General features: G+C 54.6%; 116 protein-coding genes, 1 tRNA gene and 3 rRNA genes (1 of these 120 running past the window's edge). 36 read left to right on the top strand and 84 right to left on the bottom strand.

What is annotated here, in order from left to right; translation table 11 throughout:
- Positions 1–92 carry the 5' portion of a CidA/LrgA family protein gene (locus tag AC4OVU_RS02025; protein ID WP_023302931.1) on the bottom strand. The gene continues 319 nt to the left of window position 1, outside the view, so the window shows 92 of its 411 coding nt (coding positions 1–92); its start codon is at positions 90–92; the stop codon falls past the left edge of the window.
- 102 nt (positions 93–194) lie between these two features.
- Between AC4OVU_RS02025 and AC4OVU_RS02020 the strand changes: the two genes are divergently transcribed.
- Positions 195–1,082 carry a LysR family transcriptional regulator gene (locus tag AC4OVU_RS02020; protein ID WP_022646759.1) on the top strand — a complete coding sequence of 296 codons (888 nt, stop codon included), beginning with the start codon at positions 195–197 and terminating at the stop codon, positions 1,080–1,082.
- Between the two features lie 75 nt (positions 1,083–1,157).
- Here the strand turns inward: AC4OVU_RS02020 and AC4OVU_RS02015 are convergent, their stop codons facing one another.
- From AC4OVU_RS02015 to soxR, 4 genes are all read right to left on the bottom strand, one after another.
- Positions 1,158–2,804 (bottom strand): Na+/H+ antiporter, encoded by a 1,647-nt coding sequence (locus AC4OVU_RS02015; RefSeq protein WP_003860270.1) that lies wholly within the window; start codon positions 2,802–2,804, stop codon positions 1,158–1,160.
- 152 nt (positions 2,805–2,956) lie between these two features.
- A complete protein-coding gene (gene ghxP / locus AC4OVU_RS02010; RefSeq protein ID WP_110292858.1) occupies positions 2,957–4,306 on the bottom strand; it encodes a guanine/hypoxanthine transporter GhxP in 1,350 nt (449 codons plus the stop codon).
- A gap of 297 nt (positions 4,307–4,603) precedes the next feature.
- Positions 4,604–5,275 carry a glutathione S-transferase family protein gene (locus AC4OVU_RS02005; RefSeq protein WP_017694715.1) on the bottom strand — a complete coding sequence of 224 codons (672 nt, stop codon included), beginning with the start codon at positions 5,273–5,275 and terminating at the stop codon, positions 4,604–4,606.
- Between the two features lie 356 nt (positions 5,276–5,631).
- The gene (gene soxR, locus AC4OVU_RS02000; RefSeq protein WP_003860275.1) at positions 5,632–6,090 is read right to left on the bottom strand and encodes a redox-sensitive transcriptional activator SoxR; all 459 of its coding nucleotides are present in this window, start codon (positions 6,088–6,090) and stop codon (positions 5,632–5,634) included.
- Between the two features lie 98 nt (positions 6,091–6,188).
- Between soxR and soxS the strand changes: the two genes are divergently transcribed.
- On the top strand, positions 6,189–6,515 hold the full coding sequence (gene soxS / locus AC4OVU_RS01995) for a superoxide response transcriptional regulator SoxS (protein WP_003860277.1): 327 nt from the start codon (positions 6,189–6,191) through the stop codon (positions 6,513–6,515).
- Positions 6,516–6,521: 6 nt separating this feature from the next.
- Here the strand turns inward: soxS and AC4OVU_RS01990 are convergent, their stop codons facing one another.
- Entirely contained in the window at positions 6,522–8,087 is a 1,566-nt protein-coding gene (locus tag AC4OVU_RS01990; RefSeq protein ID WP_015570189.1) for an EAL domain-containing protein, read from the bottom strand.
- A 265-nt stretch (positions 8,088–8,352) separates the two neighbouring features.
- Entirely contained in the window at positions 8,353–9,753 is a 1,401-nt protein-coding gene (locus AC4OVU_RS01985) for a sensor domain-containing diguanylate cyclase (protein WP_032103688.1), read from the bottom strand.
- Positions 9,754–10,196: 443 nt separating this feature from the next.
- Between AC4OVU_RS01985 and AC4OVU_RS01980 the strand changes: the two genes are divergently transcribed.
- Positions 10,197–10,478 carry a YjcB family protein gene (locus AC4OVU_RS01980; RefSeq protein ID WP_003860282.1) on the top strand — a complete coding sequence of 94 codons (282 nt, stop codon included), beginning with the start codon at positions 10,197–10,199 and terminating at the stop codon, positions 10,476–10,478.
- Positions 10,479–10,539: 61 nt separating this feature from the next.
- On the opposite strand, the gene ssb1 is transcribed toward AC4OVU_RS01980, so the two are convergent.
- Positions 10,540–11,070 (bottom strand): single-stranded DNA-binding protein SSB1, encoded by a 531-nt coding sequence (gene ssb1 / locus AC4OVU_RS01975; protein WP_110292859.1) that lies wholly within the window; start codon positions 11,068–11,070, stop codon positions 10,540–10,542.
- A gap of 251 nt (positions 11,071–11,321) precedes the next feature.
- Between ssb1 and uvrA the strand changes: the two genes are divergently transcribed.
- Positions 11,322–14,144 (top strand): excinuclease ABC subunit UvrA, encoded by a 2,823-nt coding sequence (uvrA, locus tag AC4OVU_RS01970; RefSeq protein ID WP_015570187.1) that lies wholly within the window; start codon positions 11,322–11,324, stop codon positions 14,142–14,144.
- Between the two features lie 3 nt (positions 14,145–14,147).
- On the opposite strand, the gene AC4OVU_RS01965 is transcribed toward uvrA, so the two are convergent.
- The 6 genes from AC4OVU_RS01965 to dnaB form a co-directional block, all read right to left on the bottom strand.
- Entirely contained in the window at positions 14,148–14,501 is a 354-nt protein-coding gene (locus tag AC4OVU_RS01965; RefSeq protein WP_017382628.1) for an MmcQ/YjbR family DNA-binding protein, read from the bottom strand.
- Positions 14,502–14,503: 2 nt separating this feature from the next.
- The gene (locus AC4OVU_RS01960) at positions 14,504–14,920 is read right to left on the bottom strand and encodes a secondary thiamine-phosphate synthase enzyme YjbQ (RefSeq protein WP_017382627.1); all 417 of its coding nucleotides are present in this window, start codon (positions 14,918–14,920) and stop codon (positions 14,504–14,506) included.
- Between the two features lie 112 nt (positions 14,921–15,032).
- Positions 15,033–15,746 (bottom strand): acid phosphatase AphA, encoded by a 714-nt coding sequence (gene aphA, locus AC4OVU_RS01955; protein WP_110292860.1) that lies wholly within the window; start codon positions 15,744–15,746, stop codon positions 15,033–15,035.
- 268 nt (positions 15,747–16,014) lie between these two features.
- Positions 16,015–17,208: an aromatic amino acid transaminase gene (gene tyrB / locus AC4OVU_RS01950; RefSeq protein ID WP_049133897.1), complete on the bottom strand. Its 1,194-nt coding sequence runs from the start codon at positions 17,206–17,208 to the stop codon at positions 16,015–16,017.
- A gap of 109 nt (positions 17,209–17,317) precedes the next feature.
- The gene (gene alr / locus AC4OVU_RS01945; protein WP_023295763.1) at positions 17,318–18,397 is read right to left on the bottom strand and encodes an alanine racemase; all 1,080 of its coding nucleotides are present in this window, start codon (positions 18,395–18,397) and stop codon (positions 17,318–17,320) included.
- 16 nt (positions 18,398–18,413) lie between these two features.
- Positions 18,414–19,826, bottom strand: coding sequence for a replicative DNA helicase (gene dnaB, locus AC4OVU_RS01940; protein WP_003860298.1), 1,413 nt, complete (start codon positions 19,824–19,826; stop codon positions 18,414–18,416).
- A gap of 60 nt (positions 19,827–19,886) precedes the next feature.
- Here dnaB and AC4OVU_RS01935 point away from each other — a divergent pair, with 60 nt between their 5' ends.
- A complete protein-coding gene (locus AC4OVU_RS01935) occupies positions 19,887–20,870 on the top strand; it encodes a quinone oxidoreductase (RefSeq protein ID WP_045339405.1) in 984 nt (327 codons plus the stop codon).
- A gap of 184 nt (positions 20,871–21,054) precedes the next feature.
- Here AC4OVU_RS01935 and pspG read toward each other — a convergent pair whose 3' ends face one another.
- On the bottom strand, positions 21,055–21,297 hold the full coding sequence (gene pspG, locus AC4OVU_RS01930) for an envelope stress response protein PspG (RefSeq protein ID WP_017382623.1): 243 nt from the start codon (positions 21,295–21,297) through the stop codon (positions 21,055–21,057).
- A gap of 136 nt (positions 21,298–21,433) precedes the next feature.
- Entirely contained in the window at positions 21,434–22,471 is a 1,038-nt protein-coding gene (gene dusA, locus AC4OVU_RS01925) for a tRNA dihydrouridine(20/20a) synthase DusA (RefSeq protein ID WP_491928615.1), read from the bottom strand.
- Between the two features lie 87 nt (positions 22,472–22,558).
- Here dusA and AC4OVU_RS01920 point away from each other — a divergent pair, with 87 nt between their 5' ends.
- The 7 genes from AC4OVU_RS01920 (at position 22,559) to AC4OVU_RS01890 (ending at position 26,874) form a co-directional block, all read left to right on the top strand.
- Positions 22,559–23,653, top strand: coding sequence for a tyrosine-type recombinase/integrase (locus tag AC4OVU_RS01920; protein ID WP_491928614.1), 1,095 nt, complete (start codon positions 22,559–22,561; stop codon positions 23,651–23,653).
- Between the two features lie 219 nt (positions 23,654–23,872).
- Entirely contained in the window at positions 23,873–24,118 is a 246-nt protein-coding gene (locus tag AC4OVU_RS01915; RefSeq protein ID WP_032634112.1) for a DinI-like family protein, read from the top strand.
- The gene (locus AC4OVU_RS01910) at positions 24,102–24,368 is read left to right on the top strand and encodes a hypothetical protein (RefSeq protein ID WP_133259045.1); all 267 of its coding nucleotides are present in this window, start codon (positions 24,102–24,104) and stop codon (positions 24,366–24,368) included. The genes AC4OVU_RS01915 and AC4OVU_RS01910 overlap by 17 nt, the downstream gene beginning before the upstream one ends.
- A 200-nt stretch (positions 24,369–24,568) precedes the next feature.
- Complete coding sequence (locus tag AC4OVU_RS01905; protein ID WP_012906750.1) at positions 24,569–24,748, top strand: type II toxin-antitoxin system HicA family toxin; 180 nt, start codon at positions 24,569–24,571, stop codon at positions 24,746–24,748.
- A 21-nt stretch (positions 24,749–24,769) separates the two neighbouring features.
- On the top strand, positions 24,770–25,180 hold the full coding sequence (locus tag AC4OVU_RS01900; protein ID WP_285923980.1) for a type II toxin-antitoxin system HicB family antitoxin: 411 nt from the start codon (positions 24,770–24,772) through the stop codon (positions 25,178–25,180).
- 113 nt (positions 25,181–25,293) lie between these two features.
- Positions 25,294–26,160, top strand: a complete 867-nt coding sequence (locus AC4OVU_RS01895) for a glycosyltransferase family 17 protein (protein WP_421636668.1) — start codon at positions 25,294–25,296, stop codon at positions 26,158–26,160.
- Between the two features lie 210 nt (positions 26,161–26,370).
- The gene (locus AC4OVU_RS01890) at positions 26,371–26,874 is read left to right on the top strand and encodes an LbetaH domain-containing protein (RefSeq protein ID WP_285923978.1); all 504 of its coding nucleotides are present in this window, start codon (positions 26,371–26,373) and stop codon (positions 26,872–26,874) included.
- Between the two features lie 6 nt (positions 26,875–26,880).
- Here the strand turns inward: AC4OVU_RS01890 and AC4OVU_RS01885 are convergent, their stop codons facing one another.
- The 37 genes from AC4OVU_RS01885 to AC4OVU_RS01705 all read right to left on the bottom strand — a co-directional run bounded on the left by AC4OVU_RS01885 (position 26,881) and on the right by AC4OVU_RS01705 (position 56,497).
- Complete coding sequence (locus tag AC4OVU_RS01885) at positions 26,881–27,390, bottom strand: tail fiber assembly protein (protein ID WP_421636670.1); 510 nt, start codon at positions 27,388–27,390, stop codon at positions 26,881–26,883.
- A gap of 2 nt (positions 27,391–27,392) precedes the next feature.
- The gene (locus tag AC4OVU_RS01880; protein WP_491928613.1) at positions 27,393–29,192 is read right to left on the bottom strand and encodes a phage tail-collar fiber domain-containing protein; all 1,800 of its coding nucleotides are present in this window, start codon (positions 29,190–29,192) and stop codon (positions 27,393–27,395) included.
- A 2-nt stretch (positions 29,193–29,194) separates the two neighbouring features.
- A complete protein-coding gene (locus AC4OVU_RS01875; RefSeq protein ID WP_474238402.1) occupies positions 29,195–29,746 on the bottom strand; it encodes a phage tail protein I in 552 nt (183 codons plus the stop codon).
- Positions 29,739–30,653 carry a baseplate assembly protein gene (locus AC4OVU_RS01870; RefSeq protein ID WP_474238403.1) on the bottom strand — a complete coding sequence of 305 codons (915 nt, stop codon included), beginning with the start codon at positions 30,651–30,653 and terminating at the stop codon, positions 29,739–29,741. Before AC4OVU_RS01870 ends, AC4OVU_RS01875 begins: the two co-directional genes overlap by 8 nt.
- On the bottom strand, positions 30,637–30,990 hold the full coding sequence (locus AC4OVU_RS01865; protein ID WP_474238404.1) for a GPW/gp25 family protein: 354 nt from the start codon (positions 30,988–30,990) through the stop codon (positions 30,637–30,639). Before AC4OVU_RS01865 ends, AC4OVU_RS01870 begins: the two co-directional genes overlap by 17 nt.
- Before the next feature lie 36 nt (positions 30,991–31,026).
- Positions 31,027–32,145, bottom strand: coding sequence for a contractile injection system protein, VgrG/Pvc8 family (locus tag AC4OVU_RS01860; protein WP_491928612.1), 1,119 nt, complete (start codon positions 32,143–32,145; stop codon positions 31,027–31,029).
- A 1-nt stretch (position 32,146) separates the two neighbouring features.
- The gene (locus AC4OVU_RS01855; protein WP_148576937.1) at positions 32,147–32,362 is read right to left on the bottom strand and encodes a tail protein X; all 216 of its coding nucleotides are present in this window, start codon (positions 32,360–32,362) and stop codon (positions 32,147–32,149) included.
- A complete protein-coding gene (locus AC4OVU_RS01850) occupies positions 32,337–32,798 on the bottom strand; it encodes a phage tail protein (protein WP_410374698.1) in 462 nt (153 codons plus the stop codon). The genes AC4OVU_RS01855 and AC4OVU_RS01850 overlap by 26 nt, the downstream gene beginning before the upstream one ends.
- Before the next feature lie 5 nt (positions 32,799–32,803).
- Positions 32,804–34,801: a phage tail tape measure protein gene (locus AC4OVU_RS01845; protein ID WP_491928611.1), complete on the bottom strand. Its 1,998-nt coding sequence runs from the start codon at positions 34,799–34,801 to the stop codon at positions 32,804–32,806.
- A gap of 114 nt (positions 34,802–34,915) precedes the next feature.
- Complete coding sequence (locus AC4OVU_RS01840; RefSeq protein ID WP_491928610.1) at positions 34,916–35,203, bottom strand: phage tail assembly protein; 288 nt, start codon at positions 35,201–35,203, stop codon at positions 34,916–34,918.
- Between the two features lie 64 nt (positions 35,204–35,267).
- Positions 35,268–35,774: a phage major tail tube protein gene (locus AC4OVU_RS01835; protein WP_063435351.1), complete on the bottom strand. Its 507-nt coding sequence runs from the start codon at positions 35,772–35,774 to the stop codon at positions 35,268–35,270.
- Complete coding sequence (locus AC4OVU_RS01830; RefSeq protein ID WP_491928609.1) at positions 35,771–37,240, bottom strand: phage tail sheath C-terminal domain-containing protein; 1,470 nt, start codon at positions 37,238–37,240, stop codon at positions 35,771–35,773. The genes AC4OVU_RS01835 and AC4OVU_RS01830 overlap by 4 nt, the downstream gene beginning before the upstream one ends.
- Before the next feature lie 38 nt (positions 37,241–37,278).
- Entirely contained in the window at positions 37,279–37,902 is a 624-nt protein-coding gene (locus tag AC4OVU_RS01825) for a phage baseplate assembly protein V (protein WP_491928608.1), read from the bottom strand.
- Positions 37,895–38,449 carry a hypothetical protein gene (locus AC4OVU_RS01820; protein WP_491928607.1) on the bottom strand — a complete coding sequence of 185 codons (555 nt, stop codon included), beginning with the start codon at positions 38,447–38,449 and terminating at the stop codon, positions 37,895–37,897. The genes AC4OVU_RS01825 and AC4OVU_RS01820 overlap by 8 nt, the downstream gene beginning before the upstream one ends.
- An 8-nt stretch (positions 38,450–38,457) precedes the next feature.
- Entirely contained in the window at positions 38,458–39,120 is a 663-nt protein-coding gene (locus AC4OVU_RS01815) for a hypothetical protein (RefSeq protein ID WP_023299864.1), read from the bottom strand.
- Between the two features lies 1 nt (position 39,121).
- Positions 39,122–39,478: a head-tail joining protein gene (locus tag AC4OVU_RS01810; protein WP_491928606.1), complete on the bottom strand. Its 357-nt coding sequence runs from the start codon at positions 39,476–39,478 to the stop codon at positions 39,122–39,124.
- Positions 39,478–39,816 carry a DUF2190 family protein gene (locus tag AC4OVU_RS01805; protein ID WP_148576945.1) on the bottom strand — a complete coding sequence of 113 codons (339 nt, stop codon included), beginning with the start codon at positions 39,814–39,816 and terminating at the stop codon, positions 39,478–39,480. The genes AC4OVU_RS01810 and AC4OVU_RS01805 overlap by 1 nt, the downstream gene beginning before the upstream one ends.
- A gap of 71 nt (positions 39,817–39,887) precedes the next feature.
- Positions 39,888–41,990 carry a ClpP-like prohead protease/major capsid protein fusion protein gene (locus AC4OVU_RS01800; protein ID WP_491928605.1) on the bottom strand — a complete coding sequence of 701 codons (2,103 nt, stop codon included), beginning with the start codon at positions 41,988–41,990 and terminating at the stop codon, positions 39,888–39,890.
- A complete protein-coding gene (locus AC4OVU_RS01795; RefSeq protein ID WP_133550955.1) occupies positions 41,938–43,458 on the bottom strand; it encodes a phage portal protein in 1,521 nt (506 codons plus the stop codon). Before AC4OVU_RS01795 ends, AC4OVU_RS01800 begins: the two co-directional genes overlap by 53 nt.
- Positions 43,459–43,466: 8 nt before the next feature.
- Positions 43,467–43,682, bottom strand: coding sequence for a hypothetical protein (locus tag AC4OVU_RS01790; protein WP_048221188.1), 216 nt, complete (start codon positions 43,680–43,682; stop codon positions 43,467–43,469).
- Positions 43,679–45,796, bottom strand: a complete 2,118-nt coding sequence (locus AC4OVU_RS01785; protein WP_491928604.1) for a phage terminase large subunit family protein — start codon at positions 45,794–45,796, stop codon at positions 43,679–43,681. Before AC4OVU_RS01785 ends, AC4OVU_RS01790 begins: the two co-directional genes overlap by 4 nt.
- A 3-nt stretch (positions 45,797–45,799) precedes the next feature.
- A complete protein-coding gene (locus AC4OVU_RS01780; protein WP_048701749.1) occupies positions 45,800–46,303 on the bottom strand; it encodes a DUF1441 family protein in 504 nt (167 codons plus the stop codon).
- Positions 46,304–46,652: 349 nt separating this feature from the next.
- Entirely contained in the window at positions 46,653–47,090 is a 438-nt protein-coding gene (locus tag AC4OVU_RS01775; RefSeq protein WP_072050704.1) for a hypothetical protein, read from the bottom strand.
- A 270-nt stretch (positions 47,091–47,360) separates the two neighbouring features.
- Positions 47,361–47,636: a hypothetical protein gene (locus tag AC4OVU_RS01770; RefSeq protein WP_080339014.1), complete on the bottom strand. Its 276-nt coding sequence runs from the start codon at positions 47,634–47,636 to the stop codon at positions 47,361–47,363.
- A gap of 1 nt (position 47,637) precedes the next feature.
- Complete coding sequence (locus AC4OVU_RS01765) at positions 47,638–48,267, bottom strand: glycoside hydrolase family 19 protein (RefSeq protein ID WP_045339442.1); 630 nt, start codon at positions 48,265–48,267, stop codon at positions 47,638–47,640.
- Complete coding sequence (locus AC4OVU_RS01760; protein ID WP_045339443.1) at positions 48,264–48,560, bottom strand: phage holin family protein; 297 nt, start codon at positions 48,558–48,560, stop codon at positions 48,264–48,266. Before AC4OVU_RS01760 ends, AC4OVU_RS01765 begins: the two co-directional genes overlap by 4 nt.
- Positions 48,557–48,961 (bottom strand): putative holin, encoded by a 405-nt coding sequence (locus AC4OVU_RS01755; protein ID WP_032619483.1) that lies wholly within the window; start codon positions 48,959–48,961, stop codon positions 48,557–48,559. Before AC4OVU_RS01755 ends, AC4OVU_RS01760 begins: the two co-directional genes overlap by 4 nt.
- Positions 48,962–49,297: 336 nt before the next feature.
- Complete coding sequence (locus AC4OVU_RS01750) at positions 49,298–49,903, bottom strand: hypothetical protein (protein WP_045339444.1); 606 nt, start codon at positions 49,901–49,903, stop codon at positions 49,298–49,300.
- 16 nt (positions 49,904–49,919) lie between these two features.
- On the bottom strand, positions 49,920–50,987 hold the full coding sequence (locus AC4OVU_RS01745) for a DUF968 domain-containing protein (RefSeq protein ID WP_491928603.1): 1,068 nt from the start codon (positions 50,985–50,987) through the stop codon (positions 49,920–49,922).
- Positions 50,984–52,711 carry a DNA cytosine methyltransferase gene (locus AC4OVU_RS01740; protein ID WP_032634284.1) on the bottom strand — a complete coding sequence of 576 codons (1,728 nt, stop codon included), beginning with the start codon at positions 52,709–52,711 and terminating at the stop codon, positions 50,984–50,986. Before AC4OVU_RS01740 ends, AC4OVU_RS01745 begins: the two co-directional genes overlap by 4 nt.
- Positions 52,704–53,594: a phage N-6-adenine-methyltransferase gene (locus AC4OVU_RS01735; RefSeq protein ID WP_032634317.1), complete on the bottom strand. Its 891-nt coding sequence runs from the start codon at positions 53,592–53,594 to the stop codon at positions 52,704–52,706. The genes AC4OVU_RS01740 and AC4OVU_RS01735 overlap by 8 nt, the downstream gene beginning before the upstream one ends.
- Before the next feature lie 2 nt (positions 53,595–53,596).
- Complete coding sequence (locus tag AC4OVU_RS01730) at positions 53,597–54,460, bottom strand: conserved phage C-terminal domain-containing protein (RefSeq protein WP_032634282.1); 864 nt, start codon at positions 54,458–54,460, stop codon at positions 53,597–53,599.
- Positions 54,457–54,636, bottom strand: a complete 180-nt coding sequence (locus tag AC4OVU_RS01725) for a DUF4222 domain-containing protein (protein WP_032634280.1) — start codon at positions 54,634–54,636, stop codon at positions 54,457–54,459. Before AC4OVU_RS01725 ends, AC4OVU_RS01730 begins: the two co-directional genes overlap by 4 nt.
- Before the next feature lies 1 nt (position 54,637).
- The gene (locus AC4OVU_RS01720) at positions 54,638–55,339 is read right to left on the bottom strand and encodes a phage antirepressor KilAC domain-containing protein (RefSeq protein WP_206689408.1); all 702 of its coding nucleotides are present in this window, start codon (positions 55,337–55,339) and stop codon (positions 54,638–54,640) included.
- A 172-nt stretch (positions 55,340–55,511) separates the two neighbouring features.
- Positions 55,512–56,066, bottom strand: a complete 555-nt coding sequence (locus AC4OVU_RS01715) for a YmfL family putative regulatory protein (protein ID WP_491928602.1) — start codon at positions 56,064–56,066, stop codon at positions 55,512–55,514.
- Positions 56,059–56,271: a hypothetical protein gene (locus AC4OVU_RS01710; RefSeq protein ID WP_491928601.1), complete on the bottom strand. Its 213-nt coding sequence runs from the start codon at positions 56,269–56,271 to the stop codon at positions 56,059–56,061. The genes AC4OVU_RS01715 and AC4OVU_RS01710 overlap by 8 nt, the downstream gene beginning before the upstream one ends.
- Positions 56,272–56,299: 28 nt before the next feature.
- Entirely contained in the window at positions 56,300–56,497 is a 198-nt protein-coding gene (locus AC4OVU_RS01705; protein WP_491928600.1) for a Cro/CI family transcriptional regulator, read from the bottom strand.
- 93 nt (positions 56,498–56,590) lie between these two features.
- Here AC4OVU_RS01705 and AC4OVU_RS01700 point away from each other — a divergent pair, with 93 nt between their 5' ends.
- Both AC4OVU_RS01700 and AC4OVU_RS01695 read left to right on the top strand, forming a co-directional pair.
- Complete coding sequence (locus AC4OVU_RS01700; RefSeq protein WP_322921323.1) at positions 56,591–57,244, top strand: LexA family protein; 654 nt, start codon at positions 56,591–56,593, stop codon at positions 57,242–57,244.
- Positions 57,245–57,458: 214 nt separating this feature from the next.
- Positions 57,459–57,659 (top strand): hypothetical protein, encoded by a 201-nt coding sequence (locus AC4OVU_RS01695; protein ID WP_032620621.1) that lies wholly within the window; start codon positions 57,459–57,461, stop codon positions 57,657–57,659.
- Here AC4OVU_RS01695 and AC4OVU_RS01690 read toward each other — a convergent pair.
- The gene (locus AC4OVU_RS01690; RefSeq protein WP_032665243.1) at positions 57,631–57,885 is read right to left on the bottom strand and encodes a hypothetical protein; all 255 of its coding nucleotides are present in this window, start codon (positions 57,883–57,885) and stop codon (positions 57,631–57,633) included. The genes AC4OVU_RS01695 and AC4OVU_RS01690 overlap by 29 nt on opposite strands.
- Between AC4OVU_RS01690 and AC4OVU_RS01685 the strand changes: the two genes are divergently transcribed.
- The 9 genes from AC4OVU_RS01685 (at position 57,884) to AC4OVU_RS01645 (ending at position 61,795) form a co-directional block, all read left to right on the top strand.
- The gene (locus tag AC4OVU_RS01685; protein WP_154232880.1) at positions 57,884–58,039 is read left to right on the top strand and encodes a hypothetical protein; all 156 of its coding nucleotides are present in this window, start codon (positions 57,884–57,886) and stop codon (positions 58,037–58,039) included. The genes AC4OVU_RS01690 and AC4OVU_RS01685 overlap by 2 nt on opposite strands.
- Before the next feature lie 358 nt (positions 58,040–58,397).
- The gene (locus tag AC4OVU_RS01680; protein ID WP_032620624.1) at positions 58,398–58,769 is read left to right on the top strand and encodes a YfdP family phage-associated protein; all 372 of its coding nucleotides are present in this window, start codon (positions 58,398–58,400) and stop codon (positions 58,767–58,769) included.
- A 55-nt stretch (positions 58,770–58,824) separates the two neighbouring features.
- On the top strand, positions 58,825–59,655 hold the full coding sequence (locus tag AC4OVU_RS01675; RefSeq protein WP_045339456.1) for a YfdQ family protein: 831 nt from the start codon (positions 58,825–58,827) through the stop codon (positions 59,653–59,655).
- 136 nt (positions 59,656–59,791) lie between these two features.
- Positions 59,792–60,331: a hypothetical protein gene (locus AC4OVU_RS01670; RefSeq protein WP_045339479.1), complete on the top strand. Its 540-nt coding sequence runs from the start codon at positions 59,792–59,794 to the stop codon at positions 60,329–60,331.
- On the top strand, positions 60,319–60,528 hold the full coding sequence (locus AC4OVU_RS01665) for a hypothetical protein (protein WP_045339458.1): 210 nt from the start codon (positions 60,319–60,321) through the stop codon (positions 60,526–60,528). Before AC4OVU_RS01670 ends, AC4OVU_RS01665 begins: the two co-directional genes overlap by 13 nt.
- Entirely contained in the window at positions 60,525–60,737 is a 213-nt protein-coding gene (locus AC4OVU_RS01660; protein WP_045339460.1) for a hypothetical protein, read from the top strand. Before AC4OVU_RS01665 ends, AC4OVU_RS01660 begins: the two co-directional genes overlap by 4 nt.
- On the top strand, positions 60,737–60,913 hold the full coding sequence (locus AC4OVU_RS01655; protein WP_164474154.1) for a hypothetical protein: 177 nt from the start codon (positions 60,737–60,739) through the stop codon (positions 60,911–60,913). The genes AC4OVU_RS01660 and AC4OVU_RS01655 overlap by 1 nt, the downstream gene beginning before the upstream one ends.
- Positions 60,914–60,915: 2 nt before the next feature.
- Positions 60,916–61,473, top strand: coding sequence for a 3'-5' exonuclease (locus AC4OVU_RS01650; RefSeq protein WP_045911479.1), 558 nt, complete (start codon positions 60,916–60,918; stop codon positions 61,471–61,473).
- Positions 61,474–61,522: 49 nt separating this feature from the next.
- Complete coding sequence (locus AC4OVU_RS01645) at positions 61,523–61,795, top strand: pyocin activator PrtN family protein (protein WP_032634264.1); 273 nt, start codon at positions 61,523–61,525, stop codon at positions 61,793–61,795.
- Positions 61,796–61,829: 34 nt separating this feature from the next.
- On the opposite strand, the gene AC4OVU_RS01640 is transcribed toward AC4OVU_RS01645, so the two are convergent.
- From AC4OVU_RS01640 to AC4OVU_RS01625, 4 genes are all read right to left on the bottom strand, one after another.
- Positions 61,830–62,291 carry a hypothetical protein gene (locus AC4OVU_RS01640; protein ID WP_032634262.1) on the bottom strand — a complete coding sequence of 154 codons (462 nt, stop codon included), beginning with the start codon at positions 62,289–62,291 and terminating at the stop codon, positions 61,830–61,832.
- 5 nt (positions 62,292–62,296) lie between these two features.
- Complete coding sequence (locus AC4OVU_RS01635) at positions 62,297–62,824, bottom strand: Panacea domain-containing protein (protein ID WP_223862365.1); 528 nt, start codon at positions 62,822–62,824, stop codon at positions 62,297–62,299.
- 353 nt (positions 62,825–63,177) lie between these two features.
- The gene (locus tag AC4OVU_RS01630; RefSeq protein ID WP_176601513.1) at positions 63,178–64,464 is read right to left on the bottom strand and encodes a conjugal transfer protein TraF; all 1,287 of its coding nucleotides are present in this window, start codon (positions 64,462–64,464) and stop codon (positions 63,178–63,180) included.
- A 192-nt stretch (positions 64,465–64,656) separates the two neighbouring features.
- Complete coding sequence (locus tag AC4OVU_RS01625; RefSeq protein ID WP_017382621.1) at positions 64,657–65,145, bottom strand: cupin domain-containing protein; 489 nt, start codon at positions 65,143–65,145, stop codon at positions 64,657–64,659.
- A 117-nt stretch (positions 65,146–65,262) separates the two neighbouring features.
- Between AC4OVU_RS01625 and zur the strand changes: the two genes are divergently transcribed.
- Entirely contained in the window at positions 65,263–65,775 is a 513-nt protein-coding gene (zur, locus tag AC4OVU_RS01620; protein WP_006810484.1) for a zinc uptake transcriptional repressor Zur, read from the top strand.
- 47 nt (positions 65,776–65,822) lie between these two features.
- On the opposite strand, the gene AC4OVU_RS01615 is transcribed toward zur, so the two are convergent.
- The 4 genes from AC4OVU_RS01615 to AC4OVU_RS01600 all read right to left on the bottom strand — a co-directional run bounded on the left by AC4OVU_RS01615 (position 65,823) and on the right by AC4OVU_RS01600 (position 68,638).
- Positions 65,823–66,032 carry a CsbD family protein gene (locus AC4OVU_RS01615; RefSeq protein ID WP_003860314.1) on the bottom strand — a complete coding sequence of 70 codons (210 nt, stop codon included), beginning with the start codon at positions 66,030–66,032 and terminating at the stop codon, positions 65,823–65,825.
- Between the two features lie 119 nt (positions 66,033–66,151).
- Entirely contained in the window at positions 66,152–67,489 is a 1,338-nt protein-coding gene (gene dinF / locus AC4OVU_RS01610) for an MATE family efflux transporter DinF (protein ID WP_023302925.1), read from the bottom strand.
- Positions 67,490–67,552: 63 nt separating this feature from the next.
- Positions 67,553–68,161: a transcriptional repressor LexA gene (lexA, locus tag AC4OVU_RS01605; protein WP_003860318.1), complete on the bottom strand. Its 609-nt coding sequence runs from the start codon at positions 68,159–68,161 to the stop codon at positions 67,553–67,555.
- 108 nt (positions 68,162–68,269) lie between these two features.
- Positions 68,270–68,638, bottom strand: coding sequence for a diacylglycerol kinase (locus AC4OVU_RS01600; RefSeq protein WP_017382619.1), 369 nt, complete (start codon positions 68,636–68,638; stop codon positions 68,270–68,272).
- Positions 68,639–68,792: 154 nt separating this feature from the next.
- On the opposite strand from AC4OVU_RS01600, the gene plsB reads away from it, so the two are divergent.
- Positions 68,793–71,213: a glycerol-3-phosphate 1-O-acyltransferase PlsB gene (plsB, locus tag AC4OVU_RS01595; protein ID WP_003860322.1), complete on the top strand. Its 2,421-nt coding sequence runs from the start codon at positions 68,793–68,795 to the stop codon at positions 71,211–71,213.
- Positions 71,214–71,305: 92 nt separating this feature from the next.
- Here the strand turns inward: plsB and ubiA are convergent, their stop codons facing one another.
- Both ubiA and ubiC read right to left on the bottom strand, forming a co-directional pair.
- The gene (gene ubiA / locus AC4OVU_RS01590; RefSeq protein ID WP_110292443.1) at positions 71,306–72,172 is read right to left on the bottom strand and encodes a 4-hydroxybenzoate octaprenyltransferase; all 867 of its coding nucleotides are present in this window, start codon (positions 72,170–72,172) and stop codon (positions 71,306–71,308) included.
- A gap of 12 nt (positions 72,173–72,184) precedes the next feature.
- A complete protein-coding gene (gene ubiC, locus AC4OVU_RS01585; RefSeq protein WP_063151715.1) occupies positions 72,185–72,682 on the bottom strand; it encodes a chorismate lyase in 498 nt (165 codons plus the stop codon).
- A 217-nt stretch (positions 72,683–72,899) separates the two neighbouring features.
- On the opposite strand from ubiC, the gene AC4OVU_RS01580 reads away from it, so the two are divergent.
- Together AC4OVU_RS01580 and AC4OVU_RS01575 are read left to right on the top strand one after the other, a co-directional pair.
- A complete protein-coding gene (locus AC4OVU_RS01580; protein WP_110292442.1) occupies positions 72,900–74,441 on the top strand; it encodes a lipase family alpha/beta hydrolase in 1,542 nt (513 codons plus the stop codon).
- Complete coding sequence (locus tag AC4OVU_RS01575; RefSeq protein WP_110292441.1) at positions 74,438–75,571, top strand: T6SS immunity protein Tli4 family protein; 1,134 nt, start codon at positions 74,438–74,440, stop codon at positions 75,569–75,571. Before AC4OVU_RS01580 ends, AC4OVU_RS01575 begins: the two co-directional genes overlap by 4 nt.
- An 86-nt stretch (positions 75,572–75,657) precedes the next feature.
- On the opposite strand, the gene malM is transcribed toward AC4OVU_RS01575, so the two are convergent.
- From malM to malK, 3 genes are all read right to left on the bottom strand, one after another.
- On the bottom strand, positions 75,658–76,596 hold the full coding sequence (gene malM, locus AC4OVU_RS01570; protein WP_015570172.1) for a maltose operon protein MalM: 939 nt from the start codon (positions 76,594–76,596) through the stop codon (positions 75,658–75,660).
- A 114-nt stretch (positions 76,597–76,710) separates the two neighbouring features.
- Positions 76,711–78,018: a maltoporin gene (locus AC4OVU_RS01565; RefSeq protein ID WP_026094413.1), complete on the bottom strand. Its 1,308-nt coding sequence runs from the start codon at positions 78,016–78,018 to the stop codon at positions 76,711–76,713.
- A gap of 42 nt (positions 78,019–78,060) precedes the next feature.
- A complete protein-coding gene (gene malK, locus AC4OVU_RS01560) occupies positions 78,061–79,170 on the bottom strand; it encodes a maltose/maltodextrin ABC transporter ATP-binding protein MalK (RefSeq protein ID WP_003860329.1) in 1,110 nt (369 codons plus the stop codon).
- 371 nt (positions 79,171–79,541) lie between these two features.
- Here malK and malE point away from each other — a divergent pair, with 371 nt between their 5' ends.
- The 3 genes from malE to malG all read left to right on the top strand — a co-directional run bounded on the left by malE (position 79,542) and on the right by malG (position 83,303).
- Positions 79,542–80,732 (top strand): maltose/maltodextrin ABC transporter substrate-binding protein MalE, encoded by a 1,191-nt coding sequence (gene malE / locus AC4OVU_RS01555; RefSeq protein WP_017382618.1) that lies wholly within the window; start codon positions 79,542–79,544, stop codon positions 80,730–80,732.
- 121 nt (positions 80,733–80,853) lie between these two features.
- Positions 80,854–82,398: a maltose ABC transporter permease MalF gene (malF, locus tag AC4OVU_RS01550; protein ID WP_017694723.1), complete on the top strand. Its 1,545-nt coding sequence runs from the start codon at positions 80,854–80,856 to the stop codon at positions 82,396–82,398.
- A gap of 14 nt (positions 82,399–82,412) precedes the next feature.
- Positions 82,413–83,303 carry a maltose ABC transporter permease MalG gene (malG, locus tag AC4OVU_RS01545; RefSeq protein ID WP_003860332.1) on the top strand — a complete coding sequence of 297 codons (891 nt, stop codon included), beginning with the start codon at positions 82,413–82,415 and terminating at the stop codon, positions 83,301–83,303.
- 97 nt (positions 83,304–83,400) lie between these two features.
- On the opposite strand, the gene psiE is transcribed toward malG, so the two are convergent.
- The 6 genes from psiE to pgi all read right to left on the bottom strand — a co-directional run bounded on the left by psiE (position 83,401) and on the right by pgi (position 89,780).
- Complete coding sequence (psiE, locus tag AC4OVU_RS01540) at positions 83,401–83,811, bottom strand: phosphate-starvation-inducible protein PsiE (RefSeq protein ID WP_000202963.1); 411 nt, start codon at positions 83,809–83,811, stop codon at positions 83,401–83,403.
- 178 nt (positions 83,812–83,989) lie between these two features.
- On the bottom strand, positions 83,990–86,086 hold the full coding sequence (locus AC4OVU_RS01535) for a YjbH domain-containing protein (RefSeq protein ID WP_017382616.1): 2,097 nt from the start codon (positions 86,084–86,086) through the stop codon (positions 83,990–83,992).
- Positions 86,086–86,823, bottom strand: a complete 738-nt coding sequence (locus AC4OVU_RS01530) for a capsule biosynthesis GfcC family protein (RefSeq protein ID WP_110292439.1) — start codon at positions 86,821–86,823, stop codon at positions 86,086–86,088. Before AC4OVU_RS01530 ends, AC4OVU_RS01535 begins: the two co-directional genes overlap by 1 nt.
- Positions 86,820–87,458, bottom strand: coding sequence for a YjbF family lipoprotein (locus AC4OVU_RS01525; protein WP_017382614.1), 639 nt, complete (start codon positions 87,456–87,458; stop codon positions 86,820–86,822). The genes AC4OVU_RS01530 and AC4OVU_RS01525 overlap by 4 nt, the downstream gene beginning before the upstream one ends.
- A gap of 63 nt (positions 87,459–87,521) precedes the next feature.
- Positions 87,522–87,764 (bottom strand): exopolysaccharide production protein YjbE, encoded by a 243-nt coding sequence (gene yjbE / locus AC4OVU_RS01520; RefSeq protein WP_003860341.1) that lies wholly within the window; start codon positions 87,762–87,764, stop codon positions 87,522–87,524.
- A 366-nt stretch (positions 87,765–88,130) separates the two neighbouring features.
- Positions 88,131–89,780, bottom strand: coding sequence for a glucose-6-phosphate isomerase (gene pgi, locus AC4OVU_RS01515; RefSeq protein ID WP_032103668.1), 1,650 nt, complete (start codon positions 89,778–89,780; stop codon positions 88,131–88,133).
- 374 nt (positions 89,781–90,154) lie between these two features.
- Between pgi and lysC the strand changes: the two genes are divergently transcribed.
- From lysC to AC4OVU_RS01500, 3 genes are all read left to right on the top strand, one after another.
- A complete protein-coding gene (gene lysC, locus AC4OVU_RS01510) occupies positions 90,155–91,504 on the top strand; it encodes a lysine-sensitive aspartokinase 3 (protein ID WP_110292438.1) in 1,350 nt (449 codons plus the stop codon).
- A gap of 93 nt (positions 91,505–91,597) precedes the next feature.
- Complete coding sequence (gene panS / locus AC4OVU_RS01505) at positions 91,598–92,542, top strand: ketopantoate/pantoate/pantothenate transporter PanS (RefSeq protein WP_015570166.1); 945 nt, start codon at positions 91,598–91,600, stop codon at positions 92,540–92,542.
- Between the two features lie 50 nt (positions 92,543–92,592).
- Positions 92,593–92,865 (top strand): YjbD family protein, encoded by a 273-nt coding sequence (locus AC4OVU_RS01500; protein WP_017382612.1) that lies wholly within the window; start codon positions 92,593–92,595, stop codon positions 92,863–92,865.
- Here the strand turns inward: AC4OVU_RS01500 and rluF are convergent, their stop codons facing one another.
- Positions 92,866–93,738 (bottom strand): 23S rRNA pseudouridine(2604) synthase RluF, encoded by an 873-nt coding sequence (rluF, locus tag AC4OVU_RS01495; RefSeq protein WP_003860347.1) that lies wholly within the window; start codon positions 93,736–93,738, stop codon positions 92,866–92,868.
- Positions 93,739–93,935: 197 nt separating this feature from the next.
- On the opposite strand from rluF, the gene AC4OVU_RS01490 reads away from it, so the two are divergent.
- Positions 93,936–94,238: a type II toxin-antitoxin system RelE/ParE family toxin gene (locus tag AC4OVU_RS01490; RefSeq protein WP_015570164.1), complete on the top strand. Its 303-nt coding sequence runs from the start codon at positions 93,936–93,938 to the stop codon at positions 94,236–94,238.
- Positions 94,239–94,244: 6 nt separating this feature from the next.
- A complete protein-coding gene (locus AC4OVU_RS01485) occupies positions 94,245–94,532 on the top strand; it encodes an addiction module antidote protein (protein ID WP_023295755.1) in 288 nt (95 codons plus the stop codon).
- Here AC4OVU_RS01485 and AC4OVU_RS01480 read toward each other — a convergent pair.
- Positions 94,529–96,160: a Na/Pi cotransporter family protein gene (locus tag AC4OVU_RS01480; RefSeq protein ID WP_003860350.1), complete on the bottom strand. Its 1,632-nt coding sequence runs from the start codon at positions 96,158–96,160 to the stop codon at positions 94,529–94,531. The genes AC4OVU_RS01485 and AC4OVU_RS01480 overlap by 4 nt on opposite strands.
- A 116-nt stretch (positions 96,161–96,276) precedes the next feature.
- On the bottom strand, positions 96,277–99,960 hold the full coding sequence (gene metH / locus AC4OVU_RS01475) for a methionine synthase (RefSeq protein WP_110292437.1): 3,684 nt from the start codon (positions 99,958–99,960) through the stop codon (positions 96,277–96,279).
- Between the two features lie 193 nt (positions 99,961–100,153).
- Between metH and iclR the strand changes: the two genes are divergently transcribed.
- Positions 100,154–100,981 (top strand): glyoxylate bypass operon transcriptional repressor IclR, encoded by an 828-nt coding sequence (gene iclR, locus AC4OVU_RS01470; protein ID WP_129541616.1) that lies wholly within the window; start codon positions 100,154–100,156, stop codon positions 100,979–100,981.
- Here the strand turns inward: iclR and aceK are convergent.
- From aceK to AC4OVU_RS01430, 8 genes are all read right to left on the bottom strand, one after another.
- On the bottom strand, positions 100,978–102,756 hold the full coding sequence (gene aceK, locus AC4OVU_RS01465) for a bifunctional isocitrate dehydrogenase kinase/phosphatase (protein WP_110292435.1): 1,779 nt from the start codon (positions 102,754–102,756) through the stop codon (positions 100,978–100,980). The genes iclR and aceK overlap by 4 nt on opposite strands.
- A gap of 51 nt (positions 102,757–102,807) precedes the next feature.
- Positions 102,808–104,112, bottom strand: coding sequence for an isocitrate lyase (gene aceA / locus AC4OVU_RS01460; protein WP_110292434.1), 1,305 nt, complete (start codon positions 104,110–104,112; stop codon positions 102,808–102,810).
- Positions 104,113–104,143: 31 nt separating this feature from the next.
- Complete coding sequence (gene aceB / locus AC4OVU_RS01455) at positions 104,144–105,745, bottom strand: malate synthase A (protein ID WP_129541617.1); 1,602 nt, start codon at positions 105,743–105,745, stop codon at positions 104,144–104,146.
- Positions 105,746–106,014: 269 nt separating this feature from the next.
- Complete coding sequence (gene metA, locus AC4OVU_RS01450; protein ID WP_017382604.1) at positions 106,015–106,944, bottom strand: homoserine O-acetyltransferase MetA; 930 nt, start codon at positions 106,942–106,944, stop codon at positions 106,015–106,017.
- A gap of 218 nt (positions 106,945–107,162) precedes the next feature.
- A 5S ribosomal RNA gene (rrf, locus tag AC4OVU_RS01445) occupies positions 107,163–107,278 on the bottom strand.
- A gap of 70 nt (positions 107,279–107,348) precedes the next feature.
- A 23S ribosomal RNA gene (locus tag AC4OVU_RS01440) occupies positions 107,349–110,254 on the bottom strand.
- A 183-nt stretch (positions 110,255–110,437) separates the two neighbouring features.
- A tRNA-Glu gene (locus AC4OVU_RS01435) sits at positions 110,438–110,513 on the bottom strand.
- 84 nt (positions 110,514–110,597) lie between these two features.
- Positions 110,598–112,139 (bottom strand): 16S ribosomal RNA (locus tag AC4OVU_RS01430).
- The 16S, 23S and 5S rRNA genes sit together here with 1 tRNA gene alongside, the layout of an rRNA operon.
- Positions 112,140–112,442: the final 303 nt, after the last annotated feature.

Raw genomic sequence — 112,442 nt, 5'->3', positions numbered from 1 at the left:
AAAACAAACAGTCCCGCGTAGAGCAGTACCTGAACCGGTACCTGGAGTCGTTGCACAACGGCAGGCGTAACACGGCTTAACGCCACGGCCATGGGGGTTTTCCTCAGAAATGAGACGAGGCGCCAGTATAGTGAGCGTACGGTATCGACTGAAATGAATTAAAATCATCGAAGGTATAGTTTCGAGGAATAATCATGGACATAAGAACGCTGCGCTATTTTGTCGAGGTGGTTCGCCAGCAAAGTTTTACCCGCGCAGCGGAGAAGTTATTCGTAACCCAGCCGACCATCAGCAAGATGCTGAAAAATCTCGAAGATGAGCTGAACTGTACCCTGCTGATCCGCGACGGGCGCAAGCTACTGCTGACCGATACCGGACGCGTGGTGTTCGAGCGCGGGCTGGCAATTCTGGCGGAGTTCCGCCAGCTGGAGGCCGAGCTTGGGGACATCAACCATCTGACAAAAGGGCTGCTGCGGCTCGGTATTCCGCCGATGGTCGGCATGATGATGGCCGGACCGATAAGCCTGTTTCGCCAGCGCTATCCCGGCGTTGAGCTAAAAATTTCTGAATTTGGCGGCCTGACCGTGCAGCAGGCGGTGATGAACGGTGAACTGGACGTGGCCATGACGGCCCTTCCCGTGGAGGAGGAAAGCGGCCTGGCGACGCTGCCTCTGTTCAGCCACCCGCTGTGCGTGCTGGTGCCGCGCTCCGGCGACTGGCTGAAGATTGAGTCAGTAAAACCCGAGCTGCTCGGCGAACACCCGCTGCTGATTTACAACGAAGATTTCGCCTTAAGCCGCCAGCTGATGGCGCTGTTTAACCAGCACAACGTAAAGCCGCGCATTGCGGTGCGCAGCGGTCAGTGGGATTTTCTGGCGGCGATGGTACAGGCGGGCGTGGGGATTGCCATTCTGCCGCAGCCGATCTGCGAGCGGCTGGATAAAAATACGCTGCGCTGGATCCCGCTGGAGAGCGACCTGCACTGGCAGCTGGGGATGATCTGGCGTGAAGGGGTCTATCTGTCGCACAGCGCGCAGGCGTGGTTGCAATGCTGTGAGGGGTTTTGGGTACCCTCACCCTAACCCTCTCCCACAGGGAGAGGGTACCGATCGAGCACGTAGGCCCGGTAAGCGCAGCGCCACCGGGCAATTACAGCGCTACTGATTCTCTATCAACAACGCTTCCAGCAGATCCAGATCGTGCAGCAGCTTTTGCAGCGTCTCGTTGCTGATCTGCCGCGTCGCGCGCAGGTGATACAGCTCGGCACGCTCGGAGCGCAGCGCCGCCAGGCGGAAACGGCGTTCGAGGTTCTCTTCCTGCAACGAACTTTCCACGTCGTTACGTCCGTCAGCACGGCGACGCAAATTACCGATCACGCGTGAACTGACTTCCTTCAGCAGCTGGTTATCAATGTTCTCTTCGGCATCGGCGGCCAGACGCTCCTCCATCTTCTCGATGGCGACAATCGCCACTTCCGCCGTCGCCGCACGGGCAATCCGCTCTTCTTTGTGCTGTTGCGAGGAGTCACCCGCGTCAATATGTTGCAGCAGAATCGGCAGCATAATCACGCCGACAAACAGGGAGAAGAGGATCACGCCCGCCGCCAGGAACACCAGCTCGTAGCGCGCCGGGAAGACGTCACCCGTCGGCAGCAGCAGAGGAATGGAGAGCACACCAGCAAGGGTGATCGCCCCGCGCACGCCCGCGAAAGAGGCAATCAGCAGCTCGCGCGTAGTCCACGAGCCAAACTCCATCGGCTTTTTGGTCAGGAAGCGAACGCTGAATTTCTTCATCGTCCACAGCCAGCCGAAACGCACCAGCATCAGCGCAAGGTAGATGAGCACGATATCGGTAAACAGCATCCAGACTTCAACGTTTGGATCCGCTTCGGCCGCAATCAGCGAGGATTCCATAATGCCCGGCAGTTGCAGGCCCAACAGCAGGAACACCATGCCGTTAAACACAAACTCGAGCATAGCCCAGGTACTGTTCGCGCGCAGGCGCATCGCCAGCGGCGCGCGCCGCATAACGCCGGAGCGGGTGATGGTCATCCCCGCGGCTACCGCCGCCAGAATGCCCGACACGCCAATGTGTTCGGCAATCAGGTAAGAGGCGAACGGCAGCAGGAACAGCAGGACGATCTGCGTCGCCGGTTCATCACCACCCCAGCGGCTAAGGAAGCGCAGCGAGCGTCCGTACAGCCAGCTCACTACGAAGCCCGCGAGGATACCGCCAATCGCCACCTTGAAGAATTCCAGGGTCGCGCCGCCGACGGTAAAGACCATGGTGCCCATGGCAACCGCCACGGCAAACTTCAGGGCGACCAGGCCAGAGGCGTCATTCATCAGCGCCTCGCCCTGCAAAATGCCCATGATTTTCTTTGGAATGCGCCCTTCGCCCACAATGCCGGACAGCGCCACGGCGTCGGTAGGCGACAGCACGGCGGCCAGCGCAAAGGCGGGTATGAGCGGGATCCCCGGTACGGCCCAGTAGATCAGGAAACCAATCCCGACCACGGTGACCACCACCAGCGCCAGCGCCAGGCCGAAGATCTCTCGCCCGTGCTCCAGAAATTCGCGCGTCGGCGTTTTCCAGCCATCGGCAAACAGCAGCGGCGGGATAAACAGCACGAGGAACAGTTCCGGATCGAACTCCACGTGCAGACCGAACGTCGGCCACGCCAGCAGCGCACCGATAGCTATTTGCATTAAAGGCAGGGGGACCTGGAAGGGCAGTACGCGTGTAACCACCCCGGATAATGAGACCACAAGGGTCATGATGAGTATTGTGAAGAAAATTTCCATGCGTTCCCTGTTTGCTGTGTTTCTTATATGCCAAACCTGAGGCGTCGTGCCTCTTATTCTATCCTCTCCAGAGTAACGTAAAAGGCAACGGGATGAGTCCTGAAAATAAAAACGGGCGGCCTGAGCCACCCGTTTTCGCATAAAAAGTCAATTCAGATGGCCCAGCCGCCCGCGTAGAACGCCACCAGCGCAACGGCGATGACCACGGTACCGATGTTCAGCTTACGCCACTCACCGGAGACCAGACGCCCAATCACCAGCGAGGCGAAACCGATCATAATGCCGGTCACGATGTTACAGGTCAGCACGATGAATACCGCAGTGATCAGGCCGGACATGGCATCAACAAAATCCGCGAAGTCGATTTTCGCCACGTTGCTCAGCATCAGCAGGCCGACGTACATCAGCGCAGGTGCGGTCGCGTAAGCCGGCACCAGATAAGAGAGCGGAGAGAGGAACAGGATCAGCAGGAATAGCACGCCAACGGTGATGGCCGTCAGGCCGGTTTTACCGCCTGCCGCCGTACCCGCTGCGGACTCAATGTACACCGCCGCAGGCGCCGCACCCACCAGGCCAGAGAAAACGCTGCTCAGGGAGTCGGTGGTCAGCGCTTTGCCGCCGTCAATAATCTGTCCGTTTTTATCCAGCAGGTTAGCCTGACCGGCCACCGCGCGGATGGTGCCCGTGGCATCAAACACCGCGGTCATTACCAGCGCCAGCACGCTTGGCAGGATCACCGGGTTCAGCGCGCCAACAATATCCAGGCTGCCAATCAGGGAGTTGCCTTTGTCATCACTCAGCGACGGCATGGCGAAAATCCCGGAGAAATGAACGGTCGGGTCGAAGATCAGGCCGACGATGGACACGCCGATAATGGTCAGCAGAATGCCGCCCGGCACTTTCAGTTTTTCCAGGCCAATGATCACCGCCAGACCCACCAGCGACATGATCACCGGGAAGCTCGCGAAGTTACCCAGCGCAACCGGCAGGCCGTCCAGCGGGTTCTTGATGACCAGACCCACGCCGTTGGCAGCGATCAGCAGCAGGAACAGGCCAATACCGATGCCGGTGCCGTGCGCCACGCCCTGCGGCAGGTTGCGCAAAATCCAGCTACGAATGCCGGTTGCTGAAATTACGGTGAACAGCACGCCCATCAGGAACACGGCGCCGAGCGCTACCGGGACGCTGATATGCTGGCCCAGCACCAGGCTGAAGGCGGTAAACGCGGTCAGGGAGATGGCGCACCCGATCGCCAGCGGCAGGTTCGCCCACAGGCCCATCACAATCGAACCCACACCCGCAACCAGGCAGGTGGCAACGAAGACCGCCGCTGGCGGGAAGCCCGCTTTGCCGAGCATGCCTGGCACCACGATGACGGAGTACACCATCGCCAGAAACGTGGTCAGACCGGCAACAACTTCCTGGCGCACGGTGCTGCCGCGAGCAGAAATTTTAAACATGGCGTCAAGTGAACCGCCGGTACGCGCAGATGGCGTAGACATAGAAAACATCCCCTGAAAATTTTTATTGAAAGTCCGTAAGCGTGGTGGAGACTCCACTGCCAGCGAAACGTCAAATCCTTGTGCTGCGTTTGCGACGAAAGGGGCGTCACAAAAAAAGCAAACGTTTAGCTCCGCGCTTACAAAACGGGTGGTCAAATGTAGGCAAACGATTATCTAGCCTAATACCCGCCCTTTTCAACTGAACTTTCTCGTTTTTCGCTAAAATTGCCTCATGACGATGAAGAATTAAGCAGAGGATGCGCAAACGTTATCGTCCATGCGCAATTTCGTTACATTTCATCCCTCGCCGGGGATTGTCAGCGGGCCGCCTTTCGCAAGCGTTGTCTGCCAGCCCGGACGTGCCTCCACTCTCTGTTTCCACGCCGCTATGTGGTCGAGATTGTCGATGCCGCCTCTCGCCAGCAGGGCGAAGAGGGGAAAACTCATCTGGATATCAGCCATGGTCAGCGTGTCGCCGGCAAACCAGCTGTTTTCGGCAAGATGATCGTTAATAAAGCGCGCATGCGTTTCCAGCTGGCGGTTGAGATACGCTTTTTGCACCCCCTGCCCCAGCGCCTTACCCAGCGTGCGCAGGCCAAACGGGACGGGTGGTTTGCCGAGGCTGTTAAACACCAGCTTCATTAACAGGAGCGGCATCAAAGACCCTTCAGCGTAATGCAGCCAGAAGCGATACTGCACTTTATGGGCGGGATCTAACGGTTTGAATCGTGACGCCGAATCGTACGTTTCCTGAAGATATTCCAGAATCGCGCCTGATTCGGCCAGCACCAGTCCGTTATCTTCCAGTACCGGGGATTTCCCCAGCGGATGCACTTTTTTGAGCGAATCCGGTGCAAGCATGGATTTCTCGCGCTGGTAGCGCACAATCTCATACGTCAGACCCAGCTCTTCCAGCGCCCAGAGGACGCGATGTGAACGAGACTGATTAAGGTGGTGGACCGTTAGCATGATGTTCTCCGGTGATTCATACTTTTTAACTATAGAAAACTGAACAACTTCACGAAAAAAATTCGGCTAAAATCTCACCGTCTCCGGTGGCAAAAACGGCGGCCGGGCATAGAATTAAAGTGTCAGTACAAACCGGAACCTCCTCCACAAGCTCGACACGAGGGGTACTGATGTCGGGGGAAACCCTCCCGTGAGCCAGCGGGATAGAGAGAAAGACAAAGACCGGAAAAAACTAAAGCGCCCTTAGTGGCGCTTTAGTTCTTTATGCTTATTGCCGGGTGGCGGCTGCGCCTTACCCGGCCTGCAAAACCGAGAGCGTAGGCCGGGTAAGCGAAGCGCCACCCGGCAAACACCTCTCAATCCTCCTCCAGCAACCGCGCCCCCGTTCCCTGCTCGCCCAGCCTGTCACCCGGGTTACGTAGCGGACAATCGCTGCGTGATAAACACCCGCAACCAATGCAGCCGTCCAGCTCATCGCGCAGGGCCACCAGCGTGTGAATACGACGATCCAGCTCTTCTCGCCACTGGGACGACAGCTGCTTCCACTCCTTCGCGCTCAGCGAGTGCCCTTCCGGCAATACGCCGAACGCGTCACCGATGGTGGCCAGAGGAATGCCGATACGTTGCGCAATTTTGATGATCGCCACGTAGCGGAGCACATCGCGGGTGTAGCGCCGCTGGTTTCCGGCGTTACGGATACTTTTTATTAACCCTTTGCTTTCATAGAAGTGGAGTGCCGACACCGCCACACCGCTTCGCTTAGCCACTTCACCGGGGGTTAACAGCGCTTTGATGCGCGGTAATCTCTTTTCCATAAAACCTCTTTACCTCAAGTTAACTTGAGGAATTATACTCCCCCGCAGAGAAAACGACGAATCAACCAGGACAGATGTCTCCACAGAGGGGTAACCTTATGTCGCATCAGCAAATTATTCAGACACTTATTGAATGGATTGATGAACATATCGACCAGCCGTTGAACATTGATGTGGTCGCTAAGAAGTCGGGCTATTCGAAATGGTATTTACAGAGAATGTTCCGCACCGTAATGCATCAAACGCTGGGTGATTACATTCGCCAGCGCAGGCTCCTGCTGGCGGCGCAGGCGTTACGCTCAACGCAGCGGCCCATTTTTGATATCGCAATGGATCTGGGCTATGTGTCGCAGCAGACCTTTTCCCGCGTCTTCCGCCGCGAGTTTGACCGTACGCCGAGCGACTACCGCCATCAGCTCAATTAATGCGTGTTAACGCAAGGGTTGCTGCTGCCAGGCCATAAATGCCTGGGGCGGCATCGCTTTCGCGAAGTGCCATCCCTGACAATACTGCACGCCACGCTTCAGCAACCAGCTCACCTGCTCCCCCGTCTCGACCCCTTCCGCAATGGTTTTCAGCCGCAGGCTTTGCGCCATCTCAATGATGTGCTCGGCAATCAGGTGGCTGGTGCTGTTGGTGGTTAAGGTATCGATAAAGGATTTGTCGATTTTCAGGATATCGACGTTCAGCGAATAGAGGTTATGCAGGTTAGAGTAGCCGGTTCCGAAATCATCAATCGCCACTTCATACCCCGCCTGGCGAAACGCCTGAATGACCGGCGTGGTTTTTGGCACGTCAATAAACCCCCGCTCCGTCACCTCAATTTTGATTTGCTGCGCGCGAACCGAGTAAAAGCGGGCTTTGTCGGAGATCAGGGCGATAAGACGCGAAGAGTGAAAATCCGACGCCGACAGGTTAATCGAGACATACAGATCGGGATGAGCGGCAAGAAAATGGCCCAGATCGCTGAACACCTCCTCCACGACGTAATCCGTAATGCGCTCAATCATCCCCTCTTTTTCTGCCAGGGGAATAAATTCCGCCGGGCTCATAACCTGACCGTTGAATCCAGGCCAGCGCAACAACGCCTCTGCCCCCACGCACTGGTTATTTTTAATATCAATAATGGGCTGATAATGGACGCACAGCTGGCGTTTATTCAGCGCCCGGTGCAGAAGTCGGCCAGGCGAATTGAATTCACGGTGTGTACGCGACCACACCAGCAGAATAATAATGCTGCAAATTATCCCCAGCGGTAGCGTCAGGGTAGCCTGATGATAAAGCGTTTTATAAAAACGGGCGCTGGAGGTTGAAACGATGGCCGCAATCGGCCGCTGCCCGGATTTCACGATCGTATAAAAACGGTCACCTTTCTGAAAAGTCGTTTCCTGATGTCGAAGCATCGAATGCAATAAAGAAATATTGGCTTTCTGGCTTACAGAAAAGAATGCATTGCTGACGGTGTCATACACCCCCCACGACAGGGAACGATCGTCTGACATCACCTCACTGTACGAAAGCGGGTTGACCACTGCGACATAATTTCCGCGCTGCATATATATCATTTTATAACCATCAAAAAATGGCGTATCGCGAAAATAATAGATAGCAACGTCGGGTTTACGTGTGTAATTGGCAGCGGGAATGGTGTAAGGATGATCCGGCGTAAAAAGGGTCGAGCAGAGAAACGACTGGCCTTCAGCATAAATTAAATCGGCAACAAAAAGACGACCGCGGGAAACGTTCAACATATATTGACGATGCTCCGGCGTACACACTTTTCCCTGATATTTTTCCGCGTCTTCCCGGGCCAGATCAACCTGTTGAATAACCCGTTCAGTTTTGTTTAAAGCAAGTTCAGCAAACGTGCGCAGCTGGGCGCTGATTTCCGACACGGCTCTAAGCTGGGCAAACCATAGCGCAAGCATCACCGGCAGCATAACTACCATGATAATCCCGACCACTTTGAGCATGTTGCGCAGCGCGCTACGATTCATTTCCCGCTCTGTATCCCTGCATGTTGTACGCCTGTAGCAATGAAGACCGGCTGCTTTGATAAACAGGTGATTACGTTGCATGAATCATGGGAAGTTAGCAACTGACTTTTGGTATTAAAAATCCTAAAATTCGTGATGCCGATAATATTTTCCCGTAAGCCAAACTAAAAGTATTCATTTCGTTTCTGATAAGGAAAATAATTACCCGCGACAGGTGTGGAAAATTCGCTGGCTGAAATAGCCTGCTCTTTGTTCTTATGCTGATTTATAAATAATCAGACGCCAGGACCGTTTTTCCTCTTCCCGTACGCTTGGCGTCATATAATGCCTTATCGGCACGCATCAGTATGGCAGAAGTATCCCGTTGCCCCTGACAGACTTCAACCACCCCGGCGCTGAAAGAGAGTACCAGCGTTTTATCGCCCACACGCAGCGGTTTTGAGATCAGCGCGGCACGCAGCCGGGAAGAGAGCAACGTAGCGGCCATACCATCCGTGTGCGCCAGCAGAAGAACAAACTCTTCGCCCCCCACCCGTCCCAGCGCCGACCCGGCCGGGCTCACCTCGCGAATACGGTCGCAAAAGTGGATCAATGCCGCATCGCCAACCTGATGTCCCCACCGATCGTTGATCTGCTTGAAATAATCGAGATCGAACATCAGGAGACAGAAGTGGCTACTGACATCCTGCGGCGAACTGGCTGCCAGCGCTATTTTGAGACGCTGTAAGATTGTCGAGCGATTCAGACAGCCCGTCAGATCGTCCGTGGTGGCTTTGACGGTCAGCTGCTGTTCTGCTTTTTTACGTTCGGTGATATCCAGGCCAATGTTGAGAATGGAGTTATCCGGCAAAAGGATGTTTGACCAGAGAATGGTTAACTGCGTCCCGTCTTTACGCACCGGGTGCCATTCGTACATATCCTTAAGTGGTGCGAAACGAACCGACTCCTGCACGCGCTGTCGCTCCTCAGGATCCGGGTAAAACAGGGCCAGCGGATCGGGATGCTCGCCGATTTCAGTCATACTCCAGCCAAAGACTTTTTCGCATTCGGCATTCCACAATACACACCGGTTATGCCTGTCAAAGGCGTTCATTAATACCGGAGCACGCTCAAATAAGGTTTTATATTGCGTGACGACGCGCTGCATTTCCTGCGCCGTTTTTTCCCGCACGATGATGTCATCAAAATAATCTTTTAGCTTCTCAACCAATACCACCACGATATTTTTCAGTATCGGCAACGAGGTCAGTTTTTCATTAAAAGCCAAAAAGAAATAACCACTGCACTGTCTGCCATGCGCTGAGAATTTACACAGCACGCCGCTTTGCAGCCGCGCATAGCCTGGGTGCTGAGGGGAAAATACCGCCCGGCCAATATGCTCTTTCCAGTAGATCACCCGCCAGGCGCGGTGATGCCGCTGCAACAGGGTGCTGGCAAGAAAATCCGCCACGTTAAAGGCGTGACACGTCACGTCGCCGGCACAAACCACGCGCGGCCCGTCTGCGGATTCGACACTGACCCATGAGAGATTTGCCCCCAGTGCGCTGTTGATAATTTCCAGCATTTCAACCGGCGAACACTGCGCGTTGAGTTGCGGCATCAGCTTCGCCAGGGCATGCAGCGCCTGCATGCTGTCGTTAATAATCTCGCGTCTTTTTTCTTTCATTATCTTTTCGCAGGTCATTAATCGAGAGAGCAACCGCAATAATTCATATCTGAATAAAAGAATAAGACCACGAAATCAAAGAGCATGCCGAGTGTAAAACAAAGAATACAAAATCCAAAAAAGTCAATTAATTCAATGCGATGAATTATTTTTGCGGGTACATTTATTGTTCCACACAAGCATAATCCATAGATATACTGCTGTAAACGCTATACAGCCGATGGCGTTTTGCAAAGGTTTTACTATCTGGATGAAATAAAAATAAAAATTCCGACCAGACGTCGTTCTGAGCGACGACGATATATTTTCCCCGGCAATAATCCCACTTTTACCTCACGCGGATACTGGCGAATAAAACAGCAAATGTGATATAGTTCACACATCTTATGTAACGAGAAACATTGTTTCATTCCAGTTCGTCTGTTTTGTCGAGGATGGGTTTTATGGCAACCATTACCACCAGCATGGTGCTCCTGCGCTGGCCGTTGTTGAGCGCGGTTTTGATGTTCCTGGCCAGCACGTTAAACATTCAGTTTCGAAAGTCCGACTACGCAGGTCTTGCTGTGATTAGCACCCTGTTAGGGTTGGGCGCCGCATGCTGGTTCGCGACAGGTTTGCTTGGCATTACGCTGGTAGACATTGCCGCCGTCTGGGAAAACATTAAAGTGGTGATGGTTGAAGCCATGAGCCACACTCCGCCAGACTGGCCGATGGTGATTACCTGATAGCCTGTTATAAAAAAACCCAGACATTGTCTGGGTTTTTTGTTTTTCACGCGTCTGGATATCAGAACGGGATATCGTCGTCGAAATCCATTGGCGGTTCGTTAGACGGTGCCGGAGCAGACTGCTGCTGCGGACGGGACTGCACGCCGCCGCTGAACTGGTTGCCGCCCTGAGGCTGCTGAGGCTGACCCCAACCACCCTGCTGCTGATTCTGACCGCCACCTGCCGGTGCGCCACCGCCCTGACGGCCACCCAGCATTTGCATGGTGCCGCCCACATTCACCACCACTTCCGTGGTGTACTTCTCAGCGCCGGATTGGTCGGTCCATTTGCGGGTACGCAGCTGGCCTTCGATATAGACCTGAGAACCTTTACGCAGATACTCACCGGCCACTTCGGCCAGTTTGCCAAACAGCACAACGCGGTGCCATTCGGTCTGCTCTTTCATTTCTCCGGTCGCTTTATCACGCCAGGATTCGGAAGTAGCCAGCGTAATGTTGGCAACTGCGCCACCACTCGGCATGTAGCGTACTTCCGGGTCCTGGCCCAGATTACCGACGAGAATCACCTTGTTTACGCCTCTGCTGGCCATGTTCGTGTCTCCTGAATACGTTTCTTAATAGTGTAAACGCGCGAGTGTACCATTTCCATGCTGCACTTTGATAGTTGCGTAGCACGTTCCAGAGTTCTCCCGCGAACTCGACATTGTTACACAGTGGATCAGAAAATGCATTCCAATACTGTATATTCAAACAGGTCATTTTGTGTCATAATTAGCCGTTTCTGACAGCCGTTTGTCCTTCAAACAAATCAGGCAATCCGTGTTCCAACCGGGAAAGGTGAATGGATAAGATCGAAGTTCGGGGCGCCCGCACCCATAATCTCAAGAATATCAACCTCATAATCCCTCGCGACAAACTCATCGTCGTGACCGGGCTTTCGGGGTCTGGCAAATCCTCACTGGCTTTCGACACTTTGTATGCCGAAGGACAGCGTCGTTACGTTGAATCGCTCTCGGCGTACGCGCGTCAGTTCCTGTCGCTGATGGAAAAACCGGATGTCGACCACATTGAAGGGTTGTCCCCTGCTATCTCCATTGAGCAGAAATCCACATCGCATAACCCGCGCTCCACGGTCGGTACCATTACCGAAATCCATGACTACCTGCGTCTGCTGTATGCGCGCGTGGGCGAGCCGCGCTGCCCGGACCACGACGTCCCGCTGGCGGCCCAGACCGTCAGCCAGATGGTGGATAACGTACTGTCGCAGCCGGAAGGCAAACGCCTGATGCTGCTGGCGCCGATCATTAAAGAGCGTAAGGGCGAGCACACCAAAACGCTGGAGAACCTGGCAAGCCAGGGCTATATCCGCGCCCGTATCGACGGCGAAGTGTGTGACCTGTCCGATCCGCCAAAGCTGGAGCTGCAAAAGAAACACACCATCGAAGTGGTGATTGACCGCTTTAAGGTACGTGAAGATCTGGCAACGCGTCTGGCGGAGTCCTTTGAAACGGCGCTGGAACTCTCTGGCGGCACGGCCGTGGTCTCCGATATGGACGACCCGAAAGCGGAAGAGCTGCTCTTCTCCGCCAACTTTGCCTGCCCGATTTGCGGCTACAGCATGCGCGAGCTGGAACCGCGCCTGTTCTCGTTCAACAACCCGGCGGGCGCGTGCCCGACCTGTGACGGCCTGGGCGTTCAGCAGTATTTCGACCCGGACCGTGTGATCCAAAACCCGGAACTGTCGCTGGCGGGTGGCGCTATTCGCGGCTGGGATAAGCGTAATTTTTACTACTTCCAGATGCTGAAATCGCTGGCTGAGCACTATAAGTTCGACGTTGAAGCCCCGTGGGCCAGCCTGAGCGCGAACGTACATAAAGTGATCCTGTTCGGTTCCGGCAAAGAGAATATTGAGTTCAAGTACATGAACGATCGCGGTGACACTTCCGTGCGTCGCCACCCGTTCGAAGGGGTGTTGCACAACATGGAGCGCCGCTACAAAGAGACCGAATCCAGCGCGGTGCGTGAGGAGCTGGCGAAGTTCATCAGCAACCGCTCCTGCGCCACCTGCGAGGGTACACGTCTGCGTCGCGAAGCGCGTCACGTGTTTGTCGAAAACACGGCACTGCCGACCATCTCAGACATGAGCATCGGCCACGCGATGGACTTCTTCAACAACCTGAAGCTCTCCGGTCAGCGCGCGAAAATCGCTGAAAAAGTGCTGAAAGAGATCGGCGATCGCCTCAAGTTCCTCGTGAACGTCGGTCTGAACTACCTGACGCTTTCCCGCTCGGCTGAAACGCTGTCCGGCGGTGAAGCCCAGCGTATCCGTCTGGCGAGCCAGATTGGCGCGGGCTTAGTCGGCGTGATGTACGTGCTGGATGAGCCGTCTATCGGCCTGCACCAGCGCGACAACGAACGCCTGCTCGGCACGCTGGTTCACCTGCGTAACCTCGGCAACACGGTAATCGTGGTCGAGCACGACGAAGATGCGATCCGCGCCGCGGACCACGTGATCGACATCGGCCCGGGCGCAGGCGTACACGGCGGCCAGGTGGTCGCGGAAGGGACGCTGAAAGACATCATGGCGGTGCCTGAATCGCTGACCGGCCAGTACATGAGCGGCAAGCGCAAAATTGAAGTGCCGAAACAGCGCGTGGCGGCGAACCCGGAAAAAGTGCTGAAGCTGACCGGCGCGCGCGGCAACAACCTGAAGGACGTGACCCTCACACTGCCTGTCGGGCTGTTTACCTGCATCACCGGCGTGTCCGGTTCCGGTAAATCGACGCTGATCAACGATACGCTGTTCCCGATTGCGCAGACGGCGCTGAACGGCGCGACGCTGGCCGAGCCTGCGCCGTACCGCGACATTCAGGGGCTGGAGCATTTCGACAAGGTTATCGACATCGATCAGAGCCCGATTGGCCGTACGCCGCGTTCCAACCCGGCGACCTATACCGGCGTCTTTACGCCCGTACGTGAACTCTTTGCCGGCGTGCCGGAAGCGCGTTCACGCGGCTATACGCCAGGCCGTTTCAGCTTTAACGTGCGCGGCGGCCGCTGTGAAGCGTGCCAGGGCGACGGCGTAATCAAGGTTGAGATGCACTTCCTGCCGGATATCTACGTGCCGTGCGACCAGTGTAAAGGTAAGCGTTATAACCGCGAAACGCTGGAGATTAAGTACAAAGGCAAGACTATCCACGAAGTGCTGGATATGACCATCGAAGAGGCGCGCGAGTTCTTTGACGCCGTCCCTGCGCTGGCGCGTAAGCTGCAAACCCTGATGGATGTGGGTCTGACCTATATTCGTCTGGGGCAGTCAGCGACAACGCTGTCCGGCGGTGAAGCGCAGCGCGTGAAGCTGGCGCGTGAGCTGTCCAAACGCGGTACCGGTCAGACGCTGTATATTCTGGATGAGCCGACCACCGGCCTGCACTTTGCGGATATCCAGCAGTTGCTGGACGTGCTGCACCAGTTGCGCGATCAGGGCAACACCATCGTGGTGATTGAGCACAACCTGGACGTGATTAAAACCGCTGACTGGATTGTCGATCTCGGCCCGGAAGGCGGCAGCGGCGGCGGTGAAATCCTCGTCTCCGGTACGCCAGAGACCGTTGCAGAGTGCGAAGCCTCGCACACCGCGCGCTTCCTCAAACCGTTGCTGTAATCGTCACACGGAGAGCTGCTGTCGGATCGTTTCCGGCAGCAGTTCAACCGCCTGTAGATACGACGCATCCACCAGGTAGTAAATTTGCGAATCTGGCAGCGAGCCGTCGAGAAACACCGTACTCCAGTGCGCTTTATTCAGATGCTTACTTGGCCTGACATCATCGTGCTGCTGGCGCAGTAAGTCGGCCAGTTCCGGACTGGTTTTCAGTGATGCCGCAGGCCGCGCATCCACCTCTTTCACCATCGCGAACAGCACATCACCCACTTTGATCTGCGTGGCTTTCCAGTCGCTGTGAACGCTTTGTTCCGCACCCGGCTTGCTCATGCAGTACTGAAGTATCTCCGAAATTGTCATCTTTATTCCCCTTGTAGCGTTGCGATAATTTTACGCGAACCACCGTGAATGCGATGTTCTCCCAGCCAGATCCCCTGCCACGTTCCCAGCTGTAGCCGTCCGTTGTGGACCGGCAGCATCAGCGAGACGCCCAGCAAAGAGGATTTGATGTGCGAAGGCATATCGTCCGCCCCCTCGTAATCATGCTCATACGGGGCGTTATCCGGGACGCTCTTCAGAAAATGGTGCTCCATGTCGGACCGGACGGTGGGATCGCAATTTTCATTGAGCGTGAGAGAGGCGGACGTGTGCTGAAGCAGCAGATGCAGTAAACCCGTTTTGACGCGCGACAGGTCGCGGATTTGCCCGATGACTTCGTCCGTCACAAGGTGAAATCCGCGTGGTTTTGCGCTTAAGGTCAGGGTCTGTTGATACCACATGTGCTGCTCCATTATGAAAGGTGAATCTTTCTAAGTGTGCAGCAAGAAAGCGAAAGGTAAAACCCGCGCAGCGAGATTTGCTTAAAAAAGCATTCACCCCGCCGTTAATACATCAGTATTCAGAGTTAACGATCACCTCTTCACCAAATTTTCCGGCCATCGGCAGCGGTCGGTAGGTGGAGTTCGAGGCGCGTAGCACCCTGATGCCTCTGGCTCCCACGTCTTGCGCCGCGGTGATGTCGTTATCTGAATCCCCGTAGAACACTTTGATATTTTTCTTTTCCAGCCACTGGGTTTTGGTGTTTTGCCCTTCCTGGTCCCCGGCAAAAATGACCGGGTTCATGCTGGCCGCCGGGATCAGGAAATCATCCTGTAGCGTTTTCGAGACGGTTTCGGTTTTGGTCTGGCTACGTCCGGTCACGAAATAAATGCTGTCGCCGCGCTTTACGTGCATGGCGATCAGCGCGCGGGCAACCTCTTTCGGGATACTGAACTCATCCCAGCCGTTGTTCATCTTTTCCCAGAATTCCGGGTTTTTCAGATAGGCTTCGCTGTCCGGGGAGTACGTTTTTTTGCCGCGCCAGAAACCGGGGCTGGAGAAGAGAACGGTATCGTCAATATCGAAGCCCACGGCCATCGGCGGGCGACCCGTCAGGCTATTTTCGATTTGTGCCACTGAAACCCAGTGAATGGGGGCCTGTTCGGCAAGAATGGCGGCGGTGGTGCCGGTGTAAAGCGGCGTGGGTGCAGAAGCCCGCGCAACAACGGCGCTATTAAGCGAGAACAATAAGCAGGCGGCGCTGAGCGCCAGTGTGATCTTGCGCATATTTTCCCCTGAATATTCAGTTTGTTATCGTTTTATTTTGAGCGGATGGTCAAAAAACTATCCGACCATAACCCCAGCGGGAGGGGAAGGAAAGGAGTTTTTACTTATGAAGCTGAATAAAAAGAAGACGATCACAAAGCGCAGAAGAAACGTGTAGGTCCGGGAAGCGAGGCGCCACCGGGCAATGACTGGCACCGGCGCGAACAAAAAAGCCGGGTGGCGGCTACGCCTTACCCGGCCTACATACAGTATGCAAGTAAGTGAATACTTACATTACGGATGCAAACGCCTGCGCCACGCGCTGGACGTTGCCTGCATTCAGACCCGCCACGCACATACGGCCGCTGGCGATCAGGTAGACGCCGAACTCTTCGCGCAGGCGATCGACCTGCGCTGCGCTCAGTCCGGTGTAGCTGAACATCCCGCGTTGCTTGAGAAGATAATCAAAGTTATGCCCAGGCACGGCCTCTTTCAGGACGTTAACCAGCTCCTGACGCATCGACAGGATGCGCTTACGCATCGCTTCCACTTCCGCAAGCCAGGACGCTTTCAGCGTTTCGTCACCGAGAACTGTCGCCACCACCTGCGCACCAAAGTTCGGCGGGCTGGAGTAGATACGGCGGACCGTCGCTTTCAGTTGACCGAGTACGCGTCCCGCAGCTTCGGCGTCTTCACACACCACGGACAGGCCGCCAACGCGCTCGCCGTACAGGGAGAAGATTTTTGAGAACGAGTTGCTGACCAGAGCGGGAAGCCCCGCGCTGGCAATCGCGCGAATAGCGTAGGCGTCTTCCTCCATGCCCGCGCCAAAGCCCTGATAGGCGATGTCGAGGAACGGGATCAGGTTACGCGCCTTCAGTATCTCGATCACCGCATCCCACTGGGCATTGGTGAGGTCCGCACCGGTCGGATTATGGCAGCACGGATGCAGCAATACGATACTGCGCTCCGGCAGGATGTTCAGTTTTTCCAGCAGCGCATCAACGCGCACGCCGTTGGTTTCGCTGTCGAACCACGGATAGGTCGCCACCTTAAAGCCCGCGCCCTCGAAGATCGCAACGTGGTTTTCCCACGTCGGGTCGCTGACCCACACGCCGGAATCCGGGAAGTACTTTTTCAGGAAATCTGCGCCTACCTTCAGCGCACCCGAGCCACCCAGCGTCTGGATAGTCGCCACGCGCTTTTGCGCGAGCACCGCGTGGTCCGCACCAAACAGCAGCGGCGCGATAGTGTTGCGATAGGTGTTTAATCCTTCCATCGGCAGATAAAGCGAAGCACCGTGCGGGGTTGCGTTCAGACGCGCTTCAGCTTCGGCAACGGCTTTCAACTGAGGAATGATGCCGTCTTCGTTGTAGTAAAGACCAATGCTGAGGTTCACTTTGTCGCTGCGAGGATCTTCTTTGAAACGCTCCATCAAGGAGAGGATAGGGTCGCCGGCGTAGGCGTCTACTTTCTGAAACACGCGATGTTCTCCGGATTATTATGAGGCAGGGCATTCAACAATAAACCGGAAGCGGAAGAAGATCGAGGGGATGTTAACAGAAGCGGGATGCATCGCATCCCGCTCATGCTTAGTCGACGTATTTCATTGCGACCCTTGAGGTAAGGCGCGTGATAAGTTCGTAAGCACTCACTTTTGTTATTTCAGCAATACGCTCTACCGGCAGGCCTTCACCCCACATCACCGCATCGTCCCCCGCTTTATCCTGCGCGTCGGGCCCAAGATCAACACAAATCATGTCCATCGCCACGCGACCGACAATCTTTACTTCGCGTCCATTGACCAGCACCGGCGTCCCAGTTGGCGCGGCGCGGGGATAGCCGTCGCCGTAGCCCATCGCCACCACGCCAAGACGCGTGTCGTGCTCGCTGGTCCAGGTGCCGCCGTAACCCACCGGCTCTCCCGCTTTGTGCTCACGCACGGCAATCAGCTTTGAAACCAGCGACATAACCGGCTTAAAGCCAAAGTCCGGCCCCCAGGGTTTGTTCTCCAGCGGCGAAACGCCATAAAGAATGATGCCCGGACGCGCCCAGTCGAAGTGCGACTGCGGCCATAGCAGGATCCCGCCGGACGCCGCAATGGAGCGCATCCCCGGTTTGCCTTCGCAGAAGGTGTTGAAGATATCAAGCTGCTGTTCCGTTGCGCCGCATTCAGGCTCATCGGCGCGGGCAAAGTGGCTGACGATATTCACTGGCTGACGCACATTTTTGCACTGACTCAGACGCTGATAAAACGCCTCCGCGCTTTCCGGCCGCACGCCCAGACGGTGCATGCCCGTGTCGAGCTTCATCCAGACGGTGACCGGCTCGCTCAGTTCAGCCGTTTCCAGCGCGGCCAGCTGTTCTTCGTTATGCACCGCCGTGTGCAGGTGCTGATCGGCAATGGTCGGCAGGTCCGAGGCTTCAAAAAAGCCTTCCAGGAGCAGTATCGGTTGCGTAATTCCACCTGCGCGCAGGCGGAGAGCTTCTTCGAGACGGGCGACGCCAAAAGCGTCGGCATCGGGGAGCGTTCGCGCGGTCTCAAGAAGACCGTGTCCGTAAGCGTTCGCTTTCACGACTGCAACGAGCTGACTGGCGGGCGCCAGTTCTCGCAGACGTTGCAGGTTGTGTCGCAGAGCGCGGCGGTTAATAACAACAGTTGCCGCTTGCATTTGAATTCCTTAGAAATTACTCATCATCATATTGAGGACCGGCATAGTTGTCGAAACGCGACCACTGGCCGTTAAAGGTCAGACGTACCGTACCGATGGGGCCGTTACGTTGCTTACCAATAATAATTTCGGCGATCCCTTTCAGATCGCTGTTCTCGTGATAAACCTCATCACGGTAGATGAACATGATTAAGTCGGCATCCTGCTCGATGGAGCCGGATTCACGCAGGTCGGAGTTGACCGGGCGCTTGTCTGCACGTTGTTCCAGAGAGCGGTTAAGCTGCGATAGCGCCACCACCGGCACGTGCAGCTCTTTGGCTAACGCCTTGAGCGAGCGGGAAATCTCGGCAATCTCCAGCGTACGATTGTCGGAAAGCGACGGAACGCGCATCAGCTGAAGGTAGTCGATCATGATGAGGCCGATACCACCGTGTTCACGGGCGATACGGCGCGCGCGGGAGCGCACTTCCGTCGGCGTCAGGCCGGAGGAGTCATCGATATAGATGTTCCGTTTTTCCAGCAAAATCCCCATGGTGCCCGAGATGCGCGCCCAGTCCTCATCGTCCAGCTGACCGGTACGGATGCGGGTCTGATCCACACGCGACAGGGACGCCAGAGAACGCATCATGATCTGTTCAGAGGGCATCTCAAGACTGAAGATAAGCACCGGCTTATCCTGCAACATCGCCGCGTTTTCGACGAGGTTCATCGCAAATGTCGTTTTACCCATCGACGGACGCGCCGCGACGATAATCAAATCCGATGGCTGAAGACCTGCCGTTTTCTTGTTGAGATCGTCATAACCGGTGTTCACCCCCGTCACGCCATCGTGCGGCTGCTGGAAAAGCTGCTCAATACGCGCAACCGTGGCGTCGAGCACATCGGCGATATTTTTCGGGCCTTCGTCTTTGTTCGCACGGCTTTCGGCGATTTTAAAGACGCGGGATTCCGCCAGGTCGAGCAGATCTTCGCTGGTGCGCCCCTGGGGATCGAAACCGGCCTCAGCGATCTCATTCGCCACCGAGATCATCTCGCGGACAACGGCACGTTCACGAACGATATCAGCGTAAGCGCTGATGTTCGCGGCACTTGGCGTGTTTTTTGACAGTTCTGCCAGATAGGCAAATCCGCCGACGCTGTCGAGCTGTCCCAGACGCTCCAGCGATTCTGCGAGCGTAATCAGGTCGATAGGGCTGCCCGACTCCTGCAAACGCGCCATTTCCGTAAAGATATGGCGGTGCGGGCGGGTATAGAAGTCTTCCGCGACAACACGCTCGGCGACGTCGTCCCAGCGTTCGTTATCCAGCATTAAACCGCCCAACACCGACTGTTCCGCTTCAATCGAGTGCGGCGGGACTTTTAACCCGGCGACCTGATAATCACGCTCACGAGGTTCAGTCTGTTTGTTGAAGGGTTTGTTTCCTGCCATAGTGAATGGAGTTACCGAGATAAAGAGTGGGTCGAAAGATTACCACATTCTGGAGGAAGCATGGCAACACGTATTGAATTTCACAAGCATGGTGGCCCTGACGTACTCAAAGCGGTGGAATTTACCCCCGCTGCGCCTGGCGAGAACGAAATCCAGGTGGAAAACAAAGCGATCGGCATTAACTACATCGATACCTATATTCGCGGCGGCCTCTATCCGCCTCCGTCGATGCCGAGCGGACTGGGCACCGAGGCGGCCGGTATCGTCAGCAAAGTGGGCAGCGCGGTTAAGCACATTAAGGAAGGCGATCGCGTGGTGTACGCGCAGTCGGCGCTGGGCGCTTACAGCTCCATCCATAACGTTCCGGCCGAGAAAGCGGCGCTTCTGCCAAATGCGATCGGCTTCGAGCAGGCTGCCGCCTCATTCCTGAAAGGGCTGACGGTCTATTATCTGCTGCGCAAAACCTACGAAATTAAGCCTGACGAGCAATTCCTGTTTCACGCAGCCGCAGGTGGCGTGGGGCTGATTGCCTGCCAGTGGGCGAAAGCCCTGGGCGCGAAGCTGATCGGCACCACAGGCAGCGCGCAAAAAGCGCATCGCGCGCTGGACGCGGGCGCATGGCAGGTGATCAACTACCGGGAAGAGAGCATCGTTGAGCGGCTGAAAGAGATCACTGGCGGCAAAAAGGTCCGCGTGGTGTATGACTCGGTGGGGAAAGACACCTGGGAATCTTCGCTGGACTGCCTGCAACGTCGCGGGCTGATGGTGAGCTTCGGTAACGCCTCCGGGGCAGTCACCGGCGTCAACCTGGGCATTCTGAATCAGAAAGGGTCACTGTACGTCACTCGCCCTTCCCTGCAAGGTTACATCACCAACCGGGAAGAACTTGAGGAAGCCAGCAACGAGCTGTTCTCGCTGATCGCCAGTGGGGTAATTAAAGTGGATGTGGCAGAGGCGCAGAAATATCCGCTGACCGATGCGCAGCGCGCGCATGAGGTGCTGGAGAGCCGGGCAACGCAGGGATCAAGTCTGTTAATTCCCTGAGCCATAAAAAGAAATTGGGCTTCCCGTGGGAAGCCCTTTCTTTTTTTAGTTCGGCTGTATGTAGGGTACAGCTCGATGAATTCTTTAGCGGCAGCCATAGTGACAGATTCGATAAGTAAATCCTATTCTGTTCTAAGGATTGCTGCCGGAAAAGTTGCAGGTATGTGACGTACACCTCAATACCTTAGTAACGGAAGCGGTTATTACGCTGATAAGTGGGCAGTTTTGGTGATTTAATCGCCCGTATCGCCCATACCACCGCAATCGCCAGAAGTAACCACGGCAAGAGTTTAATCGTCAGGGCAAATAAACCGCCGACAAACATCACCACCGTGGCCACGACGAGCGCGGCCAGGATACCGAGCAGCGATACGCCCGTGACCATCAGCATGATAAAGAAGCCAATCACAAAAAGTAGTTCCAGCATGGTGCTCTCCCACGAGTTCCCGAATGATGCTGCGATCGTTACAAGAAACATGCCAAAAATAAGTCGTTGTTCTGAAAGCAAAACGCCCCGCAATGTGTTGCAGGGCGTGGCGTATTTGACCATCTTTTAGCGAAATTTAACGTTTATCCGCAACCAGACGCAGCGCGTGTTCAAGGACCTCAATATCCGCACCGGCCTTATGCGCGTTTTCGCTGAGATAACGACGCCACTGCCGCGCGCCAGGAATGCCCTGGAACAGGCCAAGCATATGGCGGGTAATGTGGCCCAGATACGTACCATGACTCAGCTCGCGCTCAATGTACGGATACATGGCGCGCACTACTGCCACGGGATCGGTGTCAGCACCGTCAACGCCAAAGATTTCCCGGTCAACCGTCGCCAGAATACCCGGATTCTGATACGCCTCGCGTCCGACCATCACGCCATCCATATGTTCGAGATGCGCTTTGGCCTCGTCCAGCGACGTTATACCGCCGTTGATCGACATGGTCAGGTGCGGGAAGTCGCGTTTTAGCTGGTACACGCGCGGGTAGTCCAGCGGCGGGATCTCGCGGTTTTCTTTCGGGCTGAGGCCAGAGAGCCAGGCTTTACGGGCGTGGATGATAAACATCTCGCATTCACCCTTCCCTGATACGGTGTTGATGAAATCACACAGAAACTCGTAGCTGTCCTGGTCGTCTATGCCGATACGGGTTTTGACCGTAACCGGGATAGAGACGACGTCGCGCATCGCTTTGATACAGTCCGCCACCAGATGTGCATTACCCATCAGACACGCGCCGAACATACCGCTTTGCACACGGTCGGACGGGCAACCGACGTTGAGGTTAATCTCGTCATAGCCGCGTTCTTCAGCCAGCTTCGCGCACTGCGCCAGCGCAGCCGGATCGCTGCCACCCAGTTGCAGCGCAACCGGATGCTCCTCTTCGCTGTACGCCAGATAATCGCCCTTGCCGTGAATAATTGCGCCGGTAGTGACCATTTCGGTGTACAGCAGCGTATGGCGGGAGAGCTGACGCAGGAAATAGCGGCAGTGTCTGTCCGTCCAGTCGAGCATAGGAGCCACACTAAACCGACCACTCCAGTGATTGCCAGAATTATCAGATGTCGCGCTGGTTTGGTTGGTTTTTATCATTTCAAGATTACCGTGCATTTTTTGACATTTACGTATATTTTTCTCTCATTGGGTTCCCACTCAGGACCCCACACGCATGGGAACCTGTTCTAACGAGATGAGCGAATGGCCTATTATAACATAGAGAAACGACTTAAAGCCGACGGCACTCCCCGCTATCGTTGCACCGTCCTGATCAAAGAAAAAGGCGTTGTTACACACAGAGAGAGCAAAACATTTCCAAAGCAGGCGCACGCAAAAACCTGGGGAAATCAGCGCGTGCAGGAGCTGGATCTTCATGGGCTCCCATCATCCGACGACGCAACAGGAATCACCGTTCGTGATCTGCTGCAAAAATACATCAACGATCCAAACGCTGGTGGCAAATCAGGGAGAACAAAAAGCTACGTCCTGAATATGCTCGTCGACTGTGATATAGCAGCCATCCCCTTGCTCTCACTGACCGCAAATGATGTGATAGAGCATTGCCGACTGCGGAATAATGCAGGAGCAGGCCCGGCGACCGTGAGTCATGATGTCAGCTACCTTGGAAGCGTGCTGGATTGTGCAAAGCCTGTGTATGGCATTAACTATACCAGCAACCCGGCAAAAGAGGCCCGCCCTCACCTTCTTAAACTTGGGCTGATTGGGAAATCAAATCGCCGTAGCCGCCGGCCAGCATCTGAAGAACTGGACATGCTGATCGAAGGATTAAAACAACGTTCAGAACACAGAGCCTCAAAAATCCCGTTCGTAGACATTCTGATGTTTTCAGTTTTATCGTGCATGCGTATTGGCGAAGTTTGCCGCCTGCGGTGGGATGATATCGACGAAAAGCAAAAATCTGTGCTTGTGAGGGACAGGAAGGATCCACGGAAGAAGGAAGGCAATCATATGAATGTCGCTTTGCTCGGAGAGGCATGGGATATCGTTCAGCGGCAGCCGCGCAAATCAGAGCTGATCTTCCCCTACATTAGCGGCTCAGTAACTGCTGGTTTTCAGAGGGTAAGAAGCGCGCTTGGAATTGAGGATCTGCGTTATCACGATATGAGGCGGGAAGGTGCGAGTCGACTTTTTGAAGCCGGATTCAGTATTGAGGAAGTTGCCCAGGTGACGGGGCATAGATCATTGAATGTACTGTGGCAGGTTTATACAGAGCTATTCCCTAAATCGCTGCACGCTAGACTTGAACAACTACAAAAATCCAGAAGCAGCGACTAAACGAAATGCTGCGCTGCAGGTTCAACTTCCGCCAGCCCACCAATTGACAAAAAATATTAAATAAAACCAATCTCTTACGGTTGGTTTTTTTATGCCTGAAATTTGGGAGGGGAAAAACTGGGGAATAATTAGGGTGTTACACCAACATGCAAAACCTTGACACTGTATGTATAACCAGCTAAATATTAACTGTATATCCAACCAGTAAAAGGAGGTTTTATGCGTGTCGAAATCAGTATTGCAAAAGAGAAGTTCTCGAAGCTTCCCAGCAAAGCTCCAGCTGCGCTGCAGGCTGAAATGGAAAGGCGCTTAAGCAAGGAATATCAGGATGTTGAGGTCATCGTTAAACCAGCCGGAAGCGATGGCCTGTCAGTTCTTCGCACGACCGATAAAGACTCAGCCAAGAAGAACGTTGAAAACGTCCTGAAAGAAACATGGGAGTCCGCTGATGACTGGTTCTTCTAATATGGACAATATCATCATCGCAGGGGCGCGCATCTACTTCCCGCCTGACAACCGATTGCCGAATGCCTCAAGTGACATGCTCACCTTTGCTGTTGTCCGTGATCCAGACACCATCCCGGATTATTTGCTTTTCGTTCATAAAGACGGTCAATGGGAGCTTGCCTCGCCCCGCTTTTTCAAAGAAGCGGCCCATGCAATATCCACAGCAACCAAAATTGCAAGCAGTCGTTTCCCGAACGTTACCTGCTGAGTGATCGCTGATAAAATCCTCACTGGCTGGTAACCATTCAATACTCGCACTATCGGACGATCACCAGCCACCACCGCCCGCTCTTTCAAGTTGCGGGCGGTTTTCTTTTGCATTGATAACCCCTATAACCCCATTTCACTTGACGCCCTTACCACTTGGGGTTATTATAACTCCATCAAGACAACACAGAGAGCCGGAGGATGGATAGCAGGAATGCAATAGCAATGATAGAAGCCGATGGGTGGTATCTTGTGAGAGTTAAAGGCAGTCATCACCAGTTCAAACACCCAACGAAAAAGGGGCTGGTAACGGTAAAGCATCCACAGAAAGACATACCGTTACCAACACTGAAAAGCATCAAAAAACAGGCGGGGCTCTAAGCCCCCCTACTGGAGGTTTACATGTTGTACCCTGTTGCTATTGATAAAGGCGATTCATCCTTCGGCGTTCGCGTACCTGATATTCCTGGCTGCTTCTCTGGCGGTGATGATTATCAGGACGCGATTGAAAGCGTACGTGAAGCGATCGAGGCACACATCGAATTACTGGTTGAAGATGGCGAGACCGTACCAGAAGCTACGACCGTCGAAAACTGGCTATCTGATCCGGAATACGCCGGTGCTGTATGGGCTCTGGTAGACGTGGATATAACACGCCTGATGGGGAAAGCGGAAAAAATCAATGTTACACTTCCGTCTCTGTTGATCCGCCGTATCGATCAGTTCGTGGCCGCGCATCCAGAATACGGCAGTCGCTCTGGCTTCCTGTCCCGCGTCGCAGCAGATAAAGTTGTCGGACTACAAAAACGATAAACCTCGAAAGAGGCTTTTGATTAGGTGCCAGTGGGACTGATAAGTTACCATAGAGCAATTAATACGTACTGGCGAAAGCGCCGGAATGCGCGCAAATTATAAGGATTTACACAATGATTTATGACTGCTTTCTCTATTACGATGAAGATATGTTGTTAGACATTCGTCTAAACACTTTGGCTAATGTTGTAGATAAGTTTGTTATTGTTGAATCAAAGTTCACTTTTACGGGTCGTCCCAAACCATTAAATTTCAATATTGATAAATTCAAGGCATTTGCCGATAAAATCATTTACGTTGTAAACGACACTGAACCGACGAAATTACCAGGAACAAAATACAGCCCTGATTATGAAGTTGACCCATGGGAAGTGGAAGCGAACCACCGTAATAGTATTATGCAAGGTCTGGTAGATGCAAAACCTGACGATATAATCATTGTTTCTGACGTTGATGAAATCTTCAAACCAGAAGCGATCAAAAAAATAAACCCTCGTCATTTGTGCACTACCATCCATCAAAATTTTTATAACTATCAGTTCAATATGCAAGTGTTCAACGAAGATGGCACTCCCCGTAAGTGCACACTCCCAAGAGCAACAACATATAAAAACCTGTTGGAGTTTTTTGATGGTGAGCCAGAGACTTTCAGAAACATTAAGCGTAACCGCATATTTAAAAAATGGTCATGGTTCAAGTGGAATTGGTTCAAATTCAACAATAAAGTCATCGATAATGGTGGTTGGCACTTTTCATGGGTTATGACTCCAGAACGCATCTCTGAAAAGATGTCGACCATCTCGCATCAAGAATATAACACACCCGACTTTAACAACCCAGAGCATATCAAGAAAGTGTTAAAAAATGCTGAGGATATCTGGGGGCGAGATAGAAAACTAATCCAACAGGAACTTAAAACGCCAGAGTTCCCTAAGTATCTTGTTGACAACAAGGATAAGTATAAAAACTTTATTCTATGATCAGTGTCAGGGTATTGGCCTAGCGTTGATTAAATGTAGTGTTGTCGGTAGTCATACAGATAATCATCTGTTATTAAAGTCCTGTTGTTCTTTGCGACAGGACTTTTACCATCACAAATAACAAGCCACACTCAAAAAACAGAGTTTCCATAGATGAATAAACAAACATTAAAAAATCACTTACATGAATGCCTTCGCCAAGAAGTCATAATGAGTAACAAATCGTTTTCATGGTTGAAAGTGCTACACAAAGCATTCAAATGTCCAGATAGACGCTTTAATTTCTGGTGGCGAATTGCGTCCTATCTTTTCCATAGCGGTGGTTCATTTAAGAAAAACATTGCCCGCCACATCAACAGGAAGCTAATTCATAAATACAACACAGAAATCCAACTACCCGCAACAATCGAACCCGGGCTTGTTGTAACCCATTTTTTATCAGTAGCGATAAACGGCTGCTCTGTAATCGGCAGTAATTTTAAAATCCGCCACAACTGCACTATCGGCATTGGTGGCGGAGTTGGTGAGCATTTTAATGACCCGATTATAAGAATCGGTGATAATGTTGAGATCGGTACCGGCACATGTATAATCGGTCACAATCTAACCATTGGGGATAATGTTTCAATTGGAGCAATGAGTTTTATTAACAAAGACATCCCCAATAACTCTGTCGTTTTCACTGAGAAGAAACAGATAATTAAATTAAAATAATCTTATTTATTGTGGGGTTTCAGGCCAGTATAAATCGGGAGCTTCCCTTACATTAACCCGATTGAGAAGCACCCGGTATTTTTTCCATGCTAACAACGATTCTTTTTCTTCAGTAGTTGCAATATCTAAATCAACGGCATCCTGAAGCGGGGCAATAGCTCTTTCCGCAACCGCCATTAATTCACTTTTCTTTTGCTCCGCAACGTCGGCATCGCTTGGACGGATATCAATAAAAGTACCCTCCGAAAACTTGAAATTCCCTAACACATTAGCCGGGATGTCAGCTGGGTTGATCTCATATACATTTCGCCCTTCCTGCATACCCATAAATGAGACATCACTCTCACAGGCAACTACTATTCCATTCTCATCGGTAGCTACCGCACCTTTCCAAGTGCGCAGAGTTTCATACCAGTCCCTCCCACTTTCATCCTGAAAATACAGTCCAGTCCTGAGCATGCCTTCAATTTCCGCTTGCTCTTTTTTATATATTACCGGATTGATAAACTTATCCATTATTAATCTCCAACATTGACCCAAGCATTTGTTTGTTTATTTAAATACTGTAATTGACGATAGTAGACACCTAGTTTTCGGCCATCACTTCTGTTTTCCATATTCACCCCTGTGAGAACGCATCCTGCAGGTGATTCCCAGTTTCCAAACCAGGCATCTGTCGGATTTCGAACCTGTTGACCGCCTCGGCGTAGGCCATTTACCACACCATAACGCGCATCACTCTGTGCTTTGGTATAAGCCTCACCCGCAGGGGTATAGTTCCCTTTAGGCTGGTAACGCCCGTCAGACTCGGCCTTCGTATAAGACGCGCCGACTAAAGCATAATTCCCCTTTAACTGATATTTACCATCACTTTCAGCTTTTGTGTAAGCCTGTCCCGCCGGGGTATAGTTGCCTTTAGCCTGGTAGCGGGCGTCAAAGTTTGTGAAATTCCCCGGAATAATTTGTCCGTTAACCTGGAAAGAAATCGAACCATCTTTATTTCTCTGTGAATAAAAATGGTAGCTTGTAGAATCTTTGAACTCTAATACTGTCGGCCTGTCAGCATTGCCCCAAAGTGTCATGGCGGTATTAAGAGTCGAGCTATTCTGTGAACTTATTTCAAACTTGCGTCCATTCCCAACGCCAAATGTACCATTTACGACTGCGTTTCCAGTAACCGTTCCACCAGTTATCGGCAGCGCCCCTACATCCCCTGCTGTTGGTTTATGGGTTGTGTCATACACCCATGACCATGCTGTCCACGTACCGCTGTAAAGCGTGCGAATATAATGGCGCGAGTTGTTGTAAACCCTGTAAACCTGCGTTATCCCTGCGTGTTTGTATACCTCCAACGAACCCGCATTAGGTTCAGGGTAATTTTTCCCTGTACCTGCCTGAGCATTTGCAGGTTGATAATATAGTCCAGGGACGGTGTAGGTATTCAAATCAGCAGCGTCACCTATGCCGACCGCTTGACCATTGAAAATGTCCTGCGCCGTGATATTGATATCAGTCGTCAGCGCCCGGCCATTTACCTTACGCCCTGATGGTACGCGCCCGTTAGCGTTGTCATTCGCGGACTTTACGGCTTTCGGCGTCGCCGCCAGCGTCTCAGACGCACTGTCAGTTGCGCTACTGAGCTGGACGATACCTTTTTGCGTTGTAGTGGCGTCCTGTGCTGTGTATTTCCCTTTGGCAAGGTCGTAGGCAGCTTTAACTGCTTTCGGCGTGGCCGCCAGCGCCTCAGATGCACTGTCAGTCGCGCTGCTGAGCTGGACCAGACCTTTACGCGCAGTTGTGGCGTCCAGCACGCCAATGGCTTCACGTGAACTTTTTTGTGCAGCTTCGCCTTTCGCCGCTATCTCCGCAAGATTTTTATCGATCCGCAGGAACAGACCATCGCCGGTCGCAACTTTTAATTCAACATTTGCCGTCTCTGATACCGCAAGATGGTATTGCAGGCTCACGCTGACCCCGTTTTCCGGCTTCTCGATGGCGGCGCAGTTCGCAACGGAATACAGCTCCCCAGCATCGGTCAGCAGACCAACCTCTCTGACAACGAATCCACCAACCGCAACCGGCAGGACCAGTTGCGCGAAAAACTGGTTCGCCTGGTCCGGCGAAACCTGCAGTGCAGAAATGGCGTTGCGATACACTTCACGTATCAGTTTCGTCTGCGCCGGATCCGGTTTAACGGCCTGCCCGTTCCCGTCACCCACCACAAAATCTTTAATAATGACGGGCTTCCCGGTCGCAGAGGACTGAGCCTCCAGCTCCTTGCCTCTGTTGGTCAGAATGCTGTAATACTTCTCAGCCATGGCTAAACTCCTGCCTTAATATCAACATCAATCCAGGCGGTAACAGCACCGCCCGTGTAATAGGTTCCCTTCGCACCCAGATCGGCGATCACATCAATGGTGGTCAGCAGGCTGCGAAGGTTTTTGGCTTTATCCACCTGACGGCGTATGCGCTGGTACAGTTCCTCATCAATGGCCTGTATGCTGTAAACTTCCACGCGGAAGGTGTAGGGATCCTTGCGCGGTGTATCCTCCCACCACTCCACAACGGTGGTCGGCAGGCTGACGGCGCTCAGCGACCGCCTGACCGCACCGGCGGTACCGCGATGCTGATGGACATAAGCGGCATCCTTAATCACCTGCCGTTTCTCTTCTTCCGTCCAGGCCTCTTCCCATGAATCCACTGCAAACTCCCAGGCAAGCCAGGGCAGCAGATGTGCGGGGCAGGTATCAGGGTTTTTCACCTTACGGACCATGTCAGTGTCGAGTGCCGTGATCTGCTCTGAGCTGGCCTGCTCCAGAGCCCGTTCCGGGTGAATGGCTGAAGGGGGAAGCAGGGAGCGAAATTTATCCACTGGTGCCCCCTTTGCGCGTGACGTTTATCTCGCTGCACCAGGGGGCCTGTCCCGCAGCAGCTTCCAGATCTGCCGTCGGGCTGATCAACCTGACCCGGGCCACACCGGGCTGCTGAAGCGCCGAGTAAATCGCGGAAAGCGGTACAATGGCGTTAATGCGATGAGACAGCAGGGTGTAGCTCGTCAGCGTGCTGATGGCGTTTTCCAGCACCGTCTGTGCATCCGGCCCGTCAGGAATATCAAGCTCCGCCGTGACGGCATAACTGGCGATGGTGGCACTTTTCACGCTGACAAAATCGGTGAGCGGCCTGACTTCATCCGCGCTCAGTGTGTTCATGACGGTTTCAATAAGAATGAGTCCTGCCTGACCGTTCCCGGTGCGCGAGAGCACGTATACATCCACCTCGCCCGGGCGGTTATGTGTCTCAGGCCCGTAGGCATCAGCATCCAGTACATCGTTATCCGCTGATTTGGCATGAAAGCGGTATGCGTTACGCGCGCCGGCCGTATTCAGCTGCGCCCACGAAAGCTGTATACGCTCACGAAAAGCGTCGTCATCTTCATAGACAGGATCGACGGGGGGCACCGCATCCGGATCGCCGGGTTTAATCACCAGACGGGAAACGTTAAAGGCCGCACCCAGCTGGTCCAGGTCAGTGTTTCTGGCACTGGCAAGGAAAACTGCGCGTACCGCGTCGTTAACCCGCTGGAACGCCAGGGTGAGCTGGTAGGCGTTGATTTCGCCCTGCTTATACGCCGGGTCAGATTCCACCAGCGCATCAAATTCCGGATCCAGTTCGCGCAGGCGCGCCAGCCAGCGGGTAAAAATGTCAGCGGCATCCGGTACCACGATGGCATCCGGCACCGCCAGGGCGGACAGGTTAATTACGTCATAGCTGCTTGCCATAAATCGGTATGCCTCCGGTGCTGACAGGAAGATTGCTCTCTTTGTTAATCCCTTCGATATCCACCACACACCCCGTTTCGTCAGCCGGGAAAGAAACGACAACGCGCGTGACCTTAAGCCGGGGTTCCCAGCGTGCCAGCGCCGAGGCGGTCGCGGCGATAATGCGAAGCCTGGTCAGGTCATCACGGGGGTTATCCACCAGCGAAAACAGGTCACTGCCATAATCACGGACCAGCACACGGCTGCCGACGGGCGTGGAGAGAATATCGCTGACGGACTGGCGCAAATGATCGCTACCGGACAGGCGTTTCCCGGTCCGGCTGTTTACACCGTTCATAGTATTTTCCGTATCTGTTTGTCGGATGGCTGAGGGTTAGCCGAAGTAATCCGGGCCGGTCTTATCCTTGCTGCCGGATTTTTTTGAGGATTTCGCAGGTTTGCGAATATCAACCACCAGGTTGTACGTGTAGCTGAATCCGGCGGGCGTCAGGGAAAACACCAGTGACTCCACCACCCAGGCGCGATCTTCCCGCTCGCCAAAGCCGGACGTTGATACGCCAGATTCTGCGGTGAGGGGAACATGTTTCGGTCGGCAGGGTCCGGTTACCGTCATTTTCTGCTCATTGCGGCGGGCCTGCGTTTTTTTCGCTTTTGCCTGCTGGTCGGCGGTGGCCTTTACCGGCTGGGTGTAGGGATTCGCCATCGAGGGGCCGTCATGGTCAACCGTGGTGGTTTTGGTCTTCCCGTCAGCCTCATCGTAATAACGCACACCGATTTTGCCTGATGATTTACCGCTGCTCGCGGTCGCCTTACCCGTCGAACTCCCCCGCTCGCCTTCGTTGTATGACCAGCTGGAGACCTCTTCAGGCGTGATAACCAGTGCGCCTGTCTGCTTGCCGGAAGCATTCGCCGTGGCTCCCTGACGCAGAAACAGCCAGTAACCGCCCGACGGTTTGCTGACGGCGTTCCACGTTCTGGCAAGGCGGGTCAGCAAATTGGCGTCGGATTCTGCCACCTGATCAACATGGTCAATATGGATATCGGCGAGCTCTGTGGCCACTTTCGGTACCAGACCGTTTTCGGTGGCTACGGTTTTAACCAGATCCGCCAGTCGCAGGTTATCCCAGCTTCGGGTCTTCTGGCTGAGCACATCACCGGGCTGTTTCTGCGCGTTCATGGGCGCGGCGGTGGCATAAATCTCGATACGACGTGGCGGACCACTGCTGCCGACGCCGGATACCACGAACCAGCCCTTATCCACCAGCTGGTCGTTGAAGCCCATCGCCACGCGTAGCCGTGCACCTTTTGTCGGTAAAGGGAGCGTTTCCGACAGCAGCGTGATTTTCAGCTCATCCGCTTTTGCCGTGGCGCCGCCGTAATCGGTCAGCGTCAGCTCTGCCAGGCTTTGCTGCAGCGCGCGGGTTATATCTTTTCCCTCCGCGCTGACGCTGAAAGCGGGCGCATATTCGGGTTTAACAGTCTGTCCGGTCATTTTAATCCCACAGGCTGAACGCAGAATCCTCAACCGGCGGAGCCAGATCCGGCAGGGTGATAAACAGGCCTGACGGATAAACAGCACCGACATCGGCCAGCCCCGGATTTGCTTCAAGTACCTGCGTCACAATATAAGAAAGGTTTTCCGTGCCGTAATGCGTCGCGCAGACAGCATCCAGCACATCACCGTCACGGGTTTGATATATCGTCTGCATAATGTTTCAGCGTCATCGTCCAGTTTTTATTGCGGTGGCCACCGCCAGGCAGGAATCGACTGGTCGTGTCGGAGAAGTCGATCACTACCCACCAGCCCAGCACATCCCCTTCACCACTGACCAGCTGCTGCGGCTTGTTCTGGTCTGCGAGATCGTAGAGATCGTTAACGGCATCCACCCCCTTTCGGAAGAACGCATGCGACTCTCCCTCAAGCCGGACAGTGCGCCCGGGCTTGCCGGTATACTGCAACAGGTCCTGTTTGCCGATCCGCTCCTGCTCGCTCCATCGCCAGCTGGCCTCGCGGGTCAGCTGGTTGTAAGCCGTGGTGTCGATGGAAAAGGCAAAGTCGCCCAGCATCATCATCACCCGGGCAGCCTGTGCGCCACGAACCGCGCTGGACCGGGACTGCCCGAAGTCTTCAAAGACCGGAATAATTTCACTCACCAGATTTGCCCTCCGTCCAGCATGCTGCTGTCACCGTTAAATACCGGATTGGTTTTAGTCACCGCGACAACCTCATCCCCGATTGCCCGTTCGTCCTGCCCCGGTGCGCCGTGAATTTCATAATGAAATTCGAAACGACGGTTGTCGGTCAGTTGCCGGGGAGGTGGCGCTTTGTCCGCTGAATCCAGCTTCTGAAGCAACATGTCCCAGTCATTGCCCCCCTCCTGGCCTGACTGGCCTGCCGGCGGGGCAGGATCCGGGGCTGGATACCGGGGCTGGGCAATATCAGGCGGGTAAAGCAGAACATCCGCGCGGTTATCCCGGTGGCGTTGATTATCAGTGAACGGATCCCGCATCCCGCCAGTTTCGGATGAAGGATAAACATCAACATTCACCATCGGGTTAGCCGGTGAAGGATTAACTGAAGATCCTGTCGGTTTCTCCGCTACGGGCCAGTTGAGGCTTTTTTCAAACGCAGGTAAGGAAGGGAGTCTGTAATTATCCCAGGCACCGGCAGACTGCCCGGATGTTTCACGCCCGGGCTGCGCCGGCGCCCCCTTGTTCTGGTTGAGGGCAGAATCCCAGGAGAACGGCGCGGCGCTGCTTTCCGGCGTCACATATTTATCGAGCGTATTGTTGAAAGCGTCCTCGTCATCGCGGAAAAAGCCCCGCGTATCCCGGTAAGATTGCTTCACATCGTCCGGCAGATCCGGCTTTTCCTTCAGCTGCTGTTCGAACCACTCTCCCTGACCGTTGCGCTGCGCCGTCATGCGCGCGATATCAACCGAGCCGGTCATGGCCAGCGATTTGAGCACGTCCCGCTGATCGCTTCGCTCATCCGGCAGCAGCCAGGACAGTTTTTTCGCCAGCGCGTAGGCCACTTTTCCGACGAAAACAATCCCCTGGCCGAACGTCAGCACGCCGGGGTACAGGTCATTGCGCAGGAAGCTGACGATACGTTTGATCCCGCCGCCCTTAAACCACTCCGCCATATCGTCCGTCAGACGGCGGATATCCGGGGCCAGCTCGTTACCCAGCTGACCGGAGATTTCCGCCAGAGCGGAGGTGAAGACGGTGCGCAGGTTCGTGACGGCGCGATTCCCTGCCATCGCCCCTTCGGCGCCCTCTTTCGTGACGAGGTTATAGCGCCGCTGCTCATCCATCAGATCCCGGTAGCTCTTGCCGGACTGCTTCAGCAGCATCAGCAGTTTGCTGGCCTCACCGCCAAACAGCGAATCCAGTGCAAACGAGGCCTTCGACTCATCCTGCAGGCTGAGCGCACGCTCGACGATTTTTTCGAACTGCGCCATATCGCTGAGGCCGGCAAAATCACCTGCTTTGAAGCCCAGCGTTTCAAACGCATCCTGCAGCGAGCCCTGCTTGCCGTTCTGCTTGTACTCCCCCGACTTATGCAGATACTCCTCAAACAGATCGCCGATGTTCTCCCCGTTCATGTCGTACTGTTTCGCGAGGGTGTCCCAGGCATCAAACGTCGGGATATCGACGCCATAGCTTTTTGCCACGCCAGCGCGTCGGGCCGTTTCTTCGTTGGTGGCCGCCGGAGCAATCAGGGTGCCCAGGGCGGAAGCCACCACGCCACCACCGCCAATCGCCAGCCCGGGCGCCACCATCCCGCCCAGCTGTCCGGCCATACCGAGCCCACGGCGAAACAGCCCCTTCCCTGCCCCCTTAAATGCTGCCAGCCGTTGTGCCTTCTGCATCTGCTGATTCAGCTTCTGCTGCTCGGCCTCCGTTTTGCGGATTTCCCGGGACACGTCACTGTAACGCCGTTTAAGGTCGCCCAGGCTTTGCCCTGCCAGCTTCGCGCGCTTAATCTCTGCCGCCAGCTTAGTCTGGTCTTTCGTCAGCTTTTCTGACTGCTTCCCGACGTCCTTCAGGCTCTTTTGCAGGCTGTTCGCTGAACGATTCCAGGAGCTGTCGATACTGCCGCCAAAGGTAATGACGGCCTTAAGGTTCTGGCTTAATCCGGCCACGGTTTACCGCCTCCACTTCGTCGGTGAGAAAATCTGAAAACACGCTGAACGGCATATCCAGATATTCCGTCATGGGAAAATGCAGGCGCCGCCCCAGAAAACGCATCGCCCGGATCAGTCCTCTTTCGGTCGCTTCCCGGGCGGGAGCATAAAAACATTAAACGCGTCCAGCAGCTGCGCATAATCCGCCGCCGTCAGCTGCCAGATATCCTGCTCGCTGAGGTTGCACAGCAGCGCAATCATGCGTGCTTCTTTTTCTTCTTCACTGCCGCGGTCTTTGGAAAAGGCGATACGGTCACGTACCAGCGGCTCGCGCAGTGTCACCTGGTTGAGCGCACTGCCATTTTCAAGCGTGACGGGGGAATACAGTTTGATTACACGGGTTTCACCAGGAAAATTCATAACACGCTCCGGAAAGTAAAAACGGCCCGCAGGCCGTTACAGAGTTATATAAAGGAAGAAAAACTCAGAGACGGACTTTAGCCGCCAGGCCGGACAGAACATCCACGCCATTCACCCGGCGCGCGAAGCGCTCGGTATCGATGGCAAAAAGCTCCCGGCCGTCTTTGGTCTGGCGGTAATAGCTCACCGCGATCTCCACCGTGATGGCGTTTTCAGACAGACTGTCCTTGCCTCGTGCATCCGGGGTGACGGTCTGCACAAAGCCTTCAATCTCCTCAATGGTGCCGAGCGCGGTACCGTTCGCCAGATAGCCCTGATACGCCGTAAAGCGCGGGCGGCTGCCGCTGACAAAACCGAAGGCAGTCAGCATGTCCGTATCCACACCGTAGAATTTCAGCTGGCAGGTCAGCGCCTCCATACCGTCATCCACGGGTGTGGGTGCGTCCTGTGCGCCGGTGCGCAGGTCAGTTTTGACAATGGACAGTGTCGGCGGTGTGAATTCATGCGCGCCCTGAATGCGGACCCCCTGCCGGAAGAAGGTCCAGACGCGTAATGTGTTTTTTTCGCTCATGCTGCCAGCATCTCCTCAAGCGCATAGTTGTTATTCACCCGGACGCGCAGGCTGATAAGCTCAGTCGGCGATTTCGGACCAAAGTCATAGTTGATGTACAGCACGCCCGCCGCCATGCTCTCAGCGGTGTTAAGCTCCTCATCCAGCCAGGCGCGGCCGCCAAAAATGGCGCCGAGCCCGACCAGCTGGCGCATATAGGCGTTGATCGTGCCAATAATGTCGTCAGCGTTCTCCCGGTCCAGCGGACGGTCAACGTACTCCAGCATCGTTTCCTGAATACTGTCCTCGATGACGTCGGCGGTACGGCGAACCGATTCAAAGCGCCACTGCGGGTTGGTACCGCACAGGCGGTTCCCCCAATGCTTAAACCCGGCACGGCGAATAATGGTGGACACGTTCTGCATGTTGAGCAGGTTCGCGTCGCAGTTTTCATCGCCGAGAATGAACTCGTCGATTTGCTCCACCCCGAGGATATTGTTGATGTCCTGGTTGGATTTACTCCACCACCAGCCCTTCTCAAAGTCGATTCGGGCGCGCAGCCCTGCCGCAAAGGCAGAATACGGACGATAGATCAGCTGGCCGTCGGCGTTGCTGACCTGAACGCGCGGGCGCAGCAGCTCGGTGCGGGTACCGTAAGACTGACGACGCTGCACAACCTCCTGCAGCGTGGCACCGGATTCACAGTCAACATACGCCACCGCCCGCAGCTTGCCGGCAACGGTTTCCAGCGCCTTGCCCACCGCATCATCCTCACTGAATCCCGGCGCAATCACGATTCGGGGCTGGTACGTCGTCACGGATTTCGCCGATGACAGCGCCCCAATTCCTGCCAGCACAGCCGCGCGGATCCTCGCTTCATCGGTTTCCTCCGCCACACGCACCACCACCGTCAGGGCATTTCGCTGATCATTGATTTCGGTGAGCGCCTGTTTCAGCGTGCCTTTATCACCGAGACGGGAAAGCATCGTGGTACCGACAATCGCAACGGGCGTATTCAGCGGGAACGGCTCATCCTCGCCGCCTTCAAGCTGCTGCCTGAACGGTGTAACAACGCCATCGCCACTTCCCGTTGCGCTCACTTTCACGTCAGCCACCGCACTCACCGCAGCAACAACGTCTGAAGGGGTTGCCGTCAGCTTGCCGGCTTCATCGCAGCCAAGCGTGATGGTCAGCGTTAATGCCGCCGCGTTCCAGACAGCGGAAGTCTCAATCGCTGCAGGATTTTCCGCATCGGGAATACCGGCTACCGCCTCAACCACCACCACGTTGCCTGCCCTGCCGGTGATTTTCGCGGCAAAATCCACAACGTTATCCAGAATGGGGGTTCCTGTGCTGACACTGGCCGGCGTACCGACAGAGGCATCAGGCGCAGTACCCACCAGACCGATAATGGCCGTCTGGATCGTCGTGACCGCGACCGTACCGGATGTCAGCTCGATCGTTTCCACACCATGTAAATTCGCCATTTATTTTCTCCAGGCATAAAAAAACCTGCCGCGGCAGGTCACATTTTCTGATTGGGGGGATTCGTGGTACCACCGCCGTCACCATTTTCTTTATGGTTATGGCCGTTGTAGGTTTCGCGGATCCCGCTCATTTTCCCGGTACCGTCCGAAATCTCCTGTGTCGCACCGATATTTCCGGCCACGTTCGTGTCGGCATTTATCTGCGTTTTCCCCTGAACGGTCAGGGTGTCGGTGATTTCCACCGGGCCGTCCAGCGTGCCTTTCCCGATGATTTTGTAGGTGCCGTTCTCCGCCAGCGTGATGGTCAGGGCATGCGCCGCCCGGTCATAGCGAATCTCGGTACCGTCGCCGTAGCGGGTGATATGTTCACTGTCGCTACCCTCCGGTACCGGCAGACCGCCGGTATTCCAGCCGGGAAACACCCGACCATTATTCAGCTCGCCCGCCTCCGACAGTACCGTGACCGCATCCCCGACCGCATACGGATTGGAGTCAGCCCGGTTAGTACCCGAAAAGCCCTGGCAGAGCGGCAGCCAGGTGGTGACGATATCGCCCAGATCAACCCGGCATTTCGGTATACCGTCATGCTTAACGGAATGAATAACCCCACGACGCACAATATTCGCCAGACGGCGCTGTAAATCGCCCTCAATATCACTCATCAGGTTTTGCCTCGTATATCAGCCGGTAATCGTCCACATGCGCCCGACCGATATCCGGTGCCTTGCCCAGCCAGGCCGCTTTCAGCGGGGCATTCAGCTGTGCAAACGGATCCGCACCAAAGGCGGCTGACTGTGTGAAGGAGATTCGCCAGACCAGGTAATCATCCATGCGCGGATCAAACTCATCGCGTGCTGCATCGATAAAGATGGCTGGCTCCAGATGGGTCAGGCCGAACTGCTGGCCGTCAATCCACTGCGTGATATCTGCGGCCGCCGTGCGCAGGAAAATTTCCGGGCGACTGACACCTGCCCCTGCCGCATCCACCACCACGAACAAATCACAGGACAGATTAACGTTGAGCTGCCCCTCGTTGCCCCCGCCCTGTTCCCAGCCGTTAATGGAGAAATAGACCGCCGGGGTGGTCAGTCCGGTAAATCGGGGTACATTTTTTTCCGGATAAGCATCGGCGTCGCGCACCCAGTCAATTTTTTTCAGCGCGCCGGTGACAGCATCGTGATACTGCCCCAGCAGCAATGGCTCAGCCATGGTTTACCTCAGACAGATATACGGGCTTTCACGCGCCCGCGCAGATCGGTTTCAAAGTGATGCATGAAAATCTCCATCGCCTCAGCAAAGGCGTTATCCTCGATGTAGTTCAGCATCGGCTCATAAATATCAACTTCCGCCTCGCGGGTACGACGGGTATCCGGATCGCGAATAACCACCGTCCGCCGGTTTTCACGGCGGGAGCGCGCCACCTCCCCGTTTTCAAACGTGCGCGGGGAAAGCAGGCTGCCCTTTGGGGTGAATCCGGCGTTTTCTGCCTGACGTCGCGCCTTTATATACCGCCCGGTGGATTTATCCCGCCGGGTATGGTGAGGCCTGACCCGCCCGTTAATCCGGCCTTTCAGGTCTTTTACCTTGATGGCATTGAGACCAAACCAGAGACGAAAATTATCCAGTTGTGATTGAGAAGCGCGATCAAGACGAAAGGAAAGCAGACGCCGGCGCACCAGATCCAGGCTGCGTGGCGCCAGCCCGTCTTTCAGGTCTGCCATCGCTTTTTTACGCAAGGTGGCGGCGGTACGTTTCAGGGCGCGAGAGTACGCAGCCCGAAACTGTTTATGGGTGGCACCGATGTGCTCCGCTATCCGCCAGATGGCATCCACATCGATATCGACAGGCAAATCCCGTCGCAGTCTGGACTCACGCGCCATGTCAGCTCCACTTATTGATATCCGGCTGCACCTTACCCGGTGCGCCATACGCCAGCGTGACGCGGGTACGGCCTTCTTCATCAGTCCCGACGTGCGTCACACGATAAGCCGCGCCGTTGATCTCCACGCCGTGGTGCTTCTCAAGCCCCGCGATATCGGCGGTCATCGCGCTGAATGCCGGAGAGCGATCCTGAATTTGCCCCCCGCCGGGCACGTCAACCGGGGCATCAGGCGTCTCGAAAATCACGGTAACAGGACGCAACTCAGCGTCGATAGACAGGACGGCAGGCACCTCTTCGGCAAATGCCCGGGAGATCCGGGCATCTGCGTTTAACAGACGTTGACGAAAGCGGTTCATCAGAACCCCAGGCGCACGCGGGTTTCGGTTTCGCCGGGGTTGTTGGTGATCCACGCCGTGCCCGCCACCACCAGCGCGTCGTCGGCAGGCTTCACCGCCGTCAGCAGCCCGGCATCGTTAAGGTACAGTTTTGTGCCGCGCTGCCAGGTTTCGTCCGCCACTTTAGGCAGCACAAAGACCCCCGTGGTATGCAGAACGCCTTCCCCGCCATCCGGGATATCCCCGTGTGCCACGCCCATAAACTGCCCGACCGCCACCGGATCGCCGGATTTCACGTCCTTACCCGTGCTGTTACTCCAGTCCATCGTGGTGCCGTCCTGATAATAATTTGTCGCCATTGTTATTCTCCGCAAAGAAAAGGGGCGGTCAGCACCACCCCGGGTATAAAAAAACCGTCAGATGACGGTCGTTATTTTTTGGTGACTTTCACCATGCCACGGTGGTCAAGCGCGGCCACCCCGGCATCGATGCGCACCTTGAAGGCGGCACCGTCAACGGTGAAGCCCTGCTGCTGCTCCAGATACGGGGTGTCGATGCCGTCGAGATAGGCCACCTCAATGGTGTCGCGCCCCTTCGCAGCCGCCAGGTAGTAATCGGTCGGGCTGCTGTCATCCAGTCGCGCCTCAGAAAGTACCGTGGCGAAGTTCTGGATCGGGTTGGAAATGCCGCTGTTGGCATCCGCACCCGGCACGCTGGCCGATTTGATCAACTGATTCGCGCGTGACTCAATCGCCACCGGCGTCAGCATAAAGGCCGGGCGAATGTTCAGGCGGCGATCGCCGGATTTCTGCAGCAGCATCGCCTGGCGTGCGGAATCCAGCCCTTCGATACTCAGGTCGGCAGAGACCAGGTTGCCGTGATCGGCATGGAACAACGGCTTGCCGTCCGACATTTTCGGGTTGCTGGTCAGCACCGCCCATACCAGATCGCCGATGGTGGCACGCGCCGCGCCGCCCATCGCCATCGGAATACGGGTCAGCATGTCCAGGTCATCGTTGATGATGGTCTGACGGTCAAGGCTGAACAGTTCGCCATAAGTGGCCAGGGCAATCGGTTCGCCGCGATCTTTCAGCGTGACATACTTATATTCCGCCCCGGCGCGTACCTTGCGCAGGGTCGGGAAGGCTTCTAGGCCAACGCGGTGCGCGGTTTTGAAATCGGTCAGCGTGCCCTTGCGGGTCCACTGGTCAAAGGTTTCACTGGCTTCATCCCAGCCCATCAGCGCAGCTTTATGCGCCACATCCATCAGGATATTGCCGAAATCGCTGCTGCTGTGGGTGAACGCCAGTCCGACCATCGCCAGCGGCGCCGCGTGACCGGAAATGCCAATTCCACGATCCACCAGGGAGGCACGCGCCAGCTCTCGCAGGGTGTAACCATTGTAGGCGTTATCTTTCTCAGCCTGCGCATAACCCGCACGGGTCATGATAGCCGCGCGGATGGAGTCACCGACCAGATTACCGTTGCCGGCGTGGAGGTGAATGGCCCCCGGACCGGCGCTTGGGGTGGTCCCCGCCGCCAGCGCCTGCAGCAGTTTGTCGCGGGCCTTTTCGGCGTTGCAGGTGAAGTCAGCAAGGCATTCCGCCTTCAGCGTCGCGAAGGCCGGGAACGCCTCAAACACGGCTGAGACAGAATTCACGCGCTCCGCGTTTGCCGTCTGCATCTGCTGCTGCAGCTGCTGGGCCAGCGCGGTGATATCGATGTTTGTCATCTGCGGCGCGGGCTGTTGTGGTGCTGGCGGGTTAAGGTTTGCCTGTACCGGCGCAGGTTGCTGTGGCTGATTCACCGGGGCTTCGGCGCGCGGCGCAAAAAGGGATTTAATCTGTTCTGGCATGTTCTGGTAATCCTTCAGTTTATTTTCATTCACACAGGCCGCGGCCTGCAGTTCAGGTTCAAGCATATCGGCGAAACCTTTTTCCACCGCCTCGGCACCGTTAAGCCAGGTCTCCGCTTTCAGCATCGCTTCCAGCTCCTCCTGCCCCAGTCCGGTTTTGTTCATGTAGGCACTGAGCATCAGGGCTTCGTTACGATCAAGCCAGGCGGCGTAATCGCGCATGTCGTCAGAATCCCCGGCGATACCGCCCCACGGTTTGTGGACCATAATCCAGGCGTTTTCCGGCATGTGCACCGTGGCGCCGGGCAGGCAAACAATCATCGAGGCCATGCTGGCCGCCACGCCGTCCACCCAGATATCCACCTTCGCTTTCAGCCGCGACAGGGTGTTGTAGATGGCAAACCCCTGCATCACATCGCCGCCGGGGCTGTGGATATGCAAATCCACCGCGCTGGCCTCAAACACCCCCGCCTCTTTACAGTCGGCGACGAACTGCTGGGCAGTGATACCCCAGCCGCCGATCACGTCATAAAGGAAGATTTCGACCCGTCCGGCAGCCAGCGCGCGGATTTCGTACCAGCACTGGCCGTTTGCCGCATCGACACCCGCCAGGCTGGCGCGGGGGTTAATCATCATCGTCCGGCTCACGCCGTTTATCGTCTGGTTTTGCCGTTGCATCTGGCATCGCTCCTTTGTCATTGGCGGCGTCGGAATCAAACACCAGCCCGTGTTTACGGTTAAATTCAGTTTCACGCAGTCGCTGGCGCTTAACCTCCTGAGGATTTTTCCCCCTGGCCCGCGCCCATTCCGCTTCAGTACCGGCACCGCCACGCACAATGGCTTTCCAGGCGTTCGCCTCCTTGCCCGGATCAATCCACGGCATCACCGGCCCGAGATAAAGCGCGTTATAGAGAGAATTCGGATCCACATCCGGCGGGACTTCAACGCCGCTCAGCAACGCCATCGCCAGCCATGCACGGTAAACAGGCCGGCTGTGCTGGCCGACAAACCACTGTTGCAGAACGTTGTACCCTTCGAAGCTCTCCACCAGCTCCTGACGCTGGGAGCTGTAGGTACCGTTGTAGTCCCGGGCAATGCTGGAATAGCTGCCGCGCGTACCGGCGGCCACAGCCCGCATCTGCCCGTTTCGGAATTCGTAGAGATGAACATTCGGGCGGTTTGACTCCACCATGCCCAGGTCTTCGCCGGGCCGGAGTTCGTCGTAAATCATGCCCGGCGCGATATCGTAGTGACGCTGACCACCGGGCGCTGAAAACTCACTTTCATCGCCAAGGGACTGCGCATCGCCACGCTTGATATAGAACCCAAGCGCAGCGGCAATACGGGCGGCCACGCGCTCGCTCTCTTCATAATCCTTAATGTCTGACAGACGGGTAATGACCCCGTGGATCAGGCTGATACCCCGCAACTGGTGCAGTCGCTTGCGTTGCGCCAGGTGAAGCATGTTGTCAGCTGAGACGGTTTTGAGTTCGGCGCTGAACCGCGTCATGTTCGCCGGGTGGTATTTGTAAACCCGGTACCCGACAGGGCGGCCCCAGTCGTTCACGATGATGCCCTGGCGAACCTGCTGGCCGGCGGTGCTGTTCAGGTTGAACGGCACAAAATCCGCCTCCAGCATTTCCAGCGAGAACGGTACGGAGGTGGCATGCTGCAGGCCCGGCACATTCCCCCTGACCAGCTGCGTGAACACTTCCCCGTCACGCAGCGCAGAACGCAACAGCAGGCGCTCGGCTTCCGGGCGGGTAAACATGCCGGTCACTTCCGGACGCACGGACCATTCCGCCCAGAGTGCCGAAAGCTGCCCGGCGAAATCGGAATGGAGATTGCCCTCCAGATCGAGAGGCTGGGGCTCAACATGGATGCCGTGGGCGCCAATTACCCGGTCTTCCATTTTGTCGAACAGGCCGATCACGAGGTCATGGTTTTCATCGAGCCAGCGGGCCTGTTCCCGCAGGGACTGGCCTGCTGCAAATACCGAGGTGTCCGCAGACTGGCTTTGCTTTTTGGCCTTGTGCAGCCGTGACGGGTTGGCCGCTTCATACGCATTAAGCCGGAGTCTGTCCCGTGCGCGCGCCGCTGCCCACCCGGGGGAAATAGCCCCCAGTGTTCTTTCAAGAATGCCCATAGAACGCCTTACAGAAAGTTAGCGAGTTTGTACGAACCACCACGGCTGTTGACCGCCCGCCAGCGACGCTCCCAGTATTCAAGCTCGTCGCGCAGCGCTTTCGGATCGTGGTTGGTAATGGCGCGACCATTTACGCCGGTAAAGGAGATACTCTTGCCGTCCAGCGAATCCTGGTAGGCCTGACGCACCATCAGCAGCGTTCTCCAGATGTCGTCTTTCGTCACAGCCAGCCCCCCTTACCGGAAGATCCCAGCCAGCTGCCGGACAGTCCGGCGCCCTTTTCAGGTTCAGCCTGGACAGTCGACTGAACAGGTTTTGTTTTTTTCACGGTTATCTCCCGGGGGCGTTCCCCTTCATGAATATTTGGGTTGAGATCCTGCGGCTCAGCCCAGGCAGGGGGGTTTTCCCAGTCACGAATTTTTTCGTAGCCGCGCAGAACCGCAACGGCATGGGCATAGCAGAACAGGTCAAAGGCTTCGTTGGCGCCCTTGCCAGGCTTCCGCCATTTACCGTCCACACCGCGCTCTTCGTAGGTAAGTTCCTCGTAGAACCATTCACCCAGCCAGTCAGGAAAATGGATATAGCCCGCACCGGGGGTCTCACGGTCCAGATTGTTGCTGAGCTGATCCTTGAGCAGGTCGGTCTGCAGCAGATACACCGGCACCTCGCCACGCGCATCGGCGCGACGGTCGCTGCGTTCGGTATTATTCGGGTGAGTTTTGGTGATGATTTTCTGCCGCTTTGTGCTGTCACCCTTGACCAGGTAAACACGTTTACCCAGGCCGTCACGGCGGCACTGGCGCCAGAATTTATAGGCGTTGTCGGTCACGCCCTCTTCACCGCCGCTGTCGACGGCCATGGCCAGCACCGGCATACGCCGCGTAGGGTCAGACTGAAGCGCATACGTTTTTTCCAGCACATCGGAGACCAGCAGCTGCCAGTCCTCCGGATACGCGCCGGGATGGATCGGCTCCGCCTCACCATGCTCATTGCAGCGCAGCGACTGGCGGATGTTGTAGCGGTCCACCAGCCAGCGTTCACCGTTTTCGCCATAACCGATAATCTGCACGACGAAACGTCGCTTTTTGCCGCCCTGGACGTCCACGGCCGCCAGCAGGAAACGCACTTTTGGCGGGACCAGTCGTTTACCGTAATCCTCCGCGCGAAGCATCAGCGCATCGGCGCGTCGCTGTTCGCTGGCAGAGCGCGGCAGGTACGGCAGCCCCCAGTCGGTGTTGATAACCGCCTTAAGGGTTTCTTCGCTGCCGGTCGCTTCATACTCCTGCTCAGCGGTCAGCAGTTTGTACACCAACTGTGCCCATGTCTGGTACGCGGCTGCCGGGCCTTCCATCCAGAAAGATGCAATGCGAGAACGCCGTGGCTCACCGGAAATATTGCCGTCACGGTCAATACTCTGACCTTCACGCAACCAGACGCCCACCCCGTTAAGCTCGCGCTTTTTATCTGCGGTGATAACGCTGCTGCAGTGCGGGCAAAGCAGATGGGCCGATTCGCTGGCTTTTACCGGATCAGGCTCATCGCGGTAGCCGGTCATCGCCTCCATCGCTGGCTGAAAATATTCACCACAGTGCGGGCACGGCCAGTACCACCGACGACGATCGCCACGGTTGTACAGAGAAAGCGCGCCTGTCGTTGGTGGTGCTTCATGGGGAGACTTGCGGCGCCATTTGCTGTCGCGAATGTCCCGACCTGGCGAACACTCCACCAGAGTCATACCAGCAGACATAAACGTCGTGGTACGTTTGGAAGCCAGGGTAAAACCGTCACCCTCGCCGTCGATGTCCTCAGGGAAGCGATCATAATCCGTGAGCGCCACACATTTGAAATCTGACGAGGACATGATGTTGATGGAAGGCCAGCCGATCTTGAGATAGTTCCCCGCCAGAAAAGTACGATCATGCACGTTGTTGTCGTTTCGCAACGGGCTCAGGCGTTTTGCCACCTCAGGACTGACACGGAAGGTTCGCGCCAGTCGCTTTTTTGAATGTTCGCGGGCTTTCTCTTCGGTCATCTGAACGACGAGCATATCGGACGGGTCGCAGACAATGTTGTATACAACCCAGCCATCCACCAGGCCGATCGTTTTCCCCGTTCGTGCCGGCCCCACAAACACCACCGCATCGTATTCACGCATCGCGAGACAGTTCATCGGCTCAATCACATAAGGGGCGACGGCAGGGTCCCACGGTACCGAGTTACCGGCCCCCATGGGTACGCGCATAAATTTCTGAACCGCCTCAGCCACAGGCATACGGCGCGGGGCTTTGAGAATGGCGGAAGCGTTACGCCTGACTTCCGCTGCCGTGGCCTGTCGCATGACTTACTCCTCTTCTGGCGTATCCTCCTGTTCCGGTGAGTCGGCCTGCTCAACTTTGAGGGCTATCTGATCGCGCAGATCGTCAATAACCTGCTGCACCCTGACAACCGCTGCAGGGGTCATGGCGCAATCGCGCTCAAGAATATCGGGTAACGTTTCCAGCACCTGGACCATTGCTTTCGCCATGGAGGAAAACTCCCTGGTGACTTCTGATGCCGGGATCAGCTCCCCTGTTTCCTGCTGAAACTTAAGCCGTTCACGCTCCGACTGAAACCAGGCTTTACGATCCGGGGGAAGCATTTTGTCGACGTCCACCAGCTCGGACGGTGTGGTGCTTGTCAGCAGCTCACGCAAAATATCGGTGATGGCATAAAGCTTCAGTTTCGGGTTGCTGCCGGGTGCGGGTTGCACATTTGCCAGCTTGCCTGCGACCGTCTGACGGTGCAGATCGGTAATGGCGGCCAGCTGAGTGATATTCAGCCGGAAATTTTTCAGTTCGTTATCCATGATGGTGAACAAAAAATAGTCATTTCGACATCCTGCAAATGCTCAGGACTGAAATATCAATAGGTTAAACGGATGATGATGAAACCCATAAAATGCAAAAAACTAGCCGTTTTCCGCGTGTCCTCGCCCCCTCGGTATTAAGAATCGCCAGGAGTACCTTTTAAATTTCGTACTTTATAGTCGATATTTCACTGCCTTCGAGATTTGTTCTGGCCCACGCCATAAGCGGCGCCTAGCTTTTTATCCAAGGATTCATCTGGGCTGCTAGTTCAATGGCAAAACGGTTTGATGTTGTTATAACACTTGATGAACCAAACGATTTATTTGGTAGAGCCAAATAATAGCTCTTTTATTTAAAAACAAATGGTTGAGAAAGAAGAAGGTGGCAGAGGTATTTCGCCTGAATATTGTTATCCCTACCTCTAACGTATTCCTTATGGGTATCAGGCAAAGAACGGCAACAACTTACTACTCGAGGATATCTCTCCAGCATGTGCTCACATACAAGAAATGAATTCATTACGGCATTTAATTTAATTCTTAAATCTCTTAATTCAGGTCTTTTTTCAATGCGGATTTGCGGGGATGCAAGGTTTACAGGTAGCTGAGATAATGCATTTGAATATTCAGCTACTGCCATTTTAAGAGACATTTTAGCTTTCAAAGCTTCCTGTTGACGCCAAATACGCATTGCCCACCACGCTACGCCGACAGTTGCTGCTGTAAATATCGCAGATACCGCCGACCATATAGTTGACCATGACCAAGTGCAGATTTCTTGAAACATTTGAACCTCCTTCAAATTAGGAGGTTATTTTATACCATACGTGCTTAACAAATACCTGCCGTTGCAAGACTAAATGAATTTGCTACGTTTAAAATCCAGAGGAGATACTGTGTCAGAGCTTCACGGACGAGTTTCTATCTTGGATGACAGTTTACCTGCCACACTTTGTTATGCGCCAAGATGTCGCGCTTCGTCTGCCTGTCCAGTACATCCCAGTCGTGCGCTGTACCGTAGATGGGTTTAACCCAGTCGCAAGCCGTGTCCACTACCTCAACCCTTACGGGTCCAGTTGTCCCGCAACTCGTGATCAACATCGTCGCCAGGCATATGGTTAACAGTCTGCTGTACATTGCTGCCCTCTTTTGTTGCCTCTACCCGGCGTTCGGCTGCTGTGACCATTGCAGCTGTGTTATCTTCGTTGCGCTGCTGGTCAGCTTTTGCTTCCGCTTTGCTGGTGCCGCGAATATGGCCCATGCCAAAAGCTCCAGCTATAGCTGAAATCACCAACGCGACCAGCCCGATTATTGTCTCGATACCCACATTCACCTCACACCAGAACTGATTTCGCCAGATTAAACAGCGCGCGGCGTTTATCCAGCCCGTTGCGGCCGCCATTGATTAGCAGTGTCACGCGCTCCACGTCCCCGGAATGAAGCAGGCAACCGCGAGACGAATAGAACCATGCAGCTGAGCGCGCGGCGTATTCATCCTGTTCAAGCAGCTCCGGGTGGGTAACAAGGTCCAGTTTCAACGCCTGGCCACAACTGCGGTAGTTGCTCAGGCCGGTAACCTGTTTCAGACCACGACCACGATATTTCCAGCCATCACCGGCAACCTGATTGCCCAGGTGATCTTTTCCCCACTCACCACCGTATACCAGATTGGCGATCGCTTTCTGGTTTGCCGGTTGCGTTGCCGTTCTGCCAAGTGCAGCGGCCTGCTGTGAAGTGATGCGGTGGCTGCCGAACGTAGGGACCAGGTTTTCAGCCGCATAATTAAGATTTTCTACCAGCCGGGTAAATCTGGTGCTTTCATGCCCCATCTGGGCAATAAACATGGCCTGATCTAGCGGTGCGGTGATGCCGTATTCCCTCATAGCAGCGTCGATATGCGGAAACCAGCGCGCAGCTAACCCGGCGCTTATACCTGCCGCCTTTTGAAATTGTGTTTGATTCACGTTGTGCTCTCTCCAGTAATACGAGCGATATTGCCGCCCGCACGCCAGACAGCAACGCAGACAACAACATTGATGAGGATTTCACCGTAATCGACCTGAACGTAGTCACCATGCCAGATTCGAAAGGCTGTATAGGCTGGTGCCAGAATGAGGGCGTAAGCGAGGAGCTCCATTAGCCGCCGACGCCGCATACCCCGTTTCCTGAAGAACATCAGACGTATCGGGATCATGATGCAGGCCACTGCGTTAAGGTGAAGCAGCAGCCATGGTAAGTTCTGCATTAGCCACGTCATTCTTCCCCCTTCAGACCGGGTAAGTTTCCGGTCCGTGAACGCTTGAGCACCCTGAGCAGGACAGTCACTGAAACAGTGGATGCCGCCAGTGCGCCAATCGCAGGTGAAACTTTTATGCTGACAGGCGGGCTAAGCTGATTTAGTCCGGCGTTGATAAGGGCGGCGATAATTTCTGAAGCAGTACCGGCACAGTAAACACCACCGATGAAAGAAATCAGCGCAAAAATAATCTGCTTCCAGATTTTATGGTCCTCAGAACTGAGGATGTACAGCGCCGCCCCAGCGAGTGAGCAAACCATTACCGCAGGTGTGGCTTCAGGAAACAGCGTGGCGAAAGTAATTCCGGTAGTACCGGCGGCCACGCCTGCCGTTACCGTTGCAGATATTGGTTCTGCGGACATTTAGCCCCCTCTTCTTGCTGTGGATCCTCTCAGAAAAATTGAGGGGAAAGAAAAAAGGCCACCGGATGGCAGCCTTCTGAAAGATATTTGGATTGGTAAATCAGGTGAGATCGACGATATGACAGGGGTACTGGTGCTATACACCTTCGCGAATACCCCTGTCGTATCGCCGGAAAGCGAAAGCCCCGACTCGCGGGGCTTTCGTTATAATCAAATTGTCGCTTAGATTCGCTGCCATCGCGGCGCAGCTCTGCCAAGCATGGAAGAATTATCTAATTTCTTGACGCGTTTTCAACGTTTAATAACACAAATAGCATTTTTTGCTAAAAAGTGTTCTCAGGAAACTTTCTCAAGACCTCTTCGCACCGAAAGAAATACCTTTGCCCGGAATATCTCAAGACACCAACGCACACGTTCTCTGGCCTCTCTATCTGTCAACCATGGAGCTAAGCGCTGGAGTTCTCTGGAGATATCTGAGATTTTTTTGCGGGTGGTGTAATACTGGCACCCGACCACGTAAACCGGATCTGTCAACTCGAATGCCTGAAGAACCGCTTCCTCGACAAATTCTACGTCGTCATTGCTCATAGCCTCATCGATCACGCTGACTTGTGGTTCGGGCCAAAGAATTGAACGCGCACGCCTCATGGCCTGTTCTCCACGAAAGCCCTCTTCCCTCGCCTGATTCAGCGCAGTAGTGAAGCGCTCGATCGCTTTGTCAGACCAATTTTTCCCACGGATTACATTCCAGCATGAATGTCCGGTTGGTCTTCGGGGTGCAACATCACCTCTAACACCTTCACCCCAAACGCAAAGGAGTGATTTGATCCAGCCAGCCTGGATACCAGTAAGTAATACGGATTTCCCCAGATAGCGCTTATGCGTGGCATTCGCCACTGCGTTAAGAGCGTTAAAATGCTTGCGTCGTTGCTGCGGTGTCATTCTCAACTCCATACACTTACTTATTTATTATTACGCCGATTGCCAGCGCCCAATCCAGAAAACGGAACAGCAGCTCCAGCTGCGTGCCGTGCTTCTTCTCGAACGCCGCTACATCGGCATGAAGCTCGTCGTGACACTCTCTGCACAGAGGGAACACGAAGAGGTCGTGGGCCTTGGTGGCGGTGCCACCCATTCCATTCCCGATTATGTGGTGGGGATCGTCGGCAGGCCTTCTGCATCCAGAGCAAGGCTGAGCTTTAACCCATCGGGTGTAATCCTCGCAGGTCCAGCGCCGACGCTTTGGCCGGAGCATAAAAGATTCCGGTGACTCTGGATCCGCCCCCAGCGCTAATACCTTAGGCTGTTGTCCCTGAGCCTCCTGCTGGTTTGCTCCCGGCCTGCATCTTTTCAATGCCTCTGCTGCTTTTATCTTTCCTTGCAGGGCAATGGTTGGCCTGTTGTCTGCTGCGATAATGCTGCTTTCTTTGTAGACGGTAGGGAATGGTTCATACGGTAGCCTCAGCGCCCTGGCGGCCAGACCTTCCGGAATGGCATCTGCCACACCGGCATACACGGCCCACCAGCACAGTTCTGCGACAGAAAGCTCACGATCTTTACCAGCCCGGAGTGACATCAATATCGAATCCACAACCCACTCAATGACATTCTTACGTGCCAGCGCCGATAGTCGCTCTGTAGACTGGTCCCGCAATTCATTATCACAATGCCAGCATAGAAGCATTGCTCCGGGCTCAAACTGCATTGTGACCAGTTCAGCATGGTGATAATCGGAGTGTGGCCACTGGCAATGCTGATACCTGCGGCGTAACCATGCCTCCAGAGCAGGCATGCCACCAGCAGCTTTGATAACTCGCTCATCAGTGAAAAAAGACTCGAGGGATTTATCTTCTGCAAGTGGTTGCCGGGCATCAGGCACCCTGCCCGAAGGCAGGTGTGACATTGATTTTGGTTCTGGCTCGATCAGAATGCGCCCCTGGTGAAAGAGGCTCATCAGTTCGCTGCCTGGCTTCAATAAGACAACACCCAGACTGCGAGCGATGTCGGGCTTAAGTAATGCTCTCACGCCACCTCCCGCTGCTCTGAGCACATTTCAGGAAGATTTGCCCGCACCAGCGCCTCAGCAAAAGGCGGAGGTACTGCATTACCGCAACGGGCAACCTGCTTATCTTTTGCATAGCGTTTGCCGCGATAATCCTGATCGATGATGTAGCCTGCCGGGAATCCCTGAGCCCGATAAAGCTCATGTGGCTGTAACATTCTCATGCCGATATCGACGATCTGGTAGTCGGCACCATCAACCGTTACCAGCCCAAAACGATCATTGGTAGTGACAGTCCCCAGTGGTTCATCCAGTGATACGCCGCTTTTTTCATTGCCGTAGTACTTCATCAGAAAGGCGCGAACCTCTCCGATATGTTGGCCGCCGGCGGTAACAGTAGGCATGGGCTGTTCCACTTTCCGACCGTCTTTGCAGGTACCACGCAGGTGAACCAGATGCGAGGTCACAACAGCATGGTGATCAGTGGTCGTTACGGTATGCGCTGGTACATCCATAGCGGCACCTAGCCCCGCATAATTACCGCCGAAGTGCTTCGCCAGAAAGGTTGTCACCAGCTGCGACTTTCCACCGCCGCCAGCGGTTACCGTTCCATTGGGTTCATCAGCGCCGTGACCGGTACTGTTACCAAACTGGCGGGCTATCATCGGTGCCACCAGGCAGGCGCGAGATTCTTTCAACACGGTGTGGGCTGGCTTATTTATCGCACGAGGTTTCGCCTGATATTCGCTACCACCATTACCGGCAATAAACGGGGTAACGACAGCGTATCCGTGGGTCTTGGTAATAGTCTGCAGCGGACTATCAATATCCTGCCCACGAAAGCAGTCATATGCCGTGCGACTGCTGGTGTGATTGCACTTCACAATAAACGGAGTCGGATTGTTCAGCACAAACCGCTCAATACCACGCGCGATGCGTTTGAGCGTATTTTCCGCCAGTGGCTTTTTGCGGTCGAAGATGGACAGAGTCGGGATACTCCAGTCAATGCACTCCGCAGCGGTACGCCATGGCGCCAGCTTGCCGCTCTGTACCTCCAATGATTTCGGATCACCATGGGTCGCTTCAGGCCACTGAATCTGGCGGCCGTCACAGCGCATGACCATGAAGAAACGCTTTCTTATCGTCGGCGCGCCGAAGTCACACGCACGCAGCTCGCGATAATCAACCTCATAACCAAGACCGGCGATCAGCTGTTGCGCCTGCTGGCCGTGTGGCTCAATGGCAAGGAATTCACATACTTCAGCCAATGCAGGATGATTCGCCGCGATCCCCGTAGACAGCATGCCGACAAATGCCTCGAACGTTTCACCTGCACGCTCTGGATCCGGGCGTAATTCTTCATCCAGCAGAGGTCCCCATGTCTTAAATTCTTCGACGTTCTCCAGCATCATGACACGGGGACGTACTGCCAGCGCCCAACGCAGGACAATCCACGCCAGCCCGCGAATCTCTTTCTTAACTGGCTTAGCGCCCTTCGCTTTGGAAAAGTGGCGGCAGTCAGGGCTAAACCAGGCCAGACCGACAGGTTTACCGCTGGTGGCGGCGCTTGGGTCAACGTCAAACACCGACTCGCAATAATGCAGCGTGTCAGGGTGATTCGTTTTATGCATCGCAATAGCGTTTTCGTCATGATTAATGGCGATATCCACACTACGCCCGATCGCCAGCTCTATACCGGTACTCGCACCACCACCACCAGCAAAGTTATCAACGATGATCTCACGCATTGACAGCCCCCTGCATACTGCTGACCAGACCACCAGCGACAGTGATTATTTCGCTGGTGGGCATACGCTCAAGCCAGAGCTGATTGATGTTCGCTTTAAGCTTGTTCTGCTGGTTTAACTCCAGAGAATCTGCGCCTTCAACCTGATTAAATACCAGGCCAACTTCAAGCGGCCAGATGCGCGACTCAACCTCAGGCGTTTCAATTGGAGCAGGCATCACCTTTTCCGGCAATGTCGGCAGGACCATTTTTGCCGCGGCGAATTGAGCCAATGACAATGCAGCCCGCCCTTTTTCTTCCAGTTCGGTGCGATTGATATAGCTGAAGCTTTCACCGCGCCACGTTTTATCGAAGACTGCAATAGCCCCGGCAAAAAATGCGCTGGTGGGTTGCTGCTTCTCGTCAGCGGGAACAAACCAAACAGGAAGATCGAACCCAATACGACCACGAATAAACATGATGTGATCGGCATCTTCCGGCCACCATGTTTCACTTGTGGCTGACTTCACCAAGTAGATGTAACGACCACCTTTATCACGCATCGCCATTGTGTGATTCATGATGTGGGTCATGCCAGTGATGGCCTGCTTTTCATGGTACTGAGAACGGCTGTATGGCGGGTTAGCAAACGCGGCACCACCGAGTTCTGCCAGACGCTCAGACCAATCCTGCGTCAGCGCGTTATCTTCGGCGGTATACCAGGCAGGGCATTTTGCATTGCTGTCGTCTGCGAACAGATCCAGAACCAACGGGCCAAATATCGAATTTATGCCCCAAAACAGTAGATCTGGTGTACGCCACTGATCCCCAACCTCTTTCAATTCGTGCGCTGGTTTTGCGCGGAGTTCAGCCAATGCACGGCAATATTTGTTATCAGTATTCATGCTCATTGTTTCGCTCCCCTGAAGCCAGTTGGAATGGCTTTGTCCGGCCCACCAAATTTCATCGGATCATGTTTCTTTTCACCCCAACTTTCACGCGGAGGGCGGCCTTTCTTGTCCCAGCGGATCCCGCTTTGCAGGTAGCCTTCAAACTTTTTAGGGCCAAACAGCGTTTCAGGTCGCATGTACTGGTAGTGCTCATCGTTGCCGTTCCAGTGCTCATGCTTCAGGTCAACAACCAGCTTCAGATCACTGACGGTATACCCCTCCCGCAGCCGGGCTCGGATATTCTCCAGAGAGGTCTTTGATTTCTGATACCGAGAGCCACTAACCTGGTTTAAGTGGGTTAGCACCAGAATGGCGTTATCGGTGATCACAACCTCAGGGTCGGGTTGCGGTGCAACCGGACAAGAAGGTTTTTTATCTGATGGATCAGTAGTTGATTTTACTGACGGATCCCCGCCAGATTCTGACGGGTCAAACCCGCCCTGATTACCGGATTTCGACGCCTCAAATTTTGAGGGGTCAGAATCTGATGCGTCAGAATTTGAGGCGTCAGATTCTGACAGGTGAGAAAGAGCAGCAGCCTGAAGTTTCACGACATTCAGTTGATAGACGTTCGAGGCATTGCGGTTGCCCTGGCGACGCTGTTTGCGTGTTAGCCAACCTTCTTTCTCAAGCTTCGCTATAGCAGTCCTGACAGTACTTTCCCCAGCTCCAATCTGGCGGGCAATTGTCGCTATAGACGGCCAGCAAACCCCCTCATCGCTGCTGAAATCAGCCAGGCGCGCCATAATGACCACGCTGGACAGCTTCATTCCTGCTGCTGCACAACCATCCCAGACGTAGGAGGATAATTTCACACTCACTTGTCGATCCTCCTGAATCGGGCACGGAAAATAAGTAACGGTGCCGCGCACTCCCACTCGTAACCAGGACGCTTATATACAACCTTCTGACTGTCTCGCTCGTATCTGATAACGTTGGCGACGATGCCGTGGTGATCGCGGTAATGTCGATCGAGAATTTGATGATTGCAGCTCATATCACCCTCCCATCAGCTCTGAGGCGTAGCGCTGGGCAATCCACTCAACACCACGAGGTGTGACACGTGTCTGGGTGTAGGCATGGCCGAAGTCAGAAGTGCCCGTTTTGACAGTGAATAGTCCTTCGCGCTGGCGAAGTGCATGTGGCAGGAGATTGCCGGACTGACGGAACAGCACCTTGTCTCGCAGGAGAGCGTCGATCATTGCCTTTTCAGGCATGTTCAGGATTTTCGCTGTTTCGCGCAGGCTTTTGGCACCACCGGCTTCAACATAGTGTTCGACGAAAGCTACCTTCGGCGCGTCCTGCTGTACCTTATGCGCCAGCTGCGCATTTTGTTCAGCCATATCAGCAGCCAGGCGGAGAGCTTCAGGCAGGGTCTGAGGAACTGACGGTGCCCCACCCTCAAGCTCACGCAGGCGACGGATGATCTTCATACGCAAAGGAGCGCTATAACCTGCAACGAGGCATTCGGTATGCTCGCGGTCTAAGCGATACTCGCGGTAAGTTTGTCCATTTTGGGGGTGTACGAAGTTTTGCGCATACCCTCTTACATCCTCTCCCAGTTGTTCAAACATTCGTTCAATGTCGCGAATCACATCTGAGTGACGCTTTTCTGTCAGCCTGGCGATCTCACGGCTTCCCATGGTCATAGGGCTGGAGCTAAAAACTGGTAGTGACGCCGGCGCGCCTGTTTGGTTCATTTGCCGTACCATGCCGCAGCCCTCCGGTTGAATACCCCCACAATGAGAGCCGCGCGACTGTGGTTACATGCAACCCAGCGCCCTGCTACCATTCGCTCATACCTGAACAACGGCGCGTCCGGGAGCGGAAACGACCGAAGTTGCGGTAAACGAGGAATTGCTGTTAAATTGCTCATGCGGATTTCTCCATACACATAGATTTATCTGCCACGACGCCCGGAGCTGCACACTCGCGGGCGTCACTCATTTCTGGCTGGCAAAAAACGCGATACAGCAGCGTGATGTGCTCCTGCCACTTCGCCATAACCTGATAGCTATTCTCGTCAATTGCCTGGCGCTCGCGCTCATCAATTACCCCATCGGCAATAAAGCCCCGGATCATCTGCGAATGTCGACCTATCCACTCCATCGTCTCCAGCAGACGATCATTGATGTCGGCATTGTCGACGCCCTCAAGCGCTACCAGCGGTACAAAGACACCACCAGAATGCCGCGCCACAGCATCAGCGACGTAGTGAGTTCCACCAGCCTGTTGCAGCACCATCGCCCAGCCGAGTGGGAAAATCTGATCGCCTTCAGCACGCAGGCGGTTGAATAAGGCGTTTTCAGTAGTCCCGAGCCAATCAGTAGCTTCGGCGTAACCACCCTGCAGATCGGTTATGGACTTCTTGATTGCGGCCACCAGCCAAGCTGGCTGGCGTTCTACTTTCCAATGCGGTTCATTCATAGGCTTTTTCCTCTGTTGGTGCCGAACCGTCCTCTGGTGATATTCCTGGTTTCCTGACATAAAAACCGATCGAAGCCGCAATCCTTTCAGCAGCTCCCCTTGCCTCTTGAATTTCTTCATTGGTAAGAGTTTCTAAAACCTCAAGCTTGGACTTACATGGCTGGACGGGTTGACGTTTAACTTCCCCTGCAGATTCTTTACCCACGGCCTTCACCTCTCTTCTGTGGTATCTTTCAAGCCGCTGTATCGTTAGACTTTTGGTATAAAGACACGTCGACCTTTAGTTTTCCGCGAGTAATGTTTTCGAGTTGATAAGCTCGCCCCTCCGGAATAATTTCCGGCCACTCTGAAACCGACGGGTGCTTAATTCCAAGGGCTTCGGCGGTTTTGCATACACCGCCGAAAAAATTAATCACATCGGACTTCCGCATTGTTAACTCCTGTTAGTTGACACCCACACAATGTAGGATATCCAACATTACAATGTCAAGAATCTTACCTCGCCAAGTGGTAGGATTACCTACATGATGAATATGAGCGATCGAATCCGCCAAAGGCGAAAGGAACTGAATCTGACGCAGCAAGCACTAGCTGATATAGCTGGTGTGAATCGTGTCACGGTTACAGGATGGGAAAAGGACGACTACCAACCTAATGGTGCCAACCTTCAAGCCCTTGCCAACGCGTTAAAATGCGATCCTCTATGGCTTGTAAGTGGGAAGGGTTCTCCTGAACCTAAGGTTAATCTAAAGCCAGAAATATTCTCGGTTAGAAAGGTACCATTGATATCATGGGTTCAAGCTGGGTCCTGGACGATGACAGACCCTGGTGTCAAGGAAGATGACGCCGAGCAGTGGGTTTATACAACGGCGCTTGTATCCGACATGGCATTTGCATTGAGAGTGCGCGGCGACTCGATGACAAATCCATTAGGTGCTCCCTCAATACCAGAAGGGTCTATAGTCATCGTTGAACCTGACATTATGGATATTGAATATCTCAACGGTAAAATCGTGGTTGCCCATATAAATGGCGGTCAAGAAGCCACCCTCAAAAAGTTTGTTGAAGATTGGCCAAACAGGTATCTGGTCCCGCTTAATCCAAATTTTAAAACCATAGAGTGCGGAGAAAACTGCCGCATCGTGGGCCTGGTCAAACAAGTAGTAATGGATTTCTAATCTAACATTTCCCTTCCAAACTAGCCGGGCTCTTGCCCGGTTTTTTTATATCCCAACACTTTAATGTTGGATTTCCTACATTTAATCTTGACACCCACAGGTTGGATATCCTACATTAAATCCGTCAACAGCAAACTGGCAGGACGCCCACGAAGTAGCCGCCCGGGGCATATGAAGACCGGGATGATTCGCCAGTGTGAAGTGGAGAAAGCCAATGGATGAGAAGTTAGAAGCGCTTTTAGAAAAAATTGCTCGTCTGGAGCTGGCAGCCAAACGAGGGTTGCAGTTCAACGAAGAGATTAAGCCTCATTTAACACAAGGCCACATTGTCTCAGTCGAATACTGCAACACAACGTTAAAGCACTGCGCTCTGTTCCGGGAATGGATCAACGAGTGCTTCGGATCATCAGAATAGATGCCTGCTCGGACATTCCGTGTCCCTGTACGTAGACTTTTTGGTGCTCTGCTTGGGTCAAGTTATAAAGGGTTTCATCGCCTTCAGAATGAATATTTCCTTCGATGATGTCACCTTTTACAACTTCATACCCGCCGGAAAGCTCAGCAACCGTGAATTCTCCGAACTGGTCACGGATAACGATGTAACCAATGCGGTGCTCATTATGTACGACGACTCCGCGCATGAAATTTTCCTTCTGGCTGTGTGAGAGCGACCAGAGTACCACCGAGCCTGAAGTGGTGAAAAGACAGGCGCACAACATGAAAGCGCACTCCATCAACTATCGGTTGTGGATGACAGGTAAGCAAACAGGCGGAGTGCGCTTCCAGTTGTGGTAATGCGGCTCTGCGCACGTGACGAGGCCGACAAGTTTTTATTTCAACATTTGAAATGAATACGTTTCTTGAGGTGTAGCGTCGCCGGTTCTGGCCGGTCCGGCAGGTGGAGGCACCACCGCCACAATATGTGAATTGCTGTGTGTAGTCTTGGCGGTACCAGTACCAACCTTAGAAGTCCCTGGTACCGCCCTTTTTACACAACAGACAAGGGCATCGCCGGGCGACGGGCTCATTCCCCAATCCACCCGGGCGCTATGGAAATGGACCTCCTACCCATAGCCGAAGCGCAGGTGCCCTTTTCTGTTGTGTATGGAGAAGTTCCACTGGCGGTGGCAGCCGCCTCACAGAGGGTAAAACCATGAGTAATGACCGCATGACCGTAGTGCCCGATTTCCTGGGCGAACTGGATGCCGGCGTGTTCATGAACAAGATCTCGGCAGCTTTAAACACTACCGCGCTTGGCGTTCTGAACAACGGTACCAAAGGCAAAGTAGTTCTCACCTTTGATATTGAGCGTATGGGTAATTCCGTCGAAGAGAAGCGCGTCAAGATCAAGCACAAGCTGAACTACGTCACCCCAACCCCGCGCGGTAAAGCCTCCGAAGAAGACACCACCGAAACACCAATGTGGGTTAACAAAGGCGGCAAGCTGACCATCCTCCAGGAAGATCAGGGACAGTTGTTCGGCATCAACGGCGGCGTTGACGGAAAGCTTAAAGCGGCTCAGTGAACCGCCTCAACCAATTCACTGCAACCACTTCGATCATTAGCAAATAAGGAATTTTATGTCTCAGCAATTAGACAGCAGCGCCATCAAACAGGTTAAAGACCTGGTTCTCTCCGGCTATCATCTGAATGATATCCATGGTCTGGCTTGCCCGACTGCATTGCTTCCGGACGGGACAAACGTCGAAAGCCTTGAGCGCTTCTCTTTGGAGCGCTTCCGCTTCCGTGGCGCCATGGGCACAACCAGCATTGAAGACTTTGTCCGTTACTCAAAGGGATACGCCAGCTCAACCGAGAAAGCTCGCTGCTTTATTGATGCTGACAAGATGACCGCCCGTTCCATCTTCAATATCGGCACGCTGGATAATCCTGGTCATGCTGACAACATTGCTTCAATCAGCCTGAAACAAACAGCTCCATTCCGCGCACTGCTACAGATCAACGGTCAACGACTGAAACAGAAGCAGATCGCTGAATGGCTGGAAGACTGGAGCGATTACCTTTTGGCATTCGATGCGGAAGGCGGGACCATGCAAATTTCCCAGGCTGCTCAGGCGGTCCGCCGTATCACTATCCAGCAGGCAACGCAGCAGGATCACGAAGACGGTGATTTCAGCGGTAAAAAATCCCTCATGCAGAGCGTTGAAGCCAATAGCAAAGACGTTATGCCAGTGGCGTTTGAATTTAAATGCGTACCGTATGAAGGTCTTGGCGAACGCCGTTTCAGCCTGCGTAACAGCTTACTGACAAATGATGAACCATGTTTTGTTCTGCGCATTGTCCAGCTTGAAGCGCAGGAAGAAGCTATTGCCAATGAGTTCCGTGATCTGCTGATCGAGAAATTCGACGGCGACACAGTTGAAACCTTCATCGGTAACTTTAAAGCGTAATTGCTCAGCCTTAATAACCCCGGCTACGGGGTTATTAGTGAAGCGTAATTCCTTTAAATATCGCCATCCGGCGAGGGATTCGTACAACTAAAAATCGCCGCAGGTGCAGCTGCAAAAAAATGGAGAAGATTCGATTATGAGTTATATACAAACGCTTTCCGGCAAAAAGTTTAATTTCATTAACCCAACTGCCGCCGACGTTGATATTGAAGATATCGCAAACGCTCTGTCCAACATTTGTCGCTTTGCTGGCCATCTTCCAGAGTTCTACAGCGTTGCCCAGCATTCTGTCTTAGCGAGCCAAATTGTACCGCCAGAGTTTGCATTTGAAGCCCTGATGCATGATGCGGCTGAAGCGTATTGCCAGGATGTACCGGCACCGCTTAAAGCCCTGCTTCCTGATTATCGCCGTATTGAAGCCCGCGTTGATGGTCTGATTCGTACTGTCTTTGGATTACCGGCAGAAATGTCGTCTGTTGTGAAGTATGCAGACCTCACAATGTTAGCGACCGAACGCCGCGATCTGGAGATTGACGACGGCACCGAATGGCCGTGCCTCAAAGGAATCCCCACCAGCGATATTATCCAGGTCATTCCTCTTCGCCCAGGCCAGGCTTACGGGCTTTTCATGACTCGGTTCAACGAGTTGATGGAGGTCCGTAAATGCAACGCATGAAAATTAAAGAACTGGTTGCAGCGGCATACGCCAGCTTATCCGAACTGCCACCTGAAAAAGCCCAGCTTATTTGTGAGCTGGCAACGCGTCTAGACGTGACATTTGCAGCTTTAACTGAGTCGCTGGATCAGCGTATGAGCCTCGACGCAGAAATTAACCAACTTCGCAAAGGCGGTGCAGCAGGAGGTGAAAGATGAATAAGGTCGAATTGCTTAAGAAGATATCGGCACTCGCTACTGAATGCCACACGCTAGCCTGTGAGCTTGATATTGGCGACGAGCGAACCGAAATGTTCGCCATCTACGGTGTGCTACACAATCTCGGTCGAACCGGCTACGCCAGACAGGTAAGTAAAAGGATAAATCCCCTTTTGGCCTCATCTGACCACGTTGAGGATGATGATTGATGACTAAGACAATCATCGTAACCGCAGAAATAGATGTTCCGGATCAGGCAACAGATAAAGATATTTCAGATTGGGTAGACGTTGAGTACGGCCAGTGTGGTAGCCAGAAATTAGATAACCCGTGTCGTGGCGATGTGACGGAAGTAATAAACCATTCCTGGAAATTTGAGAGCTAAATATGAACCATTTAATGATCGATTTAGAAACAATGGGTAAGAAGCCCACAGCCCCCATTGTCGCGATCGGCGCGGTATTCTTTGATCCGCAAAGCGGATATATGGGCGCAGAGTTCTATGCTGCTGTGGATCTCACCAGCGCTATGGAGCAAGGGGCTGCTCCTGATGGTGACACCATTCTGTGGTGGCTAAAGCAATCGTCAGAGGCTCGCGCCGCGATTTGTACCGACGATACCAGGCACATCACTAAAGCTCTCTCCGAACTGAGCGCGTTCGTCAGCCGCAACTCTGACAACCCACGTCATCTGAAAGTCTGGGGCAATGGTGCCAATTTCGACAACGTGATTTTACGTTCTGCGTATGAGCGCGCCGGCCACATCTGCCCATGGCAATTCTGGAACGATAGCGATGTGCGCACCATGGTACTGCTTGGCAAAGAACTTGGTTTCGACCCAAAGCGCAATATGTCATTTGATGGTGTAGCCCACAACGCACTAGCCGATGCCCGCCACCAGGCGAAATATGTGTCAGCAATTTGGCAGCGCCTGCTGCCCACCTGACAGAAGAATAAACCTAAACGCCCGGGTGCAGCCGGGCTATGGAGAATCCATGAATACTCTTTTTTTTCTTATGGCTGAGTTCAACACCCCAAATATTGAACTTTCAGTGGTATGCCAGAAGTATTTCGGCATGAGTCCGGCAACAGCAGAGGCAAAAGCTAATGCCTGCCTGTTGCCTATCCCAACCTATCGTGTGGGAACCTCTCAGAAAGCAAAGCGCTGTATTAATATTCAGGATCTTGCAGAGTATATCGACAAGAGAAGGGAAGAGGGACGAGTTGAGTGGGAGAGAGTTAGAACAGCTAAACCGAAAAATAGTTAAAGGGCAAAAGATAACAAACCCGTTGAAAGCGGGTTTATTCATATTCCTGAAGAGCAGAAAGGATCGCTTTTTTGTGACGCGTAACCATGGTTTTAGAAACATTAACTGCATTTCGAACCTGTTGCATGCAAGGGTCCGTAATTCGCCCCTTCAAAATCCCACCATAATCTGTGGCTATTTGCTCTTTTATAACCTCCAGATCGAACGCTGCATGCGCTTCAATGCAATTCACAAAAGAATCCCAGTCAAGGAAATCATGGTCTTTTTGGTTAACAGCTACCTGACACGCCATCATTGACGCATTTCTCTGGATGAATGGGTTAACTTCAGAGTTTATCAAGAGAACTAGAAGAGGCTCACAGCAAACTACTACCATAAACTTCACTTTGGGAGGAGTAGTAAACTCGCAGTGAAGATACAAAACATCGCCAGGTGATATGCCTCTATCTCGACTAAAACTAGCCATAAATTCAGGAGGAAAGCTATCACCCAGCATAAGTATCAATATCCGTTATGAAGATAATCCAAAATCATTTCGCTATTTTGAAGCTGACCGATGATGGATTCAAGTGGCATCTCACCATTTCTATCAGCAGCTTCCCATGCAGCATCATGGCTCATGTTTTTGATTTCTTCGAAAGACATTTCACCGAGCATCTCGATTGACTTATCGATACACTCTAAATCGGACTCACTCAGAAAATCTTCATCTGGTTTACGACGAGGAACCACATTCATACCAGCGATACAGAATGCCTTACGCACTGAGTCAGTATCACATCCATTTGGAATGTAGCGACCGTCACCTCTGGCTATCTTAATGATGTCGTATGTATTGCTGGCAACCGGGCCATCTTTCATGGCGTTATACTGATCGCCAGTGATAAGACGACCAAACGCCTCCAGATGAAACCGGTCGGCATAATACAAAATCTTACCAACATGGTAGATGTCAGGAATTGGTGCTTTAGAGGCGACGTACAGAATGGCCTCTAAAGCCTTTTCTGAATCGAATCTAATATTTAGCATCAAGTTATCCTTCATCAAATGTGACTTTAAAACCTAACAACCGCAGTTGTTTTAAGTGATTTTAATACCTGTGGGCATATCCGGTCAATTTAATACCTGAGCAAATGATGCTCAATGAATAGATATGAATAGAAAAGTTAAGACAACAGGTTCCCAATAGAACCCCATGACACACCAAATCCACCGATTTAACTGAACTATCCGTCCTATCGAGCATTGGCGCAATGGAGAAACGGTGTGCAGGGAAAGCGGTCTGGAATTCTGACGACATGGCGAAGTTTTAAGCATCTGGTGGAAAAGGGGCGCTACTATAGCACAAAGAAAAGCCGGAGGCGCAGCGCCTCCGGTGTACTTTAGAACGTCATGCTCAACTGTGCCCCTGCACCCCAGGTCTCGTCTTCGCCATAAAGCCCCATCAGGTCAACGTGGACGGAGTTGAACGGCGCGAAACCGACACCGCCGGTAAAGACGTTGCTGTCGTTCCCTTTCATATCCGCACGATAACCGGCGCGTACTGCCAGCCAGCTCAGTGGCGTGACTTCGGCACCGACGCCAACGTACTGGGAGGTGTCTTCGCTTTTAAAGCCCTTGGTTTCGGTCAGATCGCCATCTGCGGTCAGCGTGACCAGATCGTTGTGCCAGGCGGCCCCGGCAGTGACCAGCGGACGAATCTGATAGGTGTCTTTATAACTCACCACCTCTCCCGTGCGCCCATTGCGAATGCGGATATCTTTGGTATCGATATCGCGCGACATCAGGTTTTGCCCGCTCACGCCGACCGTCCAGTTTTCACCAAAATCAGCAGCAATACCGGCATCGACGTTGAAGCCAGTGTCGTCGGTACGGTAGCGGCTGTCGTTCCACTTATTACTGTCGTAATCGTAGATTGAGGTGGTGTAGTTATAGAGCCAGGTTTTTTGCAGCTTCGGCGTGACGCCAACGGAAACCGGAACGCCGCCAAGATCGAACTGACGGGCCACCGCAATACCGTAGTCGGACACAATCGCCGCCCGACCAGACGCCGTAGAGTTAAGGTTTTTGGTGATCTGATCGGTACCGTTTAGCGCGGCATCCAGCGCCACACCGGCAGCCACCGCATCGCTTCGTTGTATACCGCGCAGATAATCAATGTCCTGCTGATCGATTGAAGAGCTGACCCGGCCATGGGCATAGCCTTTTGCCATAAAGGCCACGGAAAGAACATCGTTAGGGATACTGACGGCAATCCCCGCCCCTGCGGTGGCGTGTGCGGTCTTGCCTTTCAGGTAGTCCAGTTCATCAGCGAGATCTTTAGCTGCGCCCTGGAACTGATTGATCGAACCTAATGGATTGGTGATAACTTCAATGGGGGTCAGACTATCAACCACATCCTTGTAATGATTGATTTTGTCGTTAATGGTATCAATCTCGTCCTGAAGATTGTCTTCATCGGTCACCTGCACGCCAACGGACGGCAAAATGACCGTCACATCATCCTCTGGCTTAGATTTTGCCAGTAACGCGGGGTTGATTAACGCCCCGCTGCCATAGCTCCCTGCCGCGACACCCGTTCCGCCCATTGCGTCGCTACGCGCTTCCGTCCAGGTATTGGCTGCTCCCGCCTGATTTGCCATAAAAAAGGAGACAGCGATGCTAACCATCGAAAATTTAAAATGTTTTTTCACAGTGTGCTCGTAAATAGTTTGTTATTAGTTAACCCTGTCTGTTATCACCCAAACAGGAACGAACTATTGCTGTGAATAAGTGCAAAAAGACCCGCTATTTCCTTAAGTTAAATTCCATCCCGGCCTGTTGTAATATGTGACGACCATCAATATTTATAGAAGAGGAAATTATTTTCGCCCAGGTTTTCCATCGTGCGGCCCAAAAAACTGAGGCGGATGGTCGACCCAGCGGTCTTCGCGCGTCGCGGCATACACCGGATTGAGCGGATAGTAGATGCGGTTATGTTTTTTATTGGCCTCACCCACCACCAGTAAGCGCACCTCTTCATCGGTATTGTTGATAAAGGTATGACACACGCCCGTCCCGGCTGGAAATCCCACGCTGTCTCCGGGTTCGAGCTTCCATAAATAGCCATTGATCCAGGCCTCAGGGTAACCCTCCAGAACGTAAACAAACTCCTCTTCGTCGCTTTCCGCATGCGGATAAGACGTACGGCGTCCGGGTGGCAGCCGTTCATGGTGAATACCAATGCGGCCGAGACCCAGCCTGCGGGCCAGCGGCGCGCCAACAGAAAAACGTTCGTTGCTGTCAGGATACGTTGCGTCATCAGCGCCTTCCACGTCCCGCCAGTGCCGAATACAGTCAGGTCTTTTCATTTTGCGATCTCCTGATTTGCGATGCGTCAGGTATAGCACAGCCTGGCGGATCTCGGTGTTTTTAGCAGAACATGATAAAGTGAATGTTTTCACCCCTTACCATATCCGAGGTGCCCGATGGACAAGTCCACAAAAGAGCTGTTAGCGCAAGCTGAAAAGCTGTGCGCGCAACGCAATGTGCGCCTGACCCCGCAGCGCCTTGAGGTACTGCGTCTGATGAGCCTGCAACAGGGTGCCATCAGCGCCTACGATCTGCTCGATCTGCTGCGTGAAAGCGAGCCGCAGGCAAAACCGCCGACCGTTTATCGGGCGCTGGATTTCCTGCTGGAGCAAGGGTTTGTGCATAAAGTGGAATCAACAAACAGCTATGTGCTGTGCCATCTTTTTGACCAGCCAACTCACACGTCCGCCATGTTTATCTGCGATCGCTGTGGTGTGGTGAAGGAAGAGTGTGCGGAAGGTGTGGAAGATATTATGCATACGCTGGCAGCCAGAATGGGCTTTGCGCTGCGCCATAACGTGATTGAAGCCCACGGCTTATGTTCTGCCTGCGTGGAGGTGGAGTCATGCCGCCATCAGGATGCCTGTCAGCACGATCACTCTATCCTGGTGAAGAAAAAGCCGCGTTAAAGCCAAAGAAAAAGGCGGCTCAGGGCCGCCCTTGGGGATAGTGCCGGTTACCAGCGGTAGTCGTTACGGGTTTCCCAGTCTTTGACTTCGTTTTCCGCCTGATCTTTTTCGTAACCGTAGCGCTCCTGGATTTTACCTACCAGCTGATCGCGCTTACCTTCAATGACGGTCATATCGTCATCTGTCAGCTTACCCCACTGTTCTTTCGCTTTACCTTTGAATTGCTTCCAGTTGCCGCCGATTTCGTCTTTATTCATAATCGTGTCCTCGTGTTAAGCGTCTATGAGTATCGTCCGCTTCGTTCTTTTCTGCTGGACGTGATTATTATTGTAGTTAAGGATTCGGCAGTTGTTTTTATATTCGGAATCTTTAACCGTTACGATATATCGTGCGGGGCTGGAAACCAGGTATTGTTTCGCCAGTGACGATGCCAGATAACGGCCAGCGAAAGGCCACGCAGTGAGAGAAACACCGCCAGCGCCAGCCACAGACCATGATTGCCGAGATACGGCAGGGTTAGCAGCGTCAGGCCGAACCCCGCCGCCGCGACGGCCATGCTGTTGCGCATCTCCGCCCCTCGCGTCGCACCAATAAACATGCCGTCCAGCAAATAGCACCACACGCCCACCACCGGTAATACTACCTGCCAGAGGATGTAGCGATCGGCCAGCTCACGTAGCGCGGGCAACGAGGTGAGTAGCGCGACAATATGCCCACCAAAACAGGCGTACACCAGAGCAAAGACCAGCGCTACCAGGCCCGCCTGACGACAGGCAGCACGCCAGACTTCACGTAACTGGCCGCTTTCACGCGCGCCATAGGCCTGCCCTGAATGCGCCTCCACGGCGTAAGCAAAACCATCCAGCGCGTAAGCGGTAAAGGTCAGTAATGTCATGAGCACTGCGTTGACGGCAACGATCTCAGGCCCAAGACGCGCACCAAAAACGGTTAATGCACCAAAGCAGAGTTGCAGCAGAAGCGAACGGAGCATGATGTCGCGATTAAGCGCCAGCAGCTTTCGAATGTTGCCGCGCCAGGCCGATTTCAGCAGATCCAGGGTGATACCGCGCATCGCCAGCACGCGCCAGACCATCCCCAAACCGATCAGCAGCGTACCGTACTCGGCAATCGCCGTGGCCAGCGCCGCGCCCCGGACGTTCATGTGCAGCCCCATCACCAGCCAGAGATCGAGCACAATGTTAAGCAGGTTGCCCACCACCAGCAGGATCACCGGCGCGCGGGCGTACTGCACGCCCAGCAGCCAGCCCAGCAGGACCAGGTTTGCCAGTGAAGCGGGCGCGCTGAGCCAGCGAATTTCGAGGAACCGCCGGGCCTGTTCCAGTACGGCATCGCTGCCGCCTACAATATGGAGCGCAAGATCAATCAGCGGCGTACGCAACAGAACGATTAACGCGCCGGCACCGAATGCCAGAATGAGCGGCTGAACCAGCGCACGCGCCAGACGCAGGGGATCTTTTGCACCATACGCCTGGGCCGTCAGGCCTGTCGTACTCATGCGCAGAAAAAGCAGCAGCATAAAGAGGAAGCTGGTCGCCGTTGCGCCGATCGCGACGCCGCCAAGATAAATCGGCGAATCGAGATGCCCGATAACCGCCGTATCCACCAGCCCCAGCAGAGGAACGGTAATATTGGAAAAAATCATCGGTAGCGCAAGACGCCACAACGCCTTATCGGCAGAAGTTAGCAATGCCATGGAAATTACCGGAATCAGAAAACAGGCCAGGCTGTAGAGGAACTACAGCCTGTCAGGAAGAGATTACAGCCATTCACCGTTGCGGATAACGCCGACCGCCAGCCCTTCAATAGAGAAGCTCTGCTCGCGGAGATCCACCACAATCGGGGAGAATTCATTGTTTTCAGGCAGAAGCTGCACGGTATTGCCTTGTTTTTTCAGGCGCTTAACCGTCACTTCATCATCAATGCGCGCCACCACGACTTGCCCGTTACGCACATCCTGCGTTTTGTGTACCGCCAGCAGATCGCCATCCAGAATACCGATATCTTTCATGGACATTCCGCTAACGCGCAGCAGGAAATCGGCGCTCGGCTTGAACATGCCTGGGTCAACCTGATAGTGCCCTTCGATGTGCTGCTGCGCCAGCAGAGGTTCACCTGCGGCAACGCGGCCCACCAGTGGAATACCGCTCTCTTCTTCCACAAGCAGACGAATGCCGCGTGAGGCGCCGGAAACAATCTCAATCACGCCCTTACGCGCCAGCGCTTTAAGGTGCTCTTCGGCAGCATTAGGAGAACGGAAGCCCAGACGCTGCGCAATTTCTGCACGCGTGGGTGGCATACCCGTCTGGCCGATATGATCCCGAATGAGATCAAACACCTCTTGCTGCCTGGTCGTTAACGCTTTCATACCGCCCCCTGGGTGTATATACAGTTATGCTGTGAGTATATACAGTCAAAGGCGATTTTGGAACCAAAAACTGCACAAAAAACCAGGGACTTAATTATTCCTCGAGGCTCATCGGAAATGCGACCAAAGCAGCGTGACCCAGGTGATCGCCGCAGTGATAATCGCCAGCAGTACGGCAGCGGAACCCATGTCTTTCGCCCGGCCAGACAGTTCATGGAATTCCGACCCGATTCGGTCAACAACGGCCTCAATAGCGCTATTCAGAATTTCCACTATCATCACCAGAAGGACAGATCCGATGAGCAGTACGCGGGTGATAGCATCAACATCAAGGAAGCAGGCGATGACAACGGCAACGATTGCGGCAACCGCTTCCTGGCGGAAAGCGGCTTCATTAACCCATGCCGCGCGGAAACCTTTCCATGAATAACCGGCAGCTTTAATGATTCGAGTTAACCCAGTGGTATTATTGGCCATTAAAAGAACCTTTTATGATAAATAGCGTCTGTAACTAAAGCCGCAGCGCGTTTTGCTGCAACCTGAAGTATGACGGGTAACAACAGAAATTTTGCGCGCTTTCTGTTATCCTTGCGCCGCAATTGCATTATTAACCAGAGGCTTTACATCGTTTATGTCCGGCTGGCCACGAATTTACTACAAATTACTTAATTTACCATTAAGCGTCCTGGTAAAAAGTAAGTCTATCCCAGCAGAACCTGCGCTGGAATTAGGGCTCGATACGTCGCGCCCTATTATGTACGTTTTGCCTTATAACTCGAAGGCAGACCTGCTGACGCTTCGCGCTCAATGTCTGGCGCACGATTTACCTGACCCGCTTGAACCGCTGGAAGTCGACGGTACGCTGCTGCCGCGCTACGTGTTCATCCATGGCGGGCCGCGCGTGTTCACCTATTACACGCCGAAAGAAGAGTCCATTAAGCTGTTCCATGATTACCTCGATCTGCACCGCAGCAACCCCGATCTGGATGTGCAGATGGTGCCGGTGTCGGTGATGTTTGGCCGTCGTCCGGGGCGCGAAAAAGGGGAAGAGAACCCGCCGCTGCGTATGCTCAACGGCATTCAGAAGTTCTTCGCCGTCTCCTGGCTGGGACGCGACAGCTTTGTCCGCTTCTCACCTTCCGTTTCACTGCGCCGCATGGCGGATGAACACGGCACTGACAAAATCATTGCGCAAAAGCTGGCGCGCGTTGCGCGTATGCACTTTGCACGTCAGCGTCTGGCGGCCGTTGGACCACGTCTCCCGGCACGTCAGGATCTGTTCAACAAGCTGCTGGCTTCCAAAGCGATTGCCCGTGCCGTAGAAGACGAAGCGCGCAGCAAGAAAATTTCGCACGAGAAAGCGCAGCAGAACGCGATAGCGCTGATGGAAGAGATCGCCGCGAATTTCTCCTACGAGATGATTCGCCTCTCTGACCGTATCCTTGGCTTCACGTGGAACCGCCTCTATCAGGGGATTAACGTCCACAACGCCGAGCGCGTACGTCAGTTAGCGCACGACGGCCACGAGATTGTCTATGTGCCCTGCCACCGCAGCCACATGGACTACCTGTTGCTCTCTTACGTGCTCTATCACCAGGGTCTGGTGCCGCCGCATATTGCTGCCGGTATCAACCTGAACTTCTGGCCAGCAGGCCCGATTTTCCGCCGTCTGGGTGCGTTCTTTATTCGTCGTACCTTTAAGGGTAACAAGCTTTACTCCACCGTCTTCAGGGAGTATCTGGGCGAGCTGTTCAGCCGCGGTTATTCCGTGGAGTACTTTGTTGAAGGCGGGCGCTCGCGTACCGGTCGTCTGCTCGATCCGAAGACCGGCACGCTGTCGATGACCATTCAGGCCATGCTGCGTGGCGGTACGCGTCCTATCACGCTGGTGCCTATTTACATCGGTTATGAACACGTGATGGAAGTGGGCACCTACGCGAAAGAGCTGCGCGGTGCAACCAAAGAGAAAGAGAGTCTGCCGCAGATGCTGCGTGGGCTGAGTAAACTGCGCAACCTCGGCCAGGGCTACGTGAACTTTGGCGAGCCCCTGCCGCTGATGACATATCTGAACCATCATGTTCCGGAGTGGCGCGAGTCTATCGATCCTATCGAAGCGGTACGTCCGGCCTGGCTGACGCCAACGGTCAACGGCATTGCATCCGAGCTGATGGTACGCATCAACAATGCTGGTGCGGCAAACGCCATGAACCTGTGTTGTACTGCGCTTCTGGCCTCCCGCCAGCGTTCACTGACCCGCGAACAGCTGACCGAGCAGATTGACTGCTACCTGGATATCATGCGCAACGTGCCGTATTCCGTTGATTCGACCGTGCCGTCTGCCACCGCCAGCGAGCTGATCGATCACGCGTTGCAGATGAACAAGTTCGAAGTCGAGAAAGATACGATTGGTGACATCATCATTCTGCCGCGCGAGCAGGCCGTGCTGATGACCTACTACCGCAATAACATCACGCACATGCTGATGCTGCCGTCGCTGATGGCGGCCATTATTACCCAGCACCGCCGGATTTCGCGTCAGGAGCTGCTGCGCCATATTCAGGCCATCTACCCAATGCTGAAAGCGGAGCTGTTCCTGCGCTGGAGTAAGGATGAACTGGCGGCAGAGCTCGATAAAATGACGGCAGAGATGCATCGTCAGGGGCTGATTACCATCAGTGATGATGAACTGCATATCAATCCGTCACGTTCCCGTACCTTGCAGCTTCTGGCTTCCGGTGCGCGTGAGACGTTGCAGCGCTACGCCATTACCTTCTGGTTGCTGAGTGCAAATCCGTCCATCAACCGCGGTACGCTGGAAAAAGAGAGCCGGACGCTGGCCCAGCGCCTTTCCGTTCTGCATGGCATTAACGCCCCGGAATTCTTCGACAAAGCGGTATTCAGCTCCCTGGTGCTGACGCTGCGCGACGAAGGGTACATTAGCGATACGGGCGATGCCGAGCCGGAAGAGACGATGAAGGTTTACCAGATGCTGGCAGAGCTGATTACCGCGGATGTGCGTTTGACGATTGAGAGTTCGACGCAGGGCGAGTGATGCTAAAGCCGGGTGGCGCTAACGCTTACCCGGCCTATATGTTCCGCTAAATCGTAGGCCGGGTAAGGCGAAGCCGCCACCCGGCTTTTTTATCACCAGTAACTCATCGCCAGGCCCAGAAACAGCAGCAGCCCGACGTAGTTATTATTCAGAAACGCTTTAAAGCAGGCTTCACGCTCGCGCTTCGCGATCAGCTTCTGCTGATACGCAAACAGCAGCCCCGCCACCAGTACGGACCAGTAAAACTCCCAGTTCAGCCCGTTCAGGCGACCAATCGCCACCATCAGCGCCAGCACCGCCACCTGCAATATGCCGATGATAAGTTTGTCGTGACGACCAAACAGGATCGCCGTCGATTTGATGCCAATCTTGAGATCGTCATCGCGATCGACCATCGCGTATTGGGTATCGTACGCAACGGCCCAGAGAATATTCGCCAGGAACATCAGCCAGCAGCTGAGCGGAACGGACTCGCTGACCGCGGCAAACGCCATGGGAATCGACCAGCCAAATGCCGCACCCAATACCACCTGCGGCAGATGGGTGTATCGCTTCATGAACGGGTAAACCCAGGCCAGCGCCAGAGCAGCAACGGACAGCAGAATGGTCATGGTGTTAAGGGTTAACACCAGCATAAAAGAGAGAAGCACCAGCACCACAAACAGAATGCGCGCCTCTTTCCCGGTCACCTGACCGCTCGGCAGAGGACGATTCGCGGTGCGCTTAACATGTCCATCAAATTTCCGGTCAGCATAGTCGTTAACCACACAGCCCGCAGCGCGCATCAGCCAGACGCCCGCCACAAACACCGCCAGGATCCACAGCGGCGGCACGCCCGGCGTGGCAACCCACAGCGCCCATAAGGTCGGCCACAGCAGCAGCAGCGCGCCAATGGGTTTATCAGTACGCATCAGGCGGTGATAGGCCAGCAGCTTATTCTGCGTCAGACTCCACTCCATTTTTTCTCCCTCTTAGTACAACGGCGATGCAGGCAAAAAGAGTTCCGTCAGTATTAACGGCTTGCCACTCAAACGAAGGCGGGAACGGCGCCCCCACAAATCGGCATCGCAACCAATTTCAATAAAATCACGGGTCAGTTCAGACGAGGTGAACAGATAGCGCCCCAGGGGCGTTTTGCCGAGGCGTTGCAATGCCAGCTCCGGCCCGGAAAGTGTAGACTCAGGAACCACCGTCCGCCCGGCAAGCCACGGCTCGCCATCTGCACACAGTAAAATTTCACGCAGCCAGTAGCGTTCTTCTTGCGGCAGCAGCGGCAGCTCGCTGGCAATCTCCGCAGGCGAGACAAACCCTTCATGAATCATCGTCACCGTGACCGTTTTACCCTGTTGCTCAAAACGTTTTGTCATGGAATCTTCCAGCAGCAGCCAGTCCAGTTGCTCCGGGTCAAGCGCGGGTATTTGGTCGAAATAGCGTAGCGCACGCAGCTGCGTTAGCGCGGGGTGTGACATGCCAGACTCTCCGATACATAACGTAAAGGCATTGTATCGCAGATTGGCAAAATGAGGACGGACAAACCAAATTTAGCGATCACTATCGCAACAATGGTGCAACAGCGCGGGAGAAATGTTCGTGGCAGCAATAGCAGAACTTGATTTTGGTTAAGTATCGCGCGGATAAATTGTGAGCTAATGCAGCTCTTGAGAAGGAATATCAGTAACTTAATACATGGATGACAACAAAAATAGCCCCCCTAATCGGTCTTATCATCGTCCCATCTGGGATGACGATGGCACGTTTCATTATAAAGTTTTTTCTCAGCCAAAAGACAAAAACCACATCTCGGTTTGTCTCAAGCCCCCTACAAAAGTGATCCCGGTGATTTTTATTCCTGGGGTGATGGGGTCAAACTTAAAGAGTGGAGATAAAAAAGTCTGGCAGTTCAGCTTGTCATCGCTTAAAAAATGGCCACTTGCTGGCCCCCAAAAAAGAAAGCAACTGCTTGATCCGACGACCACCGTCGTCGATGACTCTGGGGAAATTTTAAACGACGGTGCGGATGGGAAAAAATTCCCGTCCCGTCAAGCCCGCGGATGGGGAAGTGCGTTTTACATGAGCTACGGTGAGGCGCTTGACCGGCTGCAATACCTGCTCAGCGACGACGAGATCCTGATGGATAATTACTTTCGGGAGACACAGTTGCAAACGGCACGTCAGCGTTTTATCGGCGTCAGAATCGGTAACGAGCCTCAGGAGCAGGTGCTGAGCGAAGAAGAAGTGGCTCACGGGCACAAGTTCTTATTCCCGCTGCACGTTTTTGGTTACAACTGGCTGCAATCGAATGCGGACTCTGCGGCGTTGCTGGGCGAATATATCCGTAAGGTGCTGAGTGCGTATCACGGACGCCTGGCAGTCAACAAGGTCGTCCTGATCACCCATTCGATGGGCGGACTGGTCGCCCGCCATTACTCGGAAAATATGGGCGGACAAGACTCAATCCTGGGTATCGTACACGGCGTCATGCCGGATCTCGGCTCACCGGCAGCTTATCGCCGCATGAAGATCGGTGAGCGTGGCATTACTGGAATGATTATCGGGGAAAGTGCTGAAAAGCTGATGCCGGTGCTGGCACAGTCTCCCGGTCCGTTACAGCTTCTGCCGGGTATGGCTTATGGTCCGAGATGGCTGAAAATCAACAGTAAAGAGACTCAACTTTCCCTCCCGGTGGCCGATCCGTATGAGGAAATTTATCTCAACAAAACAGCGTGGTGGCGGCTATGTGAGCAGGATTTGCTGCTGGATGATACTAGGGTCGAATGGAATAAATATGAGAAAACAATAAGTAATATCGTTAAAAAATTTATTGAGAAGTTAAACGGCAAATACCACCCCCAGACCTGGCTATTTTACGGAGCCAGCAAAAGCAACCCGTCTGATGGGTTCCTGGCATGGGAAGAGCGGATCCCCCAGGGCGTTAAGGAAGCACAGAGGTGCAGGGAAAATGCAGCTAACCCTTTTGAACTGTCTCCGTTAAGAACTCATCAACTAATTTCATCCGCAAGCCCTGGTGATGGGACCGTGCCGACCACCTCCGTCCGCACCTCCTCTTCCCGTATACAGGGTGTACTGGCGACAGATGTCGATCATGAAGGAGCTTATGCTGTCGATCCTGTCGATCTCTCCCGCTCGGTATACAGCGATCTCTCCGACGCACTGGTGTTCACGGTTCGCTCGGTGGTGAAGATTGTGCAGCAGGTTCCCGCCCCATGAAAAAAGACACATCCCCCCTGATTGTTACGCTGACGCTCCTGCTGCTGGCGGCAGGATATTACATCCATAACTATGTGACATTTGTGCATGCGCCCCCGGCGTTAACGGACAAGGAAAAACGTATGGTTAATACTCTTTTTGCCACCACCAAATCCCAGTGCGTGGGGCGCTATGTGTTTGAGGTTCCGGCCTCATTCGAAAACACCCTGACTGACCGGGCACAGATTAATGAGATCCGCATCAGCAGCAAGCGACTCTACCGCCCGGCATTTGAGCAGCGTATCCGGTTGCGGGAACAGAAACTGAAAAACAGCGCTACCGTGGACCCTGTTGATCAGCCATTTCTTAAGCAGATATACAAGCTGAGTGATAATGCGGTCATTTTTGACCGTAATGAAAATGAGAGTGTGGCGGGATTTGGGCGCATTCTGGAAGGTCATCTCTACGTTGACGGAGTAGCGTTTATCCTCATGCAGGGGATTACCGATTATTCTGATCCGCGCTTCGCTAAAGAGCGAGCGTTTTATCTGCGCAAGGAAGCGGGAAGACCTGACTGGATGGCGAATGATAAACCCCAGAAACTGGCGGAATTACAGGACCTCATGTCCCGACTGAGCGGACGGCATAATGAGGATATTCCTTCCGTGCCCGGCACCTGTATTCCGCAAGGGTTTATCCGCGACGGAAACGGCAAGCCTAAGGAAGATATTACCTTTGTTTACCCCTATAGTTCGGTGTGTTCTTTTTCAGTCTGGAGCAATAACGCCCTTAAGGAAAGCACAACCATGCTGGAGCGCAGCGGGGAAATTCAGTCTTATATCAATAGCATAGACGGAAGTACGCTGCGAAAAGGAGAAGCACGCATTGCCGGTTTTAATGCCAGTGAATGGCTAATCACCGCCCCGCCAGATAAATCATCCGAAAATCCGTCAAAACAACTAATGTTTACCGCCGTAGCCAATGAAACCAACGCTGATTTTGCACACCCCAGCCTTGATCTGACATTAAGCAATGAAATCTTACCTGAAGGAAGTGATGTCCCATCCCCACCGGCCTACAGCGATGCTGAACTGGTGGAAATCTGGGATCGCATCATTCTTTCTTTCCGCGTCAGGGATAATGCGTTCTGAACAGATTGCCCCTGAGTAGTGGCAAAAAAAGTGCGCCCGTGAAGGCGCACTAAACGACTAACAAAATCAGCACTGTGGGGAGACGGTTACCCCTTGCCTTTTACACTGCTGATAAAGGTGGAACGGGCAGTGGTTGAACCTAAACGCTCGGCTTCATCAAGCAGTTTCAGCGCTTTATCGACATCGCCGTTTTTAACCGCCTGCTTGATGGCGTTGTTAAAGTAAGTTTCAGTATCGTTAAGCACGGGCTCGGCTTTTTTCGCCGGGGCCGGGGCTGCGGCCGGTGCTGCGGCTGGCGCGGCGTACACAGGCGCGGCAGTATTACCCACCGTTACCGGACCCGGGCCAGATGAGCCAAACAGCGGGCCTACGAGTACGCTGGAGGCACTGTTGGTGGAGACTTTCAGCTTGATCAGACCATCGGTGGTATGACGGGCAAGCGGGTCCGGAATATCCGGGACAGAGTTCCCCGTGCCTTTCGCATAGGCTTTTGCCGGGTCAACAAGCTTCGTTGTCTGTTGCAGATCTTTTTCAGTCGTGAACACCAGGACATAAATCTTCTGCTGACCCAGGGCTGGCGTCAGGCGCATAACGCCTTCCAGCCGATCGGCACTCATGACGCCAGGCTCCTGATAGCTGAAATAGTCACTTGGGAAGAACGCGGATGGCGTCATGTTCTGATCGAGGATCAGCACGTTAGGCGCGAAGACGCTGGTCTGTTTATTGACTTCACTGGTCAACGTCAGGGTCAGCTCGCCGATATTCGCCGGCACGCTGAAAGCCGCGACCGGACCGCTGATACCCGGCACGTTCAGTGACTGGCCCCCCGCTGAAAGCTGGGTAGTTTGTGTTTTCGATTGATCAACTGGCGTCCACACCAGTTGCTGTAGTGCCGCAGCCGGAATAGCTGGCGCAGCGCTGGTATTTTGAGGAACAAAATTCACATCTGCAAAGGTGACCGCAGGCGCACAGGCCAACAGCCCCGCAGAGAGGCACAGCGCGACGAGACTTTTCTTCATTTTCATTGTTATTACCTCTGATAGCGTGAGCACTGCGGTGGCCAGGCAATAGCGCGCAGCACCCTAAGGAGAGAGGGGCTTGCGCCCCTCTTTTCAGGTCATTACGTCAGGCTTGACGAATTACCACCAGATTTCCATCTGGGCGCCGAAGGTCCACTCATCGTTGTCGCCACGGCTGAAGGTTTTCGCGGAGGTGTCGCTATACGCTACGCCAGAGGTGTAGCCCGTATCGCCGTTGTTCGCGTAGCCCCATTTCTCATCCCACTTCGCGTAGGTTGCGAAGACGCGGATAGCCGGACGGGACCAGATGCTGTCGCCTGCCTGCCATTGCTGTGCCAGGGTGATTTTGTACTGGCTGTTTTTGTCGTCAGTTTTCTGAGATTTGACGTTGTCGTAGCCCACTTCCAGCAAGGTGCTCATGATCGGCGTCCATTTGAACATTGGACGAACACCCACGGTCCACCACTCGGTACCGTTGTTGTTGTCACGATCGATGTTCTGGTACATACCGACGTACATCAGGTCCCAACGGTCTGCCAGGGTGATTGCACCGTGATCCAGCACGCGCCACATAGAGCCGTCGTTATCGATGCTGCCGCCCTGTGGAATACCTTTACCGTTAGAGGTCATGGAATCCGTACCGTATTGCAGTACGAACTTGTTGAAGCCTTTCATCATGCTCTGGGTGTGTTCAGCGGTGAACAGCCAGCCATCTTTAGAGGCGCCAGGTTGCAGGTAGTAGTCGTCAGGAATGTTGGTATGACCGTAGTCAACGCCCAGCTCCAGCGTACCGCCCGGGTTGGTTTCCAGACCGGCTAAACGCACATCGAAGACATCGTTTGGTACCACGTTGTCATAAATACGGTCGCCGTTCGCATCACGATCGGCGAAGGTTGCAGAACCGCCGGACTCAGAAGAACGGGTCGCTGCCAGAGAGAGTTTACCAAAGCCCAGATCGATGTTTTCAATACCGGCACCAGGACCAGAGATATCCCAGTAGTAGAAGTCGATCATGTGTACGTCATGACGCTGATAGAAGCGTTTACCGGCCCAGATGGTAGAGCCTGGCAGCCATTCAATCAGGTTTTTACCCTGCACGTTAGCTTCACGGAAGGCCGGGCTGGTGGATTCCCAGTCATTCTGTTGAGAAACGGAGTACGCTACGTTGGTGTCGAAATAGAAGCTCTTGTCGCCTTCTTTCCACACTTCCTGGCCCAGTTTCAGTTCGGCGTAGGTTTCACATTCGTTACCGAGACGGTATTTACTTTGTGCGCCTGTTGCCTGGAAACATTGTTGTTCACCGCCACTTCCGGTCCAGCCAATGCCGGAACGAGCATAACCTTTAAAGTCTACGGCGCCCGCCTGGGCAGACAGGATGCCTGCCGCAATGGCGACAGCCAGAGGGACTTTGCGCAGAGTAATCATTATTCTATCTCCTGAGATCATTGCTTTTCTTTGTAATTGGAATGCTTAAACGCCTGGCTCTTTGTGCAACCGACGACATGCAGTGCCATCCTCACGGAACAGATGGCAACGCTCTGGCGGCAAACCGATAGCGAATGTGGCACCCTCTTCTACCAACACCACGTCATTCTGGCGGTAGACCAGGTTCTGACGGATGGCGGGGATCTGGATATGAATCTGTGTTTCGTGACCAAGCTGTTCGACGACCTGAACTTCACCTTCCAGCGTCACATCAGCGATGTGGCTCGGCAGTAAATGCTCAGGGCGGATACCGAGGGACATATTGGCCCCCACCTGTACGTTAGCGCTGTCGACCGGCAGCCAGACTTGCTGACGGTTTGGCAGCTCCACCTGTACCTGTTCGATTGCCGTCGCGGTCACTTTTACGGGCAGGAAGTTCATCTTTGGCGAGCCAATGAAGCCCGCAACAAAGCGGTCTGCCGGGTAGTGATACAGCTCCAGCGGTTTGCCCACCTGCGCCACGCGACCGGCGTCCAGCACCACGATTTTGTCGGCCAGCGTCATCGCTTCGACCTGATCGTGGGTGACGTAAATCATCGTGCGTCCAAGGCGTTTGTGCAGACGGGAGATTTCGATACGCATCTGGACGCGCAGGGCGGCATCCAGGTTAGAGAGAGGTTCATCGAGCAGGAACACGCGCGGCTCGGCCACCAGCGTACGGCCGATCGCCACACGCTGACGCTGACCACCGGAGAGCGCCTTCGGTTTACGCTCCAGCAGATGTGCCAGCTGGAGCACTTCCGCCACCTGGGTGACGCGCTGGTTAATGGTCTCTTTTTTCGCGCCGGCCAGCTTCAGGCCAAAGGACATGTTCTCGGCAACGGAAAGATGCGGATAAAGGGCATAAGACTGGAACACCATGCCCACGCCGCGTTCGGCTGGCGGGATGTCGTTCATTCGGGTATCACCAATAAATAAATCGCCACTGGTGATGGTTTCAAGACCGGCAATCATACGCAGCAGAGTCGATTTACCACAGCCTGATGGACCCACGAACACCACAAACTCACCTTCGTGGATGTCCAGATTGATGTCTTTTGACACCACTACGTCGCCCCAGGCTTTCGTTACATTACGCAGCTGTACGCTCGCCATGCCCTTCTCCCTTCGTTACAACCTGTCACCGACAGAAACATTCAAGATAAGTTCACTATGCGTGTTCCACTACTTTCGTGAATCCTCCACCCCCCGGCTTTTTTATGGGGGAGGAGGCGGGAGGATGAGAGAGCAGGCTCTGCGACCGCAGCGGAGGGGCTGAGGCGAAAATCGTGAAGCGGCCTGCAAAATTCAGTGGGTTTTTATGTGCGCCAGCACTCATAACTTAAATTTATGTTACAGGGATCACACAAACAGGGGGTGGGGCGTAGGGACTGGGAGGATGGAAAGAGGATGTCAAATAAGGAGACTGAGTCACGTTGAACCACCTTATGTATCCACGAGCACATCACCAATAAAGGATGGCAGATATGAAGATCAAGACTGGCGCACGCGTTTTCGCATTGTCCGCCCTCGCAGCAATGATGATTTCCGCACCGGCTCTCGCCAAAATTGAAGAAGGTAAGCTGGTTATCTGGATTAACGGCGACAAGGGCTATAACGGTCTGGCCGAAGTGGGCAAAAAATTCGAGAAAGACACCGGTATCAAAGTCACCGTAGAACACCCGGACAAACTGGAAGAGAAGTTCCCGCAGGTTGCGGCAACTGGCGATGGTCCGGACATTATCTTCTGGGCGCATGACCGTTTCGGGGGCTACGCGCAGTCTGGCCTGCTGGCAGAAGTTACGCCAGACAAAGCCTTCCAGGACAAACTGTTCCCGTTCACCTGGGACGCCGTTCGCTATAACGGCAAGCTGATCGCTTACCCAATCGCGGTTGAAGCGCTGTCTCTGATTTACAACAAAGACCTGGTGCCAAACCCGCCGAAGACCTGGGAAGAGATCCCTGCTCTGGATAAAGAGCTGAAGGCGAAAGGTAAATCCGCCCTGATGTTCAACCTGCAAGAGCCGTACTTCACCTGGCCGCTGATTGCTGCCGACGGCGGTTACGCGTTCAAGTTTGAAAACGGCAAATATGACGTGAAAGACGTGGGCGTGGACAACGCAGGCGCGAAAGCGGGTCTGACCTTCCTGGTTGACCTCATCAAGAACAAACACATGAATGCGGATACCGACTACTCCATCGCGGAAGCGGCGTTCAACAAAGGCGAAACCGCGATGACCATCAATGGTCCGTGGGCCTGGACCAACATCGACAAGAGCAAAATCAACTACGGCGTGACCCTGCTGCCAACCTTCAACGGCAAGCCGTCTAAACCGTTCGTGGGCGTGCTGAGCGCAGGCATCAACGCCGCCAGCCCGAACAAAGAGCTGGCGAAAGAGTTCCTCGAAAACTACCTGCTGACCGATCAGGGTCTGGATGAAGTGAACAAGGACAAGCCGCTGGGCGCCGTTGCGCTGAAATCCTTCCAGGATCAGCTGGCGAAAGATCCGCGTATTGCGGCCACCATGGATAACGCCCAGAAAGGCGAAATCATGCCGAACATCCCACAGATGGCTGCGTTCTGGTACGCCACCCGTACCGCGGTCATCAACGCTGCAAGCGGTCGCCAGACTGTCGATGCCGCACTGAAAGATGCTCAGGGCCGTATTACTAAGTAAGTCTGAAAAACGGCGGGTGGCGCGTGCGCTTACCCGCCCTACGACTACGGCACGATCCGTAGGTCAGGTAAGCGCAGCGCCACCTGACGATAAGTTTCCACCGTTGTAGAGGAAGAACCCCATGGATGTCATTAAAAAGAAACACTGGTGGCAAAGCGACGCACTGAAGTGGTCAGTGATAGGTCTGCTGTGTCTGCTGGTGGGTTACCTTGTTGTTTTAATGTACGTGCAAGGGGAATACCTGTTTGCCATCATGACGCTGATTTTAAGCTCGGTTGGCCTGTATATTTTCGCCAACCGTAAAGCGTACGCCTGGCGCTATGTCTACCCGGGCGTTGCCGGGATGGGGCTGTTTGTCCTCTTTCCGCTGATCTGCACCATCGCGATTGCCTTTACCAACTACAGCAGCACCAACCAGCTCGCGCAGGAGCGTGCCACCCAGGTGCTTCTGGATCGTTCTTACCAGGCGGGTAAAACCTTTAACTTCGGCCTGTATCCCACGGGTGACGAGTGGAAGTTAGCGCTCACTGACGGTGAGAGCGGCAAAACCTATCTTTCCGACGCGTTCAAATTTGGCGGCGAGCAGAAGCTGGCCTTAAAAGAGGCTGCGGCCCTGCCGGAAGGTGAACGTGCGAACCTGCGTATCATTACCCAGAATCGTCAGGCGCTGACCCAGCTCACCGCCGTGCTGCCAGACGAAAGCAAAGTGACCATGAGCTCGCTGCGCCAGTTCTCCGGCACGCAGCCGCTTTATACTCTGGCGGATGACGGCACGCTGACCAACAACCAGAGCGGCGTGAAGTACCGTCCGAACAACGATATCGGTTTCTATCAGTCGGTGAATGCCGACGGCAGCTGGGGCGACGACAAACTCAGCCCGGGCTATACCGTCACCATCGGCTGGGACAACTTCACCCGCGTATTTACCGACGAAGGCATCCAGAAACCGTTCTTCGCCATCTTCGTCTGGACGGTGGTCTTCTCGGTGCTAACCGTGATCCTGACCGTGGCCGTGGGCATGGTGCTGGCCTGCCTCGTGCAGTGGGAGTCCCTGAAAGGCAAAGCGATTTACCGCGTGCTGCTGATTCTGCCCTACGCCGTGCCGTCGTTTATCTCGATTCTGATTTTCAAAGGGCTGTTTAACCAGAGCTTCGGTGAAATCAACATGATGCTGAGCGCGCTGTTCGGTATCAAACCGGCCTGGTTCAGCGACCCAACCACCGCTCGCTCGATGATTATCATCGTGAACACCTGGCTCGGTTATCCGTACATGATGATCCTGTGCATGGGGCTGCTGAAGGCTATCCCGGACGATCTGTACGAAGCCTCGGCGATGGACGGCGCGGGTCCGTTCCAGAACTTCTTCAAAATTACCCTGCCGCTGCTCATTAAGCCGCTGACGCCGCTGATGATCGCCAGCTTCGCCTTTAACTTTAACAACTTTGTGCTGATTCAGCTGTTGACCAACGGTGGCCCGGACCGTCTCGGCACCACCACGCCGGCAGGCTATACCGACCTGCTCGTGAGCTACACCTACCGCATCGCCTTCGAGGGCGGCGGCGGTCAGGACTTCGGCCTGGCGGCGGCGATTGCCACCCTGATCTTCCTGCTGGTGGGCGCCCTGGCGATTGTGAACCTGAAAGCCACACGTATGAAATTTGACTAAGGAGGGCACTGAACATGGCAATGGTACAACCCAAATCTCAGAAACTGCGCCTCCTCGCGACGCACTTAGGCCTGCTGATTTTCATCGCGGCGATCATGTTCCCGCTGCTGATGGTTATCGCCATCTCCCTGCGTTCGGGGAACTTCGCCACCGGGAGCCTGATCCCGGACGAAATCTCCTGGGAGCACTGGAAGCTCGCGCTGGGCTTCAGCGTGGAACATGCGGATGGCCGCGTCACGCCGCCGCCGTTCCCGGTGCTGCTGTGGCTATGGAACTCGGTGAAGGTGGCGACCATCACTGCGATCGGCATCGTGACGCTCTCCACCACCTGCGCTTACGCCTTCGCCCGTATGCGTTTCCCGGGCAAAGCGACGCTGCTGAAAGGGATGCTGATTTTCCAGATGTTCCCGGCCGTGCTGTCGCTGGTGGCGTTGTATGCCCTGTTTGACCGTCTTGGGCAGTATGTGCCGTTCATCGGCCTGAACACTCACGGCGGCGTGATCTTCGCCTATCTTGGCGGCATCGCCCTTCATGTGTGGACCATCAAAGGCTATTTCGAAACCATCGACGGCTCGCTGGAAGAAGCGGCGGCGCTGGATGGGGCGACACCGTGGCAGGCGTTCCGTCTGGTGCTGCTGCCGCTGTCGGTGCCGATTCTGGCGGTGGTGTTTATCCTGTCGTTTATCGCCGCCATCACCGAAGTCCCGGTCGCCTCACTGCTACTGCGCGATGTGAACAGCTACACCCTTGCCGTCGGTATGCAGCAGTACCTCAACCCGCAAAACTACCTGTGGGGCGACTTTGCCGCGGCGGCCGTCCTCTCTGCCATCCCGATTACCGTGGTGTTCCTGCTGGCCCAGCGCTGGCTGGTCAACGGCCTGACGGCGGGCGGTGTGAAAGGTTAAGTTTCATTTGTTATGCCACTGCAACCCTCAACTTTAGACGTATTGTATTGAACCAACTTGTGACTGTTATTCGGCGGCCTCCGAGCCGCCATTTTTTTTATTCGCGTTTCAGCCGCTTCGAGTTGCACAGCCAGAGGGTGATCACCAGCAGCAGGATCGCCGCCGAGTAGATCAGCACGTCGAGCGGGGATTTATGATCGACGATGATCAGCCGCACAATGGCGGTGATGCCAATGTAGACAAAATAGCGCAGCGGGAAGTGAAAGCCGGACTGAAAGTACTTCACAATCAGGGCGATAAATTCAAAGTAGAGAAAGTAGACCACCAGGCCTTCCACCAGCGCGTATTTGCTGGTTTGCTCAGGGGCGAACAGCACATCCGCCAGATGCACCGTCTCTTTACCCAGAAAAACGACCAGGATCAGGCCAAGGCTCAGCAGACCGAGGTTCAGCACGGTCTGGAGTATCGTTGAGATAAACTCAACGCGCGGACGAGTCAGGGATGTCATACAGCACCTCATTCTCCAGGGCGAGGTTCCTGTATAACGCAAAAATGTGACGGGGATCTATATTTTTTGTTTATGTTTTGTCCAGATGAACATTCTTGCCGGGCGGCACTGCGTTTGCCCGGCCTACAAAAACACTCTCGTAGGCCCGGTAAGCGCAGCGCCACCGGGCAAATAAGCATCAGCGGAAGTTAATGTTCTTATCGCTGGTCATATCATACAGCTGGAATTTACGTCCAAGCTGCTGACCGCCGTCGCGCGTCAGCGGCGTCCAGCCCACTGCCGCACGGCTGCGGGTTGGGCCTGATGAGAACAGATCCAGCGGAATCGACACGTACACCCCTTTGGTGAAGTCCCCTTCCCCGTACTCGTCTGGCGAAACGTTGGTGATGGTGGCATAGCCGCCCACCACCACGCCGCTGTCGAAGTGTTTGGAGATATCCAGCGTGCCGCCCTTATCACCCGCCAGATACTGGCCGACGCTGGCTTTCACCAGCACGTCCTGCGCGAACGACGGCGTCCAGTAGGCGGTCAGGTGGCCGGTTTTGACGCTGTAGTCGGTGAACTTCATCATGTCCTGCGCGCTGCGCCAGTCACGCTGTTTCACGTAGTTGGCATCAACCCCAAACGCCCAGTTGCTGTCGACAGGACGATAAAGCACTTCTGCCCCGGCGCCGCCGAACATGGTTTCCAGATAGCCACCGTAAACCTGGCCGTAGAAGCCGTTGCCGAAGTACTGGAAGTAGTTGGCCTGGAGGTTATTCACGTAGATATCGTTCTGCACATATTCGCGAACGCGGGTACGCACGCGCGGCAGTTTTGAATCGTTCGGCGGGTTGGTGTAGTTAAATTTGTCGTAGTTGTTAGCAATGTTGCCGAACAGACTACCGGTGGTCAACAGGTGGTCGGTCACCCACAGATCCGCCGTCGCCATCGCCCCCAGCTGATACATGTAGAAGTTTTCCGGCCCACCCACGGACTGGTTCAGCACCGGATCGATATGGAAATCGAAGCGGGATTTATCGATATACCAGCCCTGCTCGGTGCTCTCTGGCACCACCGGCTCAACGCGTTTTTGTACCAGCTCGGTTTCATGTCCCAGCGGTTCGCCTTCAAGGTGACGCTTAAGGCTGGCAACATCGGTTTCGGTTGTGACCTGCGGCAGGTTGAGGCGGTTCTCCGTCACGCGGATCGTGCGGATCCCCTCCGGCAGATCGTTCATGACGATCCGGTTGGCGCGCTCGATCCCTTCGCGGGAGTCGCGGTATTTTACCTGCTCGCCGGTGACGTACAGCGTATCGCCTTTGGTCTGGATCTTTGGATCCGCCAGGCCCGCGTTATATTTCAGCAGCGTCAGCTGGTTCGCTACCACGGAGTGCTGAATGATCGCATCCTGCGGCTCCGGCTGATATTTTGGCCGCGGGTTGTCATTGTAGTGCGGCCGCATGTCGTTAAAGTTAGTGCGCAGGGTAAAGCCAAACATCAGGGTATTACCGCGCTCATAGCTGAGGTTAACGTCGGCCCAGTCGGTGACGCGGTAAATGGCGCCGACGTTAAACTTGCTCTTTTGCTCAATTTTCCCGGCGAAGTCCTGCGAGTAGTCGTTTCCTTCGTACTCCAGCTTCAGGCGTAACGGCTGCCACGGTGTTTGATACTCCACGCCACCAAACAGCGAGGCCGGGCCGTGGAACATCTGGTCCCCGTTGATGGAGCCCGCTTTCTGGTAGCTGTTATCGCGGTAGCAGTATTTATCGCTGTAGGTACAGAACGGATTTTTGACGTTGCCGCTGGTGCCGAGATAGCCCCATCCCAGACCGAGTGAGAAATCAAACGGTCCCCAGGCTTTGCTGGCCACGATGTATTCCGCGTCAAACAGGCCGGTCCCGCCGATATCCTTCGCACCAACGGAGACCTGCGGCATCCAGTAGCTCTCTTCCCACAGGCGCAGCTTCACGTCGAAAGCTTTGTCTTTATAAGTCTGGTCGCCGGAGAAGGCATCCACGCTGCTGTACTGTTTTGTACGCACGTCGGTGTAGCGCAGCGTGGTCTCCAGCCAGGGGAACAGCTGCACGGACGCAGAGTAGTAACGGTACTGATCGTTATCGCGATAGTTAAGGCTGATTTCCCCCTCGCGGGCCATACGCGCGGTTGGGGTTTGCAGTAAGCCCACGCCGCCAAAATCGGACTGCGACGGGCCGATGGGTGCCGGATACGTTTCTGCATGACAGGCGGCACTCACGCACAGTGCAAGCATGCTGTAGAGATAGGTTTTTTTCATTATTCCGGTATCCGCTGTATCAGGGAGCGAAGGATATCGGCATTAAGCCCGTCATACGCTTTCGTCCAGAAATGGTCGGCAAAACCGACAAAAATGATGCTGCCTGGCATAGGTTCGATATGGCGTTTATTCCAGTAAGCCACCGGCGCTTTCTGCGTATGCCCGTCCGGATAGACCACCCAGGCATAGCTGTTATCCGCTCCGCTGAGCAGACTTTGATCGTCGAGATAGCTCGCCACGTCCCGGCCCGGCGTAAACGGCTTTTTGCCAGGGCTGCTGAGAAGCCCCATCACGGTGACGGTGGAAGGTTGAGCCGGAAGCCACAGGGTATAGTCCCCTTCCAGCGACGGATTGCCGTTTTCCGCAACGCGCACCTCATCCGGATCCAGATTCACCTTCTGGCGCCCCGTCACCTTAACCGCCTGAAGCTGTTGACGCAGGCTAGTAATGGCCGCGGCATCGTCGGTATCTTCCTGTTGTGCCAGCCCGCTCAGTCGGGCGAGCAGCGCCTGATGTTTTTGTTCCGCTACAAGCGTCGCCTGACGCTCGCTGATCACCGCCCCGGTCCACCAGCTTTTCGCCAGCCTCGGCTGCCCCACCAGATCGAGCAGATGCCCGGCATTGGTTAAGGTTTTAGGTTTTTCGCTGTCCGGGGTGTAGACCTGTACCGTTCCCGCAGACCACGCCAGCGGCGAGGTCAGGCTGGCGAGAAGCGCAATGTGGATGAACATTTTCATGATTTCGCCGCCTTGATCAGGGTGGCCTTCACCGGGAAGAAACCGGCACCGAGATACTGTAAGGACTGGCGGATTTGCCCCTCTTCGTCCACCCAGAAGCGGTTATGCCAGGTGGCCTGATCGGTTGTCACTTCTTCATCCAGCACGCGCACCTGCGTTTCGTCGCTGCCCACTTTGACACTGTCCGTACCGTCCCAGCGGAAGGTGGAGCGGGCCGTGGCGTAGCGCACCTGTTTATGCTCGGTCCAGCCCATCGTGCGCGTCCAGCTTGCGCCATCGACGATCTGATTCGGCTTGATGAGCGGATCTTCAGCCAGGTTGTTTACCTCAAGCAGGTTGTCGCCGCCGAGCAACGTTTTCACGATGCGGGAATGCTGCGTCACGATGGTGGCCTGATCCTGCGTCACCCATTTCTGCTGCCCGTTTTCATCGAAAGCGAGCACCACAAACAGTTGCGGACCATCGTTTAGCTGCATGTACTGGCTGGCATACGGCATGTTCTGAAGTTCGTCATCGGTCAGATGCACGCCCGGCGTGCCGAACATGCTGTCCCACAGTGAGTGGCCCAGCCCTTTGGTGGTAGCTGAGCACGCCTGCAACAGCAGGCAAATCAGGATGATTGCAGGTCGCTTCACGACTCTTCTCCGAAGGGGCGAAATAACCACACCGAAGTGTGGTTATGATTAAAACACCCGTTATTACTGGGTGCTGGTCGTCGTAGTGGTCGTGGTTCCGGTATTGGAGCCATCACCGCCACCGGTTGCCGCCAGCGCGACACCCACGGCTGAACTTACGGCGCTGGTGCTGGCTGCGGTAGAACTCCCCGCAGACGCAGACGTCGCTGCCGACCCTGCTGCTTCCCCGACCTGGACCGGAGCTGCATAGACAGACGTCGCCGCAAGCGCAGATATGGCAAAAATGCCATACAGTACTTTCTTCATAACAATTTCCCTTCAATGAATGAATGGAGATTTGCCCGAAAAGAAATTCAGGCGGATTCGAGTATACACAACTAAAGCAGTGGGTTTACCGTGGAGGTAAATAGGGATGAGGTTTTCAGACTAATGGTTAAAAATGGAAGGAAAAAATAATCAAGGAAATATATAATCACTATAAATCAACAACTTATAATATAAGAACATTAAAATATCACTCCGTATTTTCTTAAAATAAACCTCAGCAATTAACGGGGTTACCGTCTTTTTCGGATTAAACTCAGATTCAGAATTTGAGATAACTAACAGACATCAGGAATTATCCGATAAAAAAATGCCGGCATATCGCCGGCATTGTTCATGACATATTTATTACGCACGCCAGGCTTTATAACGGTTAATCAGACCATTGGTGGAGCTGTCGTGGCTGTCGATCGCTTTATCGTCACCCAGCTCTGGCAGAATGCGGTTTGCCAGCTGTTTGCCCAGCTCAACGCCCCACTGGTCAAAGGTGAAGATGTTCAGAATAGCGCCCTGAGTGAAGATTTTGTGCTCGTAGAGGGCAATCAGCGCACCCAGGCTGAACGGCGTGATTTCGCGCAGCAGAATGGAGTTAGTTGGACGGTTGCCTTCGAACACTTTAAACGGCACAACGTGCTCCAGCGTAGCCGGATCTTTACCCTGGTCACGGTATTCCTGCTCAACCACCTCGCGGGATTTACCGAACGCCAGCGCTTCGGTCTGGGCGAAGAAGTTAGACAGCAGCTTCGGATGGTGGTCGGACAGTGGGTTGTGCGTAATCGCCGGGGCGATGAAATCGCACGGTACCATTTTGGTACCCTGGTGGATCAGCTGGTAGAACGCGTGCTGGCCGTTGGTGCCCGGCTCGCCCCAGATGATTGGGCCAGTCTGGTAATCCACCGCGTTGCCGTTACGGTCAACGTACTTGCCGTTGGATTCCATGTTGCCCTGCTGGAAGTAGGCCGCAAAGCGGTGCATGTACTGGTCGTACGGCAGAATCGCTTCGGTTTCAGCGCCGAAGAAGTTGTTGTACCAGATCCCGATCAGCGCCAGCAGCACCGGCAGGTTTTTCTCAGGCGCGGTGGTGGAGAAGTGTTTGTCCATCGCGTGCGCGCCGGAGAGCAGTTCAACGAAGTTGTCGAAGCCCACGGACAGGATGATGGACAGACCGATCGCAGACCACAGTGAGTAGCGGCCGCCCACCCAGTCCCAGAACTCAAACATGTTCGCGGTATCAATACCGAACTCACCCACCGCTTTACCGTTGGTGGACAGCGCCGCAAAGTGTTTCGCCACGTGCTTTTCGTCGCCCGCGGTTTTCAGGAACCAGTCGCGCGCGCTGTGGGCGTTGGTCATGGTTTCCTGAGTGGTGAAGGTTTTAGACGCCACCAGGAACAGCGTGGTTTCCGGGTTCACCTTTTTCAGCACTTCAGCGATGTGAGTCCCATCGACGTTGGACACGAAGTGCATGTTGAGGTGGTTTTTGTACGGGCGCAGCGCCTCGGTCACCATGAACGGGCCGAGGTCAGAGCCGCCGATACCGATGTTTACGACGTCGGTGATCGCTTTGCCGGTGTAGCCTTTCCAGCTACCTGAGATGATCGCTTCAGAGAAGGTTTTCATCTTTTCCAGCACCGCGTTCACTTCCGGCATCACATCTTTGCCGTCAACGATAATTGGCGTATTGCTACGGTTACGCAGGGCCACGTGCAGGACGGCACGGTCTTCGGTGCGGTTGATTTTCTCACCAGAGAACATGGCTTTGATGGCATCTGCCAGCTCAGTCTCTTTCGCCAGATCTTGCAGCTTCGCCAGCGTCTCTTCGGTGATACGGTTCTTGGAGAAATCCACCAGCATCAGGTCATCGAAGGTGGCGGAAAACTTGCTGAAACGATCGGCATCTTTCGCGAACAGTTCCGCGATGGTGACGTCTTTCATTTCATCAAAATGTTTCTGTAGTGCCTGCCATGCAGCGGTCTGCGTTGGGTTGATGTTTTTCATAGCAATACTCTTCTGATTTGAGAATTGTGACTGCGGTCGATTGTAGCGCCTGCAAATAAAAATTGTGATGGTTTTTATGCCATTGCCCTGGTCTGCATCAAACGCAGGTGAAAAGACCCGAAAAGTATAGCTGCTGTCGCGCCCTTCCGGCGTGGCGAAATGTTGGTCAAAAAGAGGGAAAAAGGAGCATAAAATATGGGCCTGTTATAAGTCCTGTTTCTGAGGGGTACCCCCCCATGAAAAATCCGCATAATCCCAGCATTGACAGGACCTCCCCCGCATTTTATTTATAGGGCCGTATTTTGCGCCTGCACCTGTTCTCGCTTCATTCTTGTGCCAAGGTCGCTCTATTCATTCCCTGACACGAGGTTGTTATGACGAGTTTTGTGGTCGCCAAGTTTGGCGGCACCAGTGTGGCAGACTACGATGCCATGAACCGCAGCGCCGATGTGGTGCTGGCCGATCCGAATACCCGCCTGGTGGTGCTTTCCGCCTCAGCCGGCGTGACGAACCTGCTGGTTTCCCTGTCTGAAGGACTGGAAGCGACCGAGCGTTTCGTGAAGCTTGATGCACTGCGCAAAATTCAGTTCGACATTCTCGAGCGTCTGCAAAACCCGAACGTCATTCGTGAGGAAGTGGAACGCCTGCTGGAAAATATCACCACCCTGGCTGAAGCCGCGTCGCTGGCCACCTCCAGCGCACTGACCGATGAACTGGTCAGCCACGGCGAACTGATGTCCACCCTGCTGTTCGTTGAGATCATGCGCGAGCGCAATATTCAGGCGCAGTGGTTCGACGTGCGTAAAGTGATGCGCACCAGCGACCGCTTTGGCCGCGCCGAGCCGGACGTGGAAGCCCTGGCTGAGCTGACTAACCAGCAGCTTGCCCCGCGCCTGGATGAAGGCATAGTGATCACCCAGGGCTTTATCGGCAGCGAAGCCAAAGGGCGCACAACCACGCTGGGCCGTGGCGGTAGCGACTACACCGCCGCCCTGCTGGGTGAAGCCCTGCACGCCACCCGCGTGGATATCTGGACGGACGTGCCGGGTATCTACACCACCGACCCGCGCGTGGTCTCTGCGGCAAAACGTATTGACGTGATCGCCTTTGAAGAAGCGGCTGAAATGGCGACTTTCGGCGCGAAAGTGCTGCACCCGGCCACGCTGCTGCCCGCCGTGCGCAGCGACATTCCGGTCTTCGTTGGCTCCAGTAAAGATCCAAAGGCGGGCGGGACGCTGGTCTGCAAGAAAACCGAGAACCCACCGCTGTTCCGCGCGCTGGCCCTGCGTCGTAAGCAGACGCTGGTTACCCTGCACAGCCATAATATGCTGCACTCCCGTGGATTTCTGGCGGAAGTGTTTGGCATCCTGGCGCGCCACAATATCTCCGTGGACCTAATCACCACGTCAGAAGTCAGCATCGCGCTGACGCTCGACACCACCGGCTCCACCTCTACCGGCGACACCCTGCTGACGCAGTCGCTGCTGATTGAGCTTTCCGAGTTGTGCCGCGTGGAGGTGGAAGAAGATCTGGCGCTGGTTGCCATCATCGGTAATAAGCTGTCGCGCGCCTGTGGCGTGGGCAAAGAGGTGTTCGGCGTGCTCGACCCGTTCAATATCCACATGATTTGCTACGGCGCGTCCAGCTACAACCTCTGCTTCCTGGTCCCTGCCGATCAGGCCGAGCAGGTCGTGCAGAAACTTCATCAGAATTTGTTTGAATAAAATTCGTTAGCACGATAAACAATATCAATAAGCCGGGCACAGACCCGGCTTTTTTATAACAAAACAACACGACAATACTGCAAGGAATTCACTATGCTCTCCGCTATCACCCGGCTGTTCCCGTTATGGGCGCTGCTGCTCTCTGTACTCGCGTATTACACTCCTGCCACGTTCACGGGCATTGGTCCGTGGGTCACCACGCTGCTGATGCTGATTATGTTCGGCATGGGCGTGCATCTGAAAATTGACGATTTCAAACGCGTGCTGTCTCGCCCGGCACCGGTTGCCGCAGGGATTTTCCTGCACTACTTGGTGATGCCGCTCGCGGCCTGGCTGCTGGCGATGGCCTTTAAGATGCCGCCCGACCTTTCCGCCGGGATGGTGCTGGTGGGGAGCGTCGCCAGCGGTACGGCATCTAACGTCATGATCTATCTGGCGAAAGGCGACGTGGCGCTCTCCGTCACCATCTCGTCCGTTTCCACGCTGGTGGGCGTGATTGCCACGCCGCTGTTAACCCGCCTGTATGTGGACGCGCATATCCAGGTGGACGTGATGGGCATGCTGCTCAGCATCCTGCAAATCGTGGTGATCCCGATTGCGCTGGGGCTGGTGATCCACCATCTCTTCCCGCGGGTGGTGAAAGCGGTTGAGCCGTATCTGCCCGCGTTTTCGATGGTCTGCATTCTGGCCATTATCAGCGCCGTGGTAGCCGGTTCCGCATCGCACATTGCTTCGGTGGGCTTTGTGGTGATCGTCGCGGTTGTGCTGCATAACACTATTGGTCTGCTGGGCGGTTACTGGGGCGGAAAGCTGTTTGGCTTTGACGAATCCACCTGCCGCACGCTGGCGATCGAAGTGGGGATGCAGAACTCCGGCCTGGCGGCGGCGCTGGGTAAAATTTACTTCTCACCGCTGGCAGCGCTACCGGGGGCGCTGTTCTCTGTCTGGCACAACCTGTCCGGTTCGCTGTTAGCAGGATACTGGTCCGGTAAGCCGATTGATGACCAACCGAAAAAAGATGCGGTGAAACAGGGTTAATTGACCCGGCTTGCTTTACACTGAAGCCTCCCCATCAGGAGGCTTCAGCAATGGCTACACCACGTTTGACCCAGAAAGACATGACCGAAGCCGAGCAGCGCGAACTGAAAACGCTTCTCGACCGCGCCCGCATCGCGCATGGCCGCACGCTGACGAACGCCGAAACCAATCAGGTTAAAAAAGAGTACATCGATAAACTGATGGCGCAACGTGATGCCGCGGCGAAAAAAGCCCGCAAGCTGAAAAAAGAGCAGGCTTATAAACCCGATGCAGAGGCGACTTTTTCCTGGTCCGCCAGCACATCAACCCGTGGAAGGCGCTAATCAGCGCCCTTTCTTTTTGCGCCCCGGCTGGGTAAAGCGTTTTCCGTTGCCCGGCTTGCCCCGCCCTTTCTCTTCCGCCTGCGGTGCCTTCACCACCGGACGCTTAATCGCCTGCGTTTTCGGTTTGGCTTTAGCTTTCGGCTTCGCTTCGGACGAGGAGTTCTCGATAAGTTTGAACAGCTCGATCAGCTCGTCATCCGTTAAGTCACGCCACTCGCCCAGCGGGATCCCGGACAGGCTGACGTTCATGATGCGCGTGCGTTCCAGCTTCGTCACTTCATAACCGAAGTACTCGCACATGCGGCGGATCTGGCGGTTCAGGCCCTGCACCAGCGTGATACGAAACGCAAACGGCGCCTCTTTTCTGACTTTACACTTCTTCGTCACGGTGCCCAGAATCGGCACACCTGCGCCCATTCCCCGGATGAACTCGTCCGTGACCGGCTTGTTCACCGTAACAATGTACTCTTTCTCGTGGTCGTTACCGGCACGCAGAATTTTGTTGACCAGGTCACCGTGGTTGGTAAGGAAAATCAGCCCCTGAGAGTCCTTATCCAGGCGACCAATCGGGAAAATACGGCTGCTGTGGTTCACGAAATCAACGATGTTGTCCCGTTCACCGTCTTCCGTGGTGCTGACAATCCCAACCGGTTTATTCAACGCGATAAACACCAGGTCTTCAGCATCACGCGGTTCGATGACCTGACCATTCACTTTAACCACATCGCCAGGCACCACCTGGTCACCGATGGTGGCGCGCTTGCCGTTAAGAAACACGTTACCTTGTTCAATGTAACGGTCAGCCTCGCGACGTGAGCAGATCCCGCTCTCGCTAATGTATTTGTTTAATCGGGTTGATTGAGTTGGCAGCATAGTTTCTCCTGTGAAGGGCGAAATATACCTTAGGTTTGGGCTGGAAAAAAAGATTAGCCGACGGTAACTGAGACGGGTTTTTTAGTTTGCGAGACGCTTTCAGGATTTAGCGTCAGGCTATTTATCCTTGGGCTAACTCCTTTTAGCTTTACTCTCCAGAGACAATTGCTTGTAGTTTATAAATCACAGGGAGTAATATGAAGGAGATCGTTCAGACAGAATCCTTCCGACGCTGGGAGCAAAATTTAAAGGACAGGCGGGCAAAGACGATTATCGCTTCCCGCCTCTTTAGGCTGGCAAATGGCTTAGCGGGCGACATTAGACCCGTGGGGGAAGGTATCAGTGAACTGAGGATCCACTTTGGCCCGGGCTACAGGATCTATTTTAAGGACCAGGGCAATAGCATCATCGTGCTGTTATGTGGTGGTGACAAAAGCAGCCAGGCCAGAGACATACTTATGGCAAAAATGCTGAGCAATGTATCCCAATGGCAGGAGTGAATGAGCATGCATAAATTAACACCCTACGATCCAGCCAACGCACTGCTGGATGACGAGGAAATCGCTGTGTTTATGGCTGATGCATTAGAGACGGGTGACTCAGCGTACATTGCTAAAGCGCTGGGCGTCATCGCCCGAGCGAAAGGGATGTCGACCATTTCCCAGCAAACGGGCCTGTCACGAGAACAACTGTATCGATCATTCAGTGATAAGGGGAACCCAACGCTCAAAACCACGCTGGCGGTCATGAAAGCATTGGGCCTTGGGTTAACAATCAAACCCTCTGGGGATTAATACTCATCCCGCTCATCGTCTTCATCCGGCTGCTCCATCACGCTGTACGCCACCGCACAGAACAACGAGTTCAGGCGCTTCATATCGCCCAGCAGTCCCAGGTGGAGTGAGCTGGTCTCGATACTCTGCACGTTCTGCTGGTGCAGACGCTCAACGTGGGCGTGTGAGTAGCGGCGATTAAGGATGCGGAAACGATGCTTATTGCGGCGCAGGCGGCGCGCGCTTGGCACGTCGCTGGAGAAGAAGACCGACATCGCCAGCTTCAGGTTGCTGACCAGCTGTTCGTGCAGCGCTTCCAGCTCTTTCAGCCCTTCAACAGAAAACGCCCGGCGTGCGGCCAGGGATTTGTCTGCGATTTCACTGCCCATACGCTCGACAATATCCGAAGCCTGCTCCAGGTTAAGCGACATCTCGATGATTTCCGCCCAGCGGCGCGACTCCTCTTCCGCCAGCTCGTCCTGGGGGATCCGCGCCAGATAGAGCTTGATGGCGGTATACAGCACGTTGATATCGTCCGCCAGCCTGCGCAGCTCTTTTTCTTCGCGCGGCTCGCCGTGCATCACCTTTTGCAGCCCTTCCAGCATGGTTTCCATCGCGTCGCCCATGCGCAGCGTTTCGCGGGCGGCATTGGCGATTGCCAGCGCAGGAGTATCCAGCACCGAGGTGTCCAGATGCTTCGGTTTAAGGCGCGCGTCCAGCTCCGGTTCATCACGAATAAGCCGCTCGCAGAAGCGGGCCATCGGCGCGGCAAACGGCACCATCGCCAGACAGCGCACCAGGTTGTAGAAGACGTGGAAGTAGATCACCAGCTCCGCTTTCGGCAGAGAGAGATTATCCATCAGGTTCGCCAGCGGGTGCACAAACGGCAGAATGATCAGGCTACCCACCAGCTTAAACAGTAAACTCCCCAGCGCCACCCGGCGGGCGGCAGCGTTGGCGGCGCTGTTGTTGAGCATCGCCAGCAGGCCAGAGCCGAGGTTGGCACCGATCACCAGGCACAGCGCCACCGGGAAGGAAATTACCCCTGCGGCGGTTAAGGTCGCCGTCAGCAGGACCGCTGCCAGGCTGGAGTAGCTGACGATGGCGAATACCGCGCCGATCAGCGCATCCAGCATAATATCGCCGGTTAACGAGGCGAAGATGACCTGCACACCGTTGGCCTGGGTGATCGGCGTGACAGCCTGCACAATCAGCTCCAGCGCCAGCAGGATCAGCCCGAGGCCAATACCGACGCGGCCAAGCTGCCCGGCACGGCTTTGCTTACGGCCGAGGAAGAAAATGACGCCGATAAAAATCAGCAGCGGGGACAGCCAGGAGAGATCGAACGTCAGGATACGCGCCATCAGCGCGGTACCGACGTCGGCGCCAAGGACAATCACCAGCGCCGGGGCGAGCGCCACCAGATCCTGCGCCACGAACGAGGTGACGAGCATGGTGGTGGCGTTGCTGCTTTGCACCAGCGCCGTGACGCCAATACCTGCGCAGAAAGCGAGCGGCTTCTTCTCAACGCTGCCGCTGAGAACGGTACGTAAACGTGCGCCAAACACGCGCATCACGCCGGTCCGAACGATATGAGTGCCCCATACCAGCAGTGCGACTGCGGAGAGCAGGTGTAACAACGTCAACACGGTAGGCATTCCTCCTTATCGTTATTCGTTTTCCTGAGGTTCAGTATAAGGGTTTAAACGTAAGAAAGAGACAGGGCACCGTTGAGGTGCCCTGTTTGTTGTAAGGAAAAGTGACGTTAGTCTGCGTCGTAGCCCAAATTCGGCGCCAGCCAGCGTTCCACCTCTGACACGCTCATGCCTTTACGCAGAGCGTAATCCTCAATCTGATCGCGCTGTAGCTGCGCCACGGCGAAGTACTTGCTGTCCGGGTGGCTGAAATACCAGCCCGAGACGGACGCGCCCGGCCACATGGCGAACGACTCGGTGAGTTTCATGCCCGTATGCGCTTCGACGTCCAGCAGTTTCCAGATAGTGCCCTTCTCGGTGTGTTCCGGGCAGGCCGGATACCCCGGCGCCGGACGAATGCCCTGGTAGTTTTCGCGGATCAGCTCCTCGTTGCTGAGGTTCTCATTCGCCGCGTAGCCCCAGTACACCTTACGTACGCGCTCGTGGAGGTACTCAGCAAAGGCTTCCGCCAGGCGGTCGGCGATCGCTTTCACCATGATTTTGTTGTAATCATCGTGCTGCGCGTCGTACGCATCCGCCAGCGCGTCTTCTTCCAGACCGCCGGTTACGGCAAACGCGCCGATATAGTCGGCTTTACCGGAGAGTTTCGGTGCGACGAAATCCGCCAGGCAGTAGTTGGCAAAGCCCACTTTCTCGGTTTGCTGGCGCAGGTGATGACTCACGGCCAGTACGTGGGTGCGGGTTTCATCGCGGTAGATTTCTATGTCGTCGCCCACGCGGTTCGCCGGGAACAGCCCCACCACGCCGCGCGGATTAAGGGCTTTCTCTGCGCTCAGCCTGTCGAGCATGTCGTTAGCATCTTTAAACAGGCGCTTCGCCTCTTCGCCCACCACCTCATCTTCAAGAATGCGCGGATATTTGCCCGCCAGCGACCAGGTCATGAAGAACGGCGTCCAGTCGATGTAGTTACGCAGCGTTTCGATGCTGGCCGTCACGTCCTGCACGCCCAGACGGTGTGCGACCGGCGGCGTATAGCTGGACCAGTCGAACGCCAGATCGTTATCGCGCGCCGCCTGAAGCGAAACCGGCGGCGTGCGCGGTTTCTTACGTCCATGCTGAATGCGGACGGTTTCATACTCTTTGCGGGTGCGGGCGACAAAGTCATCGCGCTGGGTGTCGGACAGCAGCGCGGAGACCACGCCCACGGTGCGCGAGGCGTTTTGAACATACACCGTCGGCCCACTGTAGTTCTGCTCGATTTTCACCGCCGTGTGGGCTTTCGAGGTGGTTGCCCCGCCAATCAGCAGCGGAATGGTAAAGCCCTGGCGCTCCATCTCTTTTGCCACGTTGACCATTTCGTCAAGCGAAGGCGTAATCAGCCCGGAAAGACCAATCAGATCCGCATTCACTTCGCGCGCGGTCCTGAGGATTTTATCCGCCGGGACCATCACGCCAAGATCGATAATTTCGTAGTTATTACACTGCAACACCACGCCAACGATGTTTTTGCCGATGTCGTGTACGTCGCCCTTCACGGTGGCGATGACCATTTTACCGTTACTGGAGCCCTTCTCTTTGCTGGCTTCGATAAAGGGTTCCAGATACGCCACCGCCTGCTTCATGACGCGGGCGGATTTCACCACCTGCGGCAGGAACATTTTGCCCTCGCCGAACAGATCGCCGACCACGTTCATACCGTCCATCAGCGGCCCTTCGATCACTTCAATCGGACGGGCGGCCTGCTGACGAGCTTCCTCGGTATCCTGCTCGATAAACTCGGTAATGCCTTTTACCAGCGAGTATTCCAGACGCTTATTCACATCCCAGGAGCGCCATTCGGCCTGTTGAACGTTGGCTGATTCGTCAGATTTACTGCCGCGGTATTTTTCCGCCAGATCCAGCATGCGTTCGGTGGCGTCGTCACGACGATTGAGGATCACGTCTTCTACGGCGTCGCGCAGCTCGGCTGGCAGATCGTCGTAAATTGCCAGCTGGCCGGCGTTGACGATCCCCATGTCCATCCCGTTGCGGATGGCGTAGTAGAGGAATACGGCGTGGATCGCCTCACGCACCGGGTCGTTGCCGCGGAACGAGAACGACACGTTTGACACGCCGCCGGAGATCAGCGCATGCGGTAGCTCGCGTTTAATGTCTTCACACGCGCCGATAAAGTCCTGGGCGTAGTTGTTGTGCTCTTCGATGCCGGTCGCGACGGCGAAGATGTTCGGGTCGAAGATGATGTCTTCCGGCGGGAAGCCCACCTCTTCGGTCAAAATTTTGTACGCGCGGCGGCAAATCTCAATCTTGCGCTCGCGGGTATCGGCCTGGCCCACTTCATCGAAGGCCATCACCACCACGGCGGCTCCGTAGCGACGGACCAGCTTCGCGTGGTGGATAAAGGTATCGACGCCCTCTTTCATCGAGATGGAGTTAACGATGCCTTTGCCCTGAATGCACTTCAGCCCTTTTTCGATGACTTCCCATTTGGAAGAGTCAATCATGATCGGCACGCGGGCGATATCCGGCTCACCGGCAATCAGATTGAGGAAACGCACCATTGCCGCTTCGGCGTCGAGCATCCCCTCGTCCATGTTGATATCGATAATCTGCGCGCCGCTTTCCACCTGCTGGCGGGCAACGTCCAGCGCTTCGCTGTACTTCTCTTCTTTGATCAGGCGCTTGAACTTCGCAGAACCGGTAACGTTAGTACGTTCACCCACGTTCACAAACAGGCTGTCGTCGCCGATGGTCAACGGCTCCAGGCCGGACAGACGACAGGCTACCGGAAGCTCGGGTAGCTTGCGCGGTGCAAGCCCGGCGACGGCGCGGCTCATGGCGGCGATATGCTCCGGCGTGGTGCCGCAGCAGCCGCCGACGATGTTGAGGAAGCCAGATTCGGCCCATTCGCGGATTTGCGCCGCCATGGTGTCGGCATCCAGATCGTACTCACCGAACGCGTTCGGCAGACCGGCGTTCGGGTGGGCGGTGACGTAGCACTCTGCGATGCGCGAAAGCTCCTGCACGTACTGGCGCAGTTCGTCCGGCCCCAGCGCGCAGTTCAGGCCGAAGGAGAGCGCTTCGGCGTGGCGCAGGGAGTTATAAAACGCTTCGGTTGTCTGGCCGGAAAGCGTGCGCCCCGAGGCGTCGGTGATGGTGCCGGAAATCATGATCGGCAGGTCGACGCCCAGCGCCTCGAACTCCTCTTTCACCGCATAGATCGCGGCTTTGGCGTTGAGGGTGTCGAATACGGTTTCAATCAGGATCAGGTCGGAACCGCCTTCCACCAGCGCTTTAGTGGACTCACGATACGCGGCCACCAGCTGGTCAAAGGTGATGTTCCGAAACGCCGGGTCGTTGACGTCCGGAGAAATCGACGCGGTGCGGTTGGTTGGACCCAGCACCCCGGCTACGTAGCGCGGCTTGTCCGGCGTACGGGCCGTCCATTCGTCGGCGCAGGCGCGCGCCAGCTTCGCCGCTTCAAAGTTGATCTCCGCCGACAGGGATTCCATCTGGTAATCCGCCATGGCGATGGTTGTCGAGTTGAAGGTGTTGGTTTCAACAATATCCGCACCCGCTTCGAAGTAAGCGTTGTGGATATCCCTGATAACAGACGGTTTGCTTAACACCAGCAGGTCATTGTTCCCTTTCAGGTCACAAGGCCAGTCGGCAAAGCGCTCGCCGCGGAAATCGTCTTCACTCAGACGATAGCCCTGGATCATGGTGCCCATGCCGCCGTCCAGCACCAGAATTCGTTCATTTAACTGCGCACGCAGTTGCTCTACTTTGCTGCTCACACTTGCTCCCGACAACGCTCAACATGGCCAAAAGGCTGCGTTCCATACTGGCATAATCTCGCAGGGTCGAAAAGTCACACAGCGGTAACATGAGACATGTTCACTATCACTCCTCCGATCAGTCAGGAAAGCGGTTGCAAAACCACCAAATAAAACGAAAATGATTTCCACGATACAGAAAAAGGAGTTCGTCATGGTTACGACCGTTCCCGCTAAACGCGGCAGAAAACCTGCTGCAACCACCGCTGCACAACCTAGCGGACAGGTTCAATCCCTGACGCGCGGCCTGAAGCTGCTGGAATGGATAGCCGAATCGCATGGTAGCGTGGCCCTGACGGAGCTGGCGCAGCAGGCTGGCCTGCCGAACTCCACCACGCACCGTCTGCTGACCACCATGCAGCAGCTGGGCTTCGTGCGTCAGGTGGGCGAGCTGGGGCACTGGGCGGTGGGGGCGCATGCATTTATTGTCGGCAGCAGCTTCCTGCAAAGCCGCAACCTGCTGGCGATTGTCCACCCGATTCTGCGCAAGCTAATGGAGGAGTCCGGCGAGACGGTAAACCTGGCCGTACTGGATCAGAGCGATCACCAGGCGATTATCATCGACCAGGTGCAGTGTACACAGCTGATGCGCATGTCCGCACCGATTGGCGGCAAGCTGCCGATGCACGCCTCTGGCGCAGGGAAAGCGTTTCTCTCGCAGCTGAGCGAAGAGCAGGTAACGGGGCTGCTGCACCGTAAAGGACTGCACGCCTATACCCACGCCACGCTGGTGTCGCCGGTGCATCTGAAAGAAGATCTGGCTCTGACCCGCAAGCGCGGCTATTCGTTTGATGACGAAGAACATGCCCTCGGGCTGCGCTGCCTCGCGTCCTGCATTTTTGACGAGCACCGCGAGCCGTTTGCCGCCATCTCCATCTCCGGGCCGATTTCACGCATGACCGACGACCGCGTCACCGAGCTGGGCGCGATGGTGATTAAGGCCGCGAAAGAGGTGACGCTGGCGTATGGTGGGATTCGTTAAACGTGCATTGCCGCCTGATGCCCCCACCCCGGCCCTCTCCCACAGGGAGAGGGAGAAAAGCGGATGCAAAACCGCTGCTTGCGGCGGTAAGCGTAGACATCTTCCACGTGCCCATTTTTGATCCGCGTTTGCAGCCCGCGCCAGTAGCTGGCGCGGAACAGATCGGCATGCATCTCTTCGAATAGCGGCCCGATGCGCGGGTCGGCACAAAGCCAGTGGCGAAACTCCTCCGGAAACACATCGCCCGGCGATACGCTGTACCACGGCTCGCTGGACAGTTCATCTTCCGGGTAGCGCGGCGGCGGGATATCGCGGAAGTTCACCTCGGTCATGTAGCAAATTTCATCGTAATCGTAGAACACCACCCGCCCGTGACGGGTGACGCCGAAGTTTTTAAACAGCATGTCGCCGGGGAAAATATTGGCGGCGGCGAGCTGGCGAATCGCATTGCCGTACTCTTCAATGGCGTCTCGTAAAGCCTGACCTTCGGACTGCTCCAGCCAGATATTTAGCGGCACCATCCGGCGTTCGATATAGAGATGGCTAATCGCAATCTTATCGCCAAGATCGGTAATTTTCGTCGGCGCTTCCTGCATTAGCAGCGACATCAGCGCCGGATCGATCTGCTGCTTATCCAGCACAAAGTTTTCAAACTCCTGGGTATCCGCCATTCGCCCGACGCGATCGTGCTCTTTAACCAGCTGATAGCAGGCGCGGACGTGAGCGGCGGTCATCTCTTTCTGCGGGGCAAATTTATCCTTAATCACCTTAAACACGCGGTCAAAGCCCGGCAGTGTGAAAACCAGCATCACCATGCCGCGGATCCCCGGCGCTTCGATAAACTGCTCATCAGCCGTGGTGACATAACGCAGGTATTCCCGATAACTTTCCGTTTTGGCATGCTTCTGACAGCCAATCGCCATATACAGCTCGGCGGTGGTTTTGCCCGGCAGGATCTCGCGCAGCCACTCCACCAGGGCGGCAGGCAGTGGGGCATAGACCATGAAATAGGAACGGGCGAAGCCAAATACGATACTGGCCTCAGCGCTGGTAGTCAGGCAGGTATCGACAAACAGTTCGCCGTCGTCGGTACGGTGAATGGGTTGCAGAAACGGCACGATAGCTGTCGGCGTAACCAGTTTGCCCACCAGCCAGGCGGCCTTATTGCGGTAGAAAAGCTCGTTGGCAACCTGCAAATGGCTGCGGCTGAGCACCTCCTCGCCGAAGGTTTCACTGAGATATGCGTGGATATAGCCGATATCCCGGGGTTTATTCTCCCACGGCAGGCGCAGCGGCAAATCCGTTAAGACGCGGTGCAGGAGCTTTTCCCAGCCGCGATCGGGAAAGAAATCTTTCGCCAGCGGACGCGGAATGGTACGGAAGCGGCGCTCCGGCTGGGAGCTGAAGATAAATAACCGCTCAGGAGATAATGAGCGGTGGTCAAATAACCGGCAATAGACGGAGTTAAAAAAGCTCTCCGCAATCTCGAAGCGCGGGTAGTCGGGTAACAGATGGGTGTAATGCTCTTTCACGCGCAGTAAAAATTCCGCATCCGGGCTTTTACCGTCGGTGATACAGCGCAGTTGCTCCACCACCAGACCTACGTGGTGATCATAAAGATGGATACGCTGCTTCATGGCCTGCTGAACCGCATGCCAGTCGGCGTGCTCAAAACGCTGTTGCGCGCCGGAGGTGACTTCCAGAAAGCGGCCATACTGGGCATCGAAGCCCTGCAAAATAGTTTGGGCAATCAGTAATTCCAGACCACGCGACATATATTCCCCCTCACCCCAACCCTCTCCCCGAGGGGGGAGAGGGGGAAAAGATTAGAACTGTGCTTCTTCCGTCGAGCCCGTTAATGCCGTGACGGAGGAGGCCCCGCCCTGAATAATCGTGGTCACATTATCGAAGTAGCCGGTTCCCACTTCCTGCTGGTGCGAAACGAAGGTATATCCTTCTTTGCCCGCCGCAAATTCTGGCTGCTGCACCTTCTCAACATAGTGTTTCATGCCTTCGCCCTGCGCGTAGGCGTGCGCCAGGTCGAACATGTTGAACCACATGCTGTGGATACCCGCCAGGGTGATGAACTGGTACTTGTAGCCCATATCTGACAATTGCTGCTGGAAGCTGGCGATGGTCGTATCGTCCAGATTCTTTTGCCAGTTGAAGGACGGCGAACAGTTATAGGCCAGCAGCTTGCCCGGATACTTCGCATGAATCGCATCGGCAAAGCGCTTCGCCAGCGCCAGATCCGGCGTGGAGGTTTCACACCAGACCAGGTCGGCGTAAGGGGCATACGCCAGGCCGCGGCTGATCGCCTGTTCAATACCGGCATGTGTGCGATAGAACCCTTCGCTGGTACGTTCGCCGGTAATGAATTCGCTGTCATACGGGTCGCAGTCAGAGGTGATCAGGTCCGCCGCGTCCGCATCGGTACGGGCAATCACCAGCGTCGGCACGCCGAGCACGTCAGCAGCCAGACGCGCGGCAACCAGCTTCTGGATCGCTTCCTGGGTTGGCACCAGCACTTTCCCGCCCATATGCCCGCACTTCTTCACCGACGCCAGCTGATCTTCAAAGTGAACGGCCGCTGCACCGGCCTCAATCATGGATTTCATCAGCTCAAAGGCGTTCAGCACGCCGCCGAAACCGGCTTCCGCATCGGCGACGATCGGCAGGAAATAGTCGATAAAACGCGGATCGTGGGGTTCGATACCCGCGGCCCACTGGATCTGATCCGCACGGCGGAAGGTATTGTTGATCCGATCCACCACTGACGGCACCGAGTTCGCCGGATAAAGAGATTGATCCGGATACATGCTGGAGGCAAGGTTAGCATCCGCCGCGACCTGCCAGCCGGAAAGATAGATAGCCTCAATGCCGGCCTTCGCCTGCTGCAATGCCTGACCGCCGGTCAGCGCGCCGAGGCTGTTGATATAGCCTTTTTTAGACCCCCCATGCAGCAGATCCCACATTTTCGCCGCGCCGTTCTGCGCCAGCGTACATTCCGGGTTAACCGAGCCGCGTAACTTCACCACTTCCTCTGCGCTGTACGGACGGCAAATGCCTTCCCAGCGTGGTTGGGTCCACTCTTTTTGTAACTCTTCGATCTGTTGGGTACGGGTTTTCATGTGCAGATGCTCCATATTGTTATGTGGTGAATTACGCCAGGAAGCGGTAGCCCGGCAGGGTCAGGAAGTCGATTAAGTCATCAGAGGTGGTGATTTGCTCCATCAGACGTGCGGCATCGTCAAAACGCCCACTGCTGAAGCGGTGCTCGCCCAGTTCGTCCTGGATGACCCGCATCTCTTCGGCCAGCATCTGACGGAACAGGGCTTTGGTTACCGGTTTGCCGTTGCTGAGCGTTTTTTGATGATAAATCCACTGCCAGATGGAGGTACGTGAAATTTCAGCCGTGGCGGCATCTTCCATCAGGCCGTAGATCGGCACGCAGCCGTTGCCTGAGATCCATGCCTCGATGTACTGCACGGCGACGCGAATGTTGGCGCGCATCCCCTCTTCCGTGCGTTCGCCCGCACACGGCGCCAGCAACTGTTCTTCTGCGATTGGCGCATCGTCTTCACGGGTGACAAACAGCTGGTTTTTGTTGTCGCCGAGTACGCGGTTAAAGACTTCCATCGCCGTATCGGCCAGACCAGGGTGGGCAATCCACGTCCCGTCGTGGCCATTACGGGCTTCCAGCTCTTTATCGGCTTTTACCTTGTTGAGCACCTGATTGTTACGCTCTGCGTCTTTGCTCGGGATAAACGCCGCCATGCCGCCCATCGCAAAGGCGCCGCGTTTGTGGCAGGTCTTAATCAGCAGGCGCGAGTAGGCGCTGAGGAACGGTTTATCCATGGTGACAACCTGACGATCCGGCAATACCCTGTCGGCATGGTTTTTCAGCGTCTTGATATAGCTGAAGATGTAATCCCAGCGTCCGCAGTTCAGGCCCACAATATGGTCACGCAGCGCATGGAGGATCTCATGCATCTGGAATACGGCAGGCAGGGTTTCAATCAGCAGCGTGGCCTTAATGGTGCCGCGCGGCAGGCCAAAGCGGTCTTCTGCGTAGCTAAAGACTTCACTCCACCATGCCGCTTCCTGCCAGGACTGGGTTTTCGGCAGATAGAAATAGGGGCCGCTGCCTTTCGCCAGCAGGTTTTTATGGTTGTGGAAGAAGTACAGCGCAAAGTCGAACAGGCTGCCCGGAATCGCTTCTCCGCGCCAGGTAACGTGTTTTTCTGGCAAATGCAGACCGCGTACGCGACAGATCAGCACCGCCGGATTCGGTTTGAGCTGGTAAATTTTACCGGCTTCGTTGGTATAGCTGATGGTGCCGTTGACGGCGTCGCGCAGGTTGATCTGCCCGTCGATAACTTTCTGCCAGTCCGGCGCGAGGGAATCTTCGAAGTCCGCCATAAATACTTTGACGTTGGCATTCATGGCGTTGATCACCATTTTGCGCTCTACCGGACCGGTGATCTCTACGCGACGATCCTGTAAATCTTCAGGGATTCCGCGGATTTTCCATTCACCATGACGAATGGAAGCAGTTTCCGAAATAAATCCTGGCAACTTGCCGTTATCGATCTCCTGCTGTTGATGAATGCGTGCCGCCAGCAGTTTATTACGCTGTGGCGTAAAGCGCGTCACCAGTTCAGTCAGAAACTCTACCGCTTCTGCCGTCAAAACGTGCTGTTCTTGTACACCATTCGGCTGGGTAAAGGTCAGTTCATCGACCGTTGTTGCCTGTTGAGTCATCGTTCTGCTCCTCATCAAAGATCCAAATCACGCCCCCGACGCGAGCGAAAGATCGTTGTGTAGTTTTCGCTCAGCAGAATTAAGACTATCTATAATTTTTCCAAAATCAAAAACTATTTCCATTTTAATTGAGTTATGCGTGCAATGATTTGATTAATATGAAATTAAAGTTATTCACGATGCTGAGTTGGATTTCGGAAATAAAAAAGGCACCCGAAGGTGCCTGATCTGAATAGCTGAAACGCTTTAGGATCGTTTAATGCAGACGATTACTCCAGCGTCGGATTCATGTGGCGCAGATCGTACGGCGTAATCTGGTAGACGTAATAGTTGAGCCAGTTGGTAAACAGCAAATTTCCGTGGCTACGCCAGGTTGCCCGAGGCGTGTTTTGCGGATCATTTTTCGGGAAATAGTTGTACGGGACATCCGGATTCAGACCCGCTTCAACGTCACGAAAATACTCTGACGCGAGGGTATGCGGATCGTACTCAGGATGGCCGGTAACGAACGCGATGCGTTTGTCTTTACTGGCGAACAGGTAGGCATCGCCGTCTTCCGTTTCGGCCAGGATTTCCAGGTCGGTGTAATCGCGGATCAGCTGTGCCGGAAAATCGGCGTAGCGAGAATGCGGGGCCAGGAAAGTGTCATCGAAACCACGCGTCAGCAGCGCATGCGGGTGAAGAATGTGGTGTTCGTATACGCCAGAAAGTTTGTCGCTGCGGGTTTGCTTGGGAATGCCATAGAGGATATTCAGCGCGGCCTGTACCGCCCAACAGACAAACAAGGTGGACGTGACGTGATCTTTTGCCCACTCCAGCACCTGCCTGATCTGTGGCCAGTAGGCAACGTCATTAAATTCCACCAGACCCAGCGGGGCGCCGGTGACGATCAGTCCATCGAAATTCTCATCGCGAATATCTTCAAAATTACAGTAGAAGTTATTCAGATGCTCAGCAGGCGTGTTGCGTGACTCACGCGCGTCAATGCGCAGCAGCTGGATATCAACCTGAAGCGGAGAGTTGGAGAGCAAGCGCAGGAACTGGTTCTCCGTTTCGATCTTCTTTGGCATCAGATTAAGGATCAGCACCTTCAGCGGGCGAATTTCCTGACCAGAAGCACGCGAAGTTGTCATTACGAAGACATTCTCTTCACGCAAGAAATTGACGGCTGGTAGCTCGTCCTGTACCCGAATCGGCATAACCTTAAATCCTCAAAGCATACGTATAAACGTTTAGACATCCAGACAGCTAACGATACCCAGAAACAGGGTTAATGTCGAGTCTGCAAACGAAAGGTGAGAAAGTTTCAAGGAGGAAAAGCATGTAGGGCGGGTAAGGCTGGGCCACCACCCGACTTTTCAGAACGTGCAAAGCAAAAAACCCCGCACCTTACGGTACGGGGTTCTTCTTAATTGATGCCTGGCAGTTCCCTACTCTCACATGGGGAGACCCCACACTACCATCGGCGCTACGGCGTTTCACTTCTGAGTTCGGCATGGGGTCAGGTGGGACCACCGCGCTAAAGCCGCCAGGCAAATTCTGTTTAATCTGTATCAGGCTGAAAATCGTGTCTGTCTCTTCGCCAAAACACCTTCGGCGTTGTAAGGTTAAGCCTCACGGTTCATTAGTATCGGTTAGCTCAACGCATCGCTGCGCTTACACACCCGACCTATCAACGTCATCGTCTTTAACGTTCCTTCAGGAGACTCAAGGTCTCAGGGAGAACTCATCTCGGGGCAAGTTTCGTGCTTAGATGCTTTCAGCACTTATCTCTTCCGCATTTAGCTACCGGGCAGTGCCATTGGCATGACAACCCGAACACCAGTGATGCGTCCACTCCGGTCCTCTCGTACTAGGAGCAGCCCCCCTCAATTCTCCAGCGCCCACGGCAGATAGGGACCGAACTGTCTCACGACGTTCTAAACCCAGCTCGCGTACCACTTTAAATGGCGAACAGCCATACCCTTGGGACCTACTTCAGCCCCAGGATGTGATGAGCCGACATCGAGGTGCCAAACACCGCCGTCGATATGAACTCTTGGGCGGTATCAGCCTGTTATCCCCGGAGTACCTTTTATCCGTTGAGCGATGGCCCTTCCATTCAGAACCACCGGATCACTATGACCTGCTTTCGCACCTGCTCGCGCCGTCACGCTCGCAGTCAAGCTGGCTTATGCCATTGCACTAACCTCCTGATGTCCGACCAGGATTAGCCAACCTTCGTGCTCCTCCGTTACTCTTTGGGAGGAGACCGCCCCAGTCAAACTACCCACCAGACACTGTCCGCAACCCGGATTACGGGTCTACGTTAGAACACCAGCCATTAAAGGGTGGTATTTCAAGGTTGGCTCCACGCAGACTGGCGTCCACGCTTCAAAGCCTCCCACCTATCCTACACATCAAGGACCAGTGTTCAGTGTCAAGCTATAGTAAAGGTTCACGGGGTCTTTCCGTCTTGCCGCGGGTACACTGCATCTTCACAGCGAGTTCAATTTCACTGAGTCTCGGGTGGAGACAGCCTGGCCATCATTACGCCATTCGTGCAGGTCGGAACTTACCCGACAAGGAATTTCGCTACCTTAGGACCGTTATAGTTACGGCCGCCGTTTACCGGGGCTTCGATCAAGAGCTTCGCGTTGCCGCTAACCCCATCAATTAACCTTCCGGCACCGGGCAGGCGTCACACCGTATACGTCCACTTTCGTGTTTGCACAGTGCTGTGTTTTTAATAAACAGTTGCAGCCAGCTGGTATCTTCGACTGATTTCAGCTCCACCCGCAGGGGCTTCACCTACACATCAGCGTGCCTTCTCCCGAAGTTACGGCACCATTTTGCCTAGTTCCTTCACCCGAGTTCTCTCAAGCGCCTTGGTATTCTCTACCTGACCACCTGTGTCGGTTTGGGGTACGATTTCGTGTTACCTGATGCTTAGAGGCTTTTCCTGGAAGCAGGGCATTTATCACTTCAGCACCGTAGTGCCTCGTCATCACACCTCAGCGTTAATAAGGTACCGGATTTACCTGGAACCTCCGCCTACATGCTTAAACCGGGACAACCGTCGCCCGGCTGACATAGCCTTCTCCGTCCCCCCTTCGCAGTAACACCAAGTACAGGAATATTAACCTGTTTCCCATCGACTACGCCTTTCGGCCTCGCCTTAGGGGTCGACTCACCCTGCCCCGATTAACGTTGGACAGGAACCCTTGGTCTTCCGGCGAGCGGGCTTTTCACCCGCTTTATCGTTACTTATGTCAGCATTCGCACTTCTGATACCTCCAGCATGCCTCACAGCACACCTTCAACGGCTTACAGAACGCTCCCCTACCCAACAACACATAAGTGTCGCTGCCGCAGCTTCGGTGCATGGTTTAGCCCCGTTACATCTTCCGCGCAGGCCGACTCGACCAGTGAGCTATTACGCTTTCTTTAAATGATGGCTGCTTCTAAGCCAACATCCTGGCTGTCTGTGCCTTCCCACATCGTTTCCCACTTAACCATGACTTTGGGACCTTAGCTGGCGGTCTGGGTTGTTTCCCTCTTCACGACGGACGTTAGCACCCGCCGTGTGTCTCCCGTGATAACATTCTTCGGTATTCGTAGTTTGCATCGGGTTGGTAAGCCGGGATGGCCCCCTAGCCGAAACAGTGCTCTACCCCCGAAGATGAGTTCACGAGGCGCTACCTAAATAGCTTTCGGGGAGAACCAGCTATCTCCCGGTTTGATTGGCCTTTCACCCCCAGCCACAGGTCATCCGCTAATTTTTCAACATTAGTCGGTTCGGTCCTCCAGTTAGTGTTACCCAACCTTCAACCTGCCCATGGCTAGATCACCGGGTTTCGGGTCTATACCCTGCAACTTAACGCCCAGTTAAGACTCGGTTTCCCTTCGGCTCCCCTATACGGTTAACCTTGCTACAGAATATAAGTCGCTGACCCATTATACAAAAGGTACGCAGTCACCCCATAAAGAGGCTCCCACTGCTTGTACGTACACGGTTTCAGGTTCTTTTTCACTCCCCTCGCCGGGGTTCTTTTCGCCTTTCCCTCACGGTACTGGTTCACTATCGGTCAGTCAGGAGTATTTAGCCTTGGAGGATGGTCCCCCCATATTCAGACAGGATACCACGTGTCCCGCCCTACTCTTCGAGTTCACAGCATGTGCATTTTCGTGTACGGGACTATCACCCTGTACCGTCGGACTTTCCAGACCGTTCCACTAACACACAAGCTGATTCAGACTCCGGGCTGCTCCCCGTTCGCTCGCCGCTACTGGGGGAATCTCGGTTGATTTCTTTTCCTCGGGGTACTTAGATGTTTCAGTTCCCCCGGTTCGCCTCGTTAACCTATGTATTCAGTTAACGATAGTGCAACGGATTGCACTGGGTTTCCCCATTCGGACATCGCCGGGTCAAAGGTTCATATCACCTCGCCGGCGCTTTTCGCAGATTAGCACGTCCTTCATCGCCTCTGACTGCCAGGGCATCCACCGTGTACGCTTAGTCGCTTAACCTCACAACCCGAAGATGTTTCATCTTCTGATTGCGAAAATTTGAGAGACTCGAACACACATGAGCTGTGTGTCGTTTCAATTTTCAGCTTGATCCAGATTTTTAAAGAGCAAATATCTCAAACATGACTCGCAAGTCAGTTTTGAGATATGACGGCAGGTGACTTTCACTCACGAACCAGCAAGTGGCGTCCCCTAGGGGATTCGAACCCCTGTTACCGCCGTGAAAGGGCGGTGTCCTGGGCCTCTAGACGAAGGGGACGTACAGTCTCAATCGCAAGACGCCTTGCTATTTACTTTTCATCAGACAATCTGTGTGGACACTACAAAGGCAGGTTCTTTAAGGTAAGGAGGTGATCCAACCGCAGGTTCCCCTACGGTTACCTTGTTACGACTTCACCCCAGTCATGAATCACAAAGTGGTAAGCGCCCTCCCGAAGGTTAAGCTACCTACTTCTTTTGCAACCCACTCCCATGGTGTGACGGGCGGTGTGTACAAGGCCCGGGAACGTATTCACCGTGGCATTCTGATCCACGATTACTAGCGATTCCGACTTCATGGAGTCGAGTTGCAGACTCCAATCCGGACTACGACGCACTTTATGAGGTCCGCTTGCTCTCGCGAGGTCGCTTCTCTTTGTATGCGCCATTGTAGCACGTGTGTAGCCCTACTCGTAAGGGCCATGATGACTTGACGTCATCCCCACCTTCCTCCAGTTTATCACTGGCAGTCTCCTTTGAGTTCCCGGCCTAACCGCTGGCAACAAAGGATAAGGGTTGCGCTCGTTGCGGGACTTAACCCAACATTTCACAACACGAGCTGACGACAGCCATGCAGCACCTGTCTCAGAGTTCCCGAAGGCACCAATCCATCTCTGGAAAGTTCTCTGGATGTCAAGAGTAGGTAAGGTTCTTCGCGTTGCATCGAATTAAACCACATGCTCCACCGCTTGTGCGGGCCCCCGTCAATTCATTTGAGTTTTAACCTTGCGGCCGTACTCCCCAGGCGGTCGACTTAACGCGTTAGCTCCGGAAGCCACGCCTCAAGGGCACAACCTCCAAGTCGACATCGTTTACGGCGTGGACTACCAGGGTATCTAATCCTGTTTGCTCCCCACGCTTTCGCACCTGAGCGTCAGTCTTTGTCCAGGGGGCCGCCTTCGCCACCGGTATTCCTCCAGATCTCTACGCATTTCACCGCTACACCTGGAATTCTACCCCCCTCTACAAGACTCTAGCCTGCCAGTTTCGAATGCAGTTCCCAGGTTGAGCCCGGGGATTTCACATCCGACTTGACAGACCGCCTGCGTGCGCTTTACGCCCAGTAATTCCGATTAACGCTTGCACCCTCCGTATTACCGCGGCTGCTGGCACGGAGTTAGCCGGTGCTTCTTCTGCGGGTAACGTCAATCGACAAGGTTATTAACCTTATCGCCTTCCTCCCCGCTGAAAGTACTTTACAACCCGAAGGCCTTCTTCATACACGCGGCATGGCTGCATCAGGCTTGCGCCCATTGTGCAATATTCCCCACTGCTGCCTCCCGTAGGAGTCTGGACCGTGTCTCAGTTCCAGTGTGGCTGGTCATCCTCTCAGACCAGCTAGGGATCGTCGCCTAGGTGAGCCGTTACCCCACCTACTAGCTAATCCCATCTGGGCACATCCGATGGCAAGAGGCCCGAAGGTCCCCCTCTTTGGTCTTGCGACGTTATGCGGTATTAGCTACCGTTTCCAGTAGTTATCCCCCTCCATCAGGCAGTTTCCCAGACATTACTCACCCGTCCGCCACTCGTCAGCGAAGCAGCAAGCTGCTTCCTGTTACCGTTCGACTTGCATGTGTTAGGCCTGCCGCCAGCGTTCAATCTGAGCCATGATCAAACTCTTCAATTTAAAAGTTTGATGCTCAATGAATTAAACTTCGTAATGAATTACGTGTTCACTCGTTGAGACTTGGTATTCATTTAGTGTCCGAGGACATTAAGAATCCATGTCACTTTGAGTGCCCACACAGATTGTCTGATAAATTGTTAAAGAGCAGTGCAACGCGGCTTTCGCTCACCGTTGCGAGGTGGCGTATATTACGCTTTCCTCTTTCAGAGTCAACCCGTTATTTCAGGATTTTTTCTCTTCAACCGACCCGGTTGTTTGTGAAGTGATTCACATGTTCCGTGTCGATGGAGGCGCATTATAGGG

Source organism: Enterobacter sp. 6722112 (assembly GCF_058661685.1).
This window is presented reverse-complemented; position numbering and strand designations above follow the sequence as displayed.

Bases quoted from the DNA above. Each gene is read 5' to 3' on its own strand.
- AC4OVU_RS01915 (WP_032634112.1), top strand. From the start codon at position 23,873: ATGCGTGTCGAAATCAGTATTGCAAAAGAGAAGTTCTCGAAGCTTCCC.
- AC4OVU_RS01625 (WP_017382621.1), bottom strand. From the start codon at position 65,145: ATGAAAAGACCTGACTGTATTCGGCACTGGCGGGACGTGGAAGGCGCT.
- AC4OVU_RS01755 (WP_032619483.1), bottom strand. From the start codon at position 48,961: ATGTCCGCAGAACCAATATCTGCAACGGTAACGGCAGGCGTGGCCGCC.
- AC4OVU_RS01500 (WP_017382612.1), top strand. From the start codon at position 92,593: ATGGCTACACCACGTTTGACCCAGAAAGACATGACCGAAGCCGAGCAG.
- AC4OVU_RS01990 (WP_015570189.1), bottom strand. From the start codon at position 8,087: ATGAATCGTAGCGCGCTGCGCAACATGCTCAAAGTGGTCGGGATTATC.
- AC4OVU_RS02005 (WP_017694715.1), bottom strand. From the start codon at position 5,275: ATGCTAACGGTCCACCACCTTAATCAGTCTCGTTCACATCGCGTCCTC.
- AC4OVU_RS01635 (WP_223862365.1), bottom strand. From the start codon at position 62,824: ATGCTAAATATTAGATTCGATTCAGAAAAGGCTTTAGAGGCCATTCTG.
- AC4OVU_RS01685 (WP_154232880.1), top strand. From the start codon at position 57,884: ATGAAATTTTCCTTCTGGCTGTGTGAGAGCGACCAGAGTACCACCGAG.
- AC4OVU_RS01630 (WP_176601513.1), bottom strand. From the start codon at position 64,464: ATGGTTAGCATCGCTGTCTCCTTTTTTATGGCAAATCAGGCGGGAGCA.
- AC4OVU_RS01695 (WP_032620621.1), top strand. From the start codon at position 57,459: ATGGATGAGAAGTTAGAAGCGCTTTTAGAAAAAATTGCTCGTCTGGAG.
- aceK (WP_110292435.1), bottom strand. From the start codon at position 102,756: ATGTCGCGTGGTCTGGAATTACTGATTGCCCAAACTATTTTGCAGGGC.
- psiE (WP_000202963.1), bottom strand. From the start codon at position 83,811: ATGACATCCCTGACTCGTCCGCGCGTTGAGTTTATCTCAACGATACTC.
- AC4OVU_RS01870 (WP_474238403.1), bottom strand. From the start codon at position 30,653: ATGGCAAGCAGCTATGACGTAATTAACCTGTCCGCCCTGGCGGTGCCG.
- aphA (WP_110292860.1), bottom strand. From the start codon at position 15,746: ATGCGCAAGATCACACTGGCGCTCAGCGCCGCCTGCTTATTGTTCTCG.
- AC4OVU_RS01895 (WP_421636668.1), top strand. From the start codon at position 25,294: ATGATTTATGACTGCTTTCTCTATTACGATGAAGATATGTTGTTAGAC.
- pgi (WP_032103668.1), bottom strand. From the start codon at position 89,780: ATGAAAAACATCAACCCAACGCAGACCGCTGCATGGCAGGCACTACAG.
- AC4OVU_RS01835 (WP_063435351.1), bottom strand. From the start codon at position 35,774: ATGAGCGAAAAAAACACATTACGCGTCTGGACCTTCTTCCGGCAGGGG.
- soxR (WP_003860275.1), bottom strand. From the start codon at position 6,090: ATGGAAAAGAGATTACCGCGCATCAAAGCGCTGTTAACCCCCGGTGAA.
- ssb1 (WP_110292859.1), bottom strand. From the start codon at position 11,070: ATGGCCAGCAGAGGCGTAAACAAGGTGATTCTCGTCGGTAATCTGGGC.
- uvrA (WP_015570187.1), top strand. From the start codon at position 11,322: ATGGATAAGATCGAAGTTCGGGGCGCCCGCACCCATAATCTCAAGAAT.
- AC4OVU_RS01670 (WP_045339479.1), top strand. From the start codon at position 59,792: ATGAGTTATATACAAACGCTTTCCGGCAAAAAGTTTAATTTCATTAAC.
- alr (WP_023295763.1), bottom strand. From the start codon at position 18,397: ATGCAAGCGGCAACTGTTGTTATTAACCGCCGCGCTCTGCGACACAAC.
- AC4OVU_RS01855 (WP_148576937.1), bottom strand. From the start codon at position 32,362: ATGCAGACGATATATCAAACCCGTGACGGTGATGTGCTGGATGCTGTC.
- AC4OVU_RS01660 (WP_045339460.1), top strand. From the start codon at position 60,525: ATGAATAAGGTCGAATTGCTTAAGAAGATATCGGCACTCGCTACTGAA.
- AC4OVU_RS01690 (WP_032665243.1), bottom strand. From the start codon at position 57,885: ATGCGCGGAGTCGTCGTACATAATGAGCACCGCATTGGTTACATCGTT.
- rluF (WP_003860347.1), bottom strand. From the start codon at position 93,738: ATGCTGCCAACTCAATCAACCCGATTAAACAAATACATTAGCGAGAGC.
- dinF (WP_023302925.1), bottom strand. From the start codon at position 67,489: ATGGCATTGCTAACTTCTGCCGATAAGGCGTTGTGGCGTCTTGCGCTA.
- AC4OVU_RS01725 (WP_032634280.1), bottom strand. From the start codon at position 54,636: ATGAGCTGCAATCATCAAATTCTCGATCGACATTACCGCGATCACCAC.
- AC4OVU_RS01985 (WP_032103688.1), bottom strand. From the start codon at position 9,753: ATGAAAGAAAAAAGACGCGAGATTATTAACGACAGCATGCAGGCGCTG.
- AC4OVU_RS01535 (WP_017382616.1), bottom strand. From the start codon at position 86,086: ATGAAAAAAACCTATCTCTACAGCATGCTTGCACTGTGCGTGAGTGCC.
- dnaB (WP_003860298.1), bottom strand. From the start codon at position 19,826: ATGGCAGGAAACAAACCCTTCAACAAACAGACTGAACCTCGTGAGCGT.
- AC4OVU_RS01705 (WP_491928600.1), bottom strand. From the start codon at position 56,497: ATGCGGAAGTCCGATGTGATTAATTTTTTCGGCGGTGTATGCAAAACC.
- pspG (WP_017382623.1), bottom strand. From the start codon at position 21,297: ATGCTGGAACTACTTTTTGTGATTGGCTTCTTTATCATGCTGATGGTC.
- AC4OVU_RS01700 (WP_322921323.1), top strand. From the start codon at position 56,591: ATGATGAATATGAGCGATCGAATCCGCCAAAGGCGAAAGGAACTGAAT.
- ubiA (WP_110292443.1), bottom strand. From the start codon at position 72,172: ATGGAGTGGAGTCTGACGCAGAATAAGCTGCTGGCCTATCACCGCCTG.
- malK (WP_003860329.1), bottom strand. From the start codon at position 79,170: ATGGCGAGCGTACAGCTGCGTAATGTAACGAAAGCCTGGGGCGACGTA.
- AC4OVU_RS01890 (WP_285923978.1), top strand. From the start codon at position 26,371: ATGAGTAACAAATCGTTTTCATGGTTGAAAGTGCTACACAAAGCATTC.
- AC4OVU_RS01490 (WP_015570164.1), top strand. From the start codon at position 93,936: ATGAAGGAGATCGTTCAGACAGAATCCTTCCGACGCTGGGAGCAAAAT.
- AC4OVU_RS01920 (WP_491928614.1), top strand. From the start codon at position 22,559: ATGGCCTATTATAACATAGAGAAACGACTTAAAGCCGACGGCACTCCC.
- AC4OVU_RS01675 (WP_045339456.1), top strand. From the start codon at position 58,825: ATGTCTCAGCAATTAGACAGCAGCGCCATCAAACAGGTTAAAGACCTG.
- soxS (WP_003860277.1), top strand. From the start codon at position 6,189: ATGTCGCATCAGCAAATTATTCAGACACTTATTGAATGGATTGATGAA.
- iclR (WP_129541616.1), top strand. From the start codon at position 100,154: ATGGTTACGACCGTTCCCGCTAAACGCGGCAGAAAACCTGCTGCAACC.
- AC4OVU_RS01715 (WP_491928602.1), bottom strand. From the start codon at position 56,066: ATGAATGAACCGCATTGGAAAGTAGAACGCCAGCCAGCTTGGCTGGTG.
- dusA (WP_491928615.1), bottom strand. From the start codon at position 22,471: ATGCACGGTAATCTTGAAATGATAAAAACCAACCAAACCAGCGCGACA.
- lysC (WP_110292438.1), top strand. From the start codon at position 90,155: ATGACGAGTTTTGTGGTCGCCAAGTTTGGCGGCACCAGTGTGGCAGAC.
- AC4OVU_RS01720 (WP_206689408.1), bottom strand. From the start codon at position 55,339: ATGAACCAAACAGGCGCGCCGGCGTCACTACCAGTTTTTAGCTCCAGC.
- AC4OVU_RS01740 (WP_032634284.1), bottom strand. From the start codon at position 52,711: ATGCGTGAGATCATCGTTGATAACTTTGCTGGTGGTGGTGGTGCGAGT.
- AC4OVU_RS01805 (WP_148576945.1), bottom strand. From the start codon at position 39,816: ATGGCGACAAATTATTATCAGGACGGCACCACGATGGACTGGAGTAAC.
- AC4OVU_RS01650 (WP_045911479.1), top strand. From the start codon at position 60,916: ATGAACCATTTAATGATCGATTTAGAAACAATGGGTAAGAAGCCCACA.
- AC4OVU_RS01830 (WP_491928609.1), bottom strand. From the start codon at position 37,240: ATGGCGAATTTACATGGTGTGGAAACGATCGAGCTGACATCCGGTACG.
- AC4OVU_RS01795 (WP_133550955.1), bottom strand. From the start codon at position 43,458: ATGGGCATTCTTGAAAGAACACTGGGGGCTATTTCCCCCGGGTGGGCA.
- AC4OVU_RS01910 (WP_133259045.1), top strand. From the start codon at position 24,102: ATGACTGGTTCTTCTAATATGGACAATATCATCATCGCAGGGGCGCGC.
- AC4OVU_RS01960 (WP_017382627.1), bottom strand. From the start codon at position 14,920: ATGTGGTATCAACAGACCCTGACCTTAAGCGCAAAACCACGCGGATTT.
- AC4OVU_RS01785 (WP_491928604.1), bottom strand. From the start codon at position 45,796: ATGCGACAGGCCACGGCAGCGGAAGTCAGGCGTAACGCTTCCGCCATT.
- AC4OVU_RS01665 (WP_045339458.1), top strand. From the start codon at position 60,319: ATGCAACGCATGAAAATTAAAGAACTGGTTGCAGCGGCATACGCCAGC.
- malG (WP_003860332.1), top strand. From the start codon at position 82,413: ATGGCAATGGTACAACCCAAATCTCAGAAACTGCGCCTCCTCGCGACG.
- yjbE (WP_003860341.1), bottom strand. From the start codon at position 87,764: ATGAAGAAAGTACTGTATGGCATTTTTGCCATATCTGCGCTTGCGGCG.
- AC4OVU_RS01980 (WP_003860282.1), top strand. From the start codon at position 10,197: ATGGCAACCATTACCACCAGCATGGTGCTCCTGCGCTGGCCGTTGTTG.
- AC4OVU_RS01905 (WP_012906750.1), top strand. From the start codon at position 24,569: ATGGATAGCAGGAATGCAATAGCAATGATAGAAGCCGATGGGTGGTAT.
- ubiC (WP_063151715.1), bottom strand. From the start codon at position 72,682: ATGTCACACCCCGCGCTAACGCAGCTGCGTGCGCTACGCTATTTCGAC.
- AC4OVU_RS01820 (WP_491928607.1), bottom strand. From the start codon at position 38,449: ATGGCTGAGCCATTGCTGCTGGGGCAGTATCACGATGCTGTCACCGGC.
- AC4OVU_RS01640 (WP_032634262.1), bottom strand. From the start codon at position 62,291: ATGCTGGGTGATAGCTTTCCTCCTGAATTTATGGCTAGTTTTAGTCGA.
- malE (WP_017382618.1), top strand. From the start codon at position 79,542: ATGAAGATCAAGACTGGCGCACGCGTTTTCGCATTGTCCGCCCTCGCA.
- AC4OVU_RS01865 (WP_474238404.1), bottom strand. From the start codon at position 30,990: ATGAACGGTGTAAACAGCCGGACCGGGAAACGCCTGTCCGGTAGCGAT.
- AC4OVU_RS01935 (WP_045339405.1), top strand. From the start codon at position 19,887: ATGGCAACACGTATTGAATTTCACAAGCATGGTGGCCCTGACGTACTC.
- aceB (WP_129541617.1), bottom strand. From the start codon at position 105,745: ATGACTCAACAGGCAACAACGGTCGATGAACTGACCTTTACCCAGCCG.
- AC4OVU_RS01680 (WP_032620624.1), top strand. From the start codon at position 58,398: ATGAGTAATGACCGCATGACCGTAGTGCCCGATTTCCTGGGCGAACTG.
- AC4OVU_RS01775 (WP_072050704.1), bottom strand. From the start codon at position 47,090: ATGTTTCAAGAAATCTGCACTTGGTCATGGTCAACTATATGGTCGGCG.
- AC4OVU_RS01780 (WP_048701749.1), bottom strand. From the start codon at position 46,303: ATGGATAACGAACTGAAAAATTTCCGGCTGAATATCACTCAGCTGGCC.
- AC4OVU_RS01750 (WP_045339444.1), bottom strand. From the start codon at position 49,903: ATGACACCGCAGCAACGACGCAAGCATTTTAACGCTCTTAACGCAGTG.
- metA (WP_017382604.1), bottom strand. From the start codon at position 106,944: ATGCCGATTCGGGTACAGGACGAGCTACCAGCCGTCAATTTCTTGCGT.
- malM (WP_015570172.1), bottom strand. From the start codon at position 76,596: ATGAAAATGAAGAAAAGTCTCGTCGCGCTGTGCCTCTCTGCGGGGCTG.
- AC4OVU_RS01645 (WP_032634264.1), top strand. From the start codon at position 61,523: ATGAATACTCTTTTTTTTCTTATGGCTGAGTTCAACACCCCAAATATT.
- AC4OVU_RS01885 (WP_421636670.1), bottom strand. From the start codon at position 27,390: ATGGATAAGTTTATCAATCCGGTAATATATAAAAAAGAGCAAGCGGAA.
- AC4OVU_RS01485 (WP_023295755.1), top strand. From the start codon at position 94,245: ATGCATAAATTAACACCCTACGATCCAGCCAACGCACTGCTGGATGAC.
- AC4OVU_RS02020 (WP_022646759.1), top strand. From the start codon at position 195: ATGGACATAAGAACGCTGCGCTATTTTGTCGAGGTGGTTCGCCAGCAA.
- AC4OVU_RS01735 (WP_032634317.1), bottom strand. From the start codon at position 53,594: ATGAATACTGATAACAAATATTGCCGTGCATTGGCTGAACTCCGCGCA.
- aceA (WP_110292434.1), bottom strand. From the start codon at position 104,112: ATGAAAACCCGTACCCAACAGATCGAAGAGTTACAAAAAGAGTGGACC.
- zur (WP_006810484.1), top strand. From the start codon at position 65,263: ATGGACAAGTCCACAAAAGAGCTGTTAGCGCAAGCTGAAAAGCTGTGC.
- AC4OVU_RS01615 (WP_003860314.1), bottom strand. From the start codon at position 66,032: ATGAATAAAGACGAAATCGGCGGCAACTGGAAGCAATTCAAAGGTAAA.
- lexA (WP_003860318.1), bottom strand. From the start codon at position 68,161: ATGAAAGCGTTAACGACCAGGCAGCAAGAGGTGTTTGATCTCATTCGG.
- malF (WP_017694723.1), top strand. From the start codon at position 80,854: ATGGATGTCATTAAAAAGAAACACTGGTGGCAAAGCGACGCACTGAAG.
- AC4OVU_RS01860 (WP_491928612.1), bottom strand. From the start codon at position 32,145: ATGACCGGACAGACTGTTAAACCCGAATATGCGCCCGCTTTCAGCGTC.
- AC4OVU_RS01600 (WP_017382619.1), bottom strand. From the start codon at position 68,638: ATGGCCAATAATACCACTGGGTTAACTCGAATCATTAAAGCTGCCGGT.
- AC4OVU_RS01655 (WP_164474154.1), top strand. From the start codon at position 60,737: ATGACTAAGACAATCATCGTAACCGCAGAAATAGATGTTCCGGATCAG.
- AC4OVU_RS01580 (WP_110292442.1), top strand. From the start codon at position 72,900: ATGGATGACAACAAAAATAGCCCCCCTAATCGGTCTTATCATCGTCCC.
- AC4OVU_RS01800 (WP_491928605.1), bottom strand. From the start codon at position 41,990: ATGCAACGGCAAAACCAGACGATAAACGGCGTGAGCCGGACGATGATG.
- AC4OVU_RS01815 (WP_023299864.1), bottom strand. From the start codon at position 39,120: ATGGCGCGTGAGTCCAGACTGCGACGGGATTTGCCTGTCGATATCGAT.
- AC4OVU_RS01825 (WP_491928608.1), bottom strand. From the start codon at position 37,902: ATGAGTGATATTGAGGGCGATTTACAGCGCCGTCTGGCGAATATTGTG.
- AC4OVU_RS01965 (WP_017382628.1), bottom strand. From the start codon at position 14,501: ATGACAATTTCGGAGATACTTCAGTACTGCATGAGCAAGCCGGGTGCG.
- AC4OVU_RS01900 (WP_285923980.1), top strand. From the start codon at position 24,770: ATGTTGTACCCTGTTGCTATTGATAAAGGCGATTCATCCTTCGGCGTT.
- AC4OVU_RS01760 (WP_045339443.1), bottom strand. From the start codon at position 48,560: ATGACGTGGCTAATGCAGAACTTACCATGGCTGCTGCTTCACCTTAAC.
- AC4OVU_RS01880 (WP_491928613.1), bottom strand. From the start codon at position 29,192: ATGGCTGAGAAGTATTACAGCATTCTGACCAACAGAGGCAAGGAGCTG.
- AC4OVU_RS01840 (WP_491928610.1), bottom strand. From the start codon at position 35,203: ATGAATTTTCCTGGTGAAACCCGTGTAATCAAACTGTATTCCCCCGTC.
- AC4OVU_RS01530 (WP_110292439.1), bottom strand. From the start codon at position 86,823: ATGAAAATGTTCATCCACATTGCGCTTCTCGCCAGCCTGACCTCGCCG.
- AC4OVU_RS02015 (WP_003860270.1), bottom strand. From the start codon at position 2,804: ATGGAAATTTTCTTCACAATACTCATCATGACCCTTGTGGTCTCATTA.
- ghxP (WP_110292858.1), bottom strand. From the start codon at position 4,306: ATGTCTACGCCATCTGCGCGTACCGGCGGTTCACTTGACGCCATGTTT.
- AC4OVU_RS01810 (WP_491928606.1), bottom strand. From the start codon at position 39,478: ATGAACCGCTTTCGTCAACGTCTGTTAAACGCAGATGCCCGGATCTCC.
- panS (WP_015570166.1), top strand. From the start codon at position 91,598: ATGCTCTCCGCTATCACCCGGCTGTTCCCGTTATGGGCGCTGCTGCTC.
- AC4OVU_RS01575 (WP_110292441.1), top strand. From the start codon at position 74,438: ATGAAAAAAGACACATCCCCCCTGATTGTTACGCTGACGCTCCTGCTG.
- plsB (WP_003860322.1), top strand. From the start codon at position 68,793: ATGTCCGGCTGGCCACGAATTTACTACAAATTACTTAATTTACCATTA.